Source organism: Streptomyces sp. DF42, from assembly GCF_058267695.1.
This window is the reverse complement of the sequence record NZ_CM177859.1, coordinates 3193003-3308345: the sequence shown is the minus strand read 5'-3', so window position 1 is coordinate 3308345 and position 115343 is coordinate 3193003. Positions and strand designations below refer to the sequence as shown.

Sequence of the window (115343 nt, the reverse complement as noted above, 5' to 3'; positions counted from 1 at the left end):
TCATCTCACCGGGCCGCAGCGCCTCCTGCCCCCGTACGCCGAACCGCTCCAGCCACTCGCCGGCCTGTACCTGCGCCTCGGCGCGCGGCGTTCCGGCCAGCATCAGCGGCAGCGCGACATTGTCCAGCGCCGTCAGCTCGGGAATCAGCTGCCCGAACTGGAAGACCACCCCGAAGTCGGTGCGGCGCAGCTCGCTCAGCCGCTTCTGAGGCAGCTGGTCGAGCCGCTGCCCGGCATACGTCACCGCGCCCGCGTCCGGGCGGACGATGCCGGCCAGGCAGTGCAGCAGCGTGGACTTCCCGCTGCCGCTGGCCCCGGTCACGGCGAGGATCTCACCGGCCCGCAACTCGACCGAGGCGCCGCGCAGGGCCTCGGTCCTGCCGTGCGCCTTGGTGAGGTCACGGGCCGCCAGGAGCGGCACCGCGCTGTCCCCGTTGCTCAGATCCCCGTTGCTCATGCTGCGTCGACCTCCGCGGTCAGGGTGGTGAGCCGGGCCGCCGTGGTGTTCATCCAACGGAGGTCGGCGTCGAGGTGGTTGAGGGCGTAGTCCGCCGAGAGCACGGTCGCGAGGTCGGCACTACCGGCGGTCTTGACCGTCGTCAGCTCCCGCATCCGCTCCATGTGTGCGGCGCGCTGCGCGGCCAGGTAGCCGGCCGGGTCGCCGCCGGACAGGATCGAGACGACGACCTTGGCGAAGATCTCGTTCGTCACGAACGGTGCGGGCGGGGCGATCTCCGCGGCCCACTGGGCCAGTTCGCGCGTTCCGTCCTCGGTCGAGCGGTACGTCGTCCGCTCCGGGCCGCCGTCCGAGTCGGTGCCCTCGACCTGGGCGAGGCCGTCCCGGACCAGGCGCTGCAGGGTTGTGTAGACCTGCCCGTAGGCCAGCGGACGGGCCTGCGGGAAACGTTCGTCGTGGCGTCGCTTGAGGTCGTAGCCATGGCTCGACCCCGAGGCGAGCAGCCCCAGCAGGATGTGGCGGGTGCTCATGGCGATCATTATGCACTCGATACATGTACTGAGTGAATAGTGGGGGTGGGGTCACTGCCTCGCGGCGCTCCCGGTATGGAGGAGAAGTGGAGCAGAATGTGACAAGAGGCACCTGGTTCGATCCCGTACGTCTGCCGCCGCGCGCACGGGGTAGGGCTGCGGTAACCCGTTGCCCGCACCAGACAAGGAGGCCCCCCCGTGGCCGCACCGGCTTACCCCCTCTCCAAACCCGTGGCGCAGTTGCCGTCCTTCGAACCCGAGCCGCACTTCTGCGTCTTCAGTGCGGAGGGCGCCTGCGCCGAGATCCCGTTGACCAGCGAACCGCCCCTGCCCGACGCCGAGCCCCTCACCAGCGAGCCGCCCCTCGCCGACGCGGCGCACCTGACCAGCGAGGCGGTGGCCCCCGAGCCGGACTGCACGAGGCCCTAGATGGCAGCAGCGCAGGGATCGCCCGAACCGCCCGCCGAGGATCTGTCCCGGCTCGCCGCTCTGCACGGCGTCGCCACCTCCTACAGCCCCTCCCCGGACCGCACGGTCGCGGCCTCGGCCACCGCCGTCACCCTTGTCCTGGCCGCCCTCGGCATCGACACGGGCACCCCCGAGGCCACCCGTGCCGCACTCGCCGCCCGCGAGCGGGAGCTGGGCGAGAGGCTGCTGCCGCCGACGGTGGTGCTCTGGAGCGGCGGTACGTCCCCCGCGCTCGCGGCCCTCCCGGAGGGCACCCGACTGCTGATCGAGACCGAACAGGGCGAGACGCGTGCGTCCGCCGAGCAACTCCCGCCCGGGGTGCACCGGTTGACGGCCACAGCACCCGACGGCCGTTCCGCGGCAGTCCACTTGGTCGTCGCCCCCGACCGGCTGCCCACGCCGGCCGCCCGCTCGTACGGGCTGCTCGTCCAGCTCTACTCCCTGCTCTCGCACCGCTCCTGGGGCATGGGCGACCTCGGTGACCTCACCGAACTCACCGCCTGGGCCGGGCGTGCCCTCGGCGCGGGCTTCGTCCAGGTCAACCCGCTGCACGCGGCCGTGCCCGGCGCCCCCACCGACCCCTCTCCCTACCGCCCCTCCTCCCGCCGCTTTCCCGACCCCGTGCACCTGCGCGTCGAGGACGTCCCCGAGTACGCCTACGTCGAGGACCGCGAGCGCCTGCGCGCGCTGCTCGGGCGCGCCGCCGGACTGCGTGAATCGGTGCTGGAGAAGGGCGCGTTGATCGACCGGGACGCGGTCTGGGCGCTCAAGCGACAGGCGCTGGAGCTGGTCCGCGAGGTGGAGCCGGGGCCCGGGCGGCGTGCCGCGTACGTCGACTTCCTCGCCGAGGAGGGCGAGGCCCTGGAGGACCACGCCACGTGGTACGCCCTCGCCGAGGTGCACGGCTCCGACTGGAGCCGGTGGCCGGCCGCCCTGCGCGACCCCCGGTCGGCCGAAACGGCGCGCGCCCGCGGGGAGTTGATGGACCGGGTCGACTTCCACTCCTGGCTGGCCTGGCTCACCGACGCCCAGCTCACCGACGCCCAGCGCGCCGCGCGCGAGGCCGGGATGCCGATCGGGATCGTGCACGACCTGGCGGTCGGAGTGCATCCCGGGGGCGCCGACGCCTGGGCACAGCAGGAGTACTTCGCCGGCGGGATGTCGGTGGGCGCGCCACCGGACGCCTTCAACGCGCGCGGCCAGGACTGGGGCCTGCCGCCCTGGAGGCCGGACCGTCTCGCCGAGTCCGGCTACGAGCCGTACCGCCGCCTGCTGAAGGCGCTCTTCCGCTACGCCGGCGCCCTGCGCATCGACCACGTCATGGGCCTGTTCCGCCTCTGGTGGGTGCCGCAGGGGCACCCGCCCACCGAGGGGACGTACGTCCGCTACGACGCCGAGGCCATGCTCGCCGTCCTCGTGCTGGAGGCCTCGCGCGCCGGTGCCGTCGTCATCGGCGAGGACCTGGGCACGGTCGAGCCCGGCGTACGCGAGACGCTGCGCGAGCGCGGGGTGCTCGGCACGTCCGTCCTGTGGTTCGAACGGGACTGGGACGGCGACGGCCGTCCGCTGCCGCCGGAGCGCTGGCGCGCCGACTGCCTGGCCACCGCCACCACCCACGACCTGCCGCCCACCGCCGCCCGCCTCACCGGAGAACACGTCGAACTCCGCGACAGCCTGGGCCTGTTGACCCTTCCGCTGGAGGAGGAGCGCGCGGAGGCGGCGGCCGACGCGGGCGAGTGGCTGGGCCTGCTGGCCAGCCTCGGCCTGCTGGACGGCACGGGTGGCGGCCACGGCACGTCGGAGGAGGAGGCCGAGATCCAGGCGGTCCACCGCTTCCTGCTCGCCACGCCGTCCCGCATGCTCGGCGTCTGGCTCCCCGACACGCTCGGCGACCGCCGTCCCCAGAACCTCCCCGGCACATGGGACCAGTACCCGAACTGGCGACTCCCGATCGCGGGCGCGGAGGGCCGCCCGGTCACCCTGGAGGAGCTGGCGGGATCGCCACGCCTGCACGGGTTGATCGATGTGCTGCGGCCGGGGCGGCCGGAGTAGCGCGGAGCCCGTACGGCACCCCCGGACGAGCGGGCCGATTCGCCGTTCGATACTTTTGGCACCGTGGACAAGAAGAACGCCCTGCGCGCCGGCGCCCTGGCTGCCGGTACGACGCTGATGATGCTGCTCATGACGTCCCCCGCGCTCGCGCTGACCCGCGACGACGGCGACGACCCCGGCCCGGGCCTGAGCGTCGGCGAGACGCTGGGCCTCTACGTTCTGGCCCCCCTCGCCCTGTTCGGGGTCATCGCGGGCCTGGTGATGGTCCTGGACAGGTCCAAGGACCGTGAGCCGAAGGCCAAGGCGAAGGCCTGACCTCACACTCCTTCGAGGGCGCCGGCCCCGCCGCAGGTGGGCGAGACCGGCGCCCTCGGCGTGTTCTCAGGGGCTCGGTGCCGTGAGATACCGCTGCAGGGTCGGTGCCGGCCATGCCGCGATCTCCTCGCGGCTGAGCGCCACGGCCGCCGGAAACCGCAGCACGTAGCGCGTGAGCGCCGGCCCCAGCAGCTGCGCGGCACCGAGCGCGGCCCGCGCCGGGGCCTGTTCGGGATCGGTGCCGGACAGCCGGCGGGGCGAGAGGGTGTACGGCTCGCCGGAGCGGCGCAGCGTGGCGAGGACGTCGAACTCGCCGCGCGAGATCCCGTAGGGCGCGTACGCCCGCTCCATCCGGTCGCCCATCGTGCGCGACAGCCGGAAGATCCGCCCGAAGACCTCCATCGCGGCGGTGTCGAGATCGGGCCGCACCTCGGCCCACTGGCGGATGATCGCGTCGATGGGGTCGTTGTGCTGCGCAGTCATGCGGAGAGTATCCGTCGGGCTCGGGGATCCCGGTGGATCCACCGTCGCGGCGCTACACCTGTCACGTCCCGACGGGGCGGCGGTGGGGCGGGTGCCGGAAGGGGGCGGACCGTTGCCGGGGGCCTCACCGAGAAGTCGGTTCGGACCCGCGTCACGGGCACCGACTCGCGATAGCGTCACACCGTCCCCGCGTGACGCAAAGCCCGGAGTTCCGGAGGTGCCCGTGGTCGCCCAGGTCTGTGCCAGCTGTGGCAAACCGCTCCCCGCCCGGGCCGGCCGCACGGGCCGCAGCTCGGTGTACTGCTCGGCCGCCTGCCGGCAGAAGGCGTACCGCAAGCGGCACGAGTTCGATGAGAGCGGAGCGGCCGGGGCGACCGGAGCGGCCGGAGTGGACGGCCTGATCGGGGACATCGCCCGGCAGGTGAAGGAGCTGGCACCGCAGCCTCCCTCGGTCCTGTACTCGGGAGCCACCGAACTCTCGTCGTCCGTCGCTCGGCTGCGGCGGGTGGCACGACTGGCCCGGGACACGGCGAACGCCGACCGGGACACGGCGGAGGTGGCCCGCGAGACGCCGGAGGTGTCCCGGGAAACGGCGAAGGAACCCGTCACACCGGACCTCGTTACGGAACGCTCCCGTCCTGCATCCCTCCTCACCGAAGCCGACTTCGCCGCCCTCACCGAGTCCCACCGGCACGAGATCCAGGTGCACTGCTACCGCATGACCGGCTCCTACGACGACGCCGAGGACCTGGTGCAGGAGACGTTCCTGCGGGCCTGGCGGGCCCGGGACGGCTTCGAGGGGCGGGCCGGCGCGCGCACCTGGCTGTACCGCATCGCCACCAACGCCTGCCTCGACTTCCAGCGCCGCACCGCCCGCCGCCCACAGCGCTACGAACCGATCCCCGGCATGAACCACGGCACCGGCGAACCACCCGCCCGGGTCACCTGGCTGCAGCCCTACCCCGACGACGAGCTGCCCACCCCCGAGGAGGACCGTCCGGACGCCGCCGCCGTCTCCCGCGAGACCCTGGAGCTGGTCTTCCTCGCCGCCATCCAGCATCTGCCGCCCCGCCAGCGCGCCGTGCTGATCCTGCGGGACGTGCTCGGCCTGACCGCGGCCGAGACCGCCGAGGCCCTCGACCTGACCGTGGCCTCCGCCAACAGCGCCCTGCAGCGGGCCCGCCCCACCCTCCGCGACCACCTGCCCCGCAGGCGCGCCGACTGGACCGCGACCGAGCCCACCGAGGCCCAACGCGCCGTCCTGCAGCGGTACATGGCCGCCGCGGAGCGGCTCGACCTCGCGGCCATGACCGACCTGCTGAGCAAGGACGTCACGCTCACCATGCCGCCGAACCCGTTCTGGTTCACGGGCCGCGACGCCCTCGTCGACTTCCTGCGCCCGACCCTCGACCCGGCGTCCCCCATGTTCTTCGGGCACTGGCGCCACCTGCCCGCCCGCGCCAACGGCCAGCTGGCGGCGGGCGGTTACGTCCGCAGGCCCGGTACGAACGTCTACCGCGCCCAGGTCCTCGACGTCCTCCGCTTCGACGGCGACGACCGCGTCGTGGAGGTCATGTCCTTCGAACCGCATCTCTTTCCGGCCTTCGGCCTGCCGCTGCGCCTGTGATCCTGCCGACCGATGAGCGGCCGGGGTGCCGTGCGTCTGTATGACCGACCGATACGGAACACCTCCGAAGGAGACCACCATGCTGCTCACCGACAAGACCGCGATCGTCTACGGCGCCGGCGGCTCGATCGGCGGGGCGGTCGCCCGCGCCTTCGCGGCCGAAGGCGCCCGCGTGCACCTCGTCGGACGTACCCGGGAAACGCTTCAGACGGTGGCCGACGACATCAAGGACGCCGAGGTCGCCGTCGTGGACGCCCTCGACGAGGCGGCCGTGGAGGAGCATCTCACCCGCGTCGGCGACGTCGACATCTCCTTCAACCTCGTCACCCGCGGCGACGTGCAGGGCGCCCCGCTCACCGAGATGCCCGTGGACGACTTCCTGCGGCCCGTCGTCAACGGCACCCGCGCGAACTTCATCACGGCCCGCGGCGCCGCCCGCCGGATGGCCGAACGCGGCTCGGGCGTGATCCTCACCCTCAACAGCGGTTCCGCGCACGGCAGTCCGATGATGGGCGGCACGGGACCCGCCGACGCCGCCCTCGACACGCTCGTCCGCAACCTGGCGGTGGAGTGCGGCCCGCGCGGGGTGCGGGCGGTCGGCCTGTGGGCGGCCGGAGTGCCCGAGACCTTCACCGTCGAGAAGCTCTCCGCGGTCAACCCCGCCATCGACGCCGCCGCCGTACAGGGCATCGTCGACCAGCTCGCCGGGATGCGCATGACCCGCCGCAACCCCACCCTCGCCGACGTCGCCGCCACGGCCGTCTTCCTCGCCTCCGACCACGCGGCCGGCATCACCGGCACCTTCGTCAACGTGACCGGCGGCATGGTCGTGCGCTGAGCCCACGAACGAGAAGGGCGCCCGACACCGGGCGCCCTCGTACTCGTATCGACGACTACGCCCGCGCGTCCGCCGCCTGTGCCTTCAGCGCGCGCTCCACGCCCGAGCGGGACTCGGAGACCAGGCGGCGCAGCGCCGCGCCGGGCTCGGCGGAGGCCAGCCAGGCGTCCGTCCGGTCCAGCGTCTCCTGCGAGACCTGGACGGCCGGGTAGAGGCCGATCGCGATCTGCTGGGCGATCTCGTGCGAGCGGGAGTCCCAGACGCCCTTGACCACCTCGAAGTACTTCTCGGCGTACGGGGCGAGCAGCTCACGCTGGTCGGTCTGGACGAAACCGCCGATGACGGCCTCCTGGACGGCGTTCGGCAGCTTGTCGGACTCGACGACCTGCGCCCACACCTCCGCCTTGGCCTCTTCCGTCGGCCGGGCGGCACGGGCGCTGGCGGCATGGCGCTCACCGGCGGCCGTCCTGTCCCGCTCGTACTCGCCGGCGATCTCCGTCTCGTCGTAGCGGCCGACCGCCGCGAGCCGCTGCACGAACGCCCAGCGCAGCTCGGTGTCGACGGCCAAGCCCTCGATCGTCTGCCCACCTTCGAGCAGGGAATCCAGCAGGTCCAGCTGCTCCGGTGTCCGGGCCGTCGCCGCGAACGCCCGCGCCCAGGCCAGCTGGTGGTCGCTGCCCGGTGCGGACGCGCGCAGGTGGGCGAGCGTGGCGTCGGTCCAGCGGTTCAGCAGGGCCTCGCGGGTCGCCGGGTCGGCGTACAGGTCGATGGCCAGCTTCACCTGGCGGTGCAGCGACTGCACGACACCGATGTCGGACTCCTTGCCGATGCCCGACAGGACCAGGGCGAGGTAGTCACGGGTCGCCAGCTCCGCGTCCCTCGTCATGTCCCAGGCAGAGGCCCAGCACAGGGCGCGGGGGAGCGACGACTCGAAGTCCCCGAGGTGCTCGGTGACGAACGCGAGGGACTCCTCGTCCAGGCGGACCTTGGCGTACGACAGGTCGTCGTCGTTGAGCAGCACCACGGCCGGACGGCGCTTGCCGACCAGCTGCGGTACGGCCGTCAGCTCGCCGTCCACGTCCAGCTCGACACGCTCGTCGCGCACCAACCTGCCCGTCTCGGCGTCGAGTTCGTACAGGCCGACGGCGATGCGGTGCGGGCGCAGAGTGGGCGCGCCCTTGGCGCCGGCGGGCAGGGCGGGGGCCTCCTGACGGATCGCGAAGGAGGTGATGGCACCCTCGGCGTCCGTCTCGATCTCCGGGCGCAGGATGTTGATGCCGGCGGTCTGCAGCCACTTCTGGGACCAGGTCCCCAGGTCACGGCCGGAGGTCTCCTCCAGCGCGCCCAGCAGGTCGGACAGGCGCGTGTTGCCGAAGGCGTGGCGCTTGAAGTACGCCTGCACGCCCGCGAAGAACTCGTCCATGCCGACGTACGCCACGAGCTGCTTCAGGACGCTCGCGCCCTTGGCGTAGGTGATGCCGTCGAAGTTGACGAGCACGTCGTCGAGGTCGTTGATCTCGGCCATGATCGGGTGGGTCGAGGGCAGCTGGTCCTGCCGGTAGGCCCACGTCTTCATGGAGTTGGCGAAGGTGGTCCAGGAGTGCGGCCAGCGGGACCCCGGGTAGTACGCCTGGCAGGCGATGGAGGTGTAGGTGGCGAACGACTCGTTCAGCCACAGGTCGTTCCACCACTCCATGGTGACCAGGTCGCCGAACCACATGTGGGCCAGCTCGTGCAGGATCGTCTCGGCGCGCAGCTCGTACGACGCGTCGGTGACCTTGGAGCGGAAGACGTACTGGTCGCGGATGGTCACCGCGCCCGCGTTCTCCATCGCGCCCGCGTTGAACTCCGGCACGAACAGCTGGTCGTACTTCTTGAACGGGTACGCGTAGTCGAACTTCTCCTGGAACCACTCGAAGCCCTGCCGCGTGACCTCGAAGATCGCGTCGGAGTCGAGGAACTCGGCGAGCGAGGGCCGGCAGTAGATGCCGAGCGGGACGGACTGCCCGTCCTTCTCGTACACACTGTGGACCGAGTGGTACGGGCCGACGATGAGTGCCGTGATGTACGACGAGATCCGCGGCGTCGGCTCGAAGGCCCAGGTGTCGTCCTTGGGTTCGGGCGTCGGCGAGTTGGAGATGACGGTCCAGCCGGTGGGTGCCTTCACCGTGAACTGGAAGGTCGCCTTCAGGTCGGGCTGCTCGAAGGACGCGAACACGCGGCGGGCGTCCGGGACCTCGAACTGGGTGTAGAGATAAGCCTGTTGGTCGACGGGGTCGACGAAGCGGTGCAGGCCCTCACCGGTGTTGGTGTAGGCGCAGTCGGCGACGACCCGCACGATGTTGCGGCCGTCGAGCAGTCCCGGGAGGGCGATGCGCGAGTCCTTGAAGACCTCGGCGGGGTCGAGTGCGTCGCCGTTGAGCGTCACCTCGTGAACGGTGGGGGCCACCAGGTCGATGAAGGACGCGGCACCGTTTTCGGCCACGTCGAAACGCACCGTGGTCACGGACCGGTAGGTGCCGCCCTCCTGCGCGCCGGAGAGGTCGAGATCGATCTCGTACGAGTCAACGGTGAGCAGCGTCGCCCGCTGCTGCGCCTCTTCGCGAGTCAGGTTTGTGCCAGGCACGCGGTCATCTCCTCGTTATGTGTGGGTTGCGCCATCCTTCCACGTGACCGGGGGGAGGGCGACGAGGGTTTTCCCGATGGGTCGCCCCGGTCGGCGTCTCCGGGGGCTGCGCCCCCAGACCCCCGTTTCGGCCCTGAAGGGGCCCCGTCCTCGAACGCCTGACGGGCCGAACCGATGCCGGCCGGCGCGGGAAACGCCCTGTCCGTATCCCGCCGGTCATCCAGCCCGGCCCGCGGCAGTCTGGACGGCATGACGACCTACACCGCACGACCCATCGAATCGTCCGTCCTCAAGGAGCTCCGCACCGCCGACGACGCGGGCCGCCCGATGACCCCCGTCACCGACGACGAAGGCGGCGCCCCGCTGCGCTGCTGTCTGCGCCGCAGCGAGCCGGGCGAGGTGATCGCCCTCGTCTCCTACGCGCCCCTGCGCCGCTGGGCGGCCGGGACGGGCGCCGAGCCCGGTGCCTACGACGAGCAGGGCCCCGTCTTCGTCCACGCGGACGAGTGCCCCGGTCCGGAGGGCGACGGCTACCCGTTCGCCAACGCCCACCGCACGGTCCGCCGCTACTCGGCCGACGGGCACATCCTGGGCGGAGAGCTGGTCGCGGCCCCCGACGACAGGGCCTTCCGGAACGCGTTCGACGACCCGTCCGTGGCACTCGTCCACGTCCGGGCCGTCGAGTACGGCTGCTTCCTCTACGAGGTCAGGAGGGGCTAGTGCGCCGCTGGGCAACGTTCGCCCCGTCGCGACGCCCGGCACACGCCCCCACTGCCTCACGTGCGGGGGAGGTGCCCTGCCCCCACTCGCCGCACCGGGCACAGACCGAGTACGTCCAGTACGAGGGCCCGCACCCGGCATTACCCCAGCCATCGGCCGGGGGGATCCCCAGAGCACGCACCGGACGCCGCTCCTCAAAGGGCAGATGTTGCCCGCCGGGGCACTATCCCTTCAGCTCAGCCGCCACCAGCTCCGCGATCTGCACCGCGTTCAGTGCGGCGCCCTTGCGGAGGTTGTCGTTGGAGACGAACAGGGCCAGGCCGTTGTCCACGGTCTCGTCGCGGCGGATGCGGCCGACGAAGGACGGGTCCTGGCCGGCGGCCTGGAGAGGGGTCGGGATGTCGGAGAGCGCGACGCCCGGGGCGCCGGCTAGCAGCTCCGTCGCGCGCTCCGGGGAGATCGGGCGCGCGAAGCGGGCGTTGATCTGGAGGGAGTGGCCGGAGAACACCGGGACGCGGACGCAGGTGCCGGAGACCTTCAGCTCGGGGATCTCCAGGATCTTGCGGGACTCGTTGCGGAGCTTCTGCTCCTCGTCCGTCTCGTCTCGACCGTCGTCGACGATCGAACCGGCGAGGGGGAGCACGTTGAAGGCGATGGGGCGCTTGTAGACGCCGGGCTCCGGGAAGTCGACCGCACCGCCGTCGTGCGTCAGCTTGTCCGCGTCGGCGATCACCTTCTGCGCCTGGCCGTGCAGCTCCGCCACGCCCGCGAGGCCCGAGCCGGACACCGCCTGGTAGGTGGCGACGACCAGCGCCTGAAGACCCGCCTCCGCGTGCAGCGGGCGCAGGACGGGCATCGCGGCCATCGTCGTGCAGTTCGGGTTGGCGATGATGCCCTTGGGCCGGTCGGCGACCGCGTGCGGGTTCACCTCGGAGACCACGAGGGGTACGTCCGGGTCCCGGCGCCAGGCGGAGGAGTTGTCGATCACGACGGGGCCCTGCGCGGCGACCTTCTCGGCCAGCGCCTTCGAGGTCGCGCCGCCCGCGGAGAACAGCACGATGTCGAGGCCGCTGTAGTCGGCGGTCGCCGCGTCCTCCACCGTCACGCCGTCCAGGACCGTCCCCGCCGAGCGGGCCGAGGCGAACAGGCGCAGCTCGGTGGCCGGGAAGGCACGCTCCTTGAGGATCCTGCGCATGACCGTGCCGACCTGCCCGGTGGCTCCGACGATTCCGACCCTCACGGCGACTCCCTCTACGTGTACGTGCCTGTCTGCGGCTTCTTGCGTGTCTGCGGCTTTTCCATCATGCGGCCGACCGGGGTCCGCCTGTCCAATTCTTTGGACGCCATGCCCGGCAACCGGGACACCCGGACCGCCGGTACGGTTGCGGAACTCACGCTCGCACCCCGCTGAGCTGCAGAAATTAGCTCTGTGTGGGCCTCCTGCCGCAAGCTGTGCTGCGTCGCGCGACGGTGTGACGTACGCCTCGGTGAAATTCCCGCAGACCCGGCCGAACGTTTCCGTGCGCTGTGACGTCGTAGAGGAAACGCGGTGAGGGGGGTGGCTTGTGCTGCGCGGAAAGGCCCGCCGGGTCCAGAGGGACGATCAGGGGGATCCTCTGGACGCGGCTCAGGAACGCCGGGTGCGGGCGGTGCTCGCGCTGGGCGGAGTGCCGCAGACGGACCTGCCGGACGGGGTGCAGCAGGTCCGCCTGCGGCTGCTGGAGCGCGCGGCGAAGGGGTACGAGGCCCCGCGCGACGTCTCCGCGTGGGCGGCCGTCGTCGCCTCCAACCTGGCCATGGACTGGCACCGGGCCAAGAAGCGCCAGGAGCGGATCGGCGAGCGCCTGGCCTCCCTGAGGCAGCTGGAGCACCCCTCGGGGGAGGACACCAGCGTGCTGTCCCTCGCCGTCGCCCAGGGCCTCGACGAGCTGCCCGACCCCCAGCGTCAGGTCCTCGTCCTGCGTTTCTTCGCCGATCTGCCGGTCCGCTCGATCGCCGAGGAGCTCGGCGTCCCGGAAGGCACCGTCAAGAGCCGGCTGCACACGGCGGTACGAGCCTTGCGCGCCCGCCTGCACGAGGACGAGGTGGTGTGACATGACCGCCGAACACGACAGGTACGACGGTGTCGACGCGCTGATGGCCGCGATCACCGGCGAGGAGTTGCCGGACGAGGCCCGTGCCGACGCGGCCTTCATGGCCGAACACCGCAGGGCGAGCGCCGACGTGGCACTGCTGCGGGAGCAGCTCGGGATCATCGGCGGCGCGCTGGCCGAGGACGCGCGGCCGCAGGAGGAACCCGTTCCCGTACGGGCGCCGCGGAGCTGGCGTCCGGTGCGCAGGTTCGCTCTCGGCACCGTCGCGGTCGCCGCCGTCGCGGGCGCGCTGTCGGGCATGGTGTGGCTGCTGGGGCAGGTCGGGGGCGGGGCCTCCGACTCGGGCTCCAGCGCGAGTGCCGACCAGGCCGCGGGCTCCAAGGCCGGCTCCGCCTTCGGCAGCCCCGGCTACCTCGCCTGCGCCCGTCTCGTCGCCGAGGGCGAGGTGACGGACGTCGAGCCGCTGCCCGGAGCCGCCGAGCAGGACCGGGTCACCCTGCACGTGACCCGCTCGTACAAGCCGGAGAAACCCAAGAAGGAGCTCAGCCTCGTGATCGACGAGGGCGCTCTCCAGAAGGCCCTGCACAAGGGCGACCACATCCTCGTGGCCGTCCCGCAGCACGCCGTCACCCCGGACTACGTGCTCGTCGGCGAGAGTTCCATCGCCCGCGAGCGCGCCGGGCTCACCCGGGCGCTGCCCGAGTCGGCCGGTATCTCGTGCGAGTGAGGGACGAGGCCGGTACCTCCTGCGAGTGAGGGACGAGAGGGGGCGGGCGCCCATACGGACGCCCGCCCCCACCGCCGTATCACTGACCGACTACGGCGTGACCTTCTCGATCTTCACGCTGCCGCTGCCCGCGACCGTGCCGCGTGCGTTCACCAGCTGGACCTGGCCGAAGAACTCGCGGCCCTCCGGCGCGGCCGCCGCGGCGGTGACGCTGCCGGAGACGGTCGCCGAGTCGCCCGTGCCGAGCTTGACGGGGGTCGAGTCGTCGACGGTGACCGTGCCCAGGGACGGGGAGAAGAAGACGTCCTGGTAGTCGTAGTCCGTGGAGCCGGCCGGGATCGAGTAGCCGGCGACCTCGATGGTGTAGGTACCTGCGGCGGGCGAGGCGACGGAGACCGCCTCCTCGGAGTCGCCGTCGGCAGACTGGCCGACGACGGTGCCGGCCGCGTTCTTCACCGTCAGGTCGAGGTCGGCGGCTGCGTCCGAGACCTTGCCGATGGCGACGTCCAGCGACTTGGCGCCCGTGGGCACCTCGACCGTGGTGGTCCGGGTCTCGCCCTGCTTGATGGAGGGGCGGTCCGACTTCGCCGAGCCGAGCGGGCCGCCGGCGAGCTTGCCGTCGAGGGCGGCGAACCTGTTGGTCACCTTCCAGGAGACGGCGGCCGGGGTGCCCACCTTCGCCTCGGGCACGGTCACCGTCGCCGGGTCGAAGGCCGCGCCGTAGACGGCGAGGTCCAGCTTGTACGGGTTGTCGAGCAGCGGCGACGTACGGCGCGACTCGACCTCGATTTCCCACACGCCGGCCTGCGGGTCAGCGTACGAACGCACGTCGGGCTTGCAGCCGTTGGTGTTCGGGTAGTTGCTGTAGCAGTACGGGGTGCCGGTGTCCTCGACCGGGACGCCGTAGGGGTGGATCGAGATGAAGCGGGTCTGGCTCTTGTCCTTCAGCCCGCTGATCGCGGCCTCCAGCGACGTGGCGCCCTCGGGCACGGTCACGAAGTAGGACTGGGTGCTGTTGCGCTGCACGGTGTTCGACGCGGAGTAGGTGAACTTCACCGGCGCCGAGACCACGACGGTGGTGAGGATCTGCTTGTCGATCCCCTCCGTCCTCGGGTCGTCGACCTCCAGGATCGCGCTCTTGATGCCCGCGGACCGCGGGTTCGCCCGCACCTTGACGGTCACCGGCTGGTTCAGCGGCAGCTTCACGGTGTCGGAGCCGACGATCCTGAAGGTGTCACCGGCGTTGTTCGCGAAGTGCAGCTCGTGCCGGATCGCCTTGTCCGAGCCGGAGGTGCGGGTGACGGTGACGTCGTACGTCTTCTTGTCACCGGCCTTGAGGCCGCCCTCGCGGTCGTACAGACCCGTGCCGAAGCCCGGCGTCTTCAGGGCGTAGTCGATCGCGGTGTCGACCGGCGCCTTGACGACGTAGTTGTCGGGTACGGCGTCGTGGGCCTTGGCGGCGTCGCGGATCGAGTCCCAGGCGTCGACGATGTCGATGAGGCCCGCGCCCTCCTCGTACGCCTGAACACCCTTGATGTGGTCGGCGGTTGAGGTCAGCGCCGTGCGCAGGGCGGCGGGCGTCAGCGCGATGTGCTTCTGCTTGGCGGCACTCAGCAGCAGCGCGGAGGCGCCCGCGGCCTGCGGGGACGCCATCGACGTGCCCTGCAGCATCGAGTAGCCGGCCGGCAGCGAGTAACCCGAGTCGGCGACCGGGGAGCCCGGCAGCCAGGTCTGGGTGGTGTTGATCGAGGCGCCCGGCGCGGACAGGGTGGGCGTGAAGCCGCCGTCCTCACGCGGACCGCGCGAGGAGAAGGGCATCATCTGGTACTTCTTCTCCACGGCGGAGCCGTAGTTGGACGCCCATGTCCGCTGGGAGATGGTCGCGCCAACCGAGATGACCTTGTCGGCGAGGCCGGGGTCGCCGATGGTGTTGGCGCCCGGCCCGGAGTTGCCGGCCGATATCACCAGCTGGACGCCGTAGGTGTCGATGAGCCGCGTGTACAGCTCGGCGCGGGCGTTGTTGCCGTCGTTGAGGGCCGGGAGCCCGCCGATCGACATGTTCACGATGTCGACGCCGCGGTTGACGACGAGGTCGATCATGCCCTCGGTGAGCGCGACGTTGGTGCAGCCGCCGCTCCAGGTGCAGGCACGGGACGAGACGATCTTCGCGCCCGGGGCCTCGCCGTTCATCCTCCCGCCGAACAGGCCGTGGGCGGAGGTGATGCCGGCGACATGCGTGCCGTGCTCGGACTCGATGACGCCGATGTTGACGAAGTCGGCCTTCTTGCCGACCCAGTCGCCGCCGAACGGGTCCATCGGCACGTCCTTGCGGATCTGCACGACGAACGGCTGGCGCTCCACGACGTCGGTGGACGGGTTGTCCGTCCCGAAGTAGCCGACCTGGTAACCGTCCTTGTACGGCTTCATCGGTGCGTCGTCGGAGAAGTCGTAGTTGTTGTTCAGGTCGACGCGGACGGTGCCGGCGGCGGCGTCGTAGAGGACACCCCACTTGTCCGTCGTGTCGCCGTCCCGGTTGGCGTCGCCCTTCGCGTCGCCGCCCGCGGTGGCGGCCTCGCTGAAGGTGCTGACCTGGTACGACCCGGCGGGCGCCGTCCAGGTCCGGCCGCCGTAGGTGAAGGTGGGGCCGGAGACCGCGGTGACCATCGGCCGCCAGGTGGCGTCGCTGTCGACGATCGGGTCGGTCGCCGTCACCCAGTCGACGATCTTCCGCTCACCGGTGGTGGTCTTCTGCAGGGCGGGGTGGCCGAGGTCCACGCCCGAGTCGAGGATGCCGATGGTGACGCCGCGGCCGTCCGCCTTCGGGTTCTTCTTCACGAAGTCGACGGCGCCCGTCTCGAAGGACGGGTTGTACGGGTTCCTGGCGGGGGTCTTCTTGCCGGGGGCCGGGTAAGTGGCCTTCGCCGACGAGGACTTGGCGGAGCCGGCGCTCACGCTCGGGTCGTCCAGCGGTATCTCCTCGCGCAGGTCGATGCCGTGCACGGAGGAGAGCTTCGCGGCGGCCGCGATGGCCGACTGGGCCCTGCCGGTCGGGACGGTGGCGCGGACGTAGCCGAGCTTGTCGTAAGTCCGGCCCACGGAGGCGCCCTTGACCGCGTCCAGCTTCTCGGCGACCTGCTCGGTCTGCCCGGGCGCGGTGGCGATCATCATCGTGACGTTCTTGTCGCCGTCGGCCTGGGCCTCGGCGAGGAGGTCCGCGTCGTCCGAACCGAGCTTGTCGTGGGCGGACTTGATGCTGCCGTCCGAGGGGGCGGTGGAGCCCGGGGCCGGAGCGTCGGCGGAGAACGCCATGGGTATCGGCCCCGCCGCGGAGAGCGCGGTGACAAGGCCGGCGGCCACGGCCATGCGGGCCACGCGTCTCGCGCCCGATATGGGATCGCGCTGAGGAGTGAGGGTCATCGGCATCCCTTTTAGGTGAAGAGTCCAGTGCCGGACGAGCGCACAGCTTTACCCAAGGGACAGTTGTTTGGGAAGTGTTGACCGAAACGCTATCGACGTATGGGGAAAACCCCCGATGCCCTTTAGGGGGATGAGTCCCCAATGACATCAAATGGTATGGAGTGGGGCGGCGGTTCAGGATTCCCTTGTGCGTGCGTAATGCCGGGAGGCCTTCGCCCTGTTGCCGCAGGCGGCCATGGAGCACCAGCGGCGTGTGCCGTTCCTCGACGTGTCGAGGAAATGCAGGATGCACGCGTCGTGGGCGCAGCCGCGGATGCGGTCGGAGGCGGTCGAGAGCAGCTCCAGATAGCTGCGGGCGGCGAGCCAGGCGGGACCCCAGGACGGGTCGCCGAACTCGGGCAGCTCGCCGGGGCCGCCGGTGGTGAGCGTGGCCCGGATCCGCCCGTGCGCGAGAACGGCGTCGACGGCGCCGGCGCCTTCCGTGAGCGATCCGTCCACGGCCTTCTTCAGGGCGTCACGGGCCTGAAGCGCATGGCGCAGGGTCGTCGCGTCGGCGTCGAACCGCCCGTCGAGCCCGTTGGCGGCGAGCCACACCGCGAGCCCGTCCACGTCGGTGAGCAGATCGTGCACGACCCCCTCCTTGTTCCATCGCGTGTTGAGCAGGTCGAGCGCGAGGGGCTCACCGGTGAGGGGGCGCGGATCTGGGGCGGCGGACATGGGGCGACTCCTTTCGGCAACCACCTTCGGCTAACCGGTGAAGCTTACGTGACCGGTTGACTCCTTCCGATTCTAACCTCTAACATGCTTCGTGGCGGTTACAATTCGACGGTTACGGCCGAGAGGCTCGATGGTGACGGCCGAGAGGGAGAGCGATGACCCTGCACACGGGCCACGTCGGCCTGAACGTCACCGACCTCGACCGATCGCCGGCCTTCCACCGGGATGTGGTGCGCCTCGGTGTCACGGAAGTCGTCGAGACCCCGTCCGCGATCCCGCTGTGCCGGTCGGCGTCCTGATACTCGCCTGCCAATCCCTCTCCGGCGGTCTAACGTCCGTATGTGCGCAGGAAACTGAGGGTGGCGGCCTACGCCATGTGTGTCCGTGACGACCAACTCCTCCTGGCCCGCTGGATCGACGGCGACGGGGTCCCCGAGTGGACCCTGCCGGGCGGCGGAATGGAACACGGGGAAGACCCCTACGACACCGTCCGGCGGGAGGTCGACGAGGAGACCGGCTACGACATCGAGGTGACGGGCCTGCTGGGCGTCGACACGAACCGGCTGCGCTTCCCCCGCCGCTTCGGCCGCACGGTCGACCACCAGGGCCTGCGGCTGATCTACGAGGCCCGCATCACCGGGGGCGAACTGCGCCCCGAGGTCGGCGGGTCGACGGACATGGCGGCCTGGCATCCCCTGGAGGAGGTGGCGGACCTCAACCGGGTGAGGCTGGTCGACGCGGGACTGGCTCTGTGGCGGGAGCGGCCGGCGTCGGGACATGTGACACCGGCCGTCCGCGAGTGAGGCAGCGGCGGCACAGGTGTGGCGGTGAACGTGAACTCCTTCTGCCCGGCGAAGACGGACGGCCCGGCGCCCGCCCTCGCCGAACTCCGCGGAATCCCTCCCCTACCCCGAAAAATGAACACTGAGTGACCACTCCCGGGCGGTCCGACGAGCGGGCGTGAACGCGCAGGGTGGCCCAAGATCGACGTACGGTGATCGGCGTCACGCGTTGCCGTCTCGTTCACGCACAGGTCATCCCCGATGCCAAGCATCCAGAGCGAGCGGGTTGTTCGCGACAGCGAAACGACCCGCGACCACTGCCGATGCGTTGTACTCGGGGAGATCGCGCCATGTCGCGCATACGCTCTGTCGCCGCCACCATCCCGGCGATCAACCGCCGTACCGTCCTCGCCGCCACCGGCGCGGCGGCCGTCTCCGCAGGCGTCGGCTACGCCCTGCGGCCCACCGACAGCCAGGCCGCCACCACCACAACCGCCACCACCGAGGGCACCCGGGTCGTGGCCCAGTCCCGCCAGGCCCCGGCCGCCCCCCTCGCCCCGTACACCAGGGGCACCACCCTCGCCACCGTCGCCGCCCCGCGCACCGGCTCCGGCTACCGCCGCCTCGGTAACGGTCCGGGCTGGAGCCGGGTCGTGCGCAGCGAGCTGGCCGCCCCCAGGACGGGCCGCGCCGGCCGCCGTACCGCGCTCGCCGCGTTCGTGCAGCTCACCGACCTGCACCTGATCGACTCCCAGCACCCGATGCGCCTGGAGTACCTGCGCTCCACCGACAAGCACGCCTGGCGTCCGCACGAGGCGCTCACCGTGCAGGGCGCGGTCTCGCTGGTCGAGCGGATCAACGCGCTGCGCGGCGCCCCCGTCACCGGGTCCCCGCTGCACTTCGCGATGACCACCGGCGACAACACGGACAACAACGCCAAGTCCGAGCTCGAGTGGTTCCTGAAGATCATGAGCGGCGGCCGTATCACCCCCAACTCCGGTGATCCGCGGCACTACGAGGGCGTCCAGAACAGCGGCCTCAAGACGTACTGGCAGCCCGACTCCACCGTGCGCGACGGCGACAAGCAGCTCGGCTTCCCGCATCTGCAGGGCTTCCTCGCCGCCGCGATCCGCGAGGTCCGCAGCCCCGGCCTGAACCTGCCCTGGTACTCCACGGTCGGCAATCACGACGCCATGCCGCTCGGCTGCTACGGCCACGGCGACTCCTGGCTCGCCGAGTACGCGGTCGGCGGCAGGAAGCTGATGTCCCTGTCGGCGTCCGAGGCGACGAAGCTCCAGAACCACATCAAGAACGGCAACGACCCCAAGGGCACCGCCTTCCGGGACATGCTGAAGGCGCACAGCCGGGACATGCGCTCGGTCACCGCGGACGAGAAGCGCGCCCCGTACACCCCGGCCGAGTACCTCAAGGCGCACCTCGACCCGGCGTACCGCGGTGTGGGTCCGGTCGGGCACGGCTACTCCAGTGCCAACCTCGCGGCGGGCACCCAGTACTACACCTTCCGGATCGCCGACGACGTCGTCGGCATCAGCCTCGACACCACCGACCCGGGCGGCCACTACGAAGGCTCCATCGGTACGGCCCAGTTGAAGTGGCTGGACAAGCAGCTGCGGGACAACAAGGACTCGTACGTCGTCGTCTTCAGCCACCACACCAGCAAGACCATGACGAACACGAACCACGTGGACCCGGCCCGCCCGAACGAGCGGCGGCACAACGGCCAGGAGGTCCTCGCGACCCTCGGCGCCCACCGCAACGTCCTCGCCTGGGTGAACGGCCACATCCACCGAAACGACATCACCCCGCACGCGGCCTCCGGCGGCCGCTCCTTCTGGGAGATCTCCACCGCGTCCCACGTGGACTACCCCCAGCTCGCCCGGGTCATCGAGCTGACGGACAACAAGGACGGCACGATCTCCCTGTTCACGACGCTCGTCGAGTCCTCGGCCCCGCACCGCACGGACTTCTCCGACCTCACCCAGACGGGCCTCGCGGCCCTCTACCGCGAGCTGTCGTACAACGCCCCGGGCGCCGGCACCTCGCTCGGCGGCGACGCGAACGACCGCAACACGGAGCTGGTGCTGAAGAAGGCCTGAGGGACAAGGGCAGCGTCCGTGTCCGGGGCCACCACGGCGGCATTCACGGCTCGAACAACGAAGGGGTCGCCACGGCGGACGGCCGGCGTTCGGTGGCGTTCGACTCCAGCGGCGTCTGGGCCGGGGACACCGACGCCGTGCTCGGTGCGGAGTTCTGCGGCGACTGACCGTGCGGTAATCCAGCGGACTCGGACACGAGACGCCGCGTTCATCCGCACGAAACGTCCATGCCGCCTCATATCGGCTAACCCGGCATTCACGGGGATGGCTCGATCTGTGCAAGGCGGGTGGTCGTATGCGCACGAGGCGCGGACTGCACGTGCTCTCGGTCTACGAGGGCTTCTTCTCCGGCGGGGCCCGGATTCTCCATAGCGATGTCGTCCTGGGTCTGCAGGAGGGTGGCCAGCACCATCGTGTGCTGAGCATCCATGCCGAGGTACACCGGGAGGCCACTCGGCAGCGCATGGAGGACGACGCATGCCACCGGTCGCTGACCGCGGCCGGAGTGGGCGTCTCCTCCCTGGGCCGGGTGTTTCCCACAAGTGGTGATCAGGCCGGATTCACCGGCCCCGAGCTGGCCGATACCGCGCGGGCGACGGCCGACGCGGACGTCATCCTGTCCCTCAAGGAGCAGCCGCTGCGCCTGCTCAACCAGGCGGGACTGCCGCGCCGCCCGGTCGTGGTCTGTCTGCACCGCTCCGATCCGGAGAACCAGGGCCCGGCCCTCGACGAGCTGAAGGCCGCGATCGCCGACGGCACGGTGGTGGCGTGCGTGTGCTGTGCGGAGTCGACCCGGGCCGCGTACGAGGCCGCCGGCATCCCGGCCGACCTGCTGCACGTCGTCCCGAACGGGGTGGACCTGTTCCGCTTCCGTCCCGACCCGGCCCGGCGGCTGGCCCTGCGGACCGCCCTCGGCATCCCGGTCGCGGCGCCGGTGATCGTCTTCGCGGCCCGCTACGACGCGATGAAGAACGTCCCGCTGTTCCTGCGGGCGGCGCGGGTGTGGCTGGAGCGGGAGCCCACCGGGCGTGTGCTGATGTGCGGTGCGGGCATGACGGCGGCCAATCCGGGGCTGGTCGCGGAGATCGAGGGCGCGTTCGGTGCACGGCGGCCGCTCACGGACCGGCTCCACGCGCTGGGCGTACGGCACGACATGGAGTACGTCTACGCCGCGTCCGACGTGGTGGCGCTGACCTCCGCCTGGGGCGAGGCGGCGCCGCTGTGTCTGGTGGAGGGCATGATGTGCGGTGCCGTACCGGTCGCCACCGACGTCGGTGACAGCGCGGCGATCGTGGCGGGCCACGGCTTCGTCACGCCGCCGGATCCGGAGGTGATCGCGTCGGCGTGGACCGAGGCCGTCGCCGCCCGCACCGACCTCGCACCGGCCCTCGCGAGCAGCCGCGAACGGTTCAGCCGCACCCGCATGATCGCCGCGTACGCCACCCTCATCGACCGCGTCCACACACGGGCGACGATGCCCCCGGCGCTGCCCGATCCCCTCTGACGGGAGCCCCCGGCTGTACGCGGGGCGCACGAGGAGGGGCCGCCGGTGCAGGCCCGGGCGGCCCCTCCTCTCCCCTCCTGATACCGGTCCTCCCGATACCGGTTTCCCGATGCCGGTCCCGGTCCGTCACTACCGGGGCAGCACGACGACGTACGCGGCCGGATCCCGGTCGCCGGACGCCATGAGCGCCGTACGGATGACCGTGGCCTGCTGCTCCATCGAGTCGCGGAGCTTCCTCGGGGTGACGTACACGACCGTGATGCCCAGCCGCTCCAAGGTCTCCCGCTTGCGGGCGTACTCCGACCACATCGCGTCCTCGTCCTGGCGGGGAGCCCGTGTGTCCAGCTCCACCGCCACCGCCTGCTCGGGCCAGTACGCGTCCAGGCCGCCGAGGTGGGGGCCGCCCGGGAGGCGGAGGTCGACGTTCCAGACCGGGTCGGGCAGGCCGTGGTCGTGGACCATCCGGTACAGGCGGTCCTCGGCGATCGCGCGGCCCTCGGCCAGCAGCGAGTCCACCGCGTCCACCACGTGCGGCCGGCTGAGCAATTTCGCCTGGTTCAACGCCCGTACCACCGACGCCGGTTCGCAGTGGCCGCCGCGCACCGCCTCCGTCAGCAGCCGGCGCACCGCGCCCGCGTCCGCCAGTTCGGACACCGCGTCGGCCAGGGCCCGCGGCACCGGGGCGATCGGAACTCCCGTCACCTGCTGGGGAGTCGGCAGGGCCGGCGTGCGGACGATCCGTGCGCAGCCCGTCGAGCGCAGCCGCCGCAGCCGGGGGACCAGGACGTCGACCTTCTCCAGCGACAGCAGCGGGGGCGCCGACGTGAAGCCGTGCAGGTTCAGGGCCGCCAGCCCCGTGATCATCGCCTCCGGGTAGACCGGGTGGTGGGGGTCTTCCGCACCCGGTTGTGCCGGCACCCCGGCAGTCGACTCGCGCGCCGCGTACATGAGCACCGCGTGCAGCCGCTCCTCGCTGGTCGGCGGGCCCGGGTGGAGGAGGAAGACGCCCGGAAGGATCTGCTGCCAGGGGCCGCCGGCACGGCACTGCTCGGTCATCTCCGCGGACGTGACGCCGTGCGCGCGGAGCTGAGCCGTCGTCAGGACGCGGCGGTGCACCTCGGCGAGGTGACGGAGGGGGCGGGGGGAGGCCGGGGGGAGCGGCGTGTTGTGGTTCATGCCGGGGGTCTTCCGCACCCGGTCCGCTCTTTAACCGCTGTTACACGCTCGTCGACAAATGCGGACAAGGGGACCCTAAAGGACGGGTGTTCGGATGCCGATAGGGCGCGGAAAACCCCTGGTCCGTTCGGGTTGGACCAGGGGTTACGGGTGTTATTGACCGGATTCCGTAACGGTCACGGGCGGATCAATCGTTGGCCAAAGCCTGGGCCCGCAGCGCCCGCGCCAGGTCGTCACGCGACTCCAGCACCAGCCTCCGCAGCGCCGGCGCCGCGTCCTCGTGGGCCGCGAGCCAGGCGTCCGCCGCGTCCAGCGTCGGCTGCGCGTCCCGCTCGGCCGGATGGGCCGGGAACAGGCCCCGGACCACGTCCATCCCGATCTGGATCGACCGCTCCTGCCAGACCCGCTCGATCACCGCGAAGTACTTCGAGACGTACGGCGCGGTCAGCTCCCGCTGCGAGGGCTGCGCGAAGCCCGCGATCGTGGCCTCCACCAGGGCGTTGGACAGCGCGTCCGACTCCACCACCTGCGCCCAGGCCTGCGCCTTCACCGCCTCCGAGGGGCGGGCGGCCAGGCAGCGGACCTGGTGGCGCTTGCCGGACGCCGTGTCGTCGCGGGCCAGTTCGGCCGCCAGCGCCGTCTCGTCCGCGACTCCGTGCGCGGCGAGGGGTTCCAGGAACGCCCAGCGCAGCTCCTGGTCGACCTCCAGTCCGTCGACCTTCTCGGTGCCGTCCAGCAGGCCGCGCAGCAGCGCCAGATCGGCCGGCGCCGACGCCACCGAGGCGAGGAAACGGGCCCACGCCAGCTGATGCTCGCTACCCGGCTCGGCCGCCCGCAGATCCCGCAGCGCGGTCTGCGCCAGCAGCCGCTCGCCCGTCGGCCGCCAGGCGGGCGCCGCGTAGTTGACCAGCGCCGAGTTCGCCCAGGCGTGCAGCATCTGCAGGACGCCGATGTCGGACTCGCGGTGCGCGAAACGCGTCACCAGGTCGATGAAGTCGGCCGCGGGCAGCAGCGCGTCCCGGGTCAGGTTCCACAGCGCCGACCAGCACAGGGCGCGGGCCAGCGGGTCGGTCATCGCACCGAGGTGCTCGCGCAGGGCGGCCAGCGAGCTGTCGTCGAAGCGGATCTTGCAGTACGTGAGGTCGTCGTCGTTGACCAGCACCAGCTCGGGCGCCGGAGCGCCGGCCAGCTCCGCCACGAGCGTACGCGGGCCGTCGACGTCCGCCTCCGCGCGCGCGTACCGCTCCAGGCCGCCCTCGGCCGTGCGCCGGTACAGGCCCACCGCCACGCGGTGCGGCCGCAGTTCGGGGTGCGACTCGGCCGCTTCCTGCAGCACCGCCAGCTCGTCGACGCGGCCCTCCGCGTCCAACAGCACCTGCGGGGTGAGGGAGTTGACGCCCGCCGTCTGCAGCCAGCTGCCCGCCCACGTCGCCATGTCCCGGCCGCTGGTCTCCTCCAGGGCCGACAGCAGGTCGCCGAGGCGGGTGTTGCCGTACGCGTGCCGCTTGAAGTAACGCCGTGCGCCCTCCAGGAACGCGTCCTGGCCGACGTACGCCACCAACTGCTTCAGTACGGAGGCGCCCTTGGCGTAGGTGATGCCGTCGAAGTTGAGCTTCGCGTCCTGGAGGTCGCGGATGTCGGCGGTGATCGGGTGGGTGGAGGGGAGCTGGTCCGCGCGGTACGCCCAGGCCTTGCGGCGGTTGGCGAAGGTGATCCAGCCGTCGGTGAAGCGGGTGGCGCCGACCAGCGCGAACGCGCCCATGAAGTCCGCGAAGGACTCCTTGAGCCACAGGTCGTCCCACCACTCCATGGTGACCAGGTCGCCGAACCACATGTGCGCCATCTCGTGCAGGATGACGTTGGCCCGGCTCTCGTACGAGGCCCGTGTGACCTTGCCCCGGAAGATGAACTCCTCGCGGAAGGTGACCAGTCCGGGGTTCTCCATCGCGCCGAGGTTGTACTCGGGGACGAACGCCTGGTCGTACTTCCCGAAGGGGTACGGGTAGTCGAAGTGGTCGTGGAAGAAGTCCAGGCCCTGCCTGGTGACGAGGAAGACGTCGTCCGAGTCGAAGTAGGGGGCCAGGCCCTTGCGGCACAGGGCGCCGAGGGGGATCTCCAGCCGCGAGCCGTCCTCGAAGGTCCGCTCGTAGGAGTCGGTCACGTAGTGGTACGGACCGGCCGTCACACACGTGATGTACGTCGAGATCGGCTTGGTCTCCGCGAACCTCCAGACGCCGTCCGCCAGTTCACCGACGCCGTTGCTCCAGACCGTCCAGCCCTCCGGCGCCCGCACCTCGAAGCGGAACGGGGCCTTGAGGTCCGGCTGCTCGAAGTTCGCGAAGACCCGGCGGGAGTCGGCCGGCTCGTACTGGGTGTACAGATACACCTCGCCGTCCTCCGGGTCGACGAAGCGGTGCATGCCCTCACCGGTGCGGGAGTAGGCGCACTGGGCGTCCACGACCAGCTCGTTCTCCGCGGCGAGGTCCTCCAGCAGGATCCGCGAACCGTCGAAGACCGCGCCCGGGTCGAGGTCCCGGCCGTTGAGTGAGACGGCCGTCACACTCGGCGCGATCAGATCGGCGAAGGTGGTGGCGCCCGGCTCGTTGCTGCGGAAGCGGATCGTGGTCACCGAGCGGAAGGTGCGCCGCCCCTCCTCGGCCACGTCCCCCACCGCCGTACGCAGGTCGAGGGACACGTCGTAACCGTCGACGGACAGCAGGGCGGCCCGCTCCCGGGCCTCGTCGCGGGTCAGATTCTCACCGGGCACGGGCGGTACTCCCTCTGGACATGTCGGGCATGGGTGGGGTGCGGCGGAACAGGACCGATCCTGCCATGTGCACCTGACGCCGGACACCGGGAATGGGGTCGGTGATCCGCGGTGTTGGCCTGGGAAACGGCCGTATTCCTAGGAGAGCCATGTCCGAGACCGCGACGTCGTCCGCCAAGACCCCCGTCGACTTCTGGTTCGACCCGCTGTGCCCCTGGGCCTGGATGACCTCCCGATGGGTGCTGGAAGTGGAGAAGGTCCGGGACATAGAGGTCCGCTGGCACATCATGAGCCTGGCCGTGCTGAACGAGGACCGGATCGACGAGCTGCCCGAGCAGTACCGGGAGATGCTCGCGACCAAGGCGTGGAAGCCGGTGCGCGTGGTGACCGCGGCCTGGCAGAAGCACGGCGCGGACGTCGTCGGCCCCCTCTACACGGCGCTCGGCACCCGCATCCACAACCAGGGCGAGGGCCCGACCGTCGAGGCGATCGTGGGCGCCCTGGCCGACGTCGGCCTGCCCGCCGACCTGATCGACTACGCCGACCAGGAGGACTTCGAGTTCGACGCCGAGCTGCGCGCCTCCCACAAGGAGGGCATCGAGAAGGTCGGCCAGGAGGTCGGCACCCCGGTCATCGCCGTCCCCGGCCCGGCCGGCGAGCAGATCGCCTTCTTCGGCCCGGTCGTCACCCCGGCCCCCAAGGGCGAGGAAGCCGCCAGGCTCTGGGACGGCACCCTCGCCGTCGCCTCGGTCCCCGGCTTCTACGAGATCAAGCGGACACGGACGGCGGGACCGGACTTCAGCAACCTGTGACCCCGTGAGCCGGGCGGCTCAGTCGGGCAGCCGCCGGGGCCGGTCGAAGGGGGACGAGTTCAGGCCGGTTCGCAAGGTCCCGCAGTCGCAGACGAAGACGTCGCCCACGTACCTGCGCCCGGTGGCGCCGCGGAGCTTGTCCTGCTGATCTCTCGTCAGCGGACTGTGCTTCTCGTCGTGACGGCAGGTCTCGCAGTACAGCTTCCGTGGATTCGCCATGACGTCACGGTCCACCGGAGGCCCGGCTACCGGAAGGCTCCGCGAGACACGTTCTCGCGGAGCCTTTCCGCCGTCACGGTCCGCCCGTCGTCACGTCCCCTTGGCCGCCTCCCCGAACTCCTCGGGAAGGCGCTCGCCCTTGCCCCGGTTCAGGTGCGGCTGGTACCAGAGGCACCCCTTGGCCGTGCAGCGCCACAGGTTGCCCACGAAGAAGCGGGGGCCCTTCTTCTCGCGGACGGCCTCCTTCTCCGCGTTGGTGAGCAGGCGGAACCTCTGCCTGCTCCGGCACGTCGGGCACTCCCGTTCGATCTCGGTCATCGACCCCTCCTCGCGATCACCGCCAGGTTCCGGCGGTATCGGACAGCGGCTCCGCCGCGGGCGGCCACACCCGCGTCGACCCTCAGGGGTAGTACAGCGCGTACTCGGCGAAGGCGCCTGCGGAATCGCCCCGAAGTCGCCCCCGAAGTCGCCCCCGTCGTTCACGCGCGCGCCCGGACCCGGGCCGCCGTGAGCCGGGCCAGATGGTCCTCGTAGGCCTCCGCGTAGTACGCCGCCCGTCCCGCGTCCGGGGCCACCACCGCCGTCGGCTCGGTCCAGGCGAACGCGTCCAGGGCGATCCCGTACCGCTGCGCCGCCGCCAGCACCGCACCGCGCGCGCCCACTTCACCCTCGACGATCCTCAGCGGGCGGCCGAGGACGTCGGCGAGCAGCCGCATCCACGCGGCGCTGCGGGTGCCGCCGCCGCAGACCGCGAGCGAGCCCGTGAGGCCGGCGGCCTGAAGGCAGTGCCGGGCCGCGTAGCCGATGCCCTCGCAGGTGGCGCGGATCAGGTCGCCCTTCGTCGACTCCAGGGAGATACCGGTGAGTTCGGCACGCAGGTGCGGCTCCACGAAGGGGGCGCGCTCACCCGACGGGGCGAAGTACGGCAGGACGCGCACACCGTTCGCACCGGGCGGGGTCCCGGCGAGCAGTGCGTCGACCTCCTCGTGGTGGACGCCGGTGGTCGACAGCACCCAGTCGAGGGCCGCCGTGCCGACCATCGCGGGCATGGCGCGCAGCCGGTGGCCGGGGCGGTCGGTGGAGATGTACAGGCCGGCCGGCTCCCCGGTCAGGTCGAGATCGGTCGTCGCGACCAGGCTGGCCAGGCAGGTGCCGACGATCAGCAGACCGTCCCCCGGCGTCGTCACGCCCGCGCCGAGAGCGCAGGACGGCAGGTCGTACGGGCCGTTCGCGAGCCGCGTGCCCGACGGCAGGCCCTCGCCGAGCGCCTCGGCCGTCGTGATCGGGTCGCCGATGGGCGCGAGCAGTCCGCGGCGGTGGGTGAGGCCGAGCAGCTCGACCGCCCGGTTGTCGTACGTCCTCGTGCGCGGGTCGAGGAACGGCATCGACGCGTCCGACACGTCCGTCGTCGCCGGGGCGCCGGTCAGCCGCCGGAAGACCATGTCCTTGCAGTACAGGGCGGTGGCCGCAGCATCGAGGGAGTGCGGTTCGTAGCGGTCGAACCAGGCCAGCAGCGGGCCCGGGCAGCCAGGGAACATGGCGCTCCCGGTCCGCCGGAACACCGCCTCGAAGGTGCCGTCCGCCAGCCACTGGTCGAGCAGTTCATGGGCGCGGCCGTCCATCCACGAGGCCGCGGGGCGGACCGGGCGCCCCTCCTTGTCGACCAGCCACACCCCGTCGCCCTGCCCGGTCAGCCCGGCCAGCTCGACGGGCTCGGGCACCCGCGCCGTCAACTCCCGCAGCACGCCGACGACAGCCGCGTACACCTCCTCCATGTCCTGCTCCACGACGCCCCCGTGCAGCGCGAGCCCCACCGGGCGTGCCTCGACGGCCAGTTCACGTCCCTCGGCGTCGAACGCGGCGGCCTTCACCATGGACGTACCCACGTCGATCCCGACGTACATAACGCGCTCTCCTCTGCGGTTCGGCAGCGACCCCAAGGGACGCGGGCCGTATCGATGTGCGGCTCCGCCGCGCGGCCGCGACCGGCCACGACGGCGCCGCGTGCGAACGACGTCAGTTCCCGGCACTCAGGTCAGAGCGTGCGCCAGCGCCTCCCCGCGCACCCAGCGCCCCACTTCCGCCGCGGCGATCCCCGCGGCCTTCTCCGCCACCGCGCGCGAGGCGCCGCCCAGATGCGGGGTCAGTACGACGCGTTCGGCGAGCGCGCGCAGCCGTGAGTCCGCCGGCAACGGCTCCTGTACGTAGGTGTCGAGGGCGGCGGCCGACACCTGCCCGCTCTCCAGGGCGTCGCACAGCGCGTCCTCGTCGAGCAGCGGGCCGCGTGCCGCGTTCACGACCACCGCGCCCTGCGGCAGCAGCGCCAGTTCGCGGGCGCCGATCAGACCGCGCGTCTGCGGCGTGAGCCGGGCATGCAGCGTGATCACCCGGGAGCCGCGCAGGAGTTCGTCCAGCGAGGCGACCCGCAGACCGTGGATCTCGCCCCGCACATAGGGGTCGTACACCATCACCTGCGCGCCGAAGGCACACAGCGCGCGGGCCACCCGGCTGCCGACGGCGCCGTAGCCGATGAGCCCGACCGGCAGATCCTCCAGCTCAAGACCGCTGTGCTCGTACGTGTAGTACGTCGCCCCCTGCCAACTGCCCTCTCCCGCAAGGAGATGGTGTGCCTGCGGGATGCGGCGCAGGGCCGCGAGCATCAGGCCCACCGTGAACTCGGCGGTGGCGGCGGCGTTGCGGCCCGGGGCGAAGCAGACCCGGACGTCGTGCCGCTCGGCCGCGTCCAGGTTGACGTTGACCGGGCCGCCCCGGCACACGACGACCAGGCGCAGAACCGGGCAGGCCTCCAGGACGCGTTCCGTCACCGGGCCCATCTGGGTGACCAGCACCTGGGCGCCGGCCAGCGCCTCGATCAGCTCGTCCTCGGCGTCGCTCGCCTCCACCACCTCGGCGACCGGGCCGAAGGGTTCCAGCGGCCAGCCGAGGGTCAGTTCGCGGACGTCGCAGGCGAGTTCACGGCCGATCGCCGCCGTGATCAGCGACGGCAGGATGAAGTGGTCACCGGCGGCGACGACCCGCACGGGCCGGCTCACCGGTTCGCTCGTCTGACCGCTCATCGCAGCGAGTCTCCCGTCTCGGCGTCGAAGACATGGGTGAGGCGCGCGTCGGCGGTGACCCGTACGGGCTCGTCGTGCGCGAGGCGCACCTCGGGGTCGGTGAGGACGACGAGGGAGTGCTCGACGCCGTCGAGGGCGAGGGTGGCGATGCCCGCCTCCAGGAGGGGTTCGTGGGCGACGACCCGGGCGGGCAGGCCCTCGTCGCCGGTGAGGTGCAGGTCCTCGGGGCGGATACCGACGACGACCTCGCGGCCCGCCGGCACCGGGTCGGGCAGCGCGATCCGGACCGCGGCCGACAGCCGGGCGTGGCCGTCCCGATCCGCGATGCCGGGGAGGAGGTTGATCGCGGGTTCGCCGACGAAGTCCGCGACGAACACGTTGGCGGGGCTGTCGTAGATCTCGAAGGGCGTCCCGAGCTGCTGGATGACGCCGTCCTTCATCACCGCGATCCGGTCGGCGAGGGAGAGGGCCTCCTCCTGGTCGTGCGTGACCAGGATCGTCGTATGGCCCAAGTCCCGCTGGATGCGCTTGAGTTCGCGGCGCGTGGTGTCGCGCTGGGCGGCGTCCAGGTGGGAGAGGGGTTCGTCGAGGAGCAGGACGTCCGGTTCGCGGACGAGCGCGCGGGCCAGGGAGACCCGTTGCTTCTGGCCGCTGGACAGGCCCGCCGGGCGGGCGTCGAGGATGCCGGTGAGGTCGACGCGGTCGGCGATCTCGGCGACCTTGCGCGCCACGTCCTTCCGATCGCTTCCCCTGCGCGCCTTCAGCCCGAAGGCCAGGTTCTCCGCCACCGTCAGCGGGGGATACAGCGCGTAGTTCTCGAAGGCGACCCCCATGTTGCGGGACTGCGCGGGACGGTCGGTCACGGACCTGCCGGCCACCAGGATGTCCCCGCCGGTCACGGTCTCCAGGCCGGCGATCATCCGCAGGGTCGTGGACTTGCCGCAGCCCGAGGGGCCCAGCAGCCCGAGCAGCTCCCCGGAGTGCAGCGCGAGGTCGATGCCGCGTACCGCGTCCACCGACGGCCGGCCCCGGGACCGGTACGTCTTGCGCAGATCACGTAGCTCCAGCTCGGTCATCGCCGCCCCTCGTGGCTGTCGTGGCTGTCGTGGCTGTGGTGGCAGTCGTGGCGCACACCTCGTAACGGACCTTGTGCTCGTCCAGGTCCCGCAGTGCCTGGGCCGACGCCCCGTCGTCCACGAGGAGCAGGTCGAAGCGGGACAGCGGGACGACCCGGTGCAGGGCGACCCGGGCGAGCTTGGTGTGGTCGATCAGCAGGACGTTGCGGGCGGCCGAGTCGAGCATCGCCCGCTTCACGGACACGATGTGCTGCTCCTGGTGGTAGGCGTAGCCCCCGTGCACGGCCGACGTGGAGGCGAAGCAGACGTCCACGCGCAGCGACTGGACGGCCTCGACGCAGGAGACGCCGAGGAAGGAGGAGTGCAGCGGGTCGTACTCCCCGCCCAGGGCCATCAGATGGATGCCCCGCTGGTCGGAGAGGAGGTTGATGGCCTCAAGGAAGTTGGTGACGACCGTGAGCGGGGTGATGTCGCCGAGGCGGAGCCTGCGGGCTATCTCCAGCGTGGAGGTGGAGTCGTCCAGCATGATCGCCATGCCGGGCTCTATCGACTTCAGCGCGTGCTCGGCGACGGCGGCCTTCTCGGCGCGCATGGTCTTCAGCCGGTACTGCACGTTCGACTCGAAGACCCCGGACGGCTGGGCGGTCACCCCACCTCTGAACTTCCTGACGATGCCCTGCCGTTCGAGCTCGTCGAGGTCCCGGTGGATGGTCATCAGGCTCACCCCGAAGCGTTCGGCGAGCTCGGCCGCGGTCGCCGAGCCGTCGGCCAGGACCTGCTCGGCCATGGCGGCCTGGCGGGCCGCGGGCCCCTGCTGATGCGCGCTGTGGGTGCTGCTCATCGTGTCCCGATCAGTCGTCCTGGGCGCCCGGGCCGGTCGGCCTCGAACAGCAGCAGGTTCTCAGGCCGGACGGTCAGCCGTACGGGATCGTCGGGACGCAGCCCGGCCGTGTCGCCGCGCGGGGCGACCAGCGACGCGTGCTGCCCGCCGAGCCGGACCGTCACCTCCACGGAACGGCCGAGCACCTCGGTGACGTAGACGGTGCCGGTGAGCTCGTGGCCGGCGACGCCCTTCAGCGCGATGTCCCGGGGCCGCACGCCGACCAGTACGTCCGAGCCGGCCTGCGCCTTCGCCCGGAGCGGCAGCTCCACCTTCCCGTCCGTCGACCGGAAGCCGCCGTCCTCGGTCACCGTCCCCGGCAGCAGATTGATCCGGGGCCGCCCGAAGGCCCGCGCCACCTCCGTGTCGCACGGCCGGTACCAGATCTCCTCCCGTGTCCCCGTCTGCACGATCCGCCCGTCCCGGATCACCCCGATCCGGTCGCCCAGCGCCAGCGCTTCCAGGGAGTCGTGGGTGACGTAGAGGGTGGTGGTGTTCTGTACCGCTCCGATCGCCTTCAGCTCGGCCCGCATCTGCTGGCGGAGTTTGGCGTCGAGGTGGGAGAGGGGCTCGTCGAGGAGGAAGGCGCGGGCGGGGCGGACCAGGACCCGGCCGAGGGCGACGCGCTGCCGCTGGCCGTTGGAGAGCTGTCCGACCCGGCGGTCCAGCAGGGCACTGATGCCGAGCAGTTCGGCGATGGCGCCGATCCGGTCGCGGGCCTCGGCGGCCGGCAGGCGGTGGCGGGGCGAGCGGAGCGGGGAGGCCAGGTTGTCGTAGGCCGAGCGGTGCGGGTAGAGGGCGTAGCTCTCGAAGCACATCGCCACACCCCGGTCGTACGGCTCGACGGCCGCCATGTCCCTGCCGTCGAGCAGGACCGTCCCGGAGTCGGGCTGTTCCAGCCCGGCGACGGTCTTGAGCGTGGTCGTCTTGCCGGCCCCGGACGGGCCGAGCAGGCAGAAGAACTCGCCCTCGCGCACGTCCAGTTCGAGCCCGTCGAGGGCGGTCACCCTGCCGTACGCCTTTCTGATCCCCCGCAGCCCGATCAAGACTTCACCGCCCCGAACGACAGCCCCCGCACCAGATACCGCTGGATGGTGAGGGCCAGCAGCAGGGGCGGTACGACCGACACCAGCGCCGCCGCGGCCGTGAGGTTGTACTTGGGGCGGTCACCGCCGAGGAAGGACAGGGCGCCCACGGTCACCGTCTGGGCCTCGCTGGAGGTGAGGATCAGCGGGAAGACGAAGTTGTTCCAGGCGAAGATGAAGGCCAGCAGCGACACCGCCGCGATGCCCGGCTTGACCAGCGGCAGGGCGACCTTGAAGAACGCCTGCTTGCGCGAGTACCCGTCCAGCAGGGCCGCCTGTTCCAGCTCCGGTGTCAGATCGGCGAAGTAGGACCGCATGATCCACACGATCAGCGGGAGAGTGACGAGCTGCAGGACCCAGATCATGCCGACGTACGTGTCGAAGAGGCCGAGCTTCTGGTAGAGCACGAACAGCGGGATGATCACGGTGAGTTCGGGCGCGAACCGGAACGACAGCAGCGTGAACATCAGGTTCTCCGAGCCCTTGAACCGCCAGCGGGCCGACGCGTACGCCGCGGGCAGCCCGACCACCAGCGACAGCGCGACCGCCCCCACCGACACCACCAGGCTGTTGACGAAGAACCGCACGAACGGGATGCCCTCGCTGTCGCCGAGGACGGTCCGGTACGAGCCGAGGGTCGGCGTGAAGGAGAAGTAGGTACTGAACAGCTGGTTCGCGGGCTTCAGGGACAGGATCACCATCCAGGCGATCGGGAACAGGGCGAAGACGAAGTAGAGGATGAGCGCGCCATCGGCCAGCCAGCCCAACAGGCGTTTCCTGACGCTCATTTCGCCTCGGCCGCCTTCCGCTGGATCGTGCCGAGATGGCGTACGAGCACCATCGCGGCCAGGTACACCACGGCCCACAGCACGATCGTGTAGCTGATCCCGAAGCTGTAGCGCTGGAAGCGGATCGCCTCCAGGTAGGCACGGATCTGCAGGACGACGGTCGAGTCGCCCGGGCCGCCCTCCGTCAGGGCGTAGATGATGTCGAAGACCTTCAGCGAGTCCATGAACCGGAAGATCACCGCGACCAGGACGTACGGCCACAGCATCGGCAGGGTCAGCCGCCGGAACGTGTACCACCAGCCCGCGCCGTCCACGGCCGCCGCCTCGAAGGGGGAAGTGGGCAGCGACCGCAGACCGGCCAGGGCGAGGATCGCCACGAACGGGGTGTAGACCCAGACGTCCACGGCGATCGACGACAGCAGCGCGCCGGCCGGGGTGTCCGTCCACTGGACTCCCCCCAGCCCGAAGGGTTTCAGCAGGTGGTTCACCACCCCCACCGACGGCTGGAGCATCAGCTTCCAGATGATCGCGGCGATCACCGGGGCGATCATCAGCGGCAGGATGAGGATCTTCTCCAGCACCCGGCCGACGATCGACGAGCGGTGCAGCAGCAGGGCGACGGCGACCCCGAGCACGGTCTCGACCGCGGCGGCTCCGACGGCGTACAGCACGGTCACCCACGCGGAGTTCCAGAAGGCGTCCTGCGTGAAGACCGTCTCGTAGTTCTCGAACCGCACCATGTCCGGCCGCGGTTTGCTCGCCGAGAAGTCGAACAGCGTGTAGTAGAGCCCGAGTCCGAACGGGTAGAGGATCCCGCAGGTCAGCAGCAGCGCCGGGACGATGAGCAAGTACGGGCGCAGGGTCGGCCGCCAGCCCATCGCCGCTCAGCCCACCTTGGAGGCGAGGTCGCCCGCGAGGCCGTTCAGCACCGACTTCGCGTTCTTGCCGCCGTAGATCTCCTGGAGGGCGGCGGCCCAACTGGTGGTCGCGTCGAAGAACTGCGCCTGCGGGGTGAACTGGATCCTCGTCTGGTCGACGACCGTCTCGAAGGTCTCGATGAAGCCCGGCAGGTGCTTCATCTTGTCCTTGTAGGCCGCGTCCTGGCTGACCGACTTGCGTACCGGGTCGATGTGGTTGCCGGTGATGGCGGCCTTGCGCAGGTGCTCCTTGCCGGTCGCCCACTGCAGGAACAGCCAACTGGCGCTCTTCTTCCTGGACTTGGCGTTCATGCCGAGCGACCAGATCCACATGTTGGTGGCGAGGGAGCCGTCCGGTCCCTTCGGTCCCGGGTGGAAGGCGATCTTCCCGGAGGCGGGGGAGGCCCCCTTCACCGCCTGGAAGTAGGCGGCTGTGTCGGCGTCGAAGAGCATGCCCGCCTTCTTCGCGCCGAGGTCGCTGGAGCACTGGTACCAGGTGTACGAGGTCCACGACGGCGGCCCGCCCTGCTTGACCATGCCGGCCCAGTCCTGGGTGAAGGCGATCGCCTCCGGGGTGTTCATGGCGGGCCTCAGCTCGCCGCCGTTCACGGTGAAGTCGTGCAGGCCGTTGCGGGCGTACATGGTCATGAAGCCGGGGTGGATGGTCGCCCAGCTCCTCGACCCGCGCACCGCGATCCCGTACATGCCGTCGTAACCGGCCCCGGGGGCCTTCTTCTTGATGGCCCCGGCGAGTTCGCGCAGTTCGCCGAAGCTCTCGGCCGGTTTGAGGCCGAGCTTGTTGAAGACCTCGGTGTTGTAGGCGACGACGTTCGTCTCCCAGCCCCACGGCAGCGCGTACTGCCCGCCCTGGCCGAGCGGGGCGCCCGCCCTGAGCGACCACTGGTCGGCCTGGAGGAGGCTGGGGAAGAAGTCGGCCTGGTCCCATTCGGCGCCGGTGGCCGCGGAGTTGCGCATCCAGGGCCCGAGGTCCTCCAGCCAGCCCGGCGGCCCGTACTGCCAGACCATGTACGCCCCCAGCATGAACACGTCATACGAGGCGCGACCGCTGGACAGGTCGACGGTGAGCTTGTCGAAGTAGTTGTCCTCGGGGAAGACGTCGTACTCGACCTTGATTCCGGTCTTCTCGGTGAAGGACTTCAGGTCGGCGATCAGGGCGTCCGTGTACGGATGCTTGTTGAGCAGCGCCTTGACCGTCGTGCCCTTCTCCCGTTTCCAGCCGAAGGAGCCGGTGACGTCGTCGGCGGCCGAGCCGTCGCTCTTGTTGTCGTCCCCGCCGAAGCCCGCCCCGCAGGCCGCGAGTAACGGGGTCGCGGCGGCGCCCGCGGTGAGGGCGAGGAAGCGTCGGCGGTCGTGCGCGTGCGTGTCCATCCATGACCTCCACGTGGGGTTGGGCCCGGTGCGCTGTGCGGGGTTAACACGTCGAGTCGACTCGCTAACAGAGGGTGTAACGGCGGAAGATGACCGTCAATCCCTCGCGCACGCGAAAATATCGGTGCAGAGTGAGAAGTTCACATGCCGGGTCGCGATCCATGGGAGGTCCGGATGGGACACGAGCGTGACGCGTGGCTGGGGATCGACCTGGGCACACAGAGCGTCCGCGTGCTGCTCGTCACCGCCGACGGCGCGGTCCTCGGCGCCGGTTCGGCCCCGTTGGAGGGGCGTCGCGACGGGGTACGGCACGAACAGGACCCGGGGCAGTGGTGGACGGCGGTGTGCGCGGCGGCCCGCGCCGCGCTCAAGGACCGGCCCGCCCGGGTCGGCGGGCTCGCGGTGTGCGGGACGTCCGGGACCGTGCTGCTGACGGATGCGGCGGGGTGGCCCGTGAGCCCCGCGCTGATGTACGACGACGGGCGGGCGTGGGCCGAGGGGGAGCGGCTGCGCGGGGCGGGGCTCACGGTGCAGAACACCTGGGGGCTGCCGAAGGCCCTGTGGCTGTTGCGCACCCACGGGCACGGGCACATCGCCCACCAGCCCGACATCGTCACCGCCCGCCTCGTCGGCCACCCCGTCCCCACCGATTCCAGCCACGCCCTCAAGACGGCCTACGACGTGGAACGCGACGCCTGGCCGGCCGTCCCCCACGCACCCTCCCTGCCCGACGTCGTCCGCCCCGGCACCCCCCTCGGCGCGGTCTGCCCGGCCGCCGCCGAGGCCACCGGCATCCCCGCCGGCACCCCGGTGATCGCCGGCATGACCGACGGCTGCGCGGCCCAGATCGCGTCCGGGGCGCTGCGCCCCGGCTCCTGGAACTCGGTGCTCGGCACGACGCTCGTCCTGAAGGGGGCCTCCGCCGCCCCTGTGCACGACGCCACCGGCGTGGTCTACAACCACCGGGCACCGGACGGCAGTTGGCTGCCCGGCGGGGCGTCCAGCGTGGGCGCGGGCGTGCTGACCGCCGCCTTCGCGGGCGCCGACCCGGCCACGATGGACGCTCGGGCGGCCGCCCACGAACCCTCGGGCGCGGTCGCGTACCCCCTCGTGTCGCCCGGCGAGCGGTTCCCCTTCCTCGCGCCGGACGCCTCCGCCCTGGTCCTGGGCGAGCCCGACGGCGACGCCGACCTGTGGGCCGCGCTGCTGCAGGGCGTCGCCTTCGCGGAACGGCTCTGCCTGGACTATCTGGACCACCTCGGCGCGCCGCTGGACGGCCCGCTCACCTTCACCGGCGGCGGCGCCCGCAGCCCGTACTGGAACCAGCTGCGCGCCGACGTCCTCGGCCGCCCGGCCCGTGTACCGAAGCAGACCGAACCCGCCCTGGGCATGGCCGCACTGGCCGCCCACGGCACGGGATCGGGCCCCCTGACGGACGTCGCCGAAGGCATGGTCCGCATCGACACGGTCCTCGCACCCCGCCCCGGCCGCACGGCCCTGTTCGCCCAGCCGTACGCCCGCCTGGTCGACGAACTGACGGCACGGGGCTGGCTTTCGCCGACGGTGGCGGCCCACGCGCACAGGAGGCTCACCGTGGATACTTCGCCCTCATGAGTACGACCCTTCTGCTGGCCCGGCACGGGCAGACCGTCTGGCACGCCGAGAACCGTTACGCGGGGGTGAGCGACGTGGCGCTCACCGACACGGGCCGCGCGCAGGCGAAGGCCCTCGGCCGCTGGGCCGCGGCCCATCCCGTCGACGCGATCTGGACATCCACGGTCTCCCGGGCGACCGCCACCGCCGACCCCGCCTGCCGCGCCCTCGGCCTCGCCCCGCATCGCGAACCCGACCTGCGCGAATGCGACTTCGGGGTGATGGAGGGCAGGACGCTCGCCGAGTTCGCGCGCGAGGACCCGAAGGCGGCGGAGGCCTTCCGCGCCGACCCGGTGGCCCACCCGTTCCCCGGCGCCGAGGACCCGAGGGCCGCCGCCGCACGGGGCGCCGCCGCCCTGCACCGCATCGCCGCCGCCCACGACGGCGGACGTGTCCTGGTCGTCGCCCACAACACCCTGCTGCGGCTGGTCCTGTGCGGTCTGCTGTCCGTCCCGCTCGCCGACTACCGCCGCGTCTTCCCGCAGCTGCGGAACGCCGCGGTCACCGAACTCCGGATGGATGTCACGTCGGTTGGGCTGATCTCGTTGAACGTGCCCTGCGCGCCTGACGAGGCGTAGGAGGATGACCGTATGACCGACATCGACACCTCCGTGCCGCACTCGGCCCGGATCTGGAACTACTGGCTCGGCGGCAAGGACAACTACCCCGTGGACGAGGCGGCCGGTGACGCCTACACCGCCGTCTTCCCCGGCATCGTCAGTATCGCCCGCAGCAGCCGCGCCTTCCTCGGGCGCAGCATCCGGTATCTCGTCACGGAGGCGGGCGTACGGCAGTTCCTGGACGTCGGGACCGGCCTGCCGACCGTCGACAACACCCACGAGGTCGCCCAGCGCCACGCCCCCGAGGCGAAGATCGTCTACGTGGACAACGACCCGCTGGTCCTCACCCACGCCCGTGCCCTGCTCACCTCCACGCCCGAGGGCGTGACGGCGTACGAGGACCTGAGCCTGTACGAGCACGACCGCATCCTCGAAGCGGCCGCCAAGACCCTCGACCTCACGCGGCCGACCGCACTGATCCTCAGCGGCATCCTCGGCCACGTCGCCGACTACGACCAGGCCCGAGACCTGGTCCGGGGCCTGCTGGCGGGCCTGCCCTCCGGCAGCTACCTCTCCCTCAACGAGGGCTCACGCGGCACCGACCCCGAGTACGAGCGGGCCCAGGACGCCTACAACGAGACGGGCGCGGTGCCGTACTTCCTGCGCCCGGTGGAGCAGATCACGGCCTTCTTCGACGGGCTGGAGCTGGTGGAACCGGGCATCGTGTCCGTCCCGCTGTGGCACCCGGAGCCGGGTGCGGCGACCACGCCGATCGGCCAGCACGGCGGCCTGGGCCGCAAGCCCTGAGCACCACCGCACACATGAGAGGCCCCCGCGAGTCATGTCCTCGCGGGGGCCTCCGTCATTCCGCCTGCCGGGTGAAGGTTGAGAAGACGATCACGAGGCAGGACGTTTTTCCCGGCTCTCAGGGAGCCAGCAGCAACACACCCGCCCGCGACTTGGCGGCCTCGTAACGCCGGGCCACGTCCTGCCAGTTGACGACGGCCCACATGGCGTCGATGAAGTCGACCTTCTGGTTCCGGTACTGCAGATAGAAGGCGTGCTCCCAGGCGTCGAAGACGAGGATCGGCACCGCGCCCTGCCCGACGTTGCCCTGGTGGTCGTAGACCTGCTCGACGACGAGTCGCCCGCTCAGGGGCTCGTAGGCGAGCACGCCCCAGCCCGAGCCCTGCGTGGTCGCGGCGGCCTTGGTCAACTGGGCCTTGAAGGCGGCGAAGGAGCCGAACGACTCGGCGATCGCGTCCGCCAGCTCGCCCACGCCGTCCGCCGCGAGCGGCTCGCCGCCGCCGTCGCCGGTCATGTTCTGCCAGTAGACGCTGTGCAGGATGTGCCCGGACAGATGGAAGGCCAGGTTCTTCTCCAGCCCGTTGAGCGCCCCCCACTGCTCCTTGTCCCGCGCCTCCGCGAGCTGCTCCAGCGTGTCGTTCGCGCCCTTCACATACGCCGCGTGGTGCTTGTCGTGGTGCAGCTCGATGATCTCGGGGCTGATCACGGGGGCGAGCGCGGAGTAGTCGTACGGCAGGTCAGGCAGCGTGTAGACGGGCATGGGCGGGTCCCCTCGGAGGTCTTATTGCAAGTTACTTGCAACTGCAGACTAACAGCGAGAAGAGTGAGAGGCGTGCGCAGGCGCACGGAACGGCGGTGCGGGGCGGACGGGGGCGATCTACTATCGGATTTCATAGAAAAAGGGGGACGGTCATGGGGCCCGAGATCGCCGAACTCGCCAGAACGGCTGGTACGACGATGGTGACGCTGATGGCCGGCCAGGCCTGGGAATCGGCCCGGGAGGGTCTGGTCTCGCTCTGGCAGCGCTTCCAGCCGGACCGCGCGGAGGCCGTCGGCGGTGAACTCGAGGCCACGCGCGAGGACCTGCTCCTGGCCCAGCAGTCGGGCGACACCGAGACGGAAGCCGAACTGACCGCCGAGTGGCAGGCCAGAGTCCGACGGCTCCTGGTGGCCCGTCCCGAGGTCGCCGACGAACTGCGCCGCATCCTGGATGAGTTGACCCCGCAGATGCCGGACCATCGCCCCTCGGTCGAGGTACGCCTGCGCGCCGAGGCCTCCGGCAGCGGCCGCATCTACCAGGCCGGCCGCGACCAGTACATCACCGAGCGATGAGCGAACTCGGGGCTCGCGCGTCGGGTCAGGGGCGGATCTTTCAGGCTTCTGGGGACCAGTACGTCGAGGAACACCACCATCACTACGACGCCGGTGCCGGCGGTCCGCTCTTCGGGCGCGAGGTCGTGCCTCCCGGCCTGAGATCCGGATCTGCGGCCCCTGACTCCGTACGCATGCCGCTCGTCGGCCGCGCGCCGGGCATCCTGCGCAATCGCGAGGAACTCCGCGAACTGCTGGGCGCGGCGGTCGCTGGGCCCGGCAGTGAAGTCCACGTCCTGCACGGCATGGGCGGCTGCGGCAAAACGGCGCTGGCGTACTGCATGTTCACCGAGGCAGTTCGTGACCAGGGCCGCGTGGGTTTCTGGGTCAACGCGTCCGAGCGGATGTCTCTGCGTGCCGGGATGCTGGCAGTGGCGGGGGACCGAGGTGCAGCGGCGGGCGAACTGGCAGCCGCCGCAGCCGGACAGCGGGCGGCGGCGGACCTGGTCTGGCATTACCTCGACCACTCGCCCGAGCCCTGGCTGCTCGTCCTCGACAACGCCGACGATCCAACGATTCTGGAGGACGGGGCCTGGTTGCGGACCAGTGGGCGGGGGACGGTTCTGGTCACCACACGACACGCCACCTCTGCACTGTGGCGGGTGCCCGGAGTACGCCAGCATGCCCTGAGCGTTCTGCCACTGGAAGACGCGGCACAGGTCCTGTGCGACCTGGCGCCGGACGCAGGGGATCTGGAGGCGGCACGAAGGGTGGCCGAACGTTTGGGCCGGCTTCCTCTGGCGCTCACCCTCGCGGGTTCCCATCTCGCCCACCAGCTCTTGGAGTCGTGGTCCATGGACGAGTACGACCGCAAGCTCGGCGAGGAGTCGACGGCGATCGTGGATGGGGGTGCGGTCGGGTACGGCGGCGGCCAGTCCCGTCATCTGGTCGGGCGTACCTGGCAGTTGTCCCTGGACGCGCTGTCGGAGCTGGGGCTGCCGGAGGCGACATCGTTATTGCGGCTGCTGTCTCTGCTGGCGGCTGATCCGGTGCCGCTGAGCGTGCTGGCTCCAGCGGCTCGGGGGGACATCCAGACCGACGGGCTGGAGCCCCCTTTGGCAGCAGTGAAGTTGGAGCCCGCGCTGCGTGCGCTGCTCGATCACTCGCTGGTCGAACTCGTCGAAGCGGACGGGACACGGTGCTTGCAAGCACACGGGGTGTTGCTGGACAGCGTGGCGGCAGGGGTGCCGGAGGGGCAGCGCTCGATCCTCGCAGGGGTGGCAGCCGAGCTCTTGGAAGCTGCTCTGCCCGAAAGAGGCGCGGAATTGCCCGGGGTCACAAGCCGACTTGCCCTGCTCGCGCCGCATGCCAGAGAGCTGTTGGACAGGGCGCCGAGTGAACGTACAGCCGCCTTGGCCGTGCGGACGGTCTGCCAGGTGTTCGAGTCAGGGGATTTCTCAGCTGCACTGGAACTCGCTCCCGAGATTGCAAGGCGGAGCGAGACAGTGGTTGGTCCGCGGAGCCGGTTGGCCTTGGAGGCCCGTCACGTCGAAGCCATGGCTCTCAACAGGATGGGGCACTACGAGGAGTCCGAGGCGTCGCACCGCTTGGTCCTCAGCCGTCGCGAACTCGTCCTGGGACCCGATGATCCCGACACGTTGCGCAGTTGCTTCGGTCTGACTTGGCCACTGTTCTTGGTGGGGCGAGGTGAGGAGGCTGAACGCTGGGCCCGCCGGGCGCTTGATGGGCAGCGGCGTGTGCTCGGGGAGGAGGATCCAGAAACGCTGTACACCTGGACCAACATGATCGAACTGCTTCCACACGTCGGAAAGGGGCAGGAGTTCGTTTCAGAGGCAGCTGTGCTCCTCCGTGTATGTGAACGGGCCCTGCCTCCGGATCACTTGACTACGGTGGTCGCTCGACACAACTACGCCGAGGGTTTGCGGGTCTTGGGGCGCTATGAGGAGGCTGAGCCTTTGACTCGGCGGGTGTTGGCCGATCGCATTCGCCTCCAAGGGGTTGATCATCCCTTGTACCTTGCCACCCTGTGTCTCAAGGCCAGGGTCGCCCACGGCCTGGAACGGTTCGACGAAGCCGTCGCGACACTCGAAGAGGTCATCCAGCGTCGCGAACGGGTGCTCGGTCCGGAGCACCCGTTCATCGTCGAGAACCGCGAGTGGCTCACCGAATGGCAGGCCGAGGCCCAGAGCTGATCAGTGCGCAGTCCGCAGTCCTCGCCCGCTGCCGGGCGTACCCGACTGCCGCGAGCACCGCCGTCATCCCGCCCGTGTAGTACAGCTGGACGCGTGTGCCCGGCTCCCGTGCCATCAGTACGAAGATCGCTGCCATGCCGGCCAGGGCGACCCACGTCAGCCACGGGTACGCCCACATCCGGACCGTCAGTTTTTCCGGGGGCCTCTCGCTCCAGGCGGGCGCGCAGCCGCAGCTGCGAGACCGCGATGAGGATCCAGACGACCAGGATCACCGCGCCGATCATGTTGAGCAGCCAGGGGAAGACGTCGTCCGGCCGCCAGTAGCTCAGCACCACGCAGACGAAGCCGAAGACGCAGGACACGAGGACGCCGACCCGCGGCACCCCGCCCGACACCCGGCCCAGCACCTTCGGGCCCTGCCCGGTGCAGTAGATGGGCAAAAGGCCCACAGTCTGGGCAGCCCCCCGCTCACAGGGGGAGGCTGCCCAGTATCCGGACGTGCCTGTCGCGGGAGGCGACTACGCGGCTACGGACGTGTAGTGCGAGGCGTCCCCCTCGATCGAGTAGCTCTCCTTGCCCTCGATGCCGGCCGGCACGTCACCGGCGACGGTCACCCGGTGCAGACGGCGCGGCAGACCGTCGTAGTTGTCGACGGCGTAGTGCTGGGTGATGCGGTTGTCGAACAGCACGAGCTGGTTCTCGGACCAGCGGTGGCGCAGGATGTTCTCCGGCCGGGTGACGTACGCCTGGAGCAGGTCGAGGATCTTGCGTCCCTCGGCCGGCGACAGGCCCACGATCCGCTGCGCGAACCCGCCGATGAACAGGCCGCGTTCACCGGTGAGCGGGTGGACGCGGACCACCGGGTGGACCGTGCGGTACTTGATCGACGTGAACTGGGCGCGCTGGGCGGCGAGCTGCTCGTCGACCTCCTCGTCCGGTACGGCGTAGTCGTAGTCGTTGGTGTGCTCGGCCCACAGCGTGTCCGCGAGCTGTCGCAGCGATTCGGGCAGCTGACGGTAGGCGGCCGCGGAACTGGCGATCAGGGTCTCGCCGCCGTACGGCGGGAGTTTGATGCTGCGCAGGGTGCTGGCCTGCGGCGGGTTGAGGACGAACGTGACGTCGGTGTGCCAGTTGTTGGCGGCGCGGCCCCGCTCGCTGTCGACGGGCAGGACGTTCGGGACGCCGTCCACGGACGACACCGTCGGATGGGCGGTGGTGATGTCGCCGAGGTGGCGGACGAAGGCCTGCTGGCCCTCGTCGTCCAGGTTCACGTCGTCGAAGACGAGGGCCTTGTGGACGCCCAGGGCCTCGCGGATCGCGACGACCGTCTCCTCGTCGAGGGGCTTGGAGATCTCGACGCCGGAGACCCGGGCGCCGATGTGCGCGGTGACCTTCTGGATTTCGATGCCGGACATGAGTGGTCCCTTTCAGACGAGGACGGGTGCGGGGGCGGTGGTGACGTGCTGGTTGGCGGGGCGGGGGAGGCCGTAGCGCTCCCGGAGGGTCTGACGCGGGCCGTACTCCTCGCGGAGCAGGCCCCGGGCGCGGAGGATCGGGACGACGTGCTCGACGAAGGTCTCCAGGCCGGACGGCAGCACGGCGGGCATGATGTTGAAGCCGTCCGCCGCGCCCTGCGTGAACCACGTCCCGATCGCGTCGGCGACCTGCTCGGGCGTCCCCGCGAAGGTGAGGTGGCCGCGCCCGCCACCGAGCCGGCCGATCAGCTGCCGGACGGTGAGACGGTCACGCCGGGCGAGTTCGACGACGAGCGTGTAGCGGCTCTTGGCGCCTTCGATGGCGTCCTCGGGCGGCAGGTCGGCGGGCAGCTGCCGGTCCAACTCCAGGGTCCCGGGCTGTAGTTGGAGGAGGCTCTCCAGGCGGTCCACGCCGTGCGCGTACACGATGTGGTCCTCCAGGACCTGCTCGTTCGCGCGCGCCTCGGCCTCCGTCGACCCGATGACCGGCACGATCCCGGGCAGCACCTTGATGTGCTCGGGATCCCGGCCTGCCGCCGCCGTACGGGACTTGAGGTCGGCGTAGAAGGCCTGCGCGTCCGCGAGGGTCTGCTGCGCGGTGAACACCGCCTCCGCGTAGCGGGCCGCGAACGCCTTGCCGTCCTCGCTCGACCCCGCCTGCACGAGCAGCGGGTAACCCTGCGGTGAGCGCGGGACGTTGAGGGGACCCTCGACACTGAAGTACGCGCCCTTGTGCCGGGGCGGATGGATCTTCGCGTCGTCGCCCCAGACACCGGCCGCCTTGTCGCCGACGACCGTGTCGTCCTCCCAGCTGTCCCAGAGCTTGACGGCGACATCCAGGAACTCCGCGGCCCGTGCGTACCGTTCGGCGTGCGCGGGCTCGTGCTCCAGACCGAAGTTGCGCGCCGCCTCGGCACCGGCGGTGGTGACGATGTTCCAGCCCGCCCGGCCGCCGCTGATGATGTCCAGCGAGGCGAGCTTACGGGCCAGGTTGTAGGGCGAGTTGTAGGACGTGGAGGCGGTGGCGATCAGCCCGATGTGCTCGGTGGCCGTCGCCAGCGCGGTCAGCAGGGTGAGCGGTTCCAGGGCCCCGGCGGGGCGCTGGGCGAGATTGCTCCACAGCTGCGGTCCGTCGGCGAGGAACAGGGAGTCGAAGGTGCCGCGCTCGGCGATCTTCGCCAGCCGTACGTAGTGGGACAGCTCGACGTGCGCGAAGGGGTCGCTCTCGGGGAGCCGCCACGAGGCTTCGTGATGACCGGTGTTCATGAGGAAGGCGTTGAGGTGGAGTTGGCGGGGCATGAGGTGTCCTTCGGACAGTCGGGGCAGGCTTGCGAGCACCGGTCGGCTGTTTTCAGCCCGTCCGGCGTTTGAGGACGAGGCCGTTCAGGCCGATGCGGGGGTCTGGGGGCGGCAGCCCCCAGAGCACGGTCGACCGACGGTCACCTGACGTCCTCGCTCACGCCCAGCGCCGCGAGCAACCGCGCCCGGTACACGCCGCGCGCACCCGCATCACGATCGATGGCCAGGTCGAGCCCGATCCGCCCCCGCTCAAGGACGAGCACCCGGTCCGCGAGGACGATCGCCTCGTCCACGTCGTGGGTGACGAGCAGCACAGAGGGCCGATGGCGCTGCCACAACTCCCTGAGCAGACCGTGCATCTTGATCCGGGTAAGGGCGTCCAGCGCCCCGAACGGCTCGTCGGCCAGCAGGAGTTCGGGCTCCCGCACAAGGGACCGCGCGAGCGCCGCACGCTGCGCCTCGCCGCCGGACAGCTCGTTGGGCCAGGCACGTTCGCGGCCCTCCAGACCCACCTCGGCGAGAGCCTCACGGCCCCGCTGCGCCGCCTCCTCGCCGTCCAGGCCGAGGAGTACGTTGTCCAGGATCCGGCGCCAGGGCAGCAGCCGGGAGTCCTGGAAGACCACGGACACCCGGTCCGGGGCGGTGAGTTGGCCGCTCCCGGAGACCTTGTGGTCCAGCCCCGCGATCGCCCGCAGCAGCGTGCTCTTGCCGGAGCCGCTGTGCCCGAGAAGGGCCGTGAACTGTCCGGCCGGCAGGTCCAGATCGATGCCGTCGAGGACGGTGCGCCCCTCGAACGACCGGGTGAGTCCCCTGAGCTGGACGGCGGGCCGGGTCAGCTGCTCAGTGTGCGGCGCCATGACAGCACCCTCCGTTCGACGAGACGGACCGCGCTGTCGGAGATGAGGCCGAAGACGCCGTAGACGAGAAGACCGACGAGGATGACGTCCGACTGGCCGTAGTTCTGGGCCTGGAACATCATGTAGCCGAGGCCGCTGGTGGCGTTGATCTGCTCCAGCACCACCAGACCGAGCCAGGAGCCGGTCACACCGAGCCGGAGCCCCACGAAGAATCCGGGCAGTGCGCCGGGAACGACGATCTGGCGGACGAACCGGAGCCTCGACAGGCCCTGTACCTCGGCCAGTTCGACGAAGCGGCTGTCGATGCCGGACAGCGCGGCATGCGTGTTCAGATAGATCGGGATGTAGACGACGATGGCGATGATCGCGATCTTGAAGGTCTCGCCGATGCCCAGCCACAGGATGAACAGCGGGATCAGACCGAGCGTCGGGACCGCCCGGTTGAGCTGCACCGTCCCGTCGATCAGCGCCTCGCCGACCCGGCTGAGCCCGGACGCCAGCGCGAGGACGACACCCGCGGTGAGGCCGATCGCGAAGCCGTACGCGGCGCGCTCCAGCGAGGTCAGGATGTCGGTGGGCAGGGTCCCGGAGGTCCACAGACCTCCGGCAGTCCTCAGCACCGTCCACGGGGCCGGGATCGCGCCGGGGTCCAGCTGTCCGGCGGCGGAGGCGGCGGCCCACAGGGCGACGAGGAGGGCGGGGCCGACCAGCCGGGAGGCGGGGAAGGGCTTGCCGGGGGAGAGGCCGCGCCGTGTCCGTCGGCGTGGCCGGCGGCTCTCCTCCTCGCGCGTCGACGGCGCGGCAACGGTGGTCGTGGTGGTGGTCATGGCGGTCACCTCCGGTACTCCGCAGGCACGGCCTTGGCGGCGATGGACTCGAAGCGGTGGTCGAAGAGCGTGGACACGTCGAACTTCTTCACGAAGCCGCCCTCCGCCAGCAGATCGGCGGTCTCCTGCTCCCACCTGATCGCCTCGCCCCAACTCGGCGGGAACAGCGGCTTGTTGGCGAGCTCGGTGATGCCCTGGGCCTGGGCGAGGGTCAGGTTCTGCGTCTTGACGTAGAACTCCTCGTTCCAGGCGTCGGGGTTCTCGTACGTCCAGACCTGGCCCTTGGCCCAGTACGGGATGTACGCGGCGACCGCGGCGGCCTTCGCGGAGTCGTTCAGTACGGCGGTCGGCGCCCACAGGAGGTTGAGGAGGTCGACGACGTCCGTCTTGATGACGTGGGCGCCCTTGGATCCGTACTGCTGCAGATAGGCGGGTGCCTGGGTGTTGCCGAGCGGTGCGATGTCCACCTGGCCGGACTGCAGGGCCGTCAGGAACTGGTTGCTGGTCAGCGGGACGAGCTTGACGTCGTCGTACTTCAGCCCGGCCTTCTTCAACGCCCGCAGGAGCACGACACCCTGGGCCTGCCCCTGCGAGAAGGCGAGCTTCCTGCCCTTGAAATCGGCGACCGACCGGATGTCGCTGCCGGGCTTGGTGGCGAAGAGGTAGTTGGGTTTGCGGGTGATGTTGATCGCGACGATCTTCGCGTCGAATCCCTGGTAGTGCGCCTGGATCGGCGGAATCCCGGCATTGTTGCCGACATCCAGGGACTTGGCGCGGAACGCGTTGATGACGTCCGGTCCGGCGCCGATGTTCAGCCAGTTCGACACCTTGAACGGCAGGTCGTCCAACTTGGCCAGCTTGAACTGGAGTTGCTGTGTTCCCAGATACGAGGCGATCTTCAGGCTCGTACCGGCGGGGACCTTGTCGGCGAGCGGGGCGGTCGAGACGCCCTTGCTGTCGGCGGCCGCACTGCTGCCGGCGCAGCCGCTCAGCCCGGCGACACCGGCCGCGGCACCGAGCAGCGAGGTGAGGAAGAGCCGTCGGTCGACACCCGGCAGGGGAGAGGAAGACATGGGAGGACTCCGTGAGTTCAGAAGGCAGGAAAGCACGCGGAATTCCGGGCACAAGAAGGCCCAGGAAAGGGAATTCACGCAGGAAGAAATGAGCGCTTCACACGCGGCAACGTGTCAGCAACAAAGGGTGCGACAGCTCACGAACGGGCTCATGAGCAGGATGTTCCCGGTCATCGGCTATCCCTGTCAACATTCGGAGTTTCTGAATTAAATAGCCTCAGGTGACGTGGCCAGGGGATCCCGGTAGAGCACGTCCAGAGCCACCGAACCGCCGGCCACGGCGAGCACGGAATCCGGGAAACTCGTCGGCACGACAGAAGCCGCGCGTTCGTCCCCGACCCCTTCGCGCAGCGCCCTCAGGCAGTCCTCCCGGTGAATGATCCCGACCTCCGTCACGACCACCGTCTCCGGATTGAGCACGTCCAGCAGCAGCCGCGCCGCCCGCCCGATCGCGGCCGCGCGCTCCACGAGCAGCCGTACGGCTTCCGGATCGCCCGCTGCCGCCGCCGCGACCACGTGCATCGGGTTCACGCCCTCGACGACACCCGCCTCGCGCGCCCGCCGGCACAGCGTCCGCTCGCTCAACTCGGCCTGGAGGCAACCGATTCGCCCGCACGCGCACGGCTCCGTACTGCCCGGCACCGGCAGATGCGCGATCGCTCCCGCCTGCGAGCGGGGGCCGTGGTGCACCTCGCCGTTGGTGGCGAAGGCCGCGTCGACCACGTTGCCGACGAACAGGTGCAGCACGCTCGCGCTCTCCCGCGCCGGACCGAACAGCCGCTCCGCGTTGACCAACGCCCGGGAGTGTCCGTCCACATGGACCGGCAGCCCGGTACGCCGGCTGAGCACCTCGCGCACCGACACCTCCCGCCAGCCCAGCATCGGATGCTCCACGACGGTCCCGGACTCCCGGTCCACCCAGCCGCCGAGGGCCACACCGACGCCGAGCGGTCGGCAGCCGGGCGCGCCGGCCAGCAGCGCCGCGAGCCCGTCGGCCGCCCGCGCCAGGACCCGGCCGGGATCGGTGCTCTCGTGCTTCAGCTCGCGCCGGGCGACCACCCGGCCGCGCAGATCGAGCAGCGCGACCGTGGTGTACGGCACGGCCACATGCACCCCGCCGACCACGAACCGTGAGTCGTCCAGGTCGACGGGGACGTGCGGGCGCCCCACACCGTTCGACCGCCGGGGCGCGGACGCCTCGCGGATCAGGCCGAGTTCGGTGAAGCGGGCGCAGTAGTCCGTCACCGACGCCGGTGACAGGCCGGTCAGCCGGGCGATGGTGCTGCGCGCCACCGGACCGTGGTCCAGCACGGACCGCAGCACGACGCTCGCGCTCGTCCGGCGGCGGGCGGTGGGGGCAGGGGCAGGGGCGGGGGCGGGGGAGATGACAGGGGGTGCCGCTGTACGGGGCATGGGAGACCGTCCTCGGGACCGGGGCCGACATGTCTCGGAGGTCGAGGCGTGCCGAAACCGTTCCGGGGCCGCCTCACACCGGACGGCGACAGGTGGCAGTGCCCTGGCGTCGCAGGTCGACATAGCGACGCGACGTGAAGTTCCGGGCCTGGGCAACCATGGCTTGAAGAGTAGGCCAGAAAACGTGTATCCGACCAGACCACTAGGATTCATTTGGTGGGATCCCACAGTCCGCCCGCACTTCGCGAGGTGACCACGGCCTCCCTGCCTCAGTGACCGGCGTCACGCGGAGACCGGTGTAAGTGGCACTCTTTGTCGGGAGCCCACCAAGCCCCCGTTCCACGCTTTGTCGAGCGCTGACGGTGATCGACGCGAGGCCGCCGGGATAGCGTCGACGTGTCCCAGCATGTCCCCGTCACTCGCGGAGTCCCCATGAGCACCGCTGCAGCCACCGCCCGCCCCCGCGAGGTCCTCGCCGACCTCCTGCCCGCGTCCCGCGTCCGGGACATGGCACTCGTGCTCGGCGGCGCCGCGCTCACCGGCCTCGCGGCCCAGATCTCCGTGCCCGTCCCGGGCTCCCCGGTGCCGGTGACCGGCCAGACCTTCGCCGCCCTGCTGGTCGGCACGACGCTCGGCGCGAGCCGTGGCCTGAGCGCGCTCGTGCTGTACGCGCTGGCCGGCCTCGCCGGTGTGCCGTGGTTCGCCGGCGGCACCTCGGGTGTCTCCGTCTCCTTCGGCTACATCCTCGGCATGATGCTCGCCTCCACCGTGGTGGGCGCCCTGGCCCGCCGCGGCGCCGACCGCTCGGTGCCGCGCATGGCGGGCACGATGCTGCTGGGCGAGGCGATCATCTACGCCGTCGGCGTCCCGTACCTGGCCTACGCCGCCGACCTGTCGCCGTCCGCGGCGATCGCGGCCGGCCTCACCCCGTTCCTGATCGGTGACGCCGTGAAGGCCGCCCTGGCGATGGGGGTCACGCCCACCGCCTGGAAGCTCGTCGGCAAGCGCTGACGCGCCGGTCGCTGACGCGCCGGTCGCTGACGCGTCGGTCGCTGACGCGCCGGCCCTTCACGCGCCGGTCGCTCACGCGCCGGTCGCTCACGCGCCGGTCGCTCACGCGCCCACGTTGTAGTTGGCGCGGAAGAGGTTCGCCGGGTCGTACTGCGCCTTCAGCCCGGCGAGCCTCTTTCGTGTCCCGGCGTCGTACAGCCCCTCGGTCCGGTCGCCGGCGCCGAACGCGAAGTTGAGGGCACGGCCGATCGTGACCGGCGCGAGCAGCGCGAACGCCGGATCCAGCACGGCCCGTGCCGCGTCCCGGTCGCCCACCGTCAACAGCCGCAGCAGGAAACGCCCTTCGCGATACGGCACCGAGTTCGGCGCGGGCCGCGCGAGCGCCCCGCCCAGATGGTTGATCTGCACCACGCACATCGGTCCGCCCGAGTCCGGCCCGACGGCGGCGAGCAGCTCCCCGGCCCTCGCCACGTCCAGCTCGCTCAGCACCGCACTGTCCCCGTAGTACGCGTGCGGGAAGTCCGGATCACTGTGGATGGTGCGGCTCTCGGCGTACGGCATCTCGCGCAGGGAGTCGGCGAGCACGGGCCCGAACTCCCGCAGCGGGGCGGCGAGTTCCTCGCCGTCGGCGCCGGTGTACGCGACCCGCACCGAGACGACGTACCGGCCGCGCAGATGCGGCGGCAGCGCCGGGATGTCCGGGTAGGGTACGGCCGCGAAGGACGAGGTCAGTCCCTCCGGTACGGTCCGCGTCCACTCCTCGTACGCCCGCAGCAGGACCGCCGGATCGGCCTCCCGCCCGTCGAAGGCGACAGAACCGCCGTACAGCGTCCTCACCGGGACGAGGCCGATCTCCAGCTCGGTGACGACGCCGAAGGTGTGGCCGCCGCCGAGGAGGGCCCAGTACAGGCCGGGGTCGGCCTCCCGGGTCACCTGCCGGAGCCGGCCGTCGGCGGTGACCAGGTCCAGGGCGCGCACATGGTCGGCCGCGTAGCCGAACTCCCGGGCCAGGATGCCCAGCCCGCCGCTCAGGGTGTACGAGACGGCCCCGACGCCCGGGGCGGAGCCGTTGAGCGGTGCGAGGCCGTACGGCTCGGCGGCCGCCACGACCTGCCCCCAGCGGACGCCCGCCCCGACCCGGACGGTACGGGCCTCGGGGTCGACACTCACCGTGTCCATGCGCTTCGTCGAGACCAGGACGCCGCCCTCCGAGGCACCGGGCAGACCGTGGCCGGTGGCCTGGACGCCGACCGGCAGGTCCCGTTCGGCCGCATACCGCACGGCGGCGATCACGTCCTGGGCCGAGGAGGCGGCGAACACCGCGGCGGGCCGCTGGGCGAACCCGGTCTGGAATCCGGCGAGTTCCTCCTCGTAGCCGGGGTCGCCGGGGCGAAGAACTGTGACGTCGGTGTCGTCGGACTGGTCGGACTGGTCGCACTGGTCGGCGAAGTTCATGGCAGGCATCGTGCCCGCATAACCTGACAGATGCCGTCAGCTTTACGGGTGGTTCGAGGCCGGGGTGCACGTGTTGCCGCACCCCGCCCTCTGGTGGGTCCGCTCAGCCGCGCAGCTGCCGGGTCGGACGCCGGGACGACCACCACAGCCCTGCCGCACCGGCCGCCATCAGCGTCGCGCCCGCCGCACCGAGCGGCAGGATGTCCCGCCCGACGCCGGTCTTCGGCAGCTCCTTCTGGTCGCCGCCCGGTGCCACCGGCTTGTTGTCGGTGCCGAGGAGCAGCGGGGTGGCCGGGGCGTTCGGCGACGGGTTCGTCGTACCGAACGGAACCGGGCCCTGCTGCCAGTACGTCTTCTTCCCGTCGCCGGACTGCACGGGCAGACAGATCTTGCCGGCCTTGCGCAGGTCGTACGTGGCATCGACGGCGTACGACTTCGACTTGCCGGCCGCGAGATTGTCGATCGGGCAGGAGAAACCGCTGTTCGAGCCCTCCGGAAGGTGCTTTTCGTCAATCTGGGAGCAGCCTTGGACCCCCTTCACCGTGAGGCCGTCGAAACCGACGACCAGAAGCTGGATCTTTCCGCTGTCCTTGGTCCCCTCATTCTTGACCGTGGCGGTAATCGCCGTCTTTTGGGAGCCGTTGTCGACGGAGATCTTCCAAGGCAGGAGCGTGGTCAGCTTTACACCTGCCGGTGCCTCGTCGACGGCCTTTCCCCCTTTGCCGCTGCCGGGCCCCTGATCGTCCGCGCCGGCGGTGGAGGAAAGGATCATCACCGCCGAAAAAGATGCCGCGACCAGCGATCCCGCGATGGTCGTCGTGCGACGAGAACTCATGTTCACATCCCCCTTGGCTGCGCCTGAATTCGCAGTACTTGAAGAGCTACCACAAGATTTCTCCGCACTATGCTGGTACGGCATGAAGTGTGACCATTGCGTTTCAGTCGGGGTGTTGTTGAGGTAATTGAGGGGGTGCAGCGGATTGCCGGGGAATTCGGGAAACACGAGGAGCGGCGGAGTCCCGGGGATACTGGTGACGGGGCGCTATCGGTTGGTCGAGAGTATCGGCCAGGGGGGAATGGGGCGGGTGTGGCGAGCCGCCGACGAAATGCTCGATCGCCCGGTCGCCGTCAAGGAGATGCGGATAGACGGACTGGACGCGGAGGACACCCGCACCCGCCGCGAACGCACGCTGCGCGAGGCCAGGGCCACGGCCCGGATCGACCATCCCAATGTCGTGCGGGTCTACGACGTCGTCGACGAGGGCGAACGCCTGTGGATCGTCATGGAGTTGGTCGTCGGCCGCTCCCTGGAACGGATGCTGGTGGAGGAGGGGCCGCTGGGCCCGGGCGAGACGGCCCGGATCGGACTCGGTCTGGTGGCCGCCCTGCGGCAGGTGCACGCACGCGGCGTACTGCACCGGGACATCAAACCGGGGAACGTCCTGGTGGAGGCGGTCGGCGAACGTATCGTCCTCACGGACTTCGGCATCGCCGCGATCCAGGACGCCAAGGCGCTCACCATGGTCGGCATGCTCGTCGGCTCCCCCGACTACATGGCCCCCGAGCGCATCTCCGGCCGCCCGCAGGGTCCGCCGTCGGACATCTGGTCCCTGGGCGCGACGCTCTGCGCGGCCCTCGGCGGCCGTTCCCCCTTCTCCCGCGACACGACTCTCGCCACACTGCACGCGGTTCTCTACGAGGAGCCCGAACTCCCCGCCGCGGCCGGCCCCCTCAGGGACGTCCTGGCCGCACTGCTGGAGAAGGAACCATCGGTTCGCCCGGCCCTGGAGGACCTGGAGGCAGCCCTCCGCCCCCTCGCCTTCCCACCCTCCACACCAACTCTCCCTGTCGGCGGGGGAGAAGCCGACGGCCCACCCGGCCCACCACGAGCGAAGGAAGGCACGGGCGGGGCGTATGGCTCGCATGGGTCAGACCTGGACGCGAGTCAACCGGCGGCAGGGGGAGAGCCATTGGCTCCCCGGGGTGCACCTGGGCCCGAGCAGGCGGAGAGGGAGAAGGGGGAGAGGGCAGGCCCGCGGGGTGCGCGGGCGGCTGGACCTGGGCGTGGACCCGGGGGCGAGCGGGGAGCTGGGCGTGGGCCGGAGGGTGTGCCCTCGGCCGGACCTGGACCTGGACCTGGACCTGGGCCAGGATCAGCGGCAGGGAGCATGTCGGCGGCCGAGCGCGGGCCGGCTTCTGCAGGCGGGTCGACGGTGGCGGGTGGGCTCAAGCCCGCGGAGCGGCTCGACTCGGTGCCTGCGGTGGGGCCCACGAGGGCTTCTGAGGCCGAACCGAGCGTGGCGGGCGGGCCCACGCCCGCGGTGCAGCGGGACTTCAAGGCCGCGGTGGAGCCCGAGTCGGCTTCTGAGGCCGAACCGATGGAGGCGGGCGGCCTCGTGCCCCCCGCGCAACCCGATCCCCCGGCCCGACCCGTGCACGGGCGCGTGGTGCTTTCCGAGCCCGCTGTCGATTCAGGGCCCAGGGCGGGCACCGGGACCGACGCCCCCGCAGACCTGGACGCCCCCGCAGACCAGGACGCGCCCACGGGCCTGGACGCCCCCAGCCCGTCGGAGCCGGCCTCTCCCACACCCTGGGACCCGAACGAGGCGCCCACCCCGGCCTACCTGGGCACCCGACTCGTACGCGCAGCCCGCGACCCCAGGCAACCCGAACCGGCCCCCGTCGACGACGCGGTACCGCAAGACCTGCCGGACACCCACGACTTCCACCGGGACCGCGCCCCGGCCGGCACAGCCGACGCCTCCGACGAACCCGCACCGGCGCACCAAGCCCCCGCAGCCTCCGCGGCAACGGCGCCCCCGTCTGCGGAGCCACCTCATGCACCCGCCGACCTTCACGTGCCCGCCGCCACGCATACGGAATCCGGCGAGACCCCCGCCCACGCCGGGCCCCATGACCTCCACGCCGACCCCCGCGACGCTTCTGCGCACGCAGGGCCCAATCTCCCGTCCACCCGCATCGAGCCCCACGACTCCTCCGCATACGCCGAGCCCGACGGCTCCTCCGCGTACGGCGAGCCCCCTGCGCCCCACACGCACGCGGAGCCCCCCGTCCCCTACGCGCACGCCCAGCCCGCCGCCCCCTACACACACGCCGAGCCCCCCAACGCCTCCACCGAAGTCCCCTCCGAACTCCGCTCGGAGGTCCGCTCCGAGACCCCGTCCGCCCATTCCGCGCCCCCCGCACGCCTCGCGCCTCCTGTGGCCGGTTCCGCGCCCGCGCCCCCTCGACGGTCCGGGGTCTCGCTCGTCCGCCCCCACCCGGTCACCGAGGAGAGCCCCGCGCAGGGGAATGGTTCCGACTCCTCGACCGGCCTTCACCAGGGCTCACAGCACAGCGCGCGCGCTCCCGAGCCACGTCGCTCCCGCCAGAGCCCGCCCCCCACGTCCGAACAGGGCACCCGCCCCGCTCTGGGCCCCCACCCGCTCCGCACCCCCCAGGGCGAGCTCCCCGGCCCCGCGGCCCCGGCCACCCCCCGCCGCAGCCGGCGCCGTGCCGGGTTCGTGGCCGCCGTCGGAGTGGCCGCTGCCGGTGCCGTGGTCGCCGTGGTCCTCCTGCCGAACTCCGGGTCGCCCGGCGACGATCGCGCGGGGTCCTCGACCTCACCGTCCACGTCCACGTCCGCCACCACACCCGGCGGCAGCCCGTCGCCCACCGTCGAGGGCACGTCCAGGCCGCAGAGCCTGCCGCCGGGCACCCACCGGGAGGCCGGTGGGTTCGCGTGGGCGACTCCGGCGGGCTGGCGGCGGGATCTGCAGACGGGCTCGGAGGTGCACTACACCTCTCCCGACGCCGCACAGGAGCTCGTGGGCAAGTCGTCCATCGCCCGCGGCGACCTGATGGAGACCTGGCAGAAGTCGGAGGAGAACGCCCACCAGGGCCAGGACTACCAGAAGATCCGCCTGGAGAAGACGACGTTCCGCGGCAACCCGGCGGTGGTCTGGGAGTACACCTTCACGCTGAAGGGAGTTCCGTGGCACGCCCGGCTGCTGGGGTTCGACCAGGAAGGGAAGTCGTACCAGATCAACACCTGGTACCAGCCGGAGAACGAAACCCAGGCCCTCAAGACCTACGACGAGGTCAAGGACAGCTTCACGGTGCTGTGAACGCGCGAGAGGGGCCCGCGGCGGTCACCGCGAGCCCCTCCGACAGTCGATGTCAGCGGGTCTTGACGTTCTCCCGCGCCGGCACGGGCGACGTGCCGTCGACGACGGCCCGGCCCCTGCCCACCTTCTGCTTCACCACGGAGATGACGAGCACGACCGCCGCGACCAGCAGCGACAGCAGCACGGTCTCGCGCCCGTCGTGCTCCGTGTCCGTGAGCATGTAGCCGAGCACGAACACGATCAGCCCGGCCGTCGCCCAGGTCAGATACGGGTACAGCCACATCTTCACAACCAGCTTCTCCGGCGCCTCGGCCTGGATGATCTTCCGCATGCGCAGCTGCGAGAAGCAGATCACCAGCCAGACGAACAGGGCCACCGCACCACTGGAGTTGACCAGGAAGAGGAAGACCGAGTCCGGGAACTTGTAGTTGAAGAAGACGGCGACGAAGCCGAACACCACCGACGCGACGATCGCCGCCATCGGCACGCCGCGGGACGTGGTCCGGGCGAACATCTTCGGCGCGTCGCCCCGCTCACCGAGCGAGAAGGCCATCCGGGAGGCCGTGTAGAGGCCGGAGTTGAGGCAGGACAGCACCGACGTCAGCACGATGAAGTTCATGATCTGACCGGCGTGCGGGATCCCGAGGGAGCCGAGGGCGGCGACGTAGGAGCCCTGCTCCTTGATCGACGGGTCGTTCCACGGGAGCAGGGACACGACGACGAGGATCGAGCCCAGGTAGAAGACGGCGATACGCCAGATGATGCTGTTGGTCGACTTCGTCACCGCGCGCTGCGGGTTCTCCGACTCGCCGGCCGCCAGCGTCGCGATCTCGCTGCCCATGAAGGAGAAGACGACCAGCAGGACACCGGTGAGGATCGCGCCGGGGCCGTGGGGGAGGAACCCGCCGTGGGAGGTGAGGTTGCCCAGGCCGGCCTTGTCGCTGTCGACGCCCGGCAGCACACCGAAGACCGCGAGCCCGCCGACGACGATGAACGCGCCGATCGCGACGACCTTGATCCCGGCGAACCAGAACTCGAACTCGCCGTAGGAGCCGACGGAGACGAGGTTGGTGGCGGTCAGCACCACCATCACGATCAGGGCCCAGCCCCACTGCGGGACGGCCGGCATCCAGCCCTCCAGGATCTTGGCACCGGCGGTGGCCTCCACCGCGAGCACCACGACCCAGAAGAACCAGTAGAGCCAGCCGATGGAGAATCCGGCCCAGCGGCCGAGTGCCCGGTCGGCGTGCGCCGAGAACGAGCCGGAGGTCGGGTTGGCCGCGGACATCTCGCCGAGCATCCGCATCACGAGGACGACGAGCGTGCCGACGAGTGCGTACGACAGGAGGATGCCGGGTCCTGCGGTGGCGATTCCTGAGCTGGAGCCGACGAAGAGGCCGGCTCCGATGACGCCGCCGATGGCGATCATCGTCAGATGGCGGTTCTTCAGTCCGGCCTGGAGACCAGTCATGGGGGGAATTCCTTTGCGCCGGGTGAGCGGTTACGTATGAGCGGCGTACGAGTTGGTCCAGTGAAACGGAGGCAAGGGAATTCGTGAACCTTTGAATCCAGATCGTTACTTGAGGTTTCCTTGAGGTTCTGTGGTTGGGCTCCGGATTTTCCTGGCTGACACCCGGGGCTGCTGCCCGGAAACCCCCATGTCACACTCGGAACCATGCGCGTGTATCTCGGCTCCGACCATGCCGGCCTCGAACTCAAGAACCACCTCGTCGAGTGGCTCAGGGCGGCGGGCCACGACCCCGTCGACTGCGGCCCGCACATCTACGACGCCCTGGACGACTACCCGCCCTTCTGCCTCCGTGCCGCGGAGAAGACGGTCGCGGACCCTGATTCCCTCGGCATCGTGATCGGCGGTTCCGGCAACGGCGAGCAGATTGCGGCGAACAAGGTGAAGGGTGTGCGCGCCGCTCTCGCGTGGAGCGAGGAGACCGCGTCGCTCGGCCGCCAGCACAACAACGCCAACGTCGTGGCGGTGGGCGCGCGGATGCACACGCAGGAGGAGGCGACGAAGTTCGTCGAGACCTTCCTGGGCACCCCGTTCTCCGGTGACGAGCGCCACATCCGCCGTATCGACATGCTCGCGGACTACGAGACCACGGGCGACCTGCCCCCGATCCCGGCGCACCACCCGCAGCAGGACTGAGCCGGTCGCCCTTCGGAGCTCGATCGCCCTTCGGGGGCTGGAAAGGACCAGGCACCGTGCCAGAGGGGCACACGATCCACCGGCTGGCGTCGGACTACGCCGGCCGCTTCTCCGGCACGGCACCGCGAGTGACCAGCCCCCAGGGAAAGTTCTCCGACGCCGCGGAACTGCTCGACGGCGCCGAACTCACCCGCGGCGAAGCCCACGGCAAGCACCTCTTCCTGGGCTTCCGCGACTCCGACTGGGTCCACATCCACCTGGGCCTGTTCGGCAAGGTCGCCTTCGGTGACGCCCCCGCGCCGCCGCCCACGGACACGGTCCGCCTCCGCCTCGCGAACGCCACGTCGTACGTCGACCTGCGCGGCCCGACGACGTGCGCCCTGATCACGGACGCCGAGAAGCAGGCGATACACGACCGCCTCGGCCCCGATCCTCTGCGTGCGGACGCCGACCCGCAGGCGGCGTACCGGCGGATCTCCCGCAGCCGTACGACGATCGCCGCGCTCCTCATGGACCAGAAGGTGATCGCCGGCGTCGGCAACGTCTACCGTGCCGAGGTCCTCTTCCGGCACAGCATCGACCCCTACCGCGTCGGCAGGGACATCACCCCGGCCCAGTGGGACGCCGTCTGGGCCGACCTGGTCGAGCTGATGCGTGAGGGCGTCCGCAACAACCGCATCGACACCGTCCGCCCGGAGCACACCCCGGAGGCGATGGGCCGCCCACCGCGCGTGGACGACCACGGCGGCGAGGTGTACGTCTACCGGCGGGCCACCCTGCCCTGCCACATCTGCGGCGGCGAGATCCGCACCGCGAGCCTCGCCGCCCGCAACCTCTTCTGGTGCCCCACCTGCCAACAGCCCTGACCCCGCTCCGGACGGACGTCGGGAACGAGGCGGCAGCACCCAGCGCCCCGGCAGGCAGGGTTCACCCCGGTCGCGACGTCCGGCACGCGCCCCCACTGCCTCGGGCAGACGTTGCGTGCCCGCGCAACAGGCCCTAGAACCCGTGCGGCAGCCACGGCACCACGGGTGAGCCGAAGGCGACCGACGCCTCGGTCAGTGCGCCCTGTCGGAGTTCGTGCACCCGCCCGGCGGCCGCCAGTGACGTCAGCGGGTCGGCGCCCAGGTAGGCCGACGCCAACTCCCGTACGGACAGGGCGAGATCGGCGGAGTCCTGCGTACGCTCGCAGGACGCGCCCTTCGGGTCGCCGGTCAGGCGCCAACGCCCGCTGTTCCAGGGACAGAAGGAGTCCTCGACCTCCAACACCACATCCAGCGGCGCCTGGTAGGTGCGGGCCCCGAGCGCCGCGCCCACGTCCACCAGCCGTACGTGCAGCGAGTCCCGGACCAGCAGCGAGCAGCGCCGGATGTCGGAGACCAGGTACTGCCACGGCTCGTCCGTCGGACGGCGCCGCACGTCGATCTTCGACGTCAGGTCGATGTCGAACAGGAAGCGCCACAGCGCCGCGTGCGCCGCCGGATCCAGCGCGTCCACGTCCTGCGCCACGACCGTGCCCTTGGGACCCGCGGCCTCCCAGTCGCCCTTGATCCGGAAACGCGTGTACCCGACGACCTGGCCGCCGCGCTCCGCGAGCACGCACTGCAGCGGCGACGCACCGTCCCGCTCGCTCTCCGGGTCGAGCACCCACAGCTTCTCCCAGCCCGGAATCCGCGCCACCATGCCCGGCCGCCGCGCCACCAACTGCGCGTACACGGCCTCGCACGCACCGAGCGACGCGGTGGGCGAGACGTACCGCAGCCGTACGTCATCGGTGCCGGGCGGCACGGACAGCCGGACCCGGGTCGTGTCGATCTCGGCGTTGACGTTGTACGTCCCGACGCCGTACCCGAACCGACCGTAGATCGCGGGTTCGGAGGCCGTCAGGACGGCCAGCGGCTCGCCCCAGGACCGTACGTCGTCCAGCTGGCGCCGCATCATCGACGTCAGCAGCCCGCGACGCCGGTGCGTGGCGGCCACGCTGACCATGGTCACCCCGGCCGCGGGCACCGCGGCCCCGCCGGGCACGGTCAGCCGGAAGCTGAACGCTCCTGCCGTCCCCACGCACAGGTCACCGTCCCAGACGCCGAGGGAACGGTCCGTCTCGGTGAGCTCGCGCCACAGCTCCCGCTCCTCGGCGGACTCCTGACCCCCGCCGAAGGCGCGGATCAGGTTGTCGTACCAGACGTCCCAGTCGTCCCGGCGCAGCACGCGCAAGTCAGTGCCCATGAACCATGCCTACCAGGGCAATGCAGGACGAGCGAGGGAATTTCGTCTTGCCGGACCCGCAACGGCTTTCTGTGAAGTTCACTGTGAAGTTGAACCTCGGACGGGGGACAAGTGGGACCTCCCGTGCCAAGCAGCCGGTTCGATGGATAGGGTCCCGAACTAATGGCAGCAGAACGAGAGCGGCGCGCGGAAGCCGAGACGTTCACGGCCCGGTTGAAGATGCAGTGGCACCGGGTCCGCGTCGGCCTGCGCAGAAGCGCTGTCGACTACTTCCGCGGGGACGGTTCGGACTGGGTCGCGCTGGCCGGCCTGCTCCTCACCGTCCCGGTGATCGCGGCCGTCACGCTCGCCAACGCGGTGTGGTGCTCCCCGGCCGTCCTCGTCCTCCCGATCGTGGCGGGCGGCCTGCTGCTGCGCCCGTCGAGCCTGCTCGGTCTGTACGCGGCCGCGGCCACGGCACTGATCGTGGAGTCGGTGAAACTGGGGCCCTATACGGAGGGCCCTTCCCGTGTCACCCCCGGCGTCGTGCTGGTGGTCGCCGCCTGCGGCTTCTTCGGTCTGCTCATCGCCCAGTTCCGCAGCCGGGTCGGCGTGCCCTGGAGGCGCGGCGGCACCATGCTCTTCGACCTGCGCGAACGCATCCGGGTGCAGAGCAAGCTCCCGCAGCTGCCGATCGGCTGGCACCGCGAGATGGCGCTGCGCCCCGCGGGCGGCCAGTCCTTCTCGGGCGACTTCGTGGTCGCCGCCCGCACCAACGGCGGCCGCACACTGGAGGTCGTCCTGACAGACGTGTCGGGCAAGGGGATGGACGCGGGGTCGCGCGCTCTGCTGCTGTCGGGGGCGTTCGGAGGCCTGCTGGGCTCGCTGCCCCCGCACGCCTTCCTCCCGGCGGCCAACGGCTATCTGCTCCGCCAGGACTGGGACGAGGGCTTCGCCACCTCGATCCACCTCGTCCTGGACCTCGACTCCGGCGACTACGAGTTGTACAACGCCGGGCATCCCCCGGGGCTGCAGCTCAGCGCGGGCAGCGGGCGCTGGGAGGAGAAGGCGGCCGAGGGACCCCTCCTCGGTGTGTACGACGGCGCGCAGTTCGACCCCGTGAAGGGCTCGCTGCGCCCCGGTGACGTGCTGATGCTGTTCACGGACGGTCTCGTGGAGACGTCCGACCGGGACATCGTGGAGGGCATAGACCGTCTCACCGGTGAGGCCGACCGCTATGTCGCCGGCGGCTTCCACGGCGCCACCTGGCACCTCATCGAGGCGGTGGCGAAGGACGTGAACGACGACAGGGCGCTGCTGCTGATCTCCAGGGAGGGGCCGACGGCGACGGCCCAGCAGTCGACGCTGCGCTGAGCCCGCGGCGTCGGCGGGCGGGGGTTACCCCCCGGCCTCATTCGCCGGCCGCACAAGCGCGGGGAGACACTGGAGGAGTGACCGGAACATCCTTTACGCCGATGACCCTGGCCGAGGTGGAGGCCATCGCCCGCGCCGCCCACGAGGGCCGGACCGACAAGGCGGGACGGCCGTACGCCGAGCACCTGCGGGCCGTCGCCGAAGGCGTCAGCGCGCGCGGTGGCGACGAGGAACAGATCGCCGCGGCCTGGCTGCACGACGCCGTCGAGGACGACGCGCTCTCCGAGCGGTGGCTGGACGAGGCCGCGCTGAGCCGCCGTACGAAGGACATCGTGCTGGCGGTCACCAAGCGCGCGGGGGAGGGGCCCAAGGAGTACGCGGCCCGGATCCTCGCCACGCCGGGCGCACTGCTGGTGAAGGAGGCGGACCTGGCGCACAACGCGGACCCGGCCCGTCTGTCCCGCCTCACCGACGAGCCCACCCGCAAACGCCTGACCGAGAAGTACGCACACATGCGCGCACTTCTCGGCCTGGATCAGCCCCGGTAGCGGTCCGGGCACATCGTGGCAACCCTCAGGCGTTGGCCCTCTCAGGCTTCCGGGCCTTCTCCCGCTCCCGGGCGAGCTCCGCCGCGTCCCGCTTGAACGCCCACTTCATCTCGGGCTCCATCGCGAACCTGAAGACCCGCCGCACCGGCGGGGTGCACAACAGGGTCACGGCGGCGGCGAAGGCCACCGTCACAAAGATCTCCCCCAGCGGCCGGTGCAGCCACTTGTGGTCGAACCAGCCGTAGAAGTCACCGGCCTTGACCAGGAATCCGTGCAGCAGATAGCCGTACAGCGTGCCCGCGCCGAGCGCCGTGAACCACATCGTCCGGCGCGGCACCCAGGCGAAGAAGCAGGCGGTCAGCAGCAGCGAGCAGCCGAACATCGCGAGCACCATGACCGGCCCGGTCCACCACGGCGCGGCCAACTCCTGGGCGGCGTCACGGTGGTAGAACCACGCGGTGTCCATACGCGGCACCGCCCACCAGGCGAAGGCGAGCGCGGACGCGACGACCGGCACGGACAGGATCCGCATCTTCCGGGTGCGCACCATGTGGAAGTGCTCCGGCTTCATGCACAGACCCAGCACGAAGTACGGCAGGAACTGCAGGACGCGCTGAAGGTCCAGGTCGTCGCCGATCTCCGGGGAGACCGACCCGAACATCGCGACACCGAGCGCGACGGGCAGCGGCCAGCGCAGGTTGTTCCACAGCGGAGTCGTCAACCGCCAGACGAACAGCGCCACCAGGAACCAGGTGAGGTACCAGGGGTCGAGCAGACTGATGCCCATGCCCGGGTCGTGGTCGCCGTAGCGCTTGAAGAGGGAGTACGCCGTCTCGAAGACGACGTAGGGCACGAGGACCCCGGTGACCAGGCGTCTGAGGCGGTCGGGGCGCATGTCGAAACTGCGCGAGAAGTAGCCGGAGATGATGATGAACGCCGGCATGTGGAAGCTGTACACCACCGTGTACACGGCCTCCAGGATGCGGCTGTCACCCTTCAGGGGCTCCCAGGAGTGGCCCATCGCCACCAGCACGATCGCCAGATACTTCGCGTTGTCGAAGAACGCGTCGCGCTGTTTGCCGGGTTTGGTGGTTTTGTTCTGCTGATCCTGCGGCGAGCGCGGACTCGGCACTCCCGACGCCGGCGGCTGTGCCGGAGGGAGCGGCGCTCTGTTCTGGCCGTGCGGTCGCAACGAGTTCGTCACAGACCATCCCCCCGGAAACCTGGGGAGACGAGCCCGGACCTCGCTGCGGGTGTGCGGGACGAGGCGGCGTGAAACATCTGAGGCACCCTAGCGCCGTCTGTGGGTTTTCGTAAAACTCTCCACGTCATTACTGCTTATTGGCTTCGAGTACCCGCGATTAATGGGAGTTGACGTTTGCGTAAGGGTGACGGTCAACACACCATTACATGTCCTGGTTGTCATGACTCGTCCCGACTAAACGGTGCATATGACCCGCAGGCGACTCCTGCGGAATGTCCGCTTCACTTGCCTGTGGCGTTAATTCGAAATACCTGCGAACGCGTTGTGTGGACATGGAAACGATCTCGCCGAATTTCCTGTGCGGGTGCACCCTCGAATTGCTGTGCGGGAGCGGCGTGTTGGGGCTCTCGCGCGGGCGGCGTCCGTATGGCTCGGGCAAAGGTCCGGCACAGGTGTGGCCGACGATGTCTCACCTGCCGCATAACGAGGCCCTGTTGGTGGCACGATGGTTCTGGCGGGGGTGCGCGGGGCTGGCACCCCCGGGCCGGGAGAGCGGACCGACCGTAGGGTGTGATCAGTTGTGGCCATTTCGCTGTCAGTGGTGCTGCTGTTGGCGATCATCCTGGTGGTGTTGATCCGAGGAGGATCGATCAAGGCCGGCCCCGCCATCGTCGCGGTGCTGTTCGGCTTCTTCCTCGCGTCGACCGGCATGGCCCCGTCGATCAACCGGTTCCTCAACTCGATAGCCGACACGATCAACTCGATCAGCTTCTGATCGGTCGGGGCCGACGGGCGCGCGCACGGGGATGCGGAACCCGCGCGCCCCGTCGGCGTGAGCCTTCCCTCTGGCCGCCCGGCGCCCGGCACCACCGCGCACGCCGCCTCGTGCGCCGCCGGACTCCCACGGGACCGCCCCCCCGCCACTCCTGGGCTGTCCCCAGGTCCTGGTGGTGCCAGTGGAGGGGGAACGCATGGGCAACGTCCTGACGGCAGTCCCTGATGGCAGTCTTCGTCATCGGCACCTTCGTGCTGGGCCGGTGCATCTTCACCGGCCGGATTCCCGGCCGTGCGAGTTCCCGTCCGAGCTTCGACGAAGCCTGCCAGGCTGGTCGGCGGCATGTTCATGCTCGGCGCGGCCCACATGATGGCGGCCCTCCCGCACAGCGTGCCGTGATCCCCCGGCGGGGCTGACAGGCGCCGGAAAGCGCTACGGCCCAGGAGACGGAAACCGACCGTCTGCCTGGGCCGTGCATATGGAGCGGGCGACGGGAATCGAACCCGCGTAGCTAGTTTGGAAGACTAGGGCTCTACCATTGAGCTACGCCCGCACAGCACGCGCCGCAGGTCAGGTGACCCCGGCACACAAGGCATCGTAGCGGGTCGGATGCGCTCGGCGCACACTCCATTCCGGCCCGCGGGTCCCGCCCGCCCCGCGGGACAGCGGCGCTCGGGAAATGCGGCAGCCGCACTGCCTGCGGGCATGTACCCTACGTGTCGCACCTGACGGGGTGTGGCGCAGCTTGGTAGCGCGTCCGCTTTGGGAGCGGAAGGCCGTGGGTTCAAATCCCGCCACCCCGACCACCGACCGGTCAACACCGGTCACCCGCGTGATCACCTCGCTTGATCGCCTTTGGGGCCTTCGGCGGCTGCGGTTACTATGCAAGCTGCGTGCCCGTGTCTCATCCGCAGGAATCCACTGGACCCCCACTGGAGATCCTCCGGACGTCCTTCGGGCGGCGAAATCCGCCGGACCAGTCTGGCCCCGGCAGAGACCAAGAAGTCAGCCCCCAAGGAGACCGAACCGTGAAGAGCGCCGTGGAGACCCTGAACCCGACCCGGGTTCGGCTCAGCATCGAGGTGCCCTTCGAGGAGCTCAAGGACAGCCTCGACGCGGCGTACAAGAAGATCAACCAGCAGGTCACGGTGAAGGGCTTCCGGAAGGGCAAGATCCCGGCGCGCGTCATCGACCAGCGGTTCGGCCGCGGAGCGGTCCTGGAGGAAGCGGTCAACGACGCGCTTCCGAAGTTCTACACCGAGGCGGTCAACGAGGCCGAGCTCAACGTCCTCGGCCAGCCCGAGGTCGACATCACGGAGCTGAAGGACGGCGAGACGCTGAACTTCACCGCCGAGGTCGACATCCGCCCGGCCCTGGAGATCCCGGACTACTCCGGCATCGAGGTCGAGGTCGACGCCGTCGAGGTCACCGAAGAGGACATCGACAAGTCGGTCGAGCAGCTTCGCGAGCGCTTCGCCTCCACCTCCCCGGTCGAGCGCGCCGCCGAAGAGGGCGACGTCGTCACGATCGACCTGGAGGCCAAGGTCGAGGGCGAGGTGCTGGAGGACGGCGTCGCGTCCGGCGTCTCCTACACCATCGGCTCCGGCGAGCTGCTCGAAGGCATCGACGACGCCGTGAAGGGCATCGAGGCCGGTGGCGAGGCCACCTTCACCTCCGAGCTCAAGGGCGGCTCGGCGGCCGGCAAGGAGGCCGAGGTCACCGTCAAGGTCACCCAGGTCGCCGCCCGTGAACTGCCCGAGCTGGACGACGACTTCGCTCAGCTCGCCTCCGAGTTCGACACCCTCGAGGAGCTGAAGGCGGACAGCCGTAAGCGCCTGGCGAACATGAAGCAGTACGACCAGGCCACGCAGGCCCAGGAGCGCGTCCTGGAGAAGCTGCTCGAGCTGGTCGAGGTCCCGGTCCCCGAGAAGCTGCTCGAGGACGAGATCAACACCCGCAAGCACAACCTGGAGCACCACCAGCTCGGCCAGATGGGCCTCGACCTCGAGAAGTACCTCGAGATCCAGGGCAAGACGGTCGAGGAGTTCGACGCCGAGACCAAGGAAGCCGCGGTCAAGGGCATCAAGACGCAGTTCGTCCTCGACGAGCTCGTCAAGCAGGAGAAGCTGAACGTCAACCAGGAGGAGCTCACCGAGCACCTCATGCGCCGCGCCGCCTCCTCCGGCATGTCCCCCGACCAGTTCGCCCAGGCCGTCGTCGAGGGCGGCCAGGTTCCGCTCCTGGTCGGCGAGGTCGCCCGCGGCAAGGCCCTCGCGGTGGTCGTCGAGGCCGCCACGGTCAAGGACACCAACGGCGAGGTCGTCGACCTGGACGACGAGGACGAGACGGAGACGGCCGCCGAGGTCGCCGCCGAGGGCACCGACGGCGACGCCGTCGAGGCCGTCGAGGCCGCCGACGAGAAGACCGAGGGCTGAGCCCACGGCGCCTCGTAGGTCGTAGGACGGGCCCCGGGTCACTCATGACCCGGGGCCCGTCCGTCTACCCGGGGGCGGTGGCACAGCCCCCGGCGGGCGGGCGGCGGCCCGGCCGCCAGGCTCTACGCCCCCGGCGAACACTCCCATCTACGGGATTCTCCGAAGGGACCAGCGCGTTAGGGTCCATGAATACGAGGGCAGTGGAGTCCCCGAACGGGGCCCGGCCCCGAAGGCAAACGTGAAGACGGCCCGGCGCCGTCGTAAGACGAGCAGGTGGATACGTGACGAATCTGATGCCCTCCGCCGCCGGCGAGCCTTCCATCGGTGGTGGCCTCGGCGACCAGGTCTACAACCGGCTGCTCAACGAGCGGATCATCTTCCTCGGCCAGCCGGTCGACGACGACATCGCGAACAAGATCACCGCACAGTTGCTGCTCCTTGCCGCTGCGGACCCCGACAAGGACATCAACCTCTACATCAACAGCCCCGGCGGCTCGATCACGGCCGGTATGGCGATCTACGACACCATGCAGTTCATCAAGAACGACGTGGTGACGATCGCGATGGGCCTCGCCGCCTCGATGGGCCAGTTCCTGCTCAGCGCGGGCACCCCCGGCAAGCGCTTCGCGCTGCCGAACGCCGAGATCCTGATCCACCAGCCCTCCGCGGGCCTGGCCGGTTCGGCCTCCGACATCAAGATCCACGCCGAGCGGCTGCTGCACACCAAGAAGCGCATGGCGGAGCTCACCGCCCAGCACACCGGTCAGTCGTTCGAGCAGGTCACCCGCGACTCCGACCGCGACCGCTGGTTCGACCCCGAGGAGGCCAAGGAGTACGGCCTCATCGACGACGTCATCACAGCGGCCGCCAACATGCCGGGCGGCGGCGGCACCGGGGCCTGAGACCCCCTGCAAGCCCCCAGCCGACCGCCTCAGCCCCTAGGAGAGAGACAGTGAACGACTTCCCCGGCAGCGGCCTGTACGACCGCACACGCGCCGAGTACACGGGTCCCGCGGCGGAGTCCCGTTACGTCATCCCGCGCTTCGTGGAGCGCACCTCGCAGGGCATCCGCGAGTACGACCCGTACGCGAAGCTCTTCGAGGAGCGCGTGATCTTCCTGGGCGTCCAGATCGACGACGCCTCCGCCAACGACGTCATGGCGCAGCTGCTGTGCCTGGAGTCGATGGACCCGGACCGGGACATCTCGGTCTACATCAACAGCCCCGGCGGCTCCTTCACCGCGCTGACTGCGATCTACGACACCATGCAGTTCGTGAAGCCGGACATCCAGACGGTCTGCATGGGCCAGGCGGCCTCCGCCGCCGCGATCCTGCTGGCCGCCGGTACGCCCGGCAAGCGCATGGCGCTGCCGAACGCCCGCGTGCTGATCCACCAGCCCTACAGCGAGACGGGCCGCGGCCAGGTCTCCGACCTGGAGATCGCCGCCAACGAGATCCTGCGGATGCGCGCGCAGCTGGAGGAGATGCTGGCCAAGCACTCCACCACGCCGATCGAGAAGATCCGGGAGGACATCGAGCGCGACAAGATCCTCACGGCCGAGGAGGCGCTCTCGTACGGTCTGGTCGACCAGATCATCTCCACCCGGAAGATGAACAACGCCGCCGTCCGCTAGTCGGAGGCTGTATCGTCTGCCGCCCCTTGGCACGGTTGGTGGCCTTTGACACGCTGCACGTCAAAGTGAACCGCGCCAAGGGGGGCCCGAACGGGGGGCTCGGCAAGGTACCGTCGGATTAGGCAGCACCAGGAGCCGCTGGACCTAGGCGTCTCCCAGGCGAAGGGGAAGCACACCGTGGCACGCATCGGTGACGGCGGCGATCTGCTCAAGTGCTCGTTCTGCGGCAAGAGCCAGAAGCAGGTCAAGAAGCTCATCGCAGGGCCTGGTGTGTACATCTGCGACGAGTGCATCGACCTCTGCAACGAGATCATCGAGGAAGAACTCGCGGAGACGAGCGAGGTGCGCTGGGAGGAACTGCCCAAGCCCCGCGAGATCTACGAGTTCCTCGAGGGCTACGTCGTCGGCCAGGAGCCGGCGAAGAAGGCCCTCTCCGTGGCGGTCTACAACCACTACAAGCGCGTCCAGGCCGGCGAGAACGGCGGCGCCAACGGCCGTGACGACGCGATCGAGTTGGCGAAGTCCAACATCCTGCTGCTCGGCCCCACGGGCTCCGGCAAGACCCTCCTGGCCCAGACCCTGGCCCGCATGCTGAACGTCCCGTTCGCGATCGCGGACGCGACGGCGCTCACGGAGGCGGGCTACGTCGGCGAGGACGTCGAGAACATCCTGCTCAAGCTGATCCAGGCGGCGGACTACGACGTCAAGAAGGCCGAGACCGGGATCATCTACATCGACGAGATCGACAAGGTCGCGAGGAAGAGCGAGAACCCCTCGATCACTCGTGACGTGTCGGGCGAGGGCGTCCAGCAGGCCCTGCTCAAGATCCTCGAGGGCACCACGGCCTCGGTCCCGCCCCAGGGCGGCCGCAAGCACCCCCACCAGGAGTTCATCCAGATCGACACGACGAACGTCCTGTTCATCGTGGGCGGTGCCTTCTCGGGCCTGGAGAAGATCATCGAGTCCCGGGCGGGCGCCAAGGGCATCGGCTTCGGCGCGACGATCCGCTCGAAGCTGGAGCTGCAGTCCAAGGACCAGTTCGGGGACGTCATGCCCGAGGACCTGGTCAAGTTCGGCATGATCCCCGAGTTCATCGGCCGTCTCCCGGTCATCACCTCGGTGCACAACCTGGACCGCGAGGCCCTGCTCCAGATCCTCATCGAGCCGCGTAACGCGCTGGTGAAGCAGTACCAACGTCTCTTCGAACTCGACGGTGTCGAGCTGGACTTCGAGCGCGAGGCCCTGGAGGCCATCGCCGACCAGGCCATCCTCCGCCAGACCGGCGCCCGCGGCCTGCGCGCCATCATGGAGGAAGTCCTCATGTCCGTGATGTACGAGGTCCCGTCCCGCAAGGACGTCGCCCGCGTGGTCGTCACGGCAGACGTCGTCCACTCGAACGTGAACCCGACCCTGATCCCGCGGGATGCTCGCAACGGGCGGGGGCCGGGGGAGCAGAAGACGGCGTAACCACCGCACATACCCCAGAGGTGCCCGGCGCTTTTCTTGAGTGCCGGGCACCTCGTTCGTGGTCTAGTGGATCCCGACCACATCGATCGCCTGTTCGAGGATCGGTGGAATGAAATCGGGAGGGATCCATCCTTGATCTTGCGTGGGTGTCCCCGGCTTCAGCCGGGGAGGGAGCCGCATCCTCGGCCCGGAGGCGCGAAGCGCCGGGGTTCGCTGCGCCTCTGGGGTGATGATCAGGTGGGCCGCTTCTGGCCTTCGATGTACTGGCGGATCACGGTCAGTGGAGCCCCGCCGCAGGACCCCGCGAAGTATGAGCGGGACCAGAACGCGGAGCCCATGCCGATGCGGTTGATCCGGCCGGTGTATTCGGCGCGCAGGTAGCGGGAGCTGACTCCCTTGAGGCTGTTGATCAGCTTCGACAGAGCGACCTTCGGCGGGTAGTGCACGAGAAGGTGCACGTGGTCCTGTTCGCCGTTGAACTCCCGCAACTGCGCATCGAAGCCGACGCACACCTCACGCATGATCTCCTCGCACCGCTTGAGCATGGCGTCATCGAAGACTCCGCGCCGATACTTCGTGACGAACACCAAGTGCACGTGAAGGCTGTAGGCGACGTGCCGTCCGGTGCGGATAGCGGCGGCGCACCATGGTTACAGGGTCGGCCCCGTAGTCCGGGCGGCGTGCGGCCATGAGCATCTGCTGGTGGGCGCAAATCCTTTGTGTGTGAGCCCTCTGTTCAGCCATGGGGTCAAGGTGGAGCACGCGAATGCCGCCTGCCGCTTGGCCTGAGGGCTGAGCCGCCCGTGCAGGAAGGGGCGCCCCGGTGAGTCGGGGCGCCCCATCGTCAGGTGTGACTGCGGTCAGGCCTTGACGCGGACGTCGTTGCGGAGCTTGGCCGCCACGGCCGCCGTGTCGTCGATCGAACCACCGTTGCCGCTGGCCAGGTCGGCGAAGCCGAAGTTCGTCACCACGGCGACGGTGCTGTGGTCGCCCCAGATGCACATCGGCATCTTGATGGTCTTCGCGGCGCCGGCGCTCGAACCCGACGAGCTGGCGTTGTCGATCTGGGCGATCTGGCACTTCATGATGCCGTCCTTGAAGCCCGCGGGCGACACCTTCTCCGGGCTGCCGATCATCTTGCCCTTGCCGCTGTCGCCGCTCTCGTCCTTCTGGGACTCCGACTTGACCTTGGCGAACATGGCGTCGACGACCGCCTCCGGGTCGTCGATGGTGCCGTAAACGCCGCTGAAGGACAGGCTCGTCGCGCTGAGTCCGGTGCCCTTCTGGTAACTGGCACTGACGTCCTGGGGGTTCTTCACACCCCACTTCTCGAAGTCGCTCTTGTCGTCGTTGGTCATCTGGTCGCCGGAGCCGCCGTTCTCCGACTTCTTGTACTCGCCGTTGATCACGGTCGCCGGCGTCGTCAGCTTGTGCGCGCCATCGTCGGAGACGGACGAACCGCCGCTGCCGGAGCCACCCCCGCCGATGACGAAGTAGGCCCCCACCGCGATCACGGCCACGACCGCCACCGCGCCGATGATCAGGCCCGTCTTCTTGCCGCTGCCGCTGGGCGGGGGCGGCTGCGGGACGTAGCCGGGCTGCTGGCTGTAGCCGGGCTGCTGGGGGTAGCCGTAACCGGGCTGGGCCGGAGGGGCCTGCTGCGGGTAGCCGTAGCCGGGCTGCGGCTGGGCCGGAGGGGCCTGCTGGGGATAGCCGTAGCCGGGCTGGGGCGCCTGCGGCGGCTGCTGGCCGTAGGGGCCCGGCTGGCCGTACGGTCCGGGCTGCTGGGGCTGCCCGCCGTACGGGCCCGGCTGGTTGTGACTCATTTCTGGGTTCCCCTCCAGATGCTTTATATGGTCCTGACATCCTGGCCTAGACCCCGAGCGCGTGTTCCAGCGGGGGGCGCACCGTTACACAACAAACGCGTTTCGGGACTGCCCCGTGACACCCCTAAACTGAGCGCGTGACCGAGAACGCTCAGCAGCAGCCATCAGCGCCCGACTCCGAACTGCCGACCCAGTACGCGCCGGCCGACGTAGAGGGCCCGCTGTACGAGCGCTGGGTGGAGCGGGGTTACTTCGAGGCGGACGCCAAGAGCGACAAGCCGCCGTACACCGTCGTCATCCCGCCGCCGAACGTCACCGGCAGTCTGCACCTCGGGCACGCCTTCGAGCACACGCTCATCGACGCGCTGACGCGCCGTAAGCGCATGCAGGGCTTCGAGACGCTGTGGCAGCCCGGCATGGACCACGCCGGCATCGCCACGCAGAACGTCGTCGAGCGCGAGCTGGGGAAGGAAGGCAAGTCGCGGCACGACCTCGGCCGCGAGGCCTTCGTCGAGCGGGTCTGGCAGTGGAAGGGCGAGTCCGGCGGGCAGATTTCCGGCCAGATGCGCCGCCTCGGCGACGGCGTGGCGTGGTCGCGCGAGCGCTTCACCATGGACGAGGGCCTGTCCCAGGCCGTCCAGACCATCTTCAAGCGGCTCTACGACGACGAGTTGATCTACCGCGCCGAGCGCATCATCAACTGGTGCCCGCGCTGTCTCACCGCGATCTCCGACATCGAGGTCGAGTACCAGGACGACGACGGCGAGTTGGTCTCCATGAAGTACGGGGAGGGCGACGAGTCCATCGTCGTCGCCACGACCCGTGCCGAGACCATGCTGGGTGACACCGCCGTCGCCGTTCACCCCGAGGACGAGCGGTACAAGCACCTCGTCGGCAAGCTCATCAAGCTGCCGCTCACGGATCGCTCCATCCCCGTCGTCGCGGACGAGCACGTCGACCCCGAGTTCGGCACCGGCGCGGTCAAGGTCACCCCGGCCCACGATCCGAACGACTTCGAGATCGGCCGGCGCCACGATCTCCCGGCCATCACGATCATGGACGAGCACGCGGTCATCACCGCCCACGGCCCCTTCCAGGGCCTGGACCGGCTCGAGGCCCGCTCCGCCATCGTCGCCGCCCTGCGCGCCGAGGGCCGGATCGTCGCCGAGAAGCGGCCGTACGTCCACTCCGTCGGCCACTGCTCGCGCTGCAAGACCACCGTCGAGCCGCGTCTGTCCATGCAGTGGTGGGTCAAGGTCGGCCCGCTCGCGAAGGCCGCCGGTGACGCGGTCCGTGACGGCCGCGTCAAGATCCACCCGCAGGAGATGGAGAAGCGCTACTTCGACTGGGTCGACAACCTCCACGACTGGTGCATTTCAAGGCAGTTGTGGTGGGGGCACCGTATTCCGGTCTGGTACGGCCCGGGAGGTGAAGTCGTCTGCGTCGGACCCGACGACGAGCCGCCCACCGGGGAGGGCTGGCGTCAGGACACCGACGTCCTCGACACCTGGTTCTCCTCCGGCCTGTGGCCCTTCTCCACGCTCGGCTGGCCCGAACAGACCGAGTCGCTCGCGAAGTTCTACCCGAACTCCGTCCTGGTCACCGGCTACGACATCCTCTTCTTCTGGGTCGCCCGGATGATGATGTTCGGCCTGTACGCGATGGACGGCACCCCGCCGTTCCACACCATCGCCCTGCACGGCATGGTCCGCGACCAGTTCGGCAAGAAGATGTCGAAGTCCTTCGGCAACGCGGTCAACCCGCTGGACTGGATGGACGAGTACGGCAGCGACGCGCTCAGGTTCACCCTGGCCCGTGGCGCGAACCCGGCCGTCGACGTCCCGATCGGCGAGGCCTGGGTCCAGGGTTCCCGCAACTTCGCCAACAAGATCTGGAACGCCACGCGCTTCGCGCTGATGAACGGCGCGACGGTGGACGGCCCCCTGCCGGACGCGTCGGCCATGTCCGCGACGGACCGCTGGATCCTCTCCCGGCTCAACTCCGTCGTCGCCGAAGTCGACGCGCTCTACGAGGACTACCAGTTCGCGAAGTTGTCGGACGCGCTCTTCCACTTCGCGTGGGACGAGGTCTTCGACTGGTACGTCGAGCTGTCCAAGACGACGTTCCAGGCGGGCGGCGAGGCGGCAGAGGTCTCCAAGCGCGTCCTCGGCGAGGTCCTCGACGTCACCCTCAAGCTGCTGCACCCGGTCGTCCCGTTCGTCACGGAGACTCTCTGGACCACCCTCACGGGCGGCGAGTCGGTCGTCATCGCGCAGTGGCCGGCCGACAGCGGCTTCCGGGACACCGCCGCCGAGCGGGAGATCGAGAGCCTCCAGTCCGTCATCACCGAGGTCCGCCGCTTCCGTGCCGACCAGGGACTGCAGCCGGGCCAGCGTGTCCCGGCCCGGCTGAGCCTCGACGGCACGGCGCTCGCGCCCCACGAGGCGGCCATCCGCCAGCTGCTGCGCCTCCAGCCGGAGGGCGACAGCTTCACGGCGACGGCGACCCTGCCGGTTTCCGGCGCCGAGGTGGCCCTCGACCTCTCCGGCACGATCGACGTCGCGGCGGAGCGCAAGCGCCTCGCCAAGGACCTCGCGGCTGCCGAGAAGGAGAAGGCCCAGGCCACGGCCAAGCTCGGCAACGAGGCGTTCCTGGCGAAGGCCCCGGACAACGTCGTGGACAAGATTCGCGGCCGCCTGGCCAAGGCGGACGAGGACATCGCGAGGATCAAGGCCCAACTGGACCGCCTGCCCCAGCAGTAGCCGATCTCAAGGGGCGCGGGGAAGTGCGCGACAAGCCGCAGACTCCCCGCGCCCGCCGGCAATGACCGGCCACCCCACTCCGTGGGCACACTGTCAGTCGGCCTCCGTAGACTGAGTCCGTGAGCGACCAGAACGAGCCCGACGCCTTCGACGAGATCATCGCCGCAGAAGCCGACCGCGACCCCGACCTCGCGGTCATCGAGGCCGGCAGCCGCACCCTGCGCACCCAGGGCGGCCCGCCGGAGGCAGACGTGCCCGCGCGTCCCGAGGACCCCGAGGTCGACAAGGCCCTGCGCGAGGTCGAGGCGGAGCTGGCGACACGGTGGGGCGAGACCAAGCTGGAGCCGTCGGTCAGCCGAATCTCCGCGCTGATGGACGTGCTGGGCGACCCGCAGCGCTCGTACCCCTCGATCCACATCACGGGGACGAACGGCAAGACCTCCACGGCCCGCATGATCGAGGCCCTCCTCGGCGCCTTCGAACTGCGCACCGGCCGCTACACCTCCCCCCACGTCCAGTCGGTCACCGAGCGCATCAGCCTCGACGGCAGCCCCATCTCCGCCGAGCGCTTCATCGAGACGTTCGAGGACATCAAGCCGTACGTCGAGATGGTCGACGCGCAGCAGGAGTACCGGCTGTCCTTCTTCGAGGTGCTGACCGGCATGGCGTACGCCGCCTTCGCCGACGCGCCCGTCGACGTCGCGGTCGTCGAGGTCGGCATGGGCGGGTCCTGGGACGCGACGAACGTGATCGACGGGGACGTCGCCGTCGTCACCCCCATCGACCTCGACCACACCGACCGGCTCGGTGAGACGCCCGCCGCGATCGCCACGGAGAAGTCCGGGATCATCAAGCAGGACGCGACCGTCATCCTGGCGCAGCAGCCGGTCGACGCGGCGCAGGTGCTGCTGAAGAAGGCCGTCGAGGTCGACGCCACCGTGGCCAGGGAAGGGCTGGAGTTCGGGGTCGTCGCCCGGCAGGTCGCCGTCGGCGGGCAGGTGCTCACGCTGCGCGGCCTCGGTGGGGAGTACGGCGAGGTGTACCTCCCGCTCCACGGCCGGTACCAGGCCCACAACGCCGCCGTCGCGCTCGCCGCGGTCGAGGCGTTCTTCGGAGTCGGCTCCCAGCGTCCCGAACCGCTGGACATCGACACCGTCCGCAAGGCCTTCGCCGCCGTCTCCTCCCCTGGCCGGCTCGAAGTCGTACGGCGGTCCCCGACCGTCGTGCTCGACGCCGCCCACAACCCGGCGGGCGCCCGCGCCACCGCCGAGGCGGTCGGTGAGGCCTTCGACTTCAGCCGGCTGATCGGCGTCGTCGGCGCCAGCGCCGACAAGAACGTAAGGGGGTTGCTGGAGGCCTTCGAGCCGATCTTCGCGGAGGTCGTCGTCACGCAGAACTCCAGCCATCGCGCGATGGACGTCGACGAGCTGGCCGCGATCGCCGTGGAGGTGTTCGGCGAGGAGCGCGTCCAGGTCGAGCCGGGGATGCCGGACGCCCTGGAGGCCGCGATCACGCTGGCCGAGGAGGAGGGCGAGTTCGCGGGCGGCGGTGTCCTCGTCACCGGCTCCGTCATCACGGTCGGCGAGGCCCGGCTTCTTCTGGGAAGGGGCTGACGGCCCGTGCGTACGCTCTGTGCTTCGACGCTGATCGGCGAGTTCTTCGTGATCGGCTTCGCGGGGCTGGTCGCCATGAAGGACCCCGACCTGTCCATGGCGACGGTGTGGACGGTCAGCGGCATCGCGATGTTCCTGTGCGTGGCGCTCTGCGTTGTCGTGACGCGGCCGGCCGGGATCGTCCTCGGCTGGGCCCTGCAGATCGCGCTCATCGCCTCCGGCTTCGTCGTCCCGACGATGTTCTTCCTTGGCGTGGTCTTCGCGGCCCTGTGGTGGGCCTCGGTGCACTACGGACGAAAGATCGACGAGGCGAAGGCCAGATTCGCGGCAGAGGCGGGCTCCTCCACACCTGACGCTGCGTAACAAGGGTCCGGACACGCCCTGTAATCTTCGAACACCTCGCAGAACCCTTGACTCAGCACAACTCCTGATTCAGCAGAACCCTTGATCCATAGGAGCCCGCAGTGACTCAGCGCACCCTCGTCCTGCTCAAGCCCGACGCGGTCCGCCGTGGCCTGACCGGCGAGATCATCAGCCGTATCGAGCGCAAGGACGGCTGGCAGATCACCGCGCTGGAACTGCGCACCCTGGACCAGGAGACCCTGGAACAGCACTACGGCGAGCACAAGGGCAAGCCCTTCTACGAGCCGCTGGTGGAGTTCATGGCGTCCGGCCCGGTCGTCGCGCTGATCGTCGAGGGCGAGCGGGTCATCGAGGGACTGCGCGCGCTCGCCGGCCCGACCGACCCGATCGCCGCCGCCCCCGGTTCCATCCGCGGCGACTACGGCGTGATCGTCCGCGAGAACCTGATCCACGCCTCCGACTCCGAGGAGTCCGCCCAGCGCGAGGTGAAGATCTTCTTCCCCGGCCGCGCGTAGTCCAGCGGGGGTTGGGCGGCGGACGACTTCGGGTCGTCCGCGGGGTGTCCGGCCGGCCGCGTCCGAGGTGCCCCGGGGTAGCCGTGGGCGGAACTTTCGTGGATATTTCTGAGGCTCCGTCAGTTCGCGCGCCCGTCTGACCTGGGGAGGCCGTAGGATTTCGGCCGCCCTTCGGCATAGGCGTGCCGATCGGGGGAACGCGTGCCCCCGATAGGCCGTCTCCACAAGCGAGGCGGCACTTCATCTGCTGACAATGGCGAAGACCCTCGCGCAGTGTTCGTGCAGGCGCGTCTACGATGGAAGCCTTCACGTCACAGCACCTACTTCGCCAACCTGAAAAGCACTCAAAAGCTCCCAGGAAGGCCAGACGAATCCTGATGGGGAACTCAATGTCGTTCATCGGCCGTGACATGGCTGTCGACCTCGGGACCGCCAACACGCTGGTGTACGTCAGGGGTCGCGGGATCGTACTCAACGAGCCGTCCGTCGTCGCGATCAACACCAACACCGGTGGCATCCTCGCGGTCGGCGCCGAGGCGAAGAAGATGATCGGGCGGACCCCTGGCAACATCGTCGCCGTGCGTCCGCTGAAGGACGGTGTCATCGCCGACTTCGAGATCACCGAGCGGATGCTCCGCTACTTCATTCTGAAGATCCACAAGCGGCGGTATCTCGCGAGGCCGCGCGTCGTCGTGTGCGTGCCCTCCGGCATCACCGGCGTCGAGCGCCGCGCCGTCATCGAGGCGTCGTCCCAGGCCGGCGCCCGTCAGGTGCACATCATCGAGGAGCCCATGGCCGCGGCCATCGGTTCCGGCCTGCCGGTCCACGAGGCCACGGGCAACATGGTGGTGGACATCGGCGGCGGCACCACGGAGGTCGCGGTCATCTCACTCGGCGGAATCGTCACCGCCCAGTCCATCCGCGTCGCGGGCGACGAGCTGGACAACGCGATCATCCAGCACATCAAGAAGGAGTACTCGCTTCTTCTCGGTGAGCGGACGGCCGAGCAGATCAAGATCACGATCGGTTCGGCGTACGACCTCGACGATGACCAGCACACCGAAATCCGCGGCCGGGACCTCGTCTCCGGGCTGCCCAAGACCGTCGTCATCTCCGCCGCCGAAGTGCGCAAGGCGATCGAGGAGCCGGTCAACGCCATCGTCGACGCGGTCAAGACGACCCTCGACAAGTGCCCGCCGGAGCTGTCCGGCGACATCATGGACCGGGGGATCGTGCTGACGGGCGGCGGGGCGCTGCTGCGCGGACTCGACGAGCGGCTGCGCCGCGAGACGGGCATGCCGATCCACATCGCCGAGGACCCGCTGGACAGCGTGGCGCTCGGCTCGGGCAAGTGCGTCGAGGAGTTCGAGGCGCTCCAGCAGGTGCTGGACGCCCAGCCGCGCAGATGACGTAACTCTTCGATTCCGCCGTACGAGATGATCTCCTCTCGTGCGGCGGATCGTTGATATGGAGGCATAAGCTCGCCCATAAGCCTCCGCACACCTGAATACCCAAACCTCTGCACATTCCTATGAGGAAGGCACGGCCGCCGCACGTGAGGGACACACGAGAGAGCCGGCTGCTCCTGGTGCTGCTGATCGCCGTCGCGTTCGCGCTGATCACGGTGGACATCCGGGGCGGAGAGGATTCACCGGTCGACGGTGCCCGCCAGGGCGCCGCCGCGGTGTTCGGCCCGGTCGAGAACGGAGTGTCGTCGGCGGTCGACCCGGTCGGCAACGCCGTCTCCGCGATCCGCGACTCGGGCACCCGGCACGACCGCCTCGCCCGCCTGGAGAAGGAGAACGCGGCCCTCAAGGCGAAACTCGGCAGCGACGACCGCAACTCCAGCCGCCTCAAACAGCTCGACAAGATGCTGAAGGTCTCCGCCGAGGGCCAGTACGGCATCAAGGGCGGCCAGGTCATCGCCGTAGGAGCGGCCCAGGGCTTCTCCTGGACGATCACCATCGACATCGGCGCCAACGACGGCATCAAGCGGGACATGACCGTCCTGAACGGGGACGGTCTGGTCGGGCGGGTCACCACCGTCGGCCCCGACGCCTCGACCGTCCTGCTCGCCAACGACCCGGACTTCACCGTCGGCACCCGTATGGAGGGCAGCGACGAACTCGGCTTCGCCTCCGGGCAGGGCGACCGCCCACTGCGCGTCGAACTGCTCAACAGCAAGGCGGAAGTGAAGAAGGGCGACCGGCTCGTCACCTTCGGCTCCGAGGCCGACAAGCCCTTCGTACCGGGCGTCCCGGTCGGCGTGGTCTCCCGGGTCGACCCCTCCGGCGGCGACCTGACCCGCACCCTCTACGTCACGCCCTACGTCGGCTTCACCAAACTCGACATCGTCGGTGTCGTCGTAGAGGCGCCGAAGCAGGACCCGCGCGACACGGTGCTCCCGAAGAAGCCCAAGCCGACGCCCACGCCGACGGTCACCGTCACGGTCACCCCGTCCGCGAACGCGTCCCCCGACGGCCAGACCCAGCAGCAGTAGGAGCTGAATCCCCATGCGTGTCAACCGGATCCTGCTCTCCTCGGCCCTGATCGTCGTAGCCCTGGTCATCCAGGTGAGCGTCCTCGCCCGGCTCCATCTCCCCGGCGCCGTCCCCGACTTGCTCCTGCTCACCGTCCTGGGCCTGGCCCTGGTGTACGGCCATGTCGGCGGCGCCCTCGTCGGCTTCGGCGCGGGCCTGCTCGCCGACCTCGCGCCGCCCGCCGACCACGCCGCCGGGCGCTACGCCCTGGTGCTGTGCGTCATCGGCTACCTCGCCGGACTGGTCAAACCGGAGAACGGGCGGCTGAAATCGGCCACCGGCCCCATGGTCGTCGTGGCCGCCGCCGCCGTCGGCTCCACCCTGCTCTATGCCGGCGTGGGCGCCCTCGTCGGCGACACCGCCGCCCGCCATGTCGGCCTCGTCAGCCTGCTGTTCACGGCGGCCCTGTACGACCTGCTCCTCGCCCCCTTCGTGGTCCCCGGGATCATGGCCCTGGCCCGGCGCGCGGACAACGACCCCCTCGCCGAGACCAGCTCCCCGTCCAAGAAGGCGACCGACATCACCTCCGGCTGGATCTCCGCCGGCACCGGGCTCAAGGTCGGGGGCCAGCGCGGCGGGCTCGGCGGCCTGAAGGCCAGGGCCCGCACCCGTACCACCCGCGTGGGCCGCATCAAGGGGGTCAAGCGGCTGTGAGGGCGCGGGAGTCGGCGGCACGCTTTCACAGCTCCGTCGGATATGACACAGACACACACTGAGAGGGGGAGGCAACAGCAGTGACCAACATCCCCGAGACCGGTCGGACCCAACGGGTCCAGATCCGACTCGTCGTCATCCAGATTCTCGTCCTCTCCCTGCTCGGCACCCTCGGCGGCCGTCTGTGGTACCTGCAGATCCGCGAGGGCAACGCATACGCCAAGGAGGCGTCCGGCAACCACGTCCAGCAGGTCGTCGATCCCGCCGTACGCGGATCGATCCTGGACGCGCGCGGCGTACCGCTCGCCGACAACGAGACCCGCCTCGTGGTCTCCGCCTCCCGCACCGACCTGCTCAAGATGAAGGACGACGGCAAGGCGGTCCTCACCAAGCTCGCCGGGGTCCTGGGCATGAAGCCCACGGAGGTCATGCAGCGGGTCCGGCTGTGCGACGCCAAGACGCCGCAGCCGTGCTGGAACGGCTCGCCCTACCAGCCGATCCCCATCACCGACGAGGCCACGCCCCGCCAGGCCATGCAGATCCGCGAGCGCTCCGAGGACTTCCCCGGCATCACCGCCGAGCCCGAGGCCCTGCGCCGCTATCCGTCGCCCGGCAAGGCCAACACCGCCCAGGTCCTCGGCTACCTCTCGCCCGTCACCGACGACGAGATCCAGCAGGCCAAGGACACCGACTCGCCCTACCTGCGCTCCGACCAGGTCGGCCGCAACGGCCTGGAGCGCGAGTACGACAAGCAACTGCGCGGCAAGGCGGGTGTCACCCGCTACGAGGTCGACAACCTCGGGCGGGTCATCGGCAAGGCCAAGTCGGACTCCGCCGAACCCGGTTCGAGCCTCGTCACCAGCATCGACTCCCGCGTCCAGCGCGTCGCCGAGTACGAACTGAAGACGGCGATGAAGGCCGCCCGCGGGCAGTTCGACAAGATCACCGGCGAGAACTACAAGGCCGACTCGGGCGCCGTCGTCGTGATGGAGGCCAAGACCGGCCGCATCGTCGCCATGTCGTCCGCGCCCACCTACGACCCGAACGTCTGGGTCGGCGGCATCTCCGCCAAGGACTACAAGAAGCTCACCGGCAAGGACTCCGACTACCCGCTGCTGAACCGGGCCATACAGGGTCAGTCCGCACCCGGTTCGACCTTCAAGGTGGTCTCCACGGCCGCCGCGGTCGAGGCCGGCTACGTCTGGGACGGCGGCTACCCGTGCACCAGCTCGTACTCGGTGGGCGGCCAGGTCTTCAAGAACTTCGAGGGCGAGAACTTCGGCCCCATCTCGCTCGGCCGGGCGCTCGAGGTCTCCTGCGACACCGTCTTCTACGGCCTCGCCGACCGCGAGTGGAAGAAGGACGGCGGCATCAACCCGAAGAAGGGCGAGCCGAAGGACTACTTCTACAAGACCGCCCACCAGTTCGGCCTCGGCAAGCAGACGGGCATCGACCTTCCCAACGAGGTCACCGGCCGCGTCCCCGACCGCCAGTGGAAGGAGGACTACTGGAAGGCCAACAAGGACTCCTGGTGCAGGACCGGCAAGAAGGACGGCAGTTACGTCGAGAAGATCGCATACGAGAACTGCCTCGAAGGCAACAAGATGCGCGAGGGCGACTCGATCAACTACTCCATCGGCCAGGGTGACACCCTCCTCACCCCGATCCAGGAGGCCATGATCTACGGGGCGCTCGCCAACGGCGGCACCGAGTACGTCCCGACCATCGGCAAGGCGGTCATCAGCCCCGACGGCAAGTCCGTCAAGGAGATCAAGCCGAAGGTCAAGGCCAAGCTCCCGGTCACCCAGGCCACCCTCGAGGGCATCGACAAGGCCCTCGCGGGCGTCGTCACCAGCGGTACCGCCGCCTGGAAGTTCCAGGGCTGGCCGCAGGACAAGATCGAGCTGCACGCCAAGACCGGTACCGCGGAGGTCTACGGCAAGCAGACCACCTCCTGGCTCGCCACGTACTCCAAGGACTACACGGTCGTCATGACCATCGCCCAGGCCGGTACCGGCTCCGGCGCCTCCGGTGAGGCCGTCCGCAACATCTACAGCGCCCTGTACGGCGTCAACTCGGACGGCTCGGTCGACAGGAAGAAGGCGCTGCTGCCCACCCCGCAGAAGGGCCTGCCCAAGGTCCAGACGGACGGCACCATCGCCTCTCCGAAGATCTCCAAGGACCCGGCCAAGGAGCTCAAGGACCTCCAGAAGGCCACCGAAAAGGGCGCGACCGCTCCCGACCAGACCCAGCCCGGCGCGACCACCGCCTCGCCCACCACGACGAACCGGACCACCCGCAGGCGGCCGCGCAGAAGGGGAAGCCGGAGGATGCTCACATGACCGGTGCAGGCAGCTTCTCCGTCTCCGGGTACGGACCCGCACGCGCGGGCTGGACGCGGATCTTCGCCCGCGACTCGCTCGCCCGCCGCCTGGACTGGCCGATACTGCTGGCGGCGCTCGCCCTCTCGATGATCGGCGCGGTCCTCGTCTTCTCGGCGACCCGCAACCGCACCGAGATCAACCAGGGCGACCAGTACTACTTCCTCGTCCGGCACATCATGAACACCGGCATCGGGTTCGCCCTGATGATCGCCACGCTCTGGCTCGGCCACCGCACCCTGCGCACCGCCGTCCCCCTCCTCTACGGCGCCTCGGTGCTGCTGATCCTGCTGGTGCTCACCCCGCTCGGCTCCACGGTCAACGGCGCCCACTCGTGGATCGTGCTCGGCGGCGGCTTCTCCCTCCAGCCCTCGGAGTTCGTGAAGCTCACGATCATCCTGGGCATGGCGATGCTGCTGGCCACCAGAGTCGACGCGGGCGACAAGAAGTACCCCGACCACCGCACGGTGCTGCAGGCCCTGGGCCTGGCCGCCGTACCGATCCTGATCGTCCTGCTGATGCCGGACCTCGGATCCGTCATGGTCATGGTGATCATCATCCTCGGCGTGCTGCTCGCCTCCGGCGCCTCCAACCGGTGGGTCTTCGGCCTCATCGCCACGGGCGCCATCGGCGCGATCGCCGTCTGGCAGCTGCACATCCTGGACGAGTACCAGATCAACCGCTTCGCCGCCTTCGCCAACCCGGCGCTCGACCCCGCCGGCGTCGGCTACAACACCAACCAGGCACGTATCGCGATCGGTTCGGGCGGTCTGACCGGCGCGGGCCTGTTCCACGGCTCGCAGACCACCGGCCAGTTCGTCCCCGAGCAGCAGACGGACTTCGTCTTCACGGTCGCGGGTGAGGAACTGGGCTTCCTCGGCGCGGGACTGATCATCGTCCTCCTCGGTGTGGTCCTGTGGCGCGCCTGCCGCATCGCCCGCGACTCGACCGAGCTGTACGGCACGATCGTCGCCGCCGGGATCGTCGCCTGGCTCGCCTTCCAGACCTTCGAGAACGTCGGCATGACCCTCGGCATCATGCCGGTCACGGGCCTGCCGCTGCCGTTCGTGTCGTACGGCGGCTCCTCGATGTTCGCGGTGTGGATAGCGGTGGGACTGCTGCAGTCGATCAAGGTGCAGCGGCCCATGTCCGCATAGGAACCGGCGCGTTGCTCCTGCGTTTCCCCTGCATTCCCCCGGGATTCACCTCCGAGAGGCCCTGCCGCTCGGGGGTGAATCCCACTAGATTCAGGTCATGGCGGACACAAAGCGCGAGATCGAGCGGAAGTACGAATCCGACGACAGCGGCCTGCCGGACCTCACCGGCGTCGCCGGTGTCGCGTCCGTCGTCGACAAGGGCGTCGCCCATCTGGACGCCACCTACTACGACACCCCCGACGAACGCCTCGCCGCGGCCGCGATCACCCTGCGCCGCCGCACCGGCGGATCCGACGCCGGCTGGCACCTGAAGTTCCCGGTCGCCCCCGGCGTCCGCGACGAGATCCGGGCCCCGCTCTCCGACACCGTCCCGCGCATCCTGGCCGGCCTGGTCCGCTCCCGCGTCCGCGACGCCGAACTGCAGCCCGTCGTCCGCCTCCTCTCCGACCGCGACGTCCGCCATCTCCTCGACGCCCAGGGCCGGTTGCTCGCCGAGGTCAGCGTGGACGCCGTACGCGCCGAGCGGCTCACCGGCGACGGCGGCTCGGCCCAGTGGACCGAGCTGGAGGTGGAACTCGCCGACGACGGCGACCCGGTCTTCCTCGACAAGGTCGACAAGAGGCTGCGCAAGGCCGGCGTACGACCGTCCGCATCGGCGTCGAAGCTCGCGCGAGCGCTGATGGAGACGGCACCGCGGAAGAAGGGCACCAAGAAGCAGGGCGCGAAACAGCAGGGCGCGAAGAAGCAGACGCCCGAGGCCCCCGAGACGGCCGGCGACCACGTCCTCGCCTACCTCCGCGAGCAGCGGGACGCCATCGTCGCCCTCGACCCGGCCGTACGGCAGGACACGTACGACTCGGTGCACCGCATGCGCGTCGCCACCCGCCGTATGCGCAGCGCCTTCCGCTCGTACGCCAAGGTTCTCGACCGGACCGTCACCGACCCGATCGGCGAGGAACTGAGGTGGCTGGCCGCCGAGCTGGGCGTGGACCGGGACGCCGAGGTGCTGACCGAACGCCTGACGGCGGCCCTGGACGAACTGCCCAGGACGCTGCTCTCCGGCCCGGTCCGCACCCGGCTGCGCATGTGGATGAACGCCCGCCGCGGCGGCTCGCGACGACGGCTGACCGGCGTCCTGGACTCCAAGCGGTATCTGGTCCTCCTCGACAGGCTGGACGCGCTGGTCGCGGACCCGCCGCTGCTGGAGGCGGCCGCCAAAACGCCGGAGAAGGCGATCGCCAAGGCCGTACGCAAGGATTTCGGCAAGCTGTCGGAGCTGGTGGAGCGGGCCATCGGCCTGGAGCCCGGCCAGGACCGCGACCTCGCCCTGCACGAGGCCCGCAAGAAGGCGAAGCGGACGCGGTACTCGGCGGAGGTCGCCGCAGCCGCCCTCGGCGGCCCGGCGTCCGCCCTGGCCAAGTCGATGAAGTCCCTGCAGAACCTGCTGGGCGACCACCAGGACAGCGTCATGACCCGCCAGACCCTGCGCGAGCTGTCCGCCGTGGCACACGCCGCGGGGGAGAACGCATTCACGTACGGAGTGCTCTACGCCCGCGAGGAGGGGCGCGCGACGGCCGCCGAGACGGATCTGCCCGGCGCGTGGCAGGAGGCGAAGGCCGGGATGCAGGTCTGAGGGGGCGGGGAGGGGCTTGAGCGGTCGGGGTGGTCGTGCGGCCGCGCTACGCTAGATGGTCACCCCTGTCAGTCCAGTCCTCCCACGAAGGTTCGCGAGATGCCTGCCGAAGTCGCTGCGGCCGCCGAGTCCGTGTTCCCGCAGCTCGAAGCTCTGCTCCCGCACGTGCAGAAGCCGATCCAGTACGTCGGCGGAGAGCTCAACTCCACGGTCAAGCCGTGGGAGTCCTGTGACGTCCGCTGGACGCTCATGTACCCGGACGCGTACGAGGTCGGCCTGCCCAACCAGGGCGTCATGATCCTCTACGAGGTCCTGAACGAGCAGGAGGGCGTCCTCGCCGAGCGCACCTACAGCGTCTGGCCGGACCTGGAGGCGCTGATGCGGGAGCACGGCGTCCCGCAGTTCACGGTGGACAGCCACCGCCCGGTGAAGGCCTTCGACGTGTTCGGCCTGTCCTTCTCCACGGAACTCGGCTACACGAACATGCTGACGGCGCTGGACCTCGCGGGCATTCCGCTGGAGTCCAAGGACAGGGGGCTGGACGACCCGATCGTCCTGGCCGGCGGCCACGCGGCCTTCAACCCGGAGCCGATCGCGGACTTCATCGACGCGGCGATCATCGGCGACGGCGAACAGGCCGTCCTCGACATGACGAGGATCATCCGCGAGTGGAAGGCGGAGGGCCGGCCCGGCGGACGCGAGGAGGTCCTCTTCCGCCTGGCGAAGACGGGCTCGGTGTACATCCCGGCGTTCTACGACGTGGAGTACCTGGCGGACGGCCGTATCGCACGGGTCGTACCGAACAAGTCGGGCGTCCCGTGGCGGGTGTCCAAGCACACGGTCATGGACCTGGACGAGTGGCCCTACCCCAAGCAGCCGCTGGTCCCCCTGGCCGAGACGGTCCACGAGCGCATGTCGGTGGAGATCTTCCGCGGCTGCACCCGTGGCTGCCGCTTCTGCCAGGCCGGCATGATCACCCGCCCGGTCCGTGAACGCTCGATCACGGGCATCGGCGACATGGTGGAGAAGGGCCTGAAGGCGACGGGCTTCGAGGAGGTCGGCCTGCTGTCCCTGTCCTCCGCGGACCACTCGGAGATCGGCGACATCGCCAAGGGCCTGGCGGACCGGTACACGGAGGACAAGATCGGTCTGTCCCTCCCGTCGACGCGTGTCGACGCCTTCAACGTGGACCTGGCGAACGAGCTGACGCGCAACGGCCGCCGCTCGGGCCTCACCTTCGCCCCCGAGGGCGGCTCCGAGCGCATGCGCAAGGTCATCAACAAGATGGTCTCGGAGGACGACCTCATCCGCACCGTCTCCACCGCCTACGGCAACGGCTGGCGCCAGGTCAAGCTGTACTTCATGTGCGGCCTGCCCACGGAGACCGACGAGGACGTCCTGCAGATCGCCGACATGGCCATGAAGGTGATCGCCGAGGGCCGCAAGGTCTCCGGCCAGAACGACATCCGCTGCACGGTCTCGATCGGCGGCTTCGTCCCCAAGCCACACACCCCCTTCCAATGGGCGCCCCAGCTCTCCGCCGAGGAGACGGACGCCCGCCTGCAGAAGCTCCGCGACAAGATCCGCGGCGACAAGAAGTACGGCCGCTCGATCGGCTTCCGCTACCACGACGGCAAGCCGGGCATCGTGGAGGGCCTCCTCTCCCGCGGCGACCGCCGGCTCGGCGCCGTCATCCGCGCGGTCTACGAGGACGGCGGCCGCTTCGACGGCTGGCGCGAGCACTTCTCCTACGACCGCTGGATGCAGTGCGCGGACAAGGCGCTGGCGGAGTCCGACGTGGACGTCGACTGGTACACGACGCGCGAGCGCACGTACGAGGAGGTCCTCCCCTGGGACCACCTGGACTCCGGCCTCGACAAGGACTGGCTCTGGGAGGACTGGCAGGACTCCCTCGACGAGACAGAGGTCGAGGACTGCCGGTGGACGCCTTGCTTCGACTGCGGGGTGTGTCCGCAGATGGACACGGCTATACAAATCGGCCCGACCGGCAAGAAGTTGCTGCCTTTGACGGTCAAGAACGCGGGTTCGCCGGCTTCGAGCGGTCACACGCACTGAGGTGAGCGAGGCACTCGACCGGGTGATTGAGGCGCTGGCGGGGGTGAGCGAGGAGGAGGCCTCTGCGGCGCTGGCTGCGGCCGGCGCTTCGCGTCCTCGCCTACCGACGCTGTCGGCGCCGTCTCGGACGCCGCTGCCGAGGCCTGAAAGTGCTCCGCACATCGTCTCCGAGGTGGAGTGGGCTTGAGGGCCGTTCCAGCTTGTGCGTGACCTCGTGGCTCCGCGAGCCCCCTTCCCTGACTGGGAACGGGCCGCAGCAGGTGCGGGCCCGAGTCGAAACTGTGAGCATGCTGATGAGCCGGTTAGGTCCGAGGCTTTAGGCAGGCACCATGGGGCGAGCCTCTAAGATCATGGCCCCATCGTCGTGCTTCAACGGGCAAGTCCACAGATTGTCCGACTGGCCGGAAGCTCACGGGGCCATGATCACTTGCCCCTCGGCGGCTCCCGCCCAAAGTCGGAGCCAACCTCTCAGCGTCGTCAACCGCAGACCGTCGTGCGCCGATGGTCCGGAGCTTCTGACGAAACACGCCGTATCCCTAGCTTCGGCCGACCAGTACTCCTGTCCTCCGCGTCGGTTGAAACTAGGTACCCCTTGGCGCGAGCTAATTTGCGTAACCGGCTGCCCACGGCGGGGCGATAGTCGCTCAGTTTCGCCTCAGCCAAAGCTCGTTGTGTGAAATCGCCCAGGCCGTCAGTGCGTGGCTTTCGCTGTGGAGGTCGCCGAGCTCGTGGAAGACGGCGGCGGCCCGAGTGTGGGCGTCGGTGGCCTCATTGAACCGACGTACCCCCTGAAGGGCGGCACCTAGATTGAACAGCGCTGTGCCTTCGCTGTGGTGGTCGCCGAGCTCGTGGAAGACGGCGGCGGCCCGAGTCTGCGCATCGATGGCCTCCTCGAACTGACCAACCTCCCTCAGGGTGATACCGAGATTGTTCAATGCCATGCCTTCGCTGTGGCGGTCGCTGAGCTGGTGGAAGACGGCGGCGGCCCGAGTCTGCGCATCGATGGCCTCCTCGAACCGAGCCACCTCCCTCAGACCGATTCCGAGATTCCCCAACGCTTGGCCCTCGCCGTAGTGGTCGCCGAGCTCGCCATAGACGGCGGCGGATCGAGTCTGCGCGTCGATGGCCTCCTCAAACCGGCCCACCCCCTGCAGCGCGGCACCGAGATTGTTCAGCGCCATGCCTTCGCTGTGGCGGTCGCCAAGCTCGCCATAGACGGCGGCGGCCCGAGTCTGCGCGTCGATGGCCTCCTCGAACCGACGCACCTCCCCCAGAGCCGTACCGAGATTGTTCAGCGCTGTGCCTTCGCTGTGGCGGTCGTCTAGCTCGTGGAAGACGGCGGCGGCTCGAGTGTGTGCGTCGATGGCCTCCTTGAATCGACGCACCTCCCTCAGGGCGGCACCGAGATAGTTCAGCGCTGTGCCTTCGCTGTGTCGGTTGCCGAGCTCGTGGAAGACGGCGGCGGCCCGAGTGTGTGCGTCGATGGCCTCCTTGAACCGACGCACCCCCTGAAGGGCGCTACCGAGATTGATCAGCTCCGTGGTTTCGCCGTGGCGGTCGCCGAGCTCGTGGAAGACGGCGGCGGCCCGAGTGTGTGCGTCGATGGCCTCCTCGAACCCACGCACCTCCATCAGAGCGATACCGAGATTGCCCAGTGCCTGGCCTTCGCCGTGGCGGTCGCCGAGCTCGCCATAGACGGCGGCGGCCCGAGTGTGTGCGTCGATGGCCTCCTTGAACCGACGCACCTCCCTCAGAGCCGTACCGAGATTGTTCAGCGCAGTGCCTTCGCCGTGGCGGTTGCCGAGCTCGTGGAAGACGGCGGCGGCCCGAGTCTGTACGTCGATGGCCTCCTTGAACCGACGCACCCCCTGAAGGGCGGCACCGAGATTGTTCAGCGCCCCACCCTCGCCGTGGCGATCACCGAGCTCGCGGAAGACGGCCAGGGCGGTAGTAGTGAGGGTGATCCACTCGTCAAAGTAGCGGCGGTAGTGGAGGTATCGGGCGAGGGCGAAGACGAGAGAGACAGTGATGGCGGGATGGCCGAGGGCTGGTGCCGTGGTGGCGGTGGCGGCCAGGTTGGCGTGTTCGACGTCCAGCCATTGCAGGGCGTCGTCGCGATCTGAGAAGCGGGGAGCACGGGGGCCGGGGAGAGTGTTCAGGTGGGTATCGGCGGCTTGGGTGGTGTCCTGATAGTGGGCGAACAGGCGGTTGCGGGCGCTGTCGCGATGGTCGGAGGTGGCGTGGCTGCGGCCGTGTTCGTCGGCGTAGAGACGGACCAGGTCGTGCATCCGCCAGCGGCCCCAGGCTTGGGCTGGTTCGATCAGGTGAGCTTCGGAGAGATGCTGCAGGAGTTCTTCGGCCTGTTCGTGGCCAGTGTCGGCCAGATGGGCGGCAGCATCGCTAGACACATCGAGGCCGGGGTTGAGGGGGAGCAGCCGGAACAGCCGCGCGGGTTCGGAGCCGAGGTATTGATAGGACAGGTCGAAGGCGGCACGCACCGCGCGGTCAGGGCGAGCGAGTTTGTCCAGCCGGGTGTGTTCGGCCTGCAGCGCGGCCGCCAATGACGTGGCGGGCCGGGTGGGGGCAGCGGCCAGAATCGCGGCGGCGATGCGCAGCGCGAGCGGCAGACCCGCGCACAATCGGGCAATCACGCTAGCTGCATCGGGGTCGTCGGTGATGCGGGTGTCGTGGTCGCCGCGGGCGTGGCGCAGGGCCTGGTCGAGCAGGGCCGTGGAGGCGGCTTCATCAAGGGTGCCTAGGTCGTGGAGACGGGCGTCGAGGCCGTCCAGGGTGTGACGGGAGGTGACCAGGGCGGCGGTCCTGCCGTCGGTGGGCAGCAGCGGGGTGGCCTGATCTGTGGTGGAAGCGTTGTCGACGACTACAAGGATGGCCCGGCCCTCGCGGGCATAGGTGGCTAGCACACTGCGATACAGCCGCTGCCGGTCCTCAACTCCGTTGGGAATATGCTCGCCGGGAATTGCCAGAGCGCGCAGCAGCCCCTCCAGCGCCCTCTCCGGGGAGAGGCGGCGTTCGGGGTCGTAGCCTGCGAGATCGGTGAACAGTACCCCCCCGGGAAACCAGTCGTCTGGGTGGTTGATGGCCTGGATGGCGGTTTGGACGGCAAGCTCCGTCTTGCCGATACCTGGAAGCCCCGACACCGCGCTCACCAGCACCGCCCGCTGCCCCCCCGCCATGTCGGGCGCTAGGTCCTCCAAAAGTTGCTCGACGTGCTTGTCACGGCCAGTGAAGGCAGAGGCCGGGGCGGGCAGCCCTGACAGAGCCGGCGTGATTCGCTGCGGCAGCTGCACGGTGATGTCACGGCCCTGGATGACCGCGTGGAAGAAGATTCCGCCATTGATCGTGTTGCTGGTTGCGCCAGTTTCACTGACGTCGCTCATGCCGGTCATCGAGTCGAGTCGGCTGCGCTGTCACCGAGAGAGTCGGCGCTGGGCGGCGCAGGAGACGGGGGCGTGGTGGTGAAGGTCAGGTGGGAGAAGTCCCGGCCTTGTACGACCGGCCCGTGCTGGGTGCCGCCACTAACGGTGTTCGTCACCGCCCCGTCCTCGGTGTGCACCGACTTTGCCTGCTCCTGCCAGGCCGCAAGTCCGGAACGGAAGTCGTCATCCACCGCAACCCGGACTGCCAGCGCCGTGCTCAGCGCCTGTGCCCGACTCTGGTCGCCTGGATCTTCGGAAAGGCGTACCAGTTCCGCCTCCCCGGAACTGACCATTGGAACCTGCCCGCTGCCATCTGGCCGGAACGGGCGCCGCACCAGCGCGCTCAGCCCCGCCCATGCCTGCCGGCCGACCTCCCCTCCGGCCCCACCAGCCAGTGCCACCAGCAGTCCCACTGATACTGGATCCATCCCCCACCATCCTCGCCATGTGCAATAAGAATCTTGCGTTCAGTGACGAATATAGGGGCGAGGGCGGTTCCCGCCGCGAGTTACGGCCGAAACGATGCAGGTCAGGGTGCGTATCGGCTTCTCGCGCAAGTTGTAGTGGGGCATAACCGACGTAGCCGTCGTAGTACCAAGCCTCCAGAACGCCTATGTGGATCCACTTCGTCCGTTCGGGCCTTCGACCAGAGCGACTACAAGGGCGATAAGGCTTACGCGTCTCAGTGGGGCCGGCCGTTCCCTCGGTCCTGTAGCGGTGGTCAACAGGCTCGACGCGATTGCGGGTGACTGGTTTTCCCGCAGATGGACACACAGATTCAGATCGGACCCACGGGGAAGAAGCTGCTGCCGCTGACGGTCAAGAAGGACGCCTCGACCAGCGGGCACACGCACTGACGTGAGTGAGGCGTTGCGGCGCATGGCCGAGGCCTTGGCGGACACCGGCGAGGAAGACAGAGCTGCCGTACTGAACGCGCTCGGGGCTCAGGGTAGGCGGCAGAGGCCTGTGCGGGATGCGCCGAGAACGCCACTGCCGCCGCCTGGGGGCCTTTCGGACATCCACTCAGGAGTGGAGTGGGTCTGAGCCCCCTACGGCTCCTTGTGCGGTTGCATGACGTCCGGGGCCCTCTCCCTGATCGGGAGGGGGCTCGGTGGTTTTCGCAGCACCCGTGCCTGGCCGACGGGTGCTTCATCTGCCGGGCGCCCCTCGACCATCGCCCTGTCGGGTGGATCAGCAGGATGAAGCGGGATCGAGCGCCCGCGTTGGGGACCTATGGACTCGCGGGCCAGGTGCGGTCCGCCACGCGGGATTCGGCAGGCCGGTGCCTCGTGAGGGATGAGGACGGGACCTTCAATGAACAAGGTTGCCGTGAGCAGGCTGCCGATGGTCGGCGCGATGTTCAGGGCGACCAAGATCGTCGCAACCGCACTGGGCGAGTCGGCATCGAACTCCGTCACCGGCGCCGTTGAACCTCGGCTACGCCGTCGGCGCGATGATCTTCCTGCTGGCCTTCGTGCTCACTCTGGCCATGCAGCTCACGAACCAGCCGAGCCGCCACACACGCCGGGGGGAAGTGGTCGGGCCGATCGCTGAGCTGAGTGCGGCCGAGGCTGTCACATGAGGGCGGCGCAGAGCTTGGCCGAGATCCCTCTCGTGCCTTCGGCGTGTCCCGCTTGCCGTGAACGCGGCGAGCCCGGCCGCCGTAAGTCGTAGAACCGGAGGCCTTCCGGTGCCCTGACGATCCTTGGCCTCCGCCGCTTCCGGCGTGGGTGTTTGAGCCGGAGCGGCGGCTGCTGTGCGAGGTGCGGACGATGCAGAGGTTGACAGGTGAAGCACAGCGGGCCCACTGACGGAAGCTCCATGGTGTGCACGTCCAGGATGCGTTCAGGCTGACCTTGTCAGGGTCGAACGGAGATCCAACCCCCCACAAGCACAGGAGCAACCTTTGACATCGACGAAGTCTGTGATGAAGAAGCTGCCCGAGGCCACGCTGGCGTTCTGGATCATGAAGATCGCCGCGACGACCCTGGGTGAGACGGCGGGCGACCTATTCTCCCAGACACTCAAGTTCGGCTATTTCCTCACCACGATCGCCCTGTTCCTGATCTTCGTGATGACGCTGGTGGTGCAGCTGCGGTCCTCGCGGTACAACCCGTTCTTCTACTGGACCGTGATCCTGTCGACCAGCATGGCCGGCACGACGATGTCTGACTTCATGAACCGCGACGCCAGCGACAAGTACCTCTCGGGTGACGCCTCTTCGCTGGGCTGGGGCCCGCAGGGCCTCGGCCTCGGCTACCCGGAGGGAGCCGCGATCCTCGTCTCCATCCTTCTGGCGATCTTCCTCGCCTGGAGGATCAGCGGGATGACGTTCCAGATCCGCGACATCGTCACCTTCAAGGGCGAGGCCCTGTTCTGGGCGGCGATCCTCGTCTCCAACACCCTCGGTACCTCGATGGGTGATTTCTTGTCCGACAGCTCCGGACTCGGCTATCTGGGCGGTGCGGCGCTGGTGTCCAGCGTGCTGGTCGTGCTGGTCGTCCTGATGAAGGCGCCCGCCGTCCCGAACGTCCTCCTGTTCTGGATCGCCTTCGTGCTTACCCGCCCCCTCGGCGCCACCGCCGGCGACTTCCTCACCAAGCCGGTCGCCAAGGGCGGACTGAACCTCGGCACCGCGGGCTCCTCGGCCGTGCTGCTCGCGGTCCTGTTCGGCCTGATGGCCTACGCCCACATCCAGGAGCGCAAGGCCGTCACACCGAGCCTTGAGACTGTCGGCCCCGAGGTCGCAGCGGCCCGCCAGGAAGCAAGTCAACGGTAGGCACCGGTCGGGCGCGAGCCCTCACCGGGGGACCGCACGTTCGTGGATACGAATTCCGCGGTCCAGCACAGAAACGGCCAGGGAGCGCCTCCCACTGCGGGTAGGCGCCCCTGGCTCGTTGCTTGGTGCCCCTCCCTCTTGGACGCCACGCTGCGGGATGTCCAGTACATGAGGCTGAGATCAGGGGTGCTGCCGCCGGGCGGTGGCTTCTTCGTGTAAGCCGGGCAGAACCGTCCACGGCGTGAATCGGCCCAGTCCTCGGTGTGGTTCAGCCCCCCAGTTCGACACATGGCCACAACTGAGCGACGGCGGCAAGAAGCTGCTGCCGCTGACGGTCAAGAAGGACCCTGCGACCAGCGGACATGCGCACTGAGGTGAGCGAGCCTCTGAAGCAGATTGTTGATGCCCTGGCGGGGGCGAGCGAGGACGATGTAGCTGCCGCGCTCCGGCATCTCGGGGTCCTGGAGGCGCGGCACGTCCCTCAGGAGGTCCCGAGAACGCCGCTGCCGGGGCCTGGGAGCCGTGTGGGCGTCCAGTCCGAGGTGGGGGCTTTAGCGGCGTGCGCTGCTGGCAGCGGCGCTCAGAGGCCGCCGTTGGATCTGATGTCTTCAGTCACCTGCTTCCAGTAGTCCGTGCAGTAGACGTTCACGGCCGTTACCAGTAGCTCGTTGGCGTCGGCCTGCTTCAAGCCTCAGTGCTGGCCGGCTGGGTACAGGTGGTCTCCGTGCGGATCAAAGAGATCTCCCACGCTGTGCCCTTGAGTCAGGCCGTTGCACCACTTCGGCGGGAAGTCGAGAAGCTCCTGATTCGTTGGCTTGCCCTCGGTGTACGGCATGTCTCGGGCTACTTTGAGGTAGCGGTCTTCTTTGCTGGCGGTTGGTGTGCTCTTCGGGTGTGCGTCGTGGTGTCTGGCGTCGTCTCTGCTTCCGCACGCGGTGAGACTGGCGAGTAGCGCGACGGCGAGCAGCGTGGCGGTGCGAGTCATAGGTCCCCCCAGATCTATCGATGCTGACAGGATCATGCCGTGGCTGCGTCCTCTGTCGCGAGCGAGGAGAACGCTGCGCCGTGCGAAAGCACTGGCAGAGTGTGTTGACGCCTCCACGATGCCTCGCCCACCGGCGGATTTCCCCAGCGTTGTGGCCTCAGCTGGACACGCACATTCAGATCGGGCCCACGGGGGAAGAAGTTGCTGCCCCTTACGGTCAAGAACGCGGGTCCGGGCCCTGCTTCGGGCGGTCACGCGCACTGAGGTGAGCGGGTGCTCGATCGGGTGGTCGGGGCGCCGGCGGGGGTGAGTTCGGACGAGGTAGCTGCTGCGTTGTCTGCCGTCGGCGTTTCGAGTCGGCTGCGCAGGACAGGCTTCGGACGCCATCGCCGGGGCCTGGAAACTCCTCGGGTATCCGGTCGGACACGGAGCGGGTGTAGCCCCGCCGAGGGCCCACTGCGGCGGTTACGCGACTTCCAGCCCCCGAGACGGTGGGGGGAATGGCGCCTGTCCGAGTCGCAGTCGGAAGAGGTCGCCGGTCGGCCGCCCAGCACCACGCCGTCGCCGTCCGCTGCCTGGCTGCCCTCGGTTCGCCGAGTGTGCCCTTGCTTCCCAGGGAGGGCGGTTCGCAATGGCGCTCCCGTCCGGACAGTTCCCATTCGCCCGCTGGATCGTGGGCGAGAACGGTTCGCAACGGGAGAGCGACGTGGCGGAGGGCCTCAAGCTCAGCATCACCAGCTCCAACCGCACTGCCGGCCACTGAACTGAACAGGTCGATGGCGGCTGCGCTCGGGCACGTGCGGTTCGCTCTGGTGGTCCGGGGGGAACTCCCGGGTGCAGCATGGTTGCAGGAGGATGTGATGTCTCCATCGTCGACCGAAAAAGAGGCCATTCGCAGGGCCGCCGCACATCTCAAGGCCGTGTATCACGGCCGGCGGACTCCCGAGCAAGTCGACGCGGCGATATCTGCCGCTGAGAGGCACTTCAAGGACAGCCGCATCCGCGATTTCGTACCCGTGCTCGCGGAAAGGCGTGCGCGTCGCATCCTCGATCAAGCGATCCAGGCGGAGGCAGCCGATCTCGGAACTGTGCGTCGACCGGTCGACAGCGCCTCTCACAGTTCAGTCGGAAACAGCCTTCATGGAACGCCGCAGGTAGCGACCCGTTTGCTCGATACCCCGGCTGTCCGGGGTGCGCATCCGCCTGCTTCCGGTTCGTAGTCGCCCGACCGGCCAAGCCGCTGACTCGGCCACGAGTTCACCCGTAACGAGTGAGGCGACCGGCTCTCCAACGGCGCAGTATGGGCGGGGGAGAGCGCGGAAGAGGGCAGATGGGTGAAGAAGGGGCCGTGCGGATGCACCTCGCCCACTCGGCGTGGAACCAGCCTGTCGCACTGCGGTTCTGCGGTCTTTCGCCACGGCACGTCCGCTGATCCGGCGAGTGGAAGGAGCCGCCGCTCCAGACGTCACCGTGACCCTTTTGCTCTCCTCCTCGGACAGAGCCGCGATCGAGGGAGAACACGGAGGGCGCTCTGACCCGCGCGGGACGAGATCAGCCCGCCCGGTACGGTCGGCCGGCTCGATGCGCGCCGCCGTCTGACGGGCTTCTTGAATCGCAACTGCCGGATTCCGCACTGAGCGGATGGCGTTTCAGTACTACAGCACCGAAAGGCGGTCAGCCATGGCTACTGCATCCGAGACTCCTGTCCTCGACACGATCGCCGCCATGACGATCGACTCCGTCGAGCGCTGCCACATGGACGAGCGAACGCTCATACTTGCTCGCATTGCCGCACTCATTGCGATGGACGCACCGGCGATCTCCTACCTGGCCCACATCAACCCTGCAATGAAGGCCGACTTCACGGTTGAGCAGTTGCAGGACCTTCTCGTCGCGATCGCCCCCATCGTGGGGACGGCACGCGTCATGTCCGCCGCAGGCCACATCACCCAGGCGTTCGGCGTCGCAGTGGCCTTGGCCGACAGCGAAGCCGAAGCCATCGCCCAAGCCGAAGCGGAAAGCCGCAACAGGCCCTAGATGGCCCCGCGCAGGCGGAGGTCGAGTGGCATGCAGCGGTGCTGCTGTCAAGCCGCGGAGGCGGGCGGCCAACTCATTCCCCGTCTCGTTGAGCTGGGTTCACGAACAGGCTCAAGACCGAGCCCGACGCGATTGCCGAACGTCCGTGTAGCCAGGTGAACGCCTCTCCTCGGCGGCGGGGCCGGTTCGCGCCGGGGGCTCACCGGGTCTGTGAACCCGCCGTCCTGTTCCCGCCTTTCGTGCCGGTTTGTTGATCCATCCGGCCCTGCGTCGTGCTCGCGCCGGAGTCAGGCGGTCTCAGCGGCGACACCCTGGCGGTATGCAGTCAGGGACAGGGGCCGGAGGGAAAGGCCCGGATCACCGGTCGCGCCGGGCATCGCGGCGGGAGCCCGGTGCGTCGATCGGGTCCCGGCTGACGGGGTTGCGGGCCCGGGCCGAGACCCGGTTCCCGGTGATCACGCGTCTGATGTCGCACCTGATCTCAGTGAATGTGCTCGACTCGGCGACCCGGCTGGCTGCTCAGACGTTCCTCACGGCCGTCCCGCTGCTGTTCGTGGTGGCCTCCATCGCCCCGGCGGCGTTGCGTGATCAGCTGGTCAGGTCCGTGCACCAGGCCTTCGGGCTGACCGGAAGCGCGAACACCGAGTTGCAGAAGGTTGTGCAGGGCACCGGTGACCCGTCCGACGAGCTTCGGCAGACCACCGGTGTGGTCGGTGGGCTGATGGTGCTCATCTCGGCCACCGCGTGCAGCCGTGCCATGCAACGGCTGTGCCAGCGCGCCTGGAGCCTGCCCGGGGCGAGCGCGCGGGTGGCCGCCTGGCGCTGGATCGCCTGGCTCGCGGCGTGGCTGGTCGTGTTCGGAATGCAGGGGAGCCTGCGCACCGGCTTCGGGCTCGGCCTGTGGCTGGGCGTGCCGCTGCTGCTGGTCGTGGAGGTCGCCATCTGGTGGTGGACGCAGCATCTGCTGCTGACCGCGCGCGTGCCGTGGCTGCCGCTGCTGCCCGGCGCGCTGCTGACCGGCACGGCCCTGAGCGTCCTCATCCTCACCGCACCCCTGTACCTGCCCCAGGCGCTCAACCACAGCCTCGACAAGTACGGCTCGCTGGGTGCGGTCTTCACTCTGTTGTCCTGGCTCATCACGCTCTGCGTGGTCGCGGCCCTGGGCATCACCGCCGGTGCGGTCGTCGCCCGCGAACCGTGGGCCGCCCGCCATTTGGACAGATCCGCATCGCCGGGCCCACCGTCCGGCGACACGCCGGCAGGCGGTGCTCCACCTGACGTTTCACCACCTGACGTTTCACCACCGGAATGATCCGCCTTCCGAGTGGTGCAGGCAGGGCATGCTCCGCGGTCGACGGCCCGGGTCGGGATCTGGAATTCACGAGGTCACCTGGCCGGAGAGGGCGTCAGTGAGCCGCCAGATCGGCCGACCGTTCGCCGAACGCCGGGTGCCCGGCCCCTGCGGCAGCCGCTGGACGACTAGTGAGGACACGACCGCGGCCAGTACGGCCCGCGCCACCGCGTCCACGTCGCCCAGCAGGAGCACGACCAGGACGACGCTGCTGTCCGGCGCCGCGGTCCCTCCGCCGGCCTCGGGCGATCGGGATGACGAGGTCACGAGGTCACACCTTCGCCGCCCCGCCAGTGGCGGGGCGGCGTAGAACTCACGGACGCCCGAGGAGGGCTTGCCGTCCTGCTCGACGTCAGCGTCGGTTCGCCGCCATGCCGGACCACCGCGACGACGGTGACGTCCCTCAGCGCTCCCGCTCCACGACGCACAGGGCCCAGATGACGAAGCCGTACAGGGCGATCAGGATGAGCGACCAGACGGGGTAGTACGGCATCGACAGGAAATTGGCGATGATCAGCAGTCCCGCGATGCCGACGCCGACGACCCTGGCCCACGTGGCGCGCGTGAAGAGACCGGCGCTCACGCCCATGGCGATCACTCCGAGGACCAGCTGGATCCAGCCCCAGCTCGTGAGGTCGAACTTGAAGATGTAGTTGGGGGTGGAGACGTAGATGTTGTCGTTGGCGATGGCCATGATGCCACGGAAGAGATCCAGGACACCGGCGATGAACAGCAGGACGGCGGCGAACATCGTCAGTCCACCCGCGGCCGCCTGAGCGGTTTCCGAACGGTGGTGGGTTGTGGTCGTGGCCATGGTGTTTTCCTCACTTCGTCGGTGAGACGCAGCGTCGGCGCTGCTTCTTCGAGCATGCGCGGTGATTCAGCAGGGGTGATCACCCGTGGCGGGTGAGGTTCGTGAGGGGTTCGACGGCACCGGCGCGGGCAAGGCGACCGTGACCGGTCCACGGGTCCCGCGTCCTGGTGGCATCAGCGGTCTCATCGCCGCCGGGGCGCCGGCACGCCGCCTCCCGGTGACCAGTCACCCGCGCCGGGTGAGGAGGCAGGACGGGCAATCCGTGGTCATCGTGGAAAGGCAACCGAGCCGAACCGCATCCCGCGAAGGACTCGGACGTTGCCCGAGGGACGCTCGGGGCAGACGGTGTCGGCGCTCCCGGAGAGGCAGACACCCCCGTATTCGGCACTCTCGCGGCGGTCGGCGCGAAGGCGTCCGATGCCCGTGCCTCCTCAGGCGGCCTGGGCCGGCAGCTTCCCGGCGCTGACGGCGTCGACGAGTGCCTGGTGGTCCCGCTCGTTCTGGTCGGCGTAGTGCTCGGCGAACGTCACCAGCGCCCGGTCGAAGGAGTCCCCGCCGCCCAGGTACGCGGCGATGGCGATGCGGTCGCCGGACCTGGCGTGGGCGCGGGCCAGCGTCGCGCCGCACAGAGCGCCGAACGTCCGCATGCCCCGGGGCACCATGTCCTCGGCCACGGCGACCCCCTTCCAGTCCCGCAACTGCCGTACGTAGAAGTCGCGCCGTCGGCCGTCGATGCCCTCGACCCGCTCCCAGCCCAGGAGGATGTCGCTGGTGGCCTGCATGAGCCGCTGCCCGGAGACGACCCGCTCGCCCTGCGTGGGATAGTCGCTGCCTCCGACGTGAGGTGCCAGCACCGACTGATCGGCCTCCTTGGCCTGGAGGAACAGCGGGTCCTCGCCGTCCCGGCCCAGCAGGAGCACGATCCAGCAGCGGGTGCCCACGCTGCCGACCCCGACGACCTTGCGCGCAATGTCGGCCAGCTGGTACTGCTCCAGCAGGAACCGCCGGTCCGACTGCAGGGTCTCGCCGTAGCGCTCGACCAACCGCCTGATCTGCTGCTCCAGTTGGCCGCGCTGATCGTCCGGCATCAGGTCCTCGAGGCGGGTGATGAGCGGCGGGTCGGGAACGATACGGCGCTTGCCGTCGACGACATGGGTGAGCTTCTCGAAGACCTGAAGGGTGTCGTGCGAACGCGCCTTGGCCGCGGCACGTGCCCAGCGGTCACGGCCCCGCGCGGACAGGTCCGCCCCGAACCGGTCCCGCACCCAGTTCTCGTCGAACTGGGCATACCAGACGGCCAGGTTGCCGATTGCGGCGAACCCGCGCATGCTCTCGCGGTAGGACCGTACGGTGGCCCGTACGATCCCGGCGCGCTCCTTGGTGCTGAAGCCGTTCAACCGGCCGGCGATGACGAGGCTGGCGGCCAGGCGCTTGACGTCCCACTCCCAGGGGCCCGGCAGTGTCTCATCGAAGTCGTTGATGTCGAACATGAGGCGGCGCTCGGGCGAGGCCAGCAGCCGGAAGTTCAACATGTGGGCGTCACCGCACAGTTGGGTCCTGAAACCCGTCCTCGGCGTCTCCGCGAGGTCCGACGCCATGATGGCCGCGGCCCCCCGGTAGAACCGGAACGGTGACTCGGACATCCTCCCGTAGCGGACCGGTACGAGTTCGGGCAGCCGCGTCGCCGACTGCTTCTCGATGATCTCCAGCGGATCCGGCCGCTTGGGTCCCGGCGCGAACACGGCGTGGCTGGAGCGGGGCACCTCGGCCCGCGCCGCCTTGCCGAGCGCGACTCGCTCCTGCGGGGTGTGGTGCCGCAACTCGCGGCCGTCCAGGTGGGTCTCGGTCATGACAGCGGCTCCAGGGGATGGTTGCCTCCGCACACGCCGGTGGCGACGGGGCTGCGAGCGGTGGGTCGACCGCTCCGAAGTCGCCTGTGGGCCGTGGGCCGTGGGCCTTGGCGCGGTCGCCGCCGCGACCAGCGCAACCGGGCACTGATGTCGGAGCGTGCTCCGCCCTCGCCGTGGTCGACGTCTCGCGGCCACGAGACGGCCGGCTCACAGGCTTCCTCACCCAACTTATCCCCGGTGGAGGCACCCAGCGAGCCGAGTCAGTGAGCGGCGGCGACACCTGCGTCGGCGGGCGGGGTGGAGTCGTCGTGGTCCAGGAACTCGCGGATCGCGAGGGCCGCCAGGGTGATCACCGCGGTCCACACCACGACCGCCGTGGTCGGGTAGGTCCAGGTGAACAGGACGATCGCCGCGACCACCAGGATGACCACCCCGATCCAGCGCTTGAAGCGGTGGACGAACCGCCCGACCGCACCGAGACGAAGGCCCGCCGACGTCGTCACCTCGCGCAGAGCGCCGATGCTCCTCGTGCAGCCGGTGCGCGTGACGACGGCGATCCGGGACGGGCCGGCGAGGAAGGCGCCGACGGCGGTGAAGAGGGCGACCGCGGCGAGGGCACGTACGCCGGCCCGCAGGAACTTGACCAGGGCGTCGTACACGGATCCCGCGGCGGCCTGGGACGCGCCGGGCGGCAGGTGATTGAGGTAGACGTCGCGGGCGACGGTGAGGCCGATGCCGAGAACCAGCATGGCGACGAACACCGCCAGGGCGGCCCCGATCAGCGCGTGCCGGCGGTTGAACGCCACGTACACGCCGGCGGCCGCGAACAGCAGAGCGATGACGGGCAGCCAGCCGCCGAGGATCTGCAGCACTCTCACATAGGACCGGACCTTGCCGATGTCCTTCGACGCGAACACCACGAAGTTCGTGTGGACGGCCGGGATCTTGGCGGCGGGCGCGAAGCCCGCGGCGACCAGCTGGTCCTTGACGTTGGCGACGATCGGCCCCAGGTCGACGACGACCTGGTTGTTCTTCAGCTGGACAGCGCCATCGGCCTGGCCGGTCAGGGCCTTGTCCAGCGCCGTGTGCGCCCTGCGGTTCGCGTTCACCCAGACGGTCTCGAAGGCACTGCTGGTGACCACCCGCTCCACCGTGCTGCTGACCAGCTTCTTGAGCCCGCTCTCGATCGGACCGTCCAGGTTGCCCAGCAGCTTGGCAGCCTTCGGCGGAACCCCCTTGGCCGAGGCCGCGTCCGTCAGTTGCTTGACCAGCGCGTCCACGTCGACCTGCGCCAGCACGGCGTTGGTGATCCGGTTGGTGACCGCCTGCTGCACATCGGGATCGCTCGCCAGCGGTCCGACGGTGGAGACGTAGCGGTCCGTGTCCTGCACGATGCTGTTCGCCCACACCGCCACGACGGACAGCAGCGCCAGCAGGGCGGCGAAAAGGATCAGCAGGGCCGAGCCGAGAGAGCGAAGCGGGTGGTGCCGGGCCGCTGTGGGTGGCTCGGCGCCCTCCAGGGCATTGACACGCTGCCGCAGCTCGGCCAGTTCGCCGCGCTCTCGGGCCGAGAGCTCTTCGTCACCCCTGTCGCTCATGCGCACCAGCAGAACCGCCCGGCGTAAACCGCGCGACCTGGGCGAATCAGACGGGTGAACGGCCTACTTCGACGGCCGACGTCACCGGCGACGGCGAACTCGGCCTCACCGTCTTCGAGGGAGCGTCGCCAGGACTCCTCGGGCGGTCAGGAAAGCCGTACCGACGTCGAGCGGGTACGCGCACGAACTGACGTGAGCGAAGCACTCGTCCGGGCCGTTTTTCGTCGCCCGCTTCAGCTGAGACCCTCAGGTCATGGACATGGGGTGCTTTGATGTCCGGTCTCGCCGAACTGCTCGGTGGGGCGTACGAGCAGTTCGGCGACGGCCACGTGCAGGGGCGGGTGACGAGTCCGTCCACGGGGTCACGAGCCCGACATGGCCTCCCCGAACGTGGGGTCGTCCCCCGAGTTCCCGATGCCCACGGACGACGGACCGAAGTTCACCGCGCCGGTGGTCGTGACGCCGGCGGCGGAGCCCCGCAGGACCCACACGGCGCCGTCGTCGCTGTTCTCGCCTGCCGCGCCCACCGACAGATCGGCGCGGCCGTCCTTGTTGTGGTCGGCGAGGTGGACGGCGTCGCCGAACAGGTCCGACGACTCGTTGGCGCCCGGGACACCCGGGGTGTCCTGGGTGAAGGACTGGGCGCCGGTCCCCGTCAGGCCGGAGGTGCCGCCGCGCAGCACCCAGACGTTGCCCGCCTGGGCCGCGGAGCCGATGGTCTCGAAGTTCGCGCCGACGGCGAGGTCCGGGTAGCGGTCGCCGTCGACGTCGCCCGCGGCCAGCGCGCCACCGAACGAGTCGTGGTACTCGTCGGCCCCCGGCACACCCGGGGGGTCCTGGCTGAAGACGGCGCTGCGCGTGGTGTCGACGCCCGCCGTACCGCCGTAGAACACGGTGACGTAGCCGCCCTTCGCCGTCTGGTCCATGACGTCGACGAAGTCCGTGCCGACGACCAGATCGTCGTGTCCGTCGCGGTCGAAGTCGGCCACGGTGAGCGCGCCCGCGTACCCCGGGCCCGCCTCGGTCTGCAGTGTGGGCCCGGTCGAGGAGCCCCGGTAGACGAAGTTGCCCGCGGAGGAGCCCACCACCACGTCGTCCGCGCCGTCGTTGTCGAAGTCCCCGCCGGCCAGCTGGACGGCACCCTTGGGGTACGAACCGGACTCGATCTGCGCGTCGAAGCGCAGTTTCCCGGCCGCGCCGCCCGACTTGGTGAAGCCGCCCTTGAAGATCCACACGTCCTTGCCGGTGGAACCGACCGCCAGATCGGCCTTCCCGTCACCGGTGAAGTCGCCGACCGCGAGGGACTGGCCGAACCGGTCGTGGCCCGACGCGTTCGGGTCGCTGATCGTCGTGCCGCCCGACAGGCCGGACGAGCCGCCCCACAGGATCGTGACCGAACCACCGTCGGCATCGCTGCCGACGTCCTCCAGCGGTGTGCCCACGACGAGATCGCCGTAGCCGTCTCTGTTGAGGTCTCCGTGCGCGAGTTCGGTGCCGAAGCGGTCGGAGGTCTCCGAGTCGCCCGGCACACCGGAGGAACTCTGCGATGTGGTCTTGTGGCGGGCTGCGCTGATACCGCTCGCCGAACCGTAGTTGACGACCACGGCGCCCGCCTTCGCCTTCCCGTTCGCCACGGCACCCGGGGCGCCGGTCGCCAGGTCGCGGTAGCCGTCACCGTTGAAGTCGTCGGCGAGGCCGGATGCGGCGGCACTCGCCCCGCCGGCCAGGGTGATGAGCAGGCCGCCGGCCAGGGCTGCCGCGACGGCGGTGGCGCCCAGGACGACGGGACGCCTGGAGCGTTTGTGGTGGCGCCGGGACATGGATTCCTCTCCAGGACATACGTATGGGCTCAGAGACGACCTCCGGTGAGCCTGAAGGGTTGTACGGGACCACTGCTCCGAGCTTCGAGCCTTCGGTTCTCCCCCTCCGGCACACCCTTGCCGTCGCGGCGGGCAGTGATCCGTCCCCGTGGACTCGCAGGACCGACCGCAGCCACGGTGGCAGCGCCGAGACCCGACCGAACCGGACCCCGCCGTTGGCAGCCACGCGCCCAGAGGGTCTCGGTCGTTCGTGTTCAGCTTTGGCATGGGCAGCCGGATGTCGACTTGGCCTCGGTCACGGTGAGGGTCGGGTCGGCGGAGTGCTCGGCCGGTGTGCAGCATGAGGTGACGCCGCAGCATTCGGCGGTGGACTCGGCGCCGGTCTCGGCGGCTGCGGCGTTCGTGGACGTCCGGGCGGCAGCGGATACGGGTTTGAGCGCGCGCACGATGGCCGAGTGCATGCCGTCGGCGACGGGTCGCGTGGGCGTGATCTCGATGTCGGTGAAGCCCGCCGCGTCGAGGCCCTCGCGGTACTCCGTGAAGGACAGGGCGCCCGCGATGCAGCCGACATGGTCGCCGCGATCGGCGCGCTGCCCGGGGGTCAGGGCGTCGTCGGCGACGATGTCGAAGACGCCGATGCGGCCGCCGGGCGTGAGGACGCGGAAGGTCTCTGCGAAGACGGCGGGCTTGTCGGTGGACAGGTTGATCACGCAGTTGGAGATCACGACGTCGATGGTGTTCGCGGGCAGGGGGATGGACTCGATGGTGCCCTTGAGGAACTCGACGTTGGGCGCCTTGGCCTTGGCGGCGTTGGTGAGGGCGAGTTCGAGCATCTCGTCGGTCATGTCGAGGCCGTAGGCCTTGCCGGCGGGGCCGACGCGGCGGGCGGAGAGCAGGACGTCGATGCCGCCGCCGGAACCGAGGTCGAGGACGCGTTCGCCTTCCTGGAGTTCGGCCACCGCGGTGGGGTTGCCGCAGCCGAGGGAGGCGGCGAGGGCCTCGGTGGGCAGGGCGTCGCGTTCGCCGGCGGCGTAGAGGGCGGAGCCGAAGTTCTCGTCGATCTCGACGGGCTCGGGCCCGCAACAGGCGGTGGCGCCTTCGGCGACCTTCACGGCTGCGGCGGCGTAGCGTCGGCGGACGGTTTCGCGCAGCTCGGTGGACTGATCGGTGGACTGCTCGGTGGACTGATCAGGCATGACTCACTCCCGGTGACATGGGGCGCGGGATCGTGCCCCGGAAGGGCTTATATTGACGTTCATTGATGCAACCTTGCGCCTTGGATTGAAAAACGTCAACATAGAGGAATGTCGAAACAAGAGCTGAAGATCCTCGGCCAGGACACCGATGCCGGCTGCTGCCAGGGTCTTGCGTCCGCTCCGCTGGACGCGGGCCAGGCCGCGGACCTGGCGAAGATCTTCAAGGCCCTGGGTGATCCGGTGCGGCTGCGGCTGATGTCGATGATCGCCTCGCGCGGGGAGGGCGGCGAAGTGTGCGTGTGTGAGCTGACGCCCGCCTTCGACCTGTCGCAGCCGACGATCTCGCACCACCTCAAGCTGCTCCGGCAGGCGGGACTCATCGACTGCGAGCGGCGTGGGACCTGGGTCTATTACCGGGTGCTGCCACGGGTGCTGGAGCGGTTGGCCGCGTTCTTGACCACTGCCGAGCCTGCTGCGGCGACGGTGTGAGTGCCTCACGTCCGCCCTCCCGCCCTCCCGCCGTCCCAGGAAGACACGTCATCGCTGCTCTCGGTGATCGCCCGTCCGTGCTGTTCGTCTGCGTCCACAACGCGGGCCGCTCCCAGATGGCCGCGGCCCTTCTCGCTCGCCTCGCGGGGGACCGGATCGAGGTGCGATCGGCGGGCTCTGCCCCTGCCGACACCGTCAACCCGGCCGTGGTGGAGGCGATGAGGGAAGTGGGCATCGATATTTCCGACGAGACGCCGAAGGCGCTCACCGTGGACGCCGTGCAGGCGTCGGACGTCGTGATCACCATGGGATGCGGCGACACCTGCCCCGTCTTCCCGGGCAAGCGGTACGTCGACTGGCAGCTCGGCGACCCCGCTGGGCAGGGCGTTGGCGCGGTCCGCCCGATCCGGGACGGGATCGAGCAGCGGATTCGGGGGCTGGTGAGCGAACTCCTGTAGGACCGTGGCTCTGCAGTTACTGCGAGTACGGCGAGGAGTCGGTGTTCACGCGCTCGCCGCCGACGGACTCCCGCGATGGGCGACGTGGAGGATGCCCGTTGATGCGGCGATGCGGTCGAGGCCGAAGATCGCTCCTGTGCAGAACAGCACCCAGACGGAGAGGATGATCACGCCGTTCCCCACTCCGTCGTGGTGGAAGTAGGCGAGCCCGTCGATGGCCCGCACGCCGACGCCGGCCGGCATCACCGAGGCCAGTGGCTGCAGCCAGCCCGGCAGGAACGACGGGGGCAGGACCCCGCCGCTCGACGCGTTGCCCATGACCAGCATGAAGATCGAGCCCAGTGGGATGCCGAGCGAACCGAAGATCCGTATGAGCAGGGCGGTTCCTGCGGCCACCGCCCCTGCTGCGAGCGTCAGGATGCCGGCGAGGGCGATGAAGGTTCCCGGGATGGCGTCGAATATCGCGCCCGCTATGACGGCCGTGGCCGTGCCTCCCGCGACCGCGAAGATCGCGAGGCTGAGCATGCGCTGTGCGAAGGAGAGTCTCGGCGCCATCTGGTACGTCATCTGACCGAACAGGAATCCGGCCAGAACGAGGCCGAAGGAGGCGTAGAAGACGGACAGGCCACGGCTGTCCCCCTTCGACAGCGGGAGGATGTCCTGCACCTTGATCTTGCTGCCGTCGGGCGTCGCCGCGTTGCCGAGCGGGGTGACCATCGCCTGGACGGCCGGGCCGTTGGCGCCCGCGTACAGAAGGCGTGGTGAGCCGGCGGTGTCCACGTAGGCCGCGTACGCGGTGCGGTGCTCGACCGCCGACCTGGCGGCGTCCGCGTTCCGGTAGCGCTCGACCTGGAACGCGTCGGGCGACACGCGCTGCAGCCGTACGTCGAAGAGCGCTGCCGCCCGGTCCGAGGCAGCCACCGCGACCGGGAGCCGGTGGGCCTTCGGCGTGTGGAAGGCGGCGAGAAAGACGGCGATGAACACGAGGCCGATGGTGAGCACGGTGACGACCGGAGCCAGCACCGCCTTCGGGCCGGTCAGACCGCGCCGGGCGGGCGCCGCGTCGGTCGGCGCACCCGCGCGATGCCGGGACCGACTCCAACTCGGGCTCGGCCTCGTGCCAGGGCCCATGCCGGAGTTCGTACCAGAGCCCGTATCGGGGTTGAAGACCTCTTGCTGCACGAGCGCACCTCCTGGTGATCGCGACTCCCGGGGGAGGCGGCGGGCGTCCTGCCACCCGTAAGTCAGCAAGTGCTGACATCGCGACTGTAAGGGAAGGCGGATGCCTCCGTCCAAGAGCGGCTGTCACGAGGGCGCGTAGGCCCGGTGCGCTCCGGGCACCGGCCGCAAGTGGTCTCGGCCAGGCGGTTCCGCCCCGCGGGGCTCCCCGGCCGCTACTGGGCCGTGCCTGGGCGGGGCCCGTCGGCGTGATACGACTCACGTAAGAGGCTGAGGCGGAGGGACGTTTGTCGATGAGCGCGGAGAAACCCGTGCGCCGGAGGGACTCTGTGCGCAGCAAGGAGCTGTTGGTGCAGGCCGCGGGGGAGTTGGTGGCCGAGCGCGGGTTCGAACGCACCACCGTGCGGGACATCGGTGAACGCGCGGGACTCGACCAGGCCCTGATCGCCCGGTACTTCGGGGGCAAGGCTCAGCTCCTCATCGCCGTTCTGCGCGCCGAGGCGGGCGACAGCCTGGAGTTGGACCTGTTCGACACCGAGCAGGTGCGGATGTTGCTGGAGCGCATCGGGCACCGCGGTCCCGGGCCCATCTTCCAGGCCGCGGTCCAGCGCCCTCGTGATCCGGCGGTCGAGACCGCCACGCACGAGGAACTCCACGTGCGGATCGTCGCTCCCCTGAAGGAGACCTTCGCAGCTCAGGGACTGGACAACCCGCAGTTGCGGGCGGAGGTGGCGGCGGCCGCGTTCATCGGGGTGGTGATGGGACGCAGCGCCGGCGCGTTCGGTGAGTTGGCGGCCGCGGATCTTGAGGACGTGCTTCCGATGGTGCGGCGGCTGCTGAGCCAGTGAGGGCGGCGGACGCGCCGTAACCTGAAACCTCAGGCATCACACGGTCTCCCACTGGTGCGACTCCCCCTTCGGAGGACCCATGGCAGAGTCGGGCAGTCTCCTCACGGCGGCACTCCAAGAGCACCTGAACTACTACCGGGCGCTGAGCAAGCACCTCCCTGACCTGGACGGCGACGTGATCGCCGCGGCGCACGACGCCATCCGGGAGCTGACGTCGCAGGCCGCGGACGCCCACGTGCCCCGTGCCGCCTACCTGCCGGTGACGGACGCCGTCGCGGCCGCCGTCGAATACTGCGAGTTCACCGGCCACTCGGAGGGCGTCCGCTACTACCGGTACTGGCACGCCCTGTTGCTGGCGGACCAAGCTCTTTGTGACTGACGCGGGATCCGGAGGGGAGGTTCCGGCGTCTACGTGGGTATGGATCTGCAGAAGCCGCCCGCGGAGCCGGCGCAACAGCAGCTCGCGCACCACCGGTCCGCGCATCAGCAGGCCGCGCGGCGGTCCCCCGAGGGGCAGACGCCCGAGGGGTGTCTCGTCGTCGCGATCCGGCTTCCCGTGCGGATCGTCGTGCTCGTGCTGGTCGTGCCGGTGCGGATGGTGTGGGACGCACTCGTCGTTGCCGGGCGGTTCCTGAAGGACACCGTGCTGCGGCCGCTCGGACGGGCGCTGGGGTGGGTCGCGCGAGCCGTGTTCGTGTGGCCGTTCATCGGGCTGTGGCGGTACGCCGTCGTGCCCCTCGGCCGGGCGCTGGCCCGGCTCGGGAACGTCCTCGTCGTCGTCCCGCTCGGATGGCTCTACCGCCGTGTGCTGACTCCCCTCGGCCGCGCCCTCGTGTGGCTGGCGCGAGGGATCGGCTCGGTGCTCGCCCTGCTCGGGGCCGGGATGTATACCGCTCTCGCCTGGCTGGTGAGGTATCTCGTGGTCGTGCCCGCCGAGTGGCTGTACGCGCGCGTGCTGGCACCGGTCGGCCATGCCGTCATGTGGGCCCTCAGGGGGATCGGTGCGGTGCTCGCCCTGCTCGGGGCCGGTGTGTATGCCGTTCTCGCCTGGTTGGTGCGGTATCTCGTCGTCGTCCCAGCGGAGTGGCTGTACGCGTGGGTGCTTGCACCGGTCGGTCGGGCGGTCGCGTGGTGCGCGAAGGGGTTCGTGCGGGGCGTGGGCCTGCTCGCCACCGGGCTCGGGGTCGCCCTCTACTGGATCCTGCGGGTGCTGTTCGTGTTGCCCGCGCTCGCACTGTGGCGCTGGGTGCTCGTGCCTGCCGGGCGCTTCCTCGCCGTCGTCGGCCGCGAGGTGGGAGAGGCGCTCGGGCATGCCTGGCGGGTTGCCGGGCGGATCTCGCTCGCCGTGGGGCGGGCCCTCGGCACCCTCTTCCGGTGGATCTTCGTGGAGCCCCTGCGCTGGTTCCACCGGACCGTCCTCACTCCCGTCGGGCATGTCATACGGGACGCCGTACTGCGGCCGGTCGCCGAGGCAGGCCGCAGTGTGGGGCGGGCCACCCGGCTGGCTCTGGCCTCGGCACGGGAGTCCGCGCGCCAGGCGCGGGCCGACTTCCGCCGGATGCTGTTCGGAGAGCGGGAACGGGCCGAGGCTGTGGACGGGCGGGAACCTCTCGGCCTTGAGGCACGTACTCTTGGTAGCAGTACGACCGCTCTCACGAAGGACTGAACGACACTGGGCAAGCGACAGCCCGAAGGCCCGCCGCCCGCACCCGCGGTGCAGCGCATCCGACTGCGCTACACCAAGCGCGGCCGCCTCCGGTTCACCAGCCACCGTGACTTCCAGCGCGCCTTCGAGCGTGCGCTGCGCCGTGCCGAGGTGCCGATGGCGTACTCGGCGGGGTTCACGCCGCATCCGAAGGTGTCGTACGCCAATGCCGCACCCACCGGCACGGGCAGTGAGGCGGAGTATCTGGAGATCGCCCTCACCGAGGCGCGGGATCCGGAGAAGTTGAGGCTCCTGCTCGACGAGTCACTGCCCCCCGGGCTGGACATCGTCGACGCTGTCGAGGCCCGGACCTCGGGGCTCGCCGACCGGCTCACCGCTTCCGTGTGGGAGTTGCGGCTGGACGGCGTGGATCCGGTGGAGGCTGAGCGGGCCGTTTCGGCCTTCAACGCCGCCGACGCGGTCGAGGTCCAGCGCACCGCCAAGAACGGCGTAAGGACCTTTGACGCCCGCGCCGCAGTCGTACAGCTGGAAACGCATGGTGGATCCTCATCCACAAGCGTCGGCTCCGATGGAGCAGCTGACGCCGTGCACCTTGCTGGGCCGACCGACCAGCCCTGTGCGATACTGCGGCTGGTTGTTCGGCACGTGACGCCTGCCGTACGACCCGACGACGTCCTGTCCGGTCTCCGCGCCGTGGCCGACCTGGCGCCGCCGGTCCCCGCAGCGGTGACCAGGCTGGCGCAGGGGCTGTTCGATGAAGAGACCGGCACGGTGACCGACCCGCTCGCGCCCGACCGCGAGGCAGCGACGGCCGCACCCATGGCCGATTCCGCTGCCACCGCGAAGGCGCCGGCGTAAGGAAGGTCCCGCGAAGGACGGACGTCGAAGCGCCGCCCTTGTACTCGGGAGCCACCTGGGTCGGGCAGCGAACTGACCAGAAGACTTTCGCCAGGCCGTACACATTCGGTGTACGGAACCGGCGAGACAGGACACAGAGAGCTCCCGTGCGGCGCCCGCGCCCCGGACGGCGGCACCGCGCATCGCGCGAGCCGCGGACGTCACCGGCAATCAATGCCGGACCAGGTGCGGCGCCCGGGAGCCTGACGGGAGAAATGCCCGCATGCTCGAACCGACCGAACCCACTGAGGGTTCCGAACCGAACACTCCCAGCGACACACTGCCGCCGCGTCGTCGGCGCCGTGCCGCTTCCCGCCCGGCGGGTCCCCCCGCCGCGGCCGCCTCCGAGACCCCGGAGGAGATCGTCGCGCCGGCCATACCGGCCGACGGCGACCTCAAGGCCGACGAGGACGAGGCCGCCGAGACCACGGTCACGGCCGATCTCGAAGCGGCCGAAGAAGCAGAGAAGATCGACGAGGGCGCTGAGGCGGCCGAGGCGCCTGCGGTTGTCGAGGAGGCCGCGCCCGCTGGGCGTACGCGTCGTCGTGCGACCCGTCGTGCGGCCGCGCCTGCCGGTGCGCCCGCGGCCGCCGAGGTGGCCGAGACCGTGGTGACCGTTGCCGCCCCGGCCGAGGTCGCGGAGAGCGCGGCCGCCGCCGAGGCACCGGCCGATACCGAGGCTCCCGCTGTCGAGTCCGCCGAGGAGGATGCGGCTCCGCGCCGTAGCCGTCGGCGTGCCACCCGTCGTGCGTCCGCACCCGCGGCTGCCCCCGTGACCGAAGAGGCGACGCCCGCCGCGGAGGCCGAGACGCCCGCCGAGGCCGAGGCTCCCGCTGCCGAGTCCGCCGGCGAGGACGCGGCTCCGCGCCGTGGCCGTCGTCGCGCCACGCGTCGCGTGACCGCGCCCGTCGAGGAGGCGGCCGCGACCACCGAGGCCGCCGCCGAGGAGGCGCAGGCTCCCGCCGTCGAGGAACCGGTGACCGCTCCCGCCCCTGCCGCCGAGCAGAGCGACGAGGACGCCGCCCCGCGGCGTCCGCGTCGGCGGGCCACGCGTAAGGCCGCGACCGGCTTCGCCGCGCCCGCGCAGGCCGCACGTGCCGAGGGCGAGAGCGAGGAGCCGCGCCGGCCGTCGCGGCCCGCCGTCGCCGTGTTCCAGGCGCCCGTGTTCACCGAGCCGCAGTTCCAGACGCCGCAGCGGGCCGCCGCCGCGGCTGCCGCCGAGGCCGAGGTCGAGGTCGAGGCCGTCGAGCCGGAGGAGCTCCCCGAGGAGCAGGCCGGATCGCGGCGCCGCCGCCGGCGCCGGGGTGCCTCGTTCGCCGAGGAGACCGAGACACAGGCCGTCGAGACCGCCGCCGAGGACGAGTCGGATGAGGCCGAGGAGCCGGCCGAGGACGCCGCCGACGGCGACGAGTCCGAGGAGACCGGGTCCCGCCGTCGCCGGCGCCGGGGCGGCCGTCGCCGCCGTCGTGGCGAGCTGGCCGACTCCGCGGGCGAGGACGAGTCGGACGAGTCCGACGAGGCCGCCGCGCAGGACGCCGAGGACAGCGCCGAACAGGCCGAGGACGACGAGGAGGACGACGCCGACGGTGGTGGGTCGAGCTCCAGCAGCCGTAGGCGCCGTCGCCGTCGCCGTCGGGCCGGTGACTCCTCCGCGGACTCGGAGCCCGGCGAGGGCGACCCCGAGCGCACCGTCGTCAAGGTCCGCGAGCCCCGCAAGCCCTCCGAGCCGTCCGACGAGGTGCAGTCCATCAAGGGCTCGACCCGTCTGGAGGCCAAGAAGCAGCGCCGCCGCGAAGGCCGCGAGCAGGGCCGCCGCCGGGTTCCAATCATCACCGAGGCCGAGTTCCTGGCCCGCCGCGAGGCCGTCGAGCGTGTGATGGTCGTCCGGCAGAGTGGTGAGCGCACGCAGATCGGCGTCCTGGAGGACGGTGTGCTCGTCGAGCACTACGTCAACAAGGAGCAGTCGACCTCGTACGTCGGCAATGTGTACCTGGGCAAGGTCCAGAACGTGCTGCCGTCGATGGAGGCCGCCTTCATCGACATCGGCAAGGGCCGCAACGCCGTTCTCTACGCGGGTGAGGTGAACTTCGAGGCGCTGGGCATGGCCAACGGCCCGCGGCGCATCGAGTCGGCCCTCAAGTCCGGCCAGTCCGTGCTCGTCCAGGTCACCAAGGACCCGATCGGTCACAAGGGCGCACGGCTCACCAGCCAGGTCTCGCTCCCCGGCCGCTACCTCGTGTACGTGCCCGAGGGCTCGATGACCGGCATCAGCCGCAAGCTCCCCGACACCGAGCGGGCCCGGCTGAAGACCATCCTCAAGAAGATCGTCCCCGAGGACGCGGGCGTCATCGTGCGCACCGCCGCCGAGGGCGCGAGCGAGGACGAGCTGCGCCGCGACGTCGAGCGACTGCAGGGGCAGTGGGAGGACATCCAGAAGAAGTCGAAGAACGGCGGCAGCTCGAACGCGCCGTCGCTGCTGTACGGCGAGCCGGACATGACCGTCCGCGTCGTCCGCGACATCTTCAACGAGGACTTCTCCAAGGTCGTCGTCAGCGGCGACGAGGCGTGGGAGACCATCTACGGATACGTCGCGCACGTCGCTCCCGACCTGGCCGACCGGCTGTCGAAGTGGACCTCCGAGGTCGACGTCTTCGCCACGTACCGGATCGACGAGCAGCTCGCCAAGGCCCTGGACCGCAAGGTCTGGCTGCCCAGCGGCGGTTCGCTGGTGATCGACCGGACCGAGGCGATGGTCGTCGTCGACGTCAACACCGGCAAGTTCACCGGTCAGGGCGGCAACCTCGAGGAGACCGTCACCAGGAACAACCTGGAGGCGGCCGAGGAGATCGTCCGCCAGCTGCGGCTGCGCGACCTCGGCGGCATCATCGTCATCGACTTCATCGACATGGTCCTGGAGTCCAACCGGGACCTGGTGCTGCGGCGCCTGCTGGAGTGCCTGGGCCGGGACCGTACGAAGCACCAGGTCGCCGAGGTGACCTCGCTGGGGCTCGTGCAGATGACCCGCAAGCGGGTCGGCCAGGGCCTGCTGGAGTCCTTCTCCGAGACCTGCGTCCACTGCAACGGCCGCGGTGTCATCGTGCACATGGAGCAGCCGACCTCCGCCGGTGGCGGCGGCAAGCGCAAGAAGCGCGGGCGTGGCGGCGACGGACATGTGCACGAGCACGAGTCCGCGGTGGCCGTGGAGGCCCCGGACGTCGCCGAGGAGGAGACCGAGGCAGAGGTCGCCGCCGAGGTCGCCGAGCCGGTCGCGCTGCCCGCGCCCGCCTACACCCCGGACGAGGAGCTGTACAGCAGCGTCGCCGAGGCGGAGGCCGCGGTCGGCCGTGGCCGTTCGCGGCGCCGGACGAGCCGACGGGCGTCCGCTCCGGCGGGTGCGCCGAGGCGCGACGACTCCAGGCGCGACGACAACAGGCGTGAGGAGGTCCGGGCCGAGGACGTGCAGTCCGAGGCGCCGACCGCTCAGCACGTGACCGCCGAGCAGGAGGTCGAGCGTCCGGTGCAGCCGGAGCCGGCCGTCGCGGCGCTCGCCGAGCCCGCCGCCGTCGAGGACGCGGTCGTCGAGACCCCGGCCGAGCCCGTGGAGGAGACCGCGCCCAAGGGACGTACCCGTCGTCGCGCCACCCGCAAGGTGTCCGCGCCGGCCGGATCGCCCGCGGGGGCCGAGACCGCCGTGGTGACCGTCGCCGAGACCGCGGCGCCCGTGGCCGAGGTTCCGCCGGCGCCCGAGGCCCCGGCCGAGGCGCCCGCCGAGAGCGCCGCACCGGCCCGTCCGCGGCGCCGTGCGGTGCGTAAGGCGACCGCGCCCACCGCGTCCGAGGAGACGGCCGTCGTGGTCGTCCCGTCGGGTGCGGCGGACGAGGCGTCGTCCGCGGCGGAGAGCGTCGAGGAGACGGCCCCGGCCAAGAAGACGGCCGCGCGCAAGACGGCCAAGAAGGCCACCGCGAAGAAGGCCGCCGCCAAGAAGACCGCGGCCAAGAAGACGGTTGCCAAGAAGGCGACGGCGAAGAAGGCGGCCAAGACCGTCAAGACTGCCGCCGCCAAGTCGACGGCGAAGAAGTCCGCGGTCTCGGCCGCAGCCGACGAGAGCTGAGCAGTGTGCTGTGCGGCCGGTCCACGTGACCGGCCGCACACCGCTGGGCCCCGGCCCGGTTTGACCCCTTCGGCCACGGCCCCGTAACCTTGGCCGTCGGCGTGTCCGCAGGTACAGACGCGTCACATCCCCGTAAACCTCTTCCTCCAGAGCGCTCGGTGCTCGTCACCGGCTGTTCCGGAGAGGCTGCCCGCCTGCCGGGTGGCTGGACTGCGGGGGTGCCGTTCCCGAGCGAGAGAGTGAGATCCGCGTGTACGCCATCGTGCGCAGCGGTGGTCGCCAGCACAAGGTTGCTGTCGGCGACATCGTTGAGGTTGACAAGATTTCCACTGCCAAGGTTGGCGACACGGTCGAGCTCTCGACCCTGCTCGTTGTCGACGGCGACGCTGTGACCAGCGACCCGTGGGTGCTGGCCGGCATCAAGGTCCAGGCCGAGGTCGTGGACCACCACAAGGGTGTGAAGATCGACATCCTTCGCTACAAGAACAAGACCGGCTACCGCCGTCGTCAGGGCCACCGCCAGCAGTACACGGCGATCAAGGTCACTGAGATCCCCGCGGCTGCGAAGTAAGGGACTGAGGAGAGATGGCACACAAGAAGGGCGCATCGTCCACCCGGAACGGTCGCGACTCCAATGCCCAGCGGCTCGGCGTGAAGCGCTTCGGCGGTCAGGTCGTCAACGCGGGTGAGATCCTGGTCCGCCAGCGCGGCACCCACTTCCACCCCGGTTCGGGCGTCGGCCGTGGCGGCGACGACACGC

Annotated in this window: 96 protein-coding genes, 2 tRNA genes and 3 pseudogenes (2 of these 101 only partly in view); 56 read left to right on the top strand and 45 right to left on the bottom strand. The window is 70.0% G+C overall.

What is annotated here, in order from left to right; all coding sequences use genetic code 11:
• Positions 1 to 457, bottom strand: partial view of an ABC transporter ATP-binding protein gene (locus ACYUED_RS15035; RefSeq protein WP_491292786.1) — the 5' portion only. It extends 254 nt beyond the left edge of the window; the window shows 457 of its 711 coding nt (coding positions 1–457); its start codon is at positions 455 to 457; its stop codon lies beyond the left edge, outside the window.
• Positions 454 to 987, bottom strand: coding sequence for a PadR family transcriptional regulator (locus tag ACYUED_RS15030; RefSeq protein ID WP_491292785.1), 534 nt, complete (start codon positions 985 to 987; stop codon positions 454 to 456). The genes ACYUED_RS15035 and ACYUED_RS15030 overlap by 4 nt, the downstream gene beginning before the upstream one ends.
• A gap of 198 nt (positions 988 to 1185) precedes the next feature.
• On the opposite strand from ACYUED_RS15030, the gene ACYUED_RS15025 reads away from it, so the two are divergent.
• The 3 genes from ACYUED_RS15025 (at position 1186) to ACYUED_RS15015 (ending at position 3822) form a co-directional block, all read left to right on the top strand.
• Positions 1186 to 1416, top strand: coding sequence for a hypothetical protein (locus tag ACYUED_RS15025; protein ID WP_405624339.1), 231 nt, complete (start codon positions 1186 to 1188; stop codon positions 1414 to 1416).
• A complete protein-coding gene (malQ, locus tag ACYUED_RS15020) occupies positions 1417 to 3507 on the top strand; it encodes a 4-alpha-glucanotransferase (RefSeq protein ID WP_491292784.1) in 2091 nt (696 codons plus the stop codon).
• A 63-nt stretch (positions 3508 to 3570) separates the two neighbouring features.
• On the top strand, positions 3571 to 3822 hold the full coding sequence (locus ACYUED_RS15015; RefSeq protein ID WP_491292783.1) for a hypothetical protein: 252 nt from the start codon (positions 3571 to 3573) through the stop codon (positions 3820 to 3822).
• Between the two features lie 66 nt (positions 3823 to 3888).
• Here the strand turns inward: ACYUED_RS15015 and ACYUED_RS15010 are convergent, their stop codons facing one another.
• Entirely contained in the window at positions 3889 to 4305 is a 417-nt protein-coding gene (locus ACYUED_RS15010) for a TetR/AcrR family transcriptional regulator (RefSeq protein ID WP_491292782.1), read from the bottom strand.
• A 223-nt stretch (positions 4306 to 4528) separates the two neighbouring features.
• On the opposite strand from ACYUED_RS15010, the gene ACYUED_RS15005 reads away from it, so the two are divergent.
• Both ACYUED_RS15005 and ACYUED_RS15000 read left to right on the top strand, forming a co-directional pair.
• The gene (locus ACYUED_RS15005; protein WP_491294267.1) at positions 4529 to 5932 is read left to right on the top strand and encodes a sigma-70 family RNA polymerase sigma factor; all 1404 of its coding nucleotides are present in this window, start codon (positions 4529 to 4531) and stop codon (positions 5930 to 5932) included.
• Between the two features lie 79 nt (positions 5933 to 6011).
• Positions 6012 to 6770 (top strand): SDR family NAD(P)-dependent oxidoreductase, encoded by a 759-nt coding sequence (locus tag ACYUED_RS15000; RefSeq protein WP_491292781.1) that lies wholly within the window; start codon positions 6012 to 6014, stop codon positions 6768 to 6770.
• A gap of 55 nt (positions 6771 to 6825) precedes the next feature.
• On the opposite strand, the gene pepN (ACYUED_RS14995) is transcribed toward ACYUED_RS15000, so the two are convergent.
• Complete coding sequence (pepN, locus tag ACYUED_RS14995; RefSeq protein WP_491292780.1) at positions 6826 to 9396, bottom strand: aminopeptidase N; 2571 nt, start codon at positions 9394 to 9396, stop codon at positions 6826 to 6828.
• Between the two features lie 249 nt (positions 9397 to 9645).
• Between pepN (ACYUED_RS14995) and ACYUED_RS14990 the strand changes: the two genes are divergently transcribed.
• Complete coding sequence (locus ACYUED_RS14990) at positions 9646 to 10116, top strand: DUF1203 domain-containing protein (protein WP_491292779.1); 471 nt, start codon at positions 9646 to 9648, stop codon at positions 10114 to 10116.
• A 223-nt stretch (positions 10117 to 10339) separates the two neighbouring features.
• Here the strand turns inward: ACYUED_RS14990 and ACYUED_RS14985 are convergent, their stop codons facing one another.
• Entirely contained in the window at positions 10340 to 11356 is a 1017-nt protein-coding gene (locus ACYUED_RS14985; protein ID WP_491292778.1) for an aspartate-semialdehyde dehydrogenase, read from the bottom strand.
• A 325-nt stretch (positions 11357 to 11681) separates the two neighbouring features.
• On the opposite strand from ACYUED_RS14985, the gene ACYUED_RS14980 reads away from it, so the two are divergent.
• On the top strand, positions 11682 to 12209 hold the full coding sequence (locus ACYUED_RS14980; protein ID WP_491292777.1) for a sigma-70 family RNA polymerase sigma factor: 528 nt from the start codon (positions 11682 to 11684) through the stop codon (positions 12207 to 12209).
• Between the two features lies 1 nt (position 12210).
• Positions 12211 to 12936, top strand: coding sequence for a hypothetical protein (locus ACYUED_RS14975; protein WP_491292776.1), 726 nt, complete (start codon positions 12211 to 12213; stop codon positions 12934 to 12936).
• 90 nt (positions 12937 to 13026) lie between these two features.
• Here ACYUED_RS14975 and ACYUED_RS14970 read toward each other — a convergent pair whose 3' ends face one another.
• Complete coding sequence (locus ACYUED_RS14970; RefSeq protein WP_491292775.1) at positions 13027 to 16353, bottom strand: S8 family serine peptidase; 3327 nt, start codon at positions 16351 to 16353, stop codon at positions 13027 to 13029.
• 174 nt (positions 16354 to 16527) lie between these two features.
• Positions 16528 to 17070: a CGNR zinc finger domain-containing protein gene (locus tag ACYUED_RS14965; protein WP_491292774.1), complete on the bottom strand. Its 543-nt coding sequence runs from the start codon at positions 17068 to 17070 to the stop codon at positions 16528 to 16530.
• A 155-nt stretch (positions 17071 to 17225) separates the two neighbouring features.
• Between ACYUED_RS14965 and ACYUED_RS14960 the strand changes: the two are divergent.
• The 4 genes and pseudogenes from ACYUED_RS14960 to ACYUED_RS14945 all read left to right on the top strand — a co-directional run.
• Positions 17226 to 17330 (top strand): annotated as a pseudogene (locus tag ACYUED_RS14960) (VOC family protein); the annotation flags it as partial.
• A gap of 81 nt (positions 17331 to 17411) precedes the next feature.
• Positions 17412 to 17873 carry an NUDIX hydrolase gene (locus ACYUED_RS14955; protein ID WP_491292773.1) on the top strand — a complete coding sequence of 154 codons (462 nt, stop codon included), beginning with the start codon at positions 17412 to 17414 and terminating at the stop codon, positions 17871 to 17873.
• Positions 17874 to 18202: 329 nt separating this feature from the next.
• A complete protein-coding gene (locus ACYUED_RS14950; protein WP_491292772.1) occupies positions 18203 to 19969 on the top strand; it encodes a TIGR03767 family metallophosphoesterase in 1767 nt (588 codons plus the stop codon).
• 319 nt (positions 19970 to 20288) lie between these two features.
• Positions 20289 to 21473 (top strand): glycosyltransferase, encoded by a 1185-nt coding sequence (locus ACYUED_RS14945; RefSeq protein ID WP_491294265.1) that lies wholly within the window; start codon positions 20289 to 20291, stop codon positions 21471 to 21473.
• A gap of 129 nt (positions 21474 to 21602) precedes the next feature.
• Here the strand turns inward: ACYUED_RS14945 and ACYUED_RS14940 are convergent, their stop codons facing one another.
• Entirely contained in the window at positions 21603 to 22649 is a 1047-nt protein-coding gene (locus ACYUED_RS14940) for a hypothetical protein (protein ID WP_491292771.1), read from the bottom strand.
• Between the two features lie 187 nt (positions 22650 to 22836).
• A complete protein-coding gene (gene pepN / locus ACYUED_RS14935; RefSeq protein WP_491292770.1) occupies positions 22837 to 25416 on the bottom strand; it encodes an aminopeptidase N in 2580 nt (859 codons plus the stop codon).
• Positions 25417 to 25565: 149 nt separating this feature from the next.
• Between pepN (ACYUED_RS14935) and ACYUED_RS14930 the strand changes: the two genes are divergently transcribed.
• Positions 25566 to 26228: a mycothiol-dependent nitroreductase Rv2466c family protein gene (locus ACYUED_RS14930; protein WP_491292769.1), complete on the top strand. Its 663-nt coding sequence runs from the start codon at positions 25566 to 25568 to the stop codon at positions 26226 to 26228.
• 18 nt (positions 26229 to 26246) lie between these two features.
• Here the strand turns inward: ACYUED_RS14930 and ACYUED_RS14925 are convergent, their stop codons facing one another.
• The 10 genes from ACYUED_RS14925 to ACYUED_RS14880 form a co-directional block, all read right to left on the bottom strand.
• Positions 26247 to 26447 carry a hypothetical protein gene (locus ACYUED_RS14925; protein ID WP_491292768.1) on the bottom strand — a complete coding sequence of 67 codons (201 nt, stop codon included), beginning with the start codon at positions 26445 to 26447 and terminating at the stop codon, positions 26247 to 26249.
• Between the two features lie 90 nt (positions 26448 to 26537).
• Positions 26538 to 26765 carry a hypothetical protein gene (locus ACYUED_RS14920; protein ID WP_491292767.1) on the bottom strand — a complete coding sequence of 76 codons (228 nt, stop codon included), beginning with the start codon at positions 26763 to 26765 and terminating at the stop codon, positions 26538 to 26540.
• A 161-nt stretch (positions 26766 to 26926) separates the two neighbouring features.
• On the bottom strand, positions 26927 to 28351 hold the full coding sequence (locus tag ACYUED_RS14915; protein ID WP_491292766.1) for an FGGY family carbohydrate kinase: 1425 nt from the start codon (positions 28349 to 28351) through the stop codon (positions 26927 to 26929).
• Between the two features lie 126 nt (positions 28352 to 28477).
• A complete protein-coding gene (locus ACYUED_RS14910; protein ID WP_491292765.1) occupies positions 28478 to 29524 on the bottom strand; it encodes a 2-hydroxyacid dehydrogenase in 1047 nt (348 codons plus the stop codon).
• The gene (locus tag ACYUED_RS14905; protein WP_491292764.1) at positions 29521 to 30600 is read right to left on the bottom strand and encodes an ABC transporter ATP-binding protein; all 1080 of its coding nucleotides are present in this window, start codon (positions 30598 to 30600) and stop codon (positions 29521 to 29523) included. The genes ACYUED_RS14910 and ACYUED_RS14905 overlap by 4 nt, the downstream gene beginning before the upstream one ends.
• Entirely contained in the window at positions 30578 to 31441 is an 864-nt protein-coding gene (locus ACYUED_RS14900; RefSeq protein ID WP_491292763.1) for a DeoR/GlpR family DNA-binding transcription regulator, read from the bottom strand. Before ACYUED_RS14900 ends, ACYUED_RS14905 begins: the two co-directional genes overlap by 23 nt.
• Positions 31438 to 32487 carry an ABC transporter ATP-binding protein gene (locus ACYUED_RS14895; RefSeq protein WP_491292762.1) on the bottom strand — a complete coding sequence of 350 codons (1050 nt, stop codon included), beginning with the start codon at positions 32485 to 32487 and terminating at the stop codon, positions 31438 to 31440. Before ACYUED_RS14895 ends, ACYUED_RS14900 begins: the two co-directional genes overlap by 4 nt.
• Positions 32488 to 32522: 35 nt before the next feature.
• On the bottom strand, positions 32523 to 33353 hold the full coding sequence (locus tag ACYUED_RS14890) for a carbohydrate ABC transporter permease (RefSeq protein ID WP_491292761.1): 831 nt from the start codon (positions 33351 to 33353) through the stop codon (positions 32523 to 32525).
• Positions 33350 to 34231, bottom strand: coding sequence for a carbohydrate ABC transporter permease (locus ACYUED_RS14885; protein ID WP_491292760.1), 882 nt, complete (start codon positions 34229 to 34231; stop codon positions 33350 to 33352). Before ACYUED_RS14885 ends, ACYUED_RS14890 begins: the two co-directional genes overlap by 4 nt.
• A gap of 6 nt (positions 34232 to 34237) precedes the next feature.
• The gene (locus ACYUED_RS14880; RefSeq protein ID WP_491292759.1) at positions 34238 to 35659 is read right to left on the bottom strand and encodes an ABC transporter substrate-binding protein; all 1422 of its coding nucleotides are present in this window, start codon (positions 35657 to 35659) and stop codon (positions 34238 to 34240) included.
• 174 nt (positions 35660 to 35833) lie between these two features.
• On the opposite strand from ACYUED_RS14880, the gene ACYUED_RS14875 reads away from it, so the two are divergent.
• From ACYUED_RS14875 to ACYUED_RS14865, 3 genes are read left to right on the top strand one after another with little or no spacing between them, the layout of a single operon-like run.
• The gene (locus tag ACYUED_RS14875; RefSeq protein WP_491292758.1) at positions 35834 to 37273 is read left to right on the top strand and encodes an FGGY-family carbohydrate kinase; all 1440 of its coding nucleotides are present in this window, start codon (positions 35834 to 35836) and stop codon (positions 37271 to 37273) included.
• Positions 37270 to 37890, top strand: coding sequence for a histidine phosphatase family protein (locus ACYUED_RS14870; protein ID WP_491292757.1), 621 nt, complete (start codon positions 37270 to 37272; stop codon positions 37888 to 37890). Before ACYUED_RS14875 ends, ACYUED_RS14870 begins: the two co-directional genes overlap by 4 nt.
• Before the next feature lie 12 nt (positions 37891 to 37902).
• On the top strand, positions 37903 to 38679 hold the full coding sequence (locus tag ACYUED_RS14865) for an SAM-dependent methyltransferase (protein WP_491292756.1): 777 nt from the start codon (positions 37903 to 37905) through the stop codon (positions 38677 to 38679).
• 118 nt (positions 38680 to 38797) lie between these two features.
• On the opposite strand, the gene ACYUED_RS14860 is transcribed toward ACYUED_RS14865, so the two are convergent.
• Positions 38798 to 39439: a superoxide dismutase gene (locus ACYUED_RS14860; protein ID WP_491292755.1), complete on the bottom strand. Its 642-nt coding sequence runs from the start codon at positions 39437 to 39439 to the stop codon at positions 38798 to 38800.
• 152 nt (positions 39440 to 39591) lie between these two features.
• Between ACYUED_RS14860 and ACYUED_RS14855 the strand changes: the two genes are divergently transcribed.
• Together ACYUED_RS14855 and ACYUED_RS14850 are read left to right on the top strand one after the other, a co-directional pair.
• Positions 39592 to 40011 carry a hypothetical protein gene (locus ACYUED_RS14855; protein WP_491292754.1) on the top strand — a complete coding sequence of 140 codons (420 nt, stop codon included), beginning with the start codon at positions 39592 to 39594 and terminating at the stop codon, positions 40009 to 40011.
• Positions 40008 to 42203, top strand: a complete 2196-nt coding sequence (locus ACYUED_RS14850; protein ID WP_491292753.1) for a tetratricopeptide repeat protein — start codon at positions 40008 to 40010, stop codon at positions 42201 to 42203. The genes ACYUED_RS14855 and ACYUED_RS14850 overlap by 4 nt, the downstream gene beginning before the upstream one ends.
• On the opposite strand, the pseudogene ACYUED_RS14845 reads toward ACYUED_RS14850, so the two are convergent.
• The 7 genes and pseudogenes from ACYUED_RS14845 to ACYUED_RS14815 all read right to left on the bottom strand — a co-directional run.
• Positions 42172 to 42625 (bottom strand): annotated as a pseudogene (locus tag ACYUED_RS14845) (amino acid transporter); the annotation flags it as partial. The gene ACYUED_RS14850 and the pseudogene ACYUED_RS14845 sit on opposite strands and share 32 nt — an antisense overlap.
• 96 nt (positions 42626 to 42721) lie before the next feature.
• Complete coding sequence (locus tag ACYUED_RS14840) at positions 42722 to 43618, bottom strand: TauD/TfdA dioxygenase family protein (RefSeq protein ID WP_491292752.1); 897 nt, start codon at positions 43616 to 43618, stop codon at positions 42722 to 42724.
• A 12-nt stretch (positions 43619 to 43630) separates the two neighbouring features.
• Complete coding sequence (locus ACYUED_RS14835) at positions 43631 to 44977, bottom strand: LLM class flavin-dependent oxidoreductase (protein ID WP_491292751.1); 1347 nt, start codon at positions 44975 to 44977, stop codon at positions 43631 to 43633.
• 140 nt (positions 44978 to 45117) lie between these two features.
• Positions 45118 to 45834 (bottom strand): ABC transporter ATP-binding protein, encoded by a 717-nt coding sequence (locus ACYUED_RS14830; RefSeq protein ID WP_491292750.1) that lies wholly within the window; start codon positions 45832 to 45834, stop codon positions 45118 to 45120.
• On the bottom strand, positions 45810 to 46661 hold the full coding sequence (locus ACYUED_RS14825; protein WP_491292749.1) for an ABC transporter permease: 852 nt from the start codon (positions 46659 to 46661) through the stop codon (positions 45810 to 45812). Before ACYUED_RS14825 ends, ACYUED_RS14830 begins: the two co-directional genes overlap by 25 nt.
• A gap of 5 nt (positions 46662 to 46666) precedes the next feature.
• Positions 46667 to 47734: an ABC transporter substrate-binding protein gene (locus ACYUED_RS14820; protein WP_491292748.1), complete on the bottom strand. Its 1068-nt coding sequence runs from the start codon at positions 47732 to 47734 to the stop codon at positions 46667 to 46669.
• A gap of 207 nt (positions 47735 to 47941) precedes the next feature.
• Positions 47942 to 49147 carry an ROK family transcriptional regulator gene (locus tag ACYUED_RS14815; RefSeq protein ID WP_491292747.1) on the bottom strand — a complete coding sequence of 402 codons (1206 nt, stop codon included), beginning with the start codon at positions 49145 to 49147 and terminating at the stop codon, positions 47942 to 47944.
• Between the two features lie 432 nt (positions 49148 to 49579).
• On the opposite strand from ACYUED_RS14815, the gene ACYUED_RS14810 reads away from it, so the two are divergent.
• Complete coding sequence (locus tag ACYUED_RS14810; RefSeq protein ID WP_491292746.1) at positions 49580 to 50158, top strand: biotin transporter BioY; 579 nt, start codon at positions 49580 to 49582, stop codon at positions 50156 to 50158.
• Between the two features lie 102 nt (positions 50159 to 50260).
• On the opposite strand, the gene ACYUED_RS14805 is transcribed toward ACYUED_RS14810, so the two are convergent.
• Complete coding sequence (locus ACYUED_RS14805) at positions 50261 to 51613, bottom strand: FAD-binding oxidoreductase (protein WP_491292745.1); 1353 nt, start codon at positions 51611 to 51613, stop codon at positions 50261 to 50263.
• Positions 51614 to 51716: 103 nt separating this feature from the next.
• Positions 51717 to 52448 carry an LPXTG cell wall anchor domain-containing protein gene (locus ACYUED_RS14800; RefSeq protein ID WP_491294264.1) on the bottom strand — a complete coding sequence of 244 codons (732 nt, stop codon included), beginning with the start codon at positions 52446 to 52448 and terminating at the stop codon, positions 51717 to 51719.
• 196 nt (positions 52449 to 52644) lie between these two features.
• On the opposite strand from ACYUED_RS14800, the gene ACYUED_RS14795 reads away from it, so the two are divergent.
• Positions 52645 to 55740, top strand: a complete 3096-nt coding sequence (locus tag ACYUED_RS14795; protein WP_491292744.1) for a serine/threonine-protein kinase — start codon at positions 52645 to 52647, stop codon at positions 55738 to 55740.
• Between the two features lie 52 nt (positions 55741 to 55792).
• On the opposite strand, the gene ACYUED_RS14790 is transcribed toward ACYUED_RS14795, so the two are convergent.
• Positions 55793 to 57211 carry an amino acid permease gene (locus tag ACYUED_RS14790; RefSeq protein ID WP_491292743.1) on the bottom strand — a complete coding sequence of 473 codons (1419 nt, stop codon included), beginning with the start codon at positions 57209 to 57211 and terminating at the stop codon, positions 55793 to 55795.
• A 204-nt stretch (positions 57212 to 57415) separates the two neighbouring features.
• Here ACYUED_RS14790 and ACYUED_RS14785 point away from each other — a divergent pair, with 204 nt between their 5' ends.
• Both ACYUED_RS14785 and ACYUED_RS14780 read left to right on the top strand, forming a co-directional pair.
• On the top strand, positions 57416 to 57904 hold the full coding sequence (locus ACYUED_RS14785; RefSeq protein WP_491292742.1) for a ribose-5-phosphate isomerase: 489 nt from the start codon (positions 57416 to 57418) through the stop codon (positions 57902 to 57904).
• A 56-nt stretch (positions 57905 to 57960) separates the two neighbouring features.
• Positions 57961 to 58770, top strand: a complete 810-nt coding sequence (locus ACYUED_RS14780) for an Fpg/Nei family DNA glycosylase (RefSeq protein ID WP_491292741.1) — start codon at positions 57961 to 57963, stop codon at positions 58768 to 58770.
• Between the two features lie 133 nt (positions 58771 to 58903).
• On the opposite strand, the gene ACYUED_RS14775 is transcribed toward ACYUED_RS14780, so the two are convergent.
• Positions 58904 to 60133, bottom strand: coding sequence for a GNAT family N-acetyltransferase (locus ACYUED_RS14775; protein ID WP_491292740.1), 1230 nt, complete (start codon positions 60131 to 60133; stop codon positions 58904 to 58906).
• Positions 60134 to 60295: 162 nt separating this feature from the next.
• On the opposite strand from ACYUED_RS14775, the gene ACYUED_RS14770 reads away from it, so the two are divergent.
• Both ACYUED_RS14770 and ACYUED_RS14765 read left to right on the top strand, forming a co-directional pair.
• Positions 60296 to 61486, top strand: a complete 1191-nt coding sequence (locus ACYUED_RS14770; protein ID WP_491292739.1) for a PP2C family protein-serine/threonine phosphatase — start codon at positions 60296 to 60298, stop codon at positions 61484 to 61486.
• Between the two features lie 101 nt (positions 61487 to 61587).
• Positions 61588 to 62034, top strand: coding sequence for an HD domain-containing protein (locus tag ACYUED_RS14765; protein WP_491292738.1), 447 nt, complete (start codon positions 61588 to 61590; stop codon positions 62032 to 62034).
• Positions 62035 to 62059: 25 nt separating this feature from the next.
• Here ACYUED_RS14765 and ACYUED_RS14760 read toward each other — a convergent pair whose 3' ends face one another.
• The gene (locus tag ACYUED_RS14760; RefSeq protein WP_491292737.1) at positions 62060 to 63166 is read right to left on the bottom strand and encodes an acyltransferase family protein; all 1107 of its coding nucleotides are present in this window, start codon (positions 63164 to 63166) and stop codon (positions 62060 to 62062) included.
• A 652-nt stretch (positions 63167 to 63818) separates the two neighbouring features.
• Here ACYUED_RS14760 and ACYUED_RS14755 point away from each other — a divergent pair.
• On the top strand, positions 63819 to 64013 hold the full coding sequence (locus tag ACYUED_RS14755) for a hypothetical protein (RefSeq protein ID WP_266680342.1): 195 nt from the start codon (positions 63819 to 63821) through the stop codon (positions 64011 to 64013).
• Positions 64014 to 64492: 479 nt separating this feature from the next.
• Here the strand turns inward: ACYUED_RS14755 and ACYUED_RS14750 are convergent.
• Positions 64493 to 64566: transfer RNA gene (locus ACYUED_RS14750), tRNA-Gly, on the bottom strand.
• Between the two features lie 176 nt (positions 64567 to 64742).
• On the opposite strand from ACYUED_RS14750, the gene ACYUED_RS14745 reads away from it, so the two are divergent.
• From ACYUED_RS14745 to clpX, 5 genes are all read left to right on the top strand, one after another.
• A tRNA-Pro gene (locus tag ACYUED_RS14745) sits at positions 64743 to 64819 on the top strand.
• 222 nt (positions 64820 to 65041) lie between these two features.
• Entirely contained in the window at positions 65042 to 66448 is a 1407-nt protein-coding gene (gene tig, locus ACYUED_RS14740; protein WP_491292736.1) for a trigger factor, read from the top strand.
• A 281-nt stretch (positions 66449 to 66729) separates the two neighbouring features.
• Positions 66730 to 67350 (top strand): ATP-dependent Clp protease proteolytic subunit, encoded by a 621-nt coding sequence (locus ACYUED_RS14735; RefSeq protein ID WP_323178394.1) that lies wholly within the window; start codon positions 66730 to 66732, stop codon positions 67348 to 67350.
• 50 nt (positions 67351 to 67400) lie between these two features.
• Positions 67401 to 68081 (top strand): ATP-dependent Clp protease proteolytic subunit, encoded by a 681-nt coding sequence (locus tag ACYUED_RS14730; protein WP_453164670.1) that lies wholly within the window; start codon positions 67401 to 67403, stop codon positions 68079 to 68081.
• A gap of 177 nt (positions 68082 to 68258) precedes the next feature.
• Positions 68259 to 69548 (top strand): ATP-dependent Clp protease ATP-binding subunit ClpX, encoded by a 1290-nt coding sequence (clpX, locus tag ACYUED_RS14725; RefSeq protein WP_266514322.1) that lies wholly within the window; start codon positions 68259 to 68261, stop codon positions 69546 to 69548.
• A 233-nt stretch (positions 69549 to 69781) separates the two neighbouring features.
• Here the strand turns inward: clpX and tnpA are convergent, their stop codons facing one another.
• Together tnpA and ACYUED_RS14715 are read right to left on the bottom strand one after the other, a co-directional pair.
• On the bottom strand, positions 69782 to 70180 hold the full coding sequence (gene tnpA, locus ACYUED_RS14720) for an IS200/IS605 family transposase (RefSeq protein WP_491294262.1): 399 nt from the start codon (positions 70178 to 70180) through the stop codon (positions 69782 to 69784).
• Between the two features lie 228 nt (positions 70181 to 70408).
• The gene (locus ACYUED_RS14715) at positions 70409 to 71374 is read right to left on the bottom strand and encodes a hypothetical protein (RefSeq protein ID WP_491292735.1); all 966 of its coding nucleotides are present in this window, start codon (positions 71372 to 71374) and stop codon (positions 70409 to 70411) included.
• 137 nt (positions 71375 to 71511) lie between these two features.
• On the opposite strand from ACYUED_RS14715, the gene ACYUED_RS14710 reads away from it, so the two are divergent.
• The 11 genes from ACYUED_RS14710 (at position 71512) to ACYUED_RS14660 (ending at position 87068) form a co-directional block, all read left to right on the top strand.
• A complete protein-coding gene (locus tag ACYUED_RS14710) occupies positions 71512 to 74136 on the top strand; it encodes a valine--tRNA ligase (RefSeq protein ID WP_491292734.1) in 2625 nt (874 codons plus the stop codon).
• Positions 74137 to 74255: 119 nt separating this feature from the next.
• Complete coding sequence (gene folC, locus ACYUED_RS14705) at positions 74256 to 75749, top strand: bifunctional tetrahydrofolate synthase/dihydrofolate synthase (RefSeq protein WP_491292733.1); 1494 nt, start codon at positions 74256 to 74258, stop codon at positions 75747 to 75749.
• Positions 75750 to 75755: 6 nt separating this feature from the next.
• Positions 75756 to 76112, top strand: a complete 357-nt coding sequence (locus ACYUED_RS14700) for a DUF4233 domain-containing protein (protein ID WP_491292732.1) — start codon at positions 75756 to 75758, stop codon at positions 76110 to 76112.
• Positions 76113 to 76213: 101 nt separating this feature from the next.
• Positions 76214 to 76627, top strand: a complete 414-nt coding sequence (gene ndk, locus ACYUED_RS14695; protein WP_266514307.1) for a nucleoside-diphosphate kinase — start codon at positions 76214 to 76216, stop codon at positions 76625 to 76627.
• A 389-nt stretch (positions 76628 to 77016) separates the two neighbouring features.
• Positions 77017 to 78036, top strand: coding sequence for a rod shape-determining protein (locus tag ACYUED_RS14690; RefSeq protein WP_099928866.1), 1020 nt, complete (start codon positions 77017 to 77019; stop codon positions 78034 to 78036).
• 146 nt (positions 78037 to 78182) lie between these two features.
• Positions 78183 to 79127: a rod shape-determining protein MreC gene (mreC, locus tag ACYUED_RS14685; protein ID WP_491292731.1), complete on the top strand. Its 945-nt coding sequence runs from the start codon at positions 78183 to 78185 to the stop codon at positions 79125 to 79127.
• Positions 79128 to 79140: 13 nt separating this feature from the next.
• Positions 79141 to 79821, top strand: a complete 681-nt coding sequence (gene mreD, locus ACYUED_RS14680) for a rod shape-determining protein MreD (protein WP_491292730.1) — start codon at positions 79141 to 79143, stop codon at positions 79819 to 79821.
• Positions 79822 to 79901: 80 nt separating this feature from the next.
• Complete coding sequence (gene mrdA, locus ACYUED_RS14675) at positions 79902 to 82163, top strand: penicillin-binding protein 2 (protein WP_491292729.1); 2262 nt, start codon at positions 79902 to 79904, stop codon at positions 82161 to 82163.
• A complete protein-coding gene (rodA, locus tag ACYUED_RS14670) occupies positions 82160 to 83359 on the top strand; it encodes a rod shape-determining protein RodA (protein ID WP_491292728.1) in 1200 nt (399 codons plus the stop codon). Before mrdA ends, rodA begins: the two co-directional genes overlap by 4 nt.
• Before the next feature lie 97 nt (positions 83360 to 83456).
• Positions 83457 to 84992, top strand: coding sequence for a CYTH and CHAD domain-containing protein (locus tag ACYUED_RS14665; protein ID WP_491292727.1), 1536 nt, complete (start codon positions 83457 to 83459; stop codon positions 84990 to 84992).
• Positions 84993 to 85091: 99 nt separating this feature from the next.
• A complete protein-coding gene (locus ACYUED_RS14660; protein ID WP_491292726.1) occupies positions 85092 to 87068 on the top strand; it encodes a TIGR03960 family B12-binding radical SAM protein in 1977 nt (658 codons plus the stop codon).
• 644 nt (positions 87069 to 87712) lie between these two features.
• On the opposite strand, the gene ACYUED_RS14655 is transcribed toward ACYUED_RS14660, so the two are convergent.
• Both ACYUED_RS14655 and ACYUED_RS14650 read right to left on the bottom strand, forming a co-directional pair.
• Positions 87713 to 90475, bottom strand: coding sequence for a tetratricopeptide repeat protein (locus tag ACYUED_RS14655; RefSeq protein WP_491292725.1), 2763 nt, complete (start codon positions 90473 to 90475; stop codon positions 87713 to 87715).
• A complete protein-coding gene (locus ACYUED_RS14650) occupies positions 90472 to 90933 on the bottom strand; it encodes a hypothetical protein (protein WP_491292724.1) in 462 nt (153 codons plus the stop codon). The genes ACYUED_RS14655 and ACYUED_RS14650 overlap by 4 nt, the downstream gene beginning before the upstream one ends.
• Positions 90934 to 91931: 998 nt before the next feature.
• Here ACYUED_RS14650 and ACYUED_RS14645 point away from each other — a divergent pair.
• Positions 91932 to 92087, top strand: coding sequence for a hypothetical protein (locus tag ACYUED_RS14645; protein WP_491292723.1), 156 nt, complete (start codon positions 91932 to 91934; stop codon positions 92085 to 92087).
• Positions 92088 to 92432: 345 nt separating this feature from the next.
• Positions 92433 to 93284 (top strand): COG4705 family protein, encoded by an 852-nt coding sequence (locus ACYUED_RS14640; RefSeq protein WP_491292722.1) that lies wholly within the window; start codon positions 92433 to 92435, stop codon positions 93282 to 93284.
• Between the two features lie 691 nt (positions 93285 to 93975).
• Here the strand turns inward: ACYUED_RS14640 and ACYUED_RS14635 are convergent.
• The gene (locus ACYUED_RS14635) at positions 93976 to 94269 is read right to left on the bottom strand and encodes a hypothetical protein (RefSeq protein ID WP_491292721.1); all 294 of its coding nucleotides are present in this window, start codon (positions 94267 to 94269) and stop codon (positions 93976 to 93978) included.
• A 631-nt stretch (positions 94270 to 94900) separates the two neighbouring features.
• Here ACYUED_RS14635 and ACYUED_RS14630 point away from each other — a divergent pair.
• The 4 genes from ACYUED_RS14630 (at position 94901) to ACYUED_RS14615 (ending at position 97618) form a co-directional block, all read left to right on the top strand.
• Positions 94901 to 95032 carry a hypothetical protein gene (locus tag ACYUED_RS14630; protein WP_491292720.1) on the top strand — a complete coding sequence of 44 codons (132 nt, stop codon included), beginning with the start codon at positions 94901 to 94903 and terminating at the stop codon, positions 95030 to 95032.
• 13 nt (positions 95033 to 95045) lie between these two features.
• On the top strand, positions 95046 to 95489 hold the full coding sequence (locus ACYUED_RS14625) for a three-helix bundle dimerization domain-containing protein (protein WP_491292719.1): 444 nt from the start codon (positions 95046 to 95048) through the stop codon (positions 95487 to 95489).
• A 460-nt stretch (positions 95490 to 95949) separates the two neighbouring features.
• Positions 95950 to 96306 carry a carboxymuconolactone decarboxylase family protein gene (locus ACYUED_RS14620; RefSeq protein ID WP_491292718.1) on the top strand — a complete coding sequence of 119 codons (357 nt, stop codon included), beginning with the start codon at positions 95950 to 95952 and terminating at the stop codon, positions 96304 to 96306.
• Positions 96307 to 96772: 466 nt separating this feature from the next.
• Positions 96773 to 97618, top strand: coding sequence for a YhjD/YihY/BrkB family envelope integrity protein (locus tag ACYUED_RS14615; protein WP_491292717.1), 846 nt, complete (start codon positions 96773 to 96775; stop codon positions 97616 to 97618).
• A 66-nt stretch (positions 97619 to 97684) separates the two neighbouring features.
• Here the strand turns inward: ACYUED_RS14615 and ACYUED_RS14610 are convergent, their stop codons facing one another.
• The 6 genes and pseudogenes from ACYUED_RS14610 to arsM all read right to left on the bottom strand — a co-directional run.
• A complete protein-coding gene (locus ACYUED_RS14610) occupies positions 97685 to 97924 on the bottom strand; it encodes a hypothetical protein (RefSeq protein WP_491292715.1) in 240 nt (79 codons plus the stop codon).
• 136 nt (positions 97925 to 98060) lie between these two features.
• Positions 98061 to 98471, bottom strand: a complete 411-nt coding sequence (locus ACYUED_RS14605) for a DUF7144 family membrane protein (protein ID WP_491292714.1) — start codon at positions 98469 to 98471, stop codon at positions 98061 to 98063.
• A gap of 431 nt (positions 98472 to 98902) precedes the next feature.
• Positions 98903 to 100321 carry a DUF2252 domain-containing protein gene (locus ACYUED_RS14600; protein WP_491292712.1) on the bottom strand — a complete coding sequence of 473 codons (1419 nt, stop codon included), beginning with the start codon at positions 100319 to 100321 and terminating at the stop codon, positions 98903 to 98905.
• A gap of 260 nt (positions 100322 to 100581) precedes the next feature.
• A complete protein-coding gene (locus tag ACYUED_RS14595) occupies positions 100582 to 101919 on the bottom strand; it encodes a hypothetical protein (RefSeq protein ID WP_491292711.1) in 1338 nt (445 codons plus the stop codon).
• 362 nt (positions 101920 to 102281) lie between these two features.
• The gene (locus tag ACYUED_RS14590) at positions 102282 to 103739 is read right to left on the bottom strand and encodes an FG-GAP-like repeat-containing protein (protein WP_491292710.1); all 1458 of its coding nucleotides are present in this window, start codon (positions 103737 to 103739) and stop codon (positions 102282 to 102284) included.
• Positions 103740 to 104155: 416 nt separating this feature from the next.
• Positions 104156 to 104935 (bottom strand): annotated as a pseudogene (gene arsM / locus ACYUED_RS14585) (arsenite methyltransferase); the annotation flags it as partial.
• A gap of 108 nt (positions 104936 to 105043) precedes the next feature.
• Here arsM and ACYUED_RS14580 point away from each other — a divergent pair.
• Entirely contained in the window at positions 105044 to 105424 is a 381-nt protein-coding gene (locus ACYUED_RS14580; protein ID WP_491292709.1) for an ArsR/SmtB family transcription factor, read from the top strand.
• A gap of 77 nt (positions 105425 to 105501) precedes the next feature.
• Positions 105502 to 105882 (top strand): arsenate reductase ArsC, encoded by a 381-nt coding sequence (locus ACYUED_RS14575; RefSeq protein ID WP_491292708.1) that lies wholly within the window; start codon positions 105502 to 105504, stop codon positions 105880 to 105882.
• 45 nt (positions 105883 to 105927) lie between these two features.
• Here ACYUED_RS14575 and ACYUED_RS14570 read toward each other — a convergent pair whose 3' ends face one another.
• Complete coding sequence (locus ACYUED_RS14570) at positions 105928 to 107013, bottom strand: ABC transporter permease (protein ID WP_491292707.1); 1086 nt, start codon at positions 107011 to 107013, stop codon at positions 105928 to 105930.
• 377 nt (positions 107014 to 107390) lie between these two features.
• On the opposite strand from ACYUED_RS14570, the gene ACYUED_RS14565 reads away from it, so the two are divergent.
• The 7 genes from ACYUED_RS14565 to rpmA all read left to right on the top strand — a co-directional run.
• The gene (locus ACYUED_RS14565) at positions 107391 to 107909 is read left to right on the top strand and encodes a TetR/AcrR family transcriptional regulator (protein ID WP_491292706.1); all 519 of its coding nucleotides are present in this window, start codon (positions 107391 to 107393) and stop codon (positions 107907 to 107909) included.
• Positions 107910 to 107988: 79 nt separating this feature from the next.
• Positions 107989 to 108288: a hypothetical protein gene (locus ACYUED_RS14560; protein ID WP_491292705.1), complete on the top strand. Its 300-nt coding sequence runs from the start codon at positions 107989 to 107991 to the stop codon at positions 108286 to 108288.
• Between the two features lie 39 nt (positions 108289 to 108327).
• Positions 108328 to 109575, top strand: coding sequence for a hypothetical protein (locus tag ACYUED_RS14555; RefSeq protein WP_491294261.1), 1248 nt, complete (start codon positions 108328 to 108330; stop codon positions 109573 to 109575).
• A gap of 48 nt (positions 109576 to 109623) precedes the next feature.
• Positions 109624 to 110433: a TIGR03936 family radical SAM-associated protein gene (locus ACYUED_RS14550; RefSeq protein WP_491292704.1), complete on the top strand. Its 810-nt coding sequence runs from the start codon at positions 109624 to 109626 to the stop codon at positions 110431 to 110433.
• A gap of 262 nt (positions 110434 to 110695) precedes the next feature.
• Positions 110696 to 114583: an Rne/Rng family ribonuclease gene (locus ACYUED_RS14545; protein ID WP_491292703.1), complete on the top strand. Its 3888-nt coding sequence runs from the start codon at positions 110696 to 110698 to the stop codon at positions 114581 to 114583.
• 250 nt (positions 114584 to 114833) lie between these two features.
• Positions 114834 to 115154: a 50S ribosomal protein L21 gene (gene rplU, locus ACYUED_RS14540; protein WP_007381993.1), complete on the top strand. Its 321-nt coding sequence runs from the start codon at positions 114834 to 114836 to the stop codon at positions 115152 to 115154.
• A 14-nt stretch (positions 115155 to 115168) separates the two neighbouring features.
• Positions 115169 to 115343, top strand: the 5' portion of a protein-coding gene (gene rpmA / locus ACYUED_RS14535; protein WP_019063244.1) for a 50S ribosomal protein L27. The gene runs 80 nt beyond the window's last position; only the first 175 of its 255 coding nucleotides appear in the window; the start codon lies at positions 115169 to 115171; its stop codon lies beyond the right edge, outside the window.

Coding starts and splice junctions, on each gene's coding strand:
- ACYUED_RS15030 (WP_491292785.1), bottom strand. CDS start 987: ATGAGCACCCGCCACATCCTGCTGGGGCTGCTCGCCTCGGGGTCGAGC.
- malQ (WP_491292784.1), top strand. CDS start 1,417: ATGGCAGCAGCGCAGGGATCGCCCGAACCGCCCGCCGAGGATCTGTCC.
- ACYUED_RS15010 (WP_491292782.1), bottom strand. CDS start 4,305: ATGACTGCGCAGCACAACGACCCCATCGACGCGATCATCCGCCAGTGG.
- ACYUED_RS15000 (WP_491292781.1), top strand. CDS start 6,012: ATGCTGCTCACCGACAAGACCGCGATCGTCTACGGCGCCGGCGGCTCG.
- ACYUED_RS14990 (WP_491292779.1), top strand. CDS start 9,646: ATGACGACCTACACCGCACGACCCATCGAATCGTCCGTCCTCAAGGAG.
- ACYUED_RS14975 (WP_491292776.1), top strand. CDS start 12,211: ATGACCGCCGAACACGACAGGTACGACGGTGTCGACGCGCTGATGGCC.
- ACYUED_RS14970 (WP_491292775.1), bottom strand. CDS start 16,353: ATGACCCTCACTCCTCAGCGCGATCCCATATCGGGCGCGAGACGCGTG.
- ACYUED_RS14965 (WP_491292774.1), bottom strand. CDS start 17,070: ATGTCCGCCGCCCCAGATCCGCGCCCCCTCACCGGTGAGCCCCTCGCG.
- ACYUED_RS14950 (WP_491292772.1), top strand. CDS start 18,203: ATGTCGCGCATACGCTCTGTCGCCGCCACCATCCCGGCGATCAACCGC.
- ACYUED_RS14940 (WP_491292771.1), bottom strand. CDS start 22,649: ATGAACCACAACACGCCGCTCCCCCCGGCCTCCCCCCGCCCCCTCCGT.
- ACYUED_RS14930 (WP_491292769.1), top strand. CDS start 25,566: ATGTCCGAGACCGCGACGTCGTCCGCCAAGACCCCCGTCGACTTCTGG.
- ACYUED_RS14925 (WP_491292768.1), bottom strand. CDS start 26,447: ATGGCGAATCCACGGAAGCTGTACTGCGAGACCTGCCGTCACGACGAG.
- ACYUED_RS14920 (WP_491292767.1), bottom strand. CDS start 26,765: ATGACCGAGATCGAACGGGAGTGCCCGACGTGCCGGAGCAGGCAGAGG.
- ACYUED_RS14915 (WP_491292766.1), bottom strand. CDS start 28,351: ATGTACGTCGGGATCGACGTGGGTACGTCCATGGTGAAGGCCGCCGCG.
- ACYUED_RS14910 (WP_491292765.1), bottom strand. CDS start 29,524: ATGAGCGGTCAGACGAGCGAACCGGTGAGCCGGCCCGTGCGGGTCGTC.
- ACYUED_RS14905 (WP_491292764.1), bottom strand. CDS start 30,600: ATGACCGAGCTGGAGCTACGTGATCTGCGCAAGACGTACCGGTCCCGG.
- ACYUED_RS14900 (WP_491292763.1), bottom strand. CDS start 31,441: ATGAGCAGCACCCACAGCGCGCATCAGCAGGGGCCCGCGGCCCGCCAG.
- ACYUED_RS14890 (WP_491292761.1), bottom strand. CDS start 33,353: ATGAGCGTCAGGAAACGCCTGTTGGGCTGGCTGGCCGATGGCGCGCTC.
- ACYUED_RS14885 (WP_491292760.1), bottom strand. CDS start 34,231: ATGGGCTGGCGGCCGACCCTGCGCCCGTACTTGCTCATCGTCCCGGCG.
- ACYUED_RS14880 (WP_491292759.1), bottom strand. CDS start 35,659: ATGGACACGCACGCGCACGACCGCCGACGCTTCCTCGCCCTCACCGCG.
- ACYUED_RS14875 (WP_491292758.1), top strand. CDS start 35,834: ATGGGACACGAGCGTGACGCGTGGCTGGGGATCGACCTGGGCACACAG.
- ACYUED_RS14870 (WP_491292757.1), top strand. CDS start 37,270: ATGAGTACGACCCTTCTGCTGGCCCGGCACGGGCAGACCGTCTGGCAC.
- ACYUED_RS14865 (WP_491292756.1), top strand. CDS start 37,903: ATGACCGACATCGACACCTCCGTGCCGCACTCGGCCCGGATCTGGAAC.
- ACYUED_RS14860 (WP_491292755.1), bottom strand. CDS start 39,439: ATGCCCGTCTACACGCTGCCTGACCTGCCGTACGACTACTCCGCGCTC.
- ACYUED_RS14855 (WP_491292754.1), top strand. CDS start 39,592: ATGGGGCCCGAGATCGCCGAACTCGCCAGAACGGCTGGTACGACGATG.
- ACYUED_RS14850 (WP_491292753.1), top strand. CDS start 40,008: ATGAGCGAACTCGGGGCTCGCGCGTCGGGTCAGGGGCGGATCTTTCAG.
- ACYUED_RS14840 (WP_491292752.1), bottom strand. CDS start 43,618: ATGTCCGGCATCGAAATCCAGAAGGTCACCGCGCACATCGGCGCCCGG.
- ACYUED_RS14835 (WP_491292751.1), bottom strand. CDS start 44,977: ATGCCCCGCCAACTCCACCTCAACGCCTTCCTCATGAACACCGGTCAT.
- ACYUED_RS14830 (WP_491292750.1), bottom strand. CDS start 45,834: ATGGCGCCGCACACTGAGCAGCTGACCCGGCCCGCCGTCCAGCTCAGG.
- ACYUED_RS14825 (WP_491292749.1), bottom strand. CDS start 46,661: ATGACCACCACCACGACCACCGTTGCCGCGCCGTCGACGCGCGAGGAG.
- ACYUED_RS14820 (WP_491292748.1), bottom strand. CDS start 47,734: ATGTCTTCCTCTCCCCTGCCGGGTGTCGACCGACGGCTCTTCCTCACC.
- ACYUED_RS14815 (WP_491292747.1), bottom strand. CDS start 49,147: ATGCCCCGTACAGCGGCACCCCCTGTCATCTCCCCCGCCCCCGCCCCT.
- ACYUED_RS14810 (WP_491292746.1), top strand. CDS start 49,580: ATGAGCACCGCTGCAGCCACCGCCCGCCCCCGCGAGGTCCTCGCCGAC.
- ACYUED_RS14805 (WP_491292745.1), bottom strand. CDS start 51,613: ATGAACTTCGCCGACCAGTGCGACCAGTCCGACCAGTCCGACGACACC.
- ACYUED_RS14800 (WP_491294264.1), bottom strand. CDS start 52,448: ATGAGTTCTCGTCGCACGACGACCATCGCGGGATCGCTGGTCGCGGCA.
- ACYUED_RS14790 (WP_491292743.1), bottom strand. CDS start 57,211: ATGACTGGTCTCCAGGCCGGACTGAAGAACCGCCATCTGACGATGATC.
- ACYUED_RS14785 (WP_491292742.1), top strand. CDS start 57,416: ATGCGCGTGTATCTCGGCTCCGACCATGCCGGCCTCGAACTCAAGAAC.
- ACYUED_RS14775 (WP_491292740.1), bottom strand. CDS start 60,133: ATGGGCACTGACTTGCGCGTGCTGCGCCGGGACGACTGGGACGTCTGG.
- ACYUED_RS14770 (WP_491292739.1), top strand. CDS start 60,296: ATGGCAGCAGAACGAGAGCGGCGCGCGGAAGCCGAGACGTTCACGGCC.
- ACYUED_RS14765 (WP_491292738.1), top strand. CDS start 61,588: ATGACCCTGGCCGAGGTGGAGGCCATCGCCCGCGCCGCCCACGAGGGC.
- ACYUED_RS14715 (WP_491292735.1), bottom strand. CDS start 71,374: ATGAGTCACAACCAGCCGGGCCCGTACGGCGGGCAGCCCCAGCAGCCC.
- ACYUED_RS14690 (WP_099928866.1), top strand. CDS start 77,017: ATGTCGTTCATCGGCCGTGACATGGCTGTCGACCTCGGGACCGCCAAC.
- mreD (WP_491292730.1), top strand. CDS start 79,141: ATGCGTGTCAACCGGATCCTGCTCTCCTCGGCCCTGATCGTCGTAGCC.
- rodA (WP_491292728.1), top strand. CDS start 82,160: ATGACCGGTGCAGGCAGCTTCTCCGTCTCCGGGTACGGACCCGCACGC.
- ACYUED_RS14665 (WP_491292727.1), top strand. CDS start 83,457: ATGGCGGACACAAAGCGCGAGATCGAGCGGAAGTACGAATCCGACGAC.
- ACYUED_RS14660 (WP_491292726.1), top strand. CDS start 85,092: ATGCCTGCCGAAGTCGCTGCGGCCGCCGAGTCCGTGTTCCCGCAGCTC.
- ACYUED_RS14655 (WP_491292725.1), bottom strand. CDS start 90,475: ATGACCGGCATGAGCGACGTCAGTGAAACTGGCGCAACCAGCAACACG.
- ACYUED_RS14650 (WP_491292724.1), bottom strand. CDS start 90,933: ATGGATCCAGTATCAGTGGGACTGCTGGTGGCACTGGCTGGTGGGGCC.
- ACYUED_RS14640 (WP_491292722.1), top strand. CDS start 92,433: ATGAAGAAGCTGCCCGAGGCCACGCTGGCGTTCTGGATCATGAAGATC.
- ACYUED_RS14635 (WP_491292721.1), bottom strand. CDS start 94,269: ATGACTCGCACCGCCACGCTGCTCGCCGTCGCGCTACTCGCCAGTCTC.
- ACYUED_RS14630 (WP_491292720.1), top strand. CDS start 94,901: ATGGCGCTCCCGTCCGGACAGTTCCCATTCGCCCGCTGGATCGTGGGC.
- ACYUED_RS14625 (WP_491292719.1), top strand. CDS start 95,046: ATGGCGGCTGCGCTCGGGCACGTGCGGTTCGCTCTGGTGGTCCGGGGG.
- ACYUED_RS14620 (WP_491292718.1), top strand. CDS start 95,950: ATGGCTACTGCATCCGAGACTCCTGTCCTCGACACGATCGCCGCCATG.
- ACYUED_RS14615 (WP_491292717.1), top strand. CDS start 96,773: ATGTCGCACCTGATCTCAGTGAATGTGCTCGACTCGGCGACCCGGCTG.
- ACYUED_RS14605 (WP_491292714.1), bottom strand. CDS start 98,471: ATGGCCACGACCACAACCCACCACCGTTCGGAAACCGCTCAGGCGGCC.
- ACYUED_RS14600 (WP_491292712.1), bottom strand. CDS start 100,321: ATGACCGAGACCCACCTGGACGGCCGCGAGTTGCGGCACCACACCCCG.
- ACYUED_RS14595 (WP_491292711.1), bottom strand. CDS start 101,919: ATGAGCGACAGGGGTGACGAAGAGCTCTCGGCCCGAGAGCGCGGCGAA.
- ACYUED_RS14590 (WP_491292710.1), bottom strand. CDS start 103,739: ATGTCCCGGCGCCACCACAAACGCTCCAGGCGTCCCGTCGTCCTGGGC.
- ACYUED_RS14580 (WP_491292709.1), top strand. CDS start 105,044: ATGTCGAAACAAGAGCTGAAGATCCTCGGCCAGGACACCGATGCCGGC.
- ACYUED_RS14570 (WP_491292707.1), bottom strand. CDS start 107,013: ATGGGCCCTGGCACGAGGCCGAGCCCGAGTTGGAGTCGGTCCCGGCAT.
- ACYUED_RS14560 (WP_491292705.1), top strand. CDS start 107,989: ATGGCAGAGTCGGGCAGTCTCCTCACGGCGGCACTCCAAGAGCACCTG.
- ACYUED_RS14555 (WP_491294261.1), top strand. CDS start 108,328: ATGGATCTGCAGAAGCCGCCCGCGGAGCCGGCGCAACAGCAGCTCGCG.
- ACYUED_RS14545 (WP_491292703.1), top strand. CDS start 110,696: ATGCTCGAACCGACCGAACCCACTGAGGGTTCCGAACCGAACACTCCC.